General features: G+C 70.9%; 101 protein-coding genes (2 of these 101 only partly in view). 53 read left to right on the top strand and 48 right to left on the bottom strand.

Annotated features, from left to right (window positions below; translation table 11 throughout):
- Window positions 1-25, bottom strand: the beginning of a protein-coding gene (locus CHC09_RS15005) for an aldo/keto reductase (RefSeq protein ID WP_089293655.1). Its footprint begins 983 nt before the window's first position; only the first 25 of its 1,008 coding nucleotides appear in the window; it begins with the start codon at window positions 23-25; its stop codon lies beyond the left edge, outside the window.
- 185 nt (window positions 26-210) lie between these two features.
- On the opposite strand from CHC09_RS15005, the gene CHC09_RS15000 reads away from it, so the two are divergent.
- From CHC09_RS15000 to CHC09_RS14980, 5 genes are all read left to right on the top strand, one after another.
- A complete protein-coding gene (locus CHC09_RS15000) occupies window positions 211-1,368 on the top strand; it encodes an ROK family transcriptional regulator (protein WP_425320678.1) in 1,158 nt (385 codons plus the stop codon).
- 73 nt (window positions 1,369-1,441) lie between these two features.
- Complete coding sequence (locus CHC09_RS14995) at window positions 1,442-2,959, top strand: sugar ABC transporter ATP-binding protein (RefSeq protein WP_179277099.1); 1,518 nt, start codon at window positions 1,442-1,444, stop codon at window positions 2,957-2,959.
- Window positions 2,956-3,972, top strand: coding sequence for an ABC transporter permease (locus tag CHC09_RS14990; RefSeq protein WP_089293652.1), 1,017 nt, complete (start codon window positions 2,956-2,958; stop codon window positions 3,970-3,972). The genes CHC09_RS14995 and CHC09_RS14990 overlap by 4 nt, the downstream gene beginning before the upstream one ends.
- Window positions 3,953-4,993: a substrate-binding domain-containing protein gene (locus tag CHC09_RS14985; RefSeq protein ID WP_089293651.1), complete on the top strand. Its 1,041-nt coding sequence runs from the start codon at window positions 3,953-3,955 to the stop codon at window positions 4,991-4,993. The genes CHC09_RS14990 and CHC09_RS14985 overlap by 20 nt, the downstream gene beginning before the upstream one ends.
- Before the next feature lie 32 nt (window positions 4,994-5,025).
- On the top strand, window positions 5,026-6,165 hold the full coding sequence (locus tag CHC09_RS14980; protein WP_089293727.1) for a Gfo/Idh/MocA family protein: 1,140 nt from the start codon (window positions 5,026-5,028) through the stop codon (window positions 6,163-6,165).
- Here CHC09_RS14980 and CHC09_RS14975 read toward each other — a convergent pair.
- The 3 genes from CHC09_RS14975 to CHC09_RS14965 form a co-directional block, all read right to left on the bottom strand.
- The gene (locus CHC09_RS14975) at window positions 6,145-7,059 is read right to left on the bottom strand and encodes a S66 peptidase family protein (RefSeq protein WP_089293726.1); all 915 of its coding nucleotides are present in this window, start codon (window positions 7,057-7,059) and stop codon (window positions 6,145-6,147) included. The two genes, CHC09_RS14980 and CHC09_RS14975, sit on opposite strands and share 21 nt — an antisense overlap.
- A gap of 154 nt (window positions 7,060-7,213) precedes the next feature.
- Entirely contained in the window at window positions 7,214-8,476 is a 1,263-nt protein-coding gene (locus tag CHC09_RS14970; RefSeq protein WP_089293650.1) for a glycosyltransferase family 39 protein, read from the bottom strand.
- A gap of 107 nt (window positions 8,477-8,583) precedes the next feature.
- On the bottom strand, window positions 8,584-9,360 hold the full coding sequence (locus CHC09_RS14965) for an SIMPL domain-containing protein (protein WP_089293649.1): 777 nt from the start codon (window positions 9,358-9,360) through the stop codon (window positions 8,584-8,586).
- A 117-nt stretch (window positions 9,361-9,477) separates the two neighbouring features.
- Between CHC09_RS14965 and CHC09_RS46270 the strand changes: the two genes are divergently transcribed.
- Genes CHC09_RS46270 through CHC09_RS14950 form a run of 3 tightly spaced genes read left to right on the top strand, consistent with a single transcriptional unit; the run spans window position 9,478 to window position 12,339 of the window.
- Window positions 9,478-9,645 carry a hypothetical protein gene (locus tag CHC09_RS46270; RefSeq protein WP_179277098.1) on the top strand — a complete coding sequence of 56 codons (168 nt, stop codon included), beginning with the start codon at window positions 9,478-9,480 and terminating at the stop codon, window positions 9,643-9,645.
- A 55-nt stretch (window positions 9,646-9,700) separates the two neighbouring features.
- A complete protein-coding gene (chvE, locus tag CHC09_RS14955; protein WP_089293647.1) occupies window positions 9,701-10,762 on the top strand; it encodes a multiple monosaccharide ABC transporter substrate-binding protein in 1,062 nt (353 codons plus the stop codon).
- A 5-nt stretch (window positions 10,763-10,767) separates the two neighbouring features.
- On the top strand, window positions 10,768-12,339 hold the full coding sequence (locus tag CHC09_RS14950; protein WP_089293725.1) for a methyl-accepting chemotaxis protein: 1,572 nt from the start codon (window positions 10,768-10,770) through the stop codon (window positions 12,337-12,339).
- A 290-nt stretch (window positions 12,340-12,629) separates the two neighbouring features.
- On the opposite strand, the gene CHC09_RS14940 is transcribed toward CHC09_RS14950, so the two are convergent.
- Together CHC09_RS14940 and CHC09_RS14935 are read right to left on the bottom strand one after the other, a co-directional pair.
- Window positions 12,630-13,106 (bottom strand): HAD domain-containing protein, encoded by a 477-nt coding sequence (locus tag CHC09_RS14940; RefSeq protein WP_089293724.1) that lies wholly within the window; start codon window positions 13,104-13,106, stop codon window positions 12,630-12,632.
- A 54-nt stretch (window positions 13,107-13,160) separates the two neighbouring features.
- The gene (locus CHC09_RS14935; RefSeq protein ID WP_089293645.1) at window positions 13,161-14,978 is read right to left on the bottom strand and encodes an Hsp70 family protein; all 1,818 of its coding nucleotides are present in this window, start codon (window positions 14,976-14,978) and stop codon (window positions 13,161-13,163) included.
- Between the two features lie 70 nt (window positions 14,979-15,048).
- On the opposite strand from CHC09_RS14935, the gene CHC09_RS14930 reads away from it, so the two are divergent.
- Together CHC09_RS14930 and CHC09_RS14925 are read left to right on the top strand one after the other, a co-directional pair.
- Window positions 15,049-15,816 (top strand): phosphotransferase enzyme family protein, encoded by a 768-nt coding sequence (locus CHC09_RS14930; protein ID WP_089293644.1) that lies wholly within the window; start codon window positions 15,049-15,051, stop codon window positions 15,814-15,816.
- A gap of 97 nt (window positions 15,817-15,913) precedes the next feature.
- Window positions 15,914-16,483 carry a hypothetical protein gene (locus CHC09_RS14925; RefSeq protein WP_089293643.1) on the top strand — a complete coding sequence of 190 codons (570 nt, stop codon included), beginning with the start codon at window positions 15,914-15,916 and terminating at the stop codon, window positions 16,481-16,483.
- On the opposite strand, the gene CHC09_RS14920 is transcribed toward CHC09_RS14925, so the two are convergent.
- The gene (locus CHC09_RS14920) at window positions 16,473-17,387 is read right to left on the bottom strand and encodes a serine hydrolase (RefSeq protein WP_239138279.1); all 915 of its coding nucleotides are present in this window, start codon (window positions 17,385-17,387) and stop codon (window positions 16,473-16,475) included. The genes CHC09_RS14925 and CHC09_RS14920 overlap by 11 nt on opposite strands.
- Before the next feature lie 126 nt (window positions 17,388-17,513).
- Between CHC09_RS14920 and CHC09_RS14915 the strand changes: the two genes are divergently transcribed.
- From CHC09_RS14915 to CHC09_RS14905, 3 genes are all read left to right on the top strand, one after another.
- A complete protein-coding gene (locus CHC09_RS14915) occupies window positions 17,514-18,308 on the top strand; it encodes an SAM-dependent methyltransferase (RefSeq protein WP_089293642.1) in 795 nt (264 codons plus the stop codon).
- 512 nt (window positions 18,309-18,820) lie between these two features.
- Entirely contained in the window at window positions 18,821-19,162 is a 342-nt protein-coding gene (locus CHC09_RS14910) for a TM2 domain-containing protein (RefSeq protein WP_239138280.1), read from the top strand.
- 675 nt (window positions 19,163-19,837) lie between these two features.
- Window positions 19,838-20,437, top strand: coding sequence for a mycothiol-dependent nitroreductase Rv2466c family protein (locus CHC09_RS14905; RefSeq protein ID WP_089293641.1), 600 nt, complete (start codon window positions 19,838-19,840; stop codon window positions 20,435-20,437).
- A 243-nt stretch (window positions 20,438-20,680) separates the two neighbouring features.
- On the opposite strand, the gene CHC09_RS48410 is transcribed toward CHC09_RS14905, so the two are convergent.
- Window positions 20,681-22,207, bottom strand: a complete 1,527-nt coding sequence (locus CHC09_RS48410) for a lysylphosphatidylglycerol synthase domain-containing protein (protein WP_089293640.1) — start codon at window positions 22,205-22,207, stop codon at window positions 20,681-20,683.
- Between the two features lie 65 nt (window positions 22,208-22,272).
- Between CHC09_RS48410 and CHC09_RS14895 the strand changes: the two genes are divergently transcribed.
- Entirely contained in the window at window positions 22,273-22,857 is a 585-nt protein-coding gene (locus tag CHC09_RS14895) for a TetR/AcrR family transcriptional regulator (protein ID WP_089293639.1), read from the top strand.
- 532 nt (window positions 22,858-23,389) lie between these two features.
- On the opposite strand, the gene CHC09_RS46265 is transcribed toward CHC09_RS14895, so the two are convergent.
- Window positions 23,390-36,184: a non-ribosomal peptide synthetase gene (locus CHC09_RS46265; RefSeq protein ID WP_179277096.1), complete on the bottom strand. Its 12,795-nt coding sequence runs from the start codon at window positions 36,182-36,184 to the stop codon at window positions 23,390-23,392.
- 193 nt (window positions 36,185-36,377) lie between these two features.
- On the opposite strand from CHC09_RS46265, the gene CHC09_RS14845 reads away from it, so the two are divergent.
- Entirely contained in the window at window positions 36,378-36,860 is a 483-nt protein-coding gene (locus CHC09_RS14845) for a hypothetical protein (RefSeq protein WP_089293638.1), read from the top strand.
- Window positions 36,861-36,942: 82 nt separating this feature from the next.
- Here the strand turns inward: CHC09_RS14845 and CHC09_RS14840 are convergent, their stop codons facing one another.
- The 5 genes from CHC09_RS14840 to CHC09_RS14820 all read right to left on the bottom strand — a co-directional run bounded on the left by CHC09_RS14840 (window position 36,943) and on the right by CHC09_RS14820 (window position 41,205).
- The gene (locus CHC09_RS14840) at window positions 36,943-37,704 is read right to left on the bottom strand and encodes a maleylpyruvate isomerase family mycothiol-dependent enzyme (protein ID WP_179277095.1); all 762 of its coding nucleotides are present in this window, start codon (window positions 37,702-37,704) and stop codon (window positions 36,943-36,945) included.
- Between the two features lie 113 nt (window positions 37,705-37,817).
- Window positions 37,818-38,102: a sulfurtransferase TusA family protein gene (locus tag CHC09_RS14835; protein ID WP_203833120.1), complete on the bottom strand. Its 285-nt coding sequence runs from the start codon at window positions 38,100-38,102 to the stop codon at window positions 37,818-37,820.
- A 7-nt stretch (window positions 38,103-38,109) separates the two neighbouring features.
- A complete protein-coding gene (locus CHC09_RS14830; protein ID WP_089293636.1) occupies window positions 38,110-39,465 on the bottom strand; it encodes an SMI1/KNR4 family protein in 1,356 nt (451 codons plus the stop codon).
- A gap of 7 nt (window positions 39,466-39,472) precedes the next feature.
- Window positions 39,473-40,321 (bottom strand): class II fructose-bisphosphate aldolase, encoded by an 849-nt coding sequence (locus CHC09_RS14825; RefSeq protein WP_089293635.1) that lies wholly within the window; start codon window positions 40,319-40,321, stop codon window positions 39,473-39,475.
- Window positions 40,315-41,205 (bottom strand): 1-phosphofructokinase family hexose kinase, encoded by an 891-nt coding sequence (locus CHC09_RS14820; protein WP_089293634.1) that lies wholly within the window; start codon window positions 41,203-41,205, stop codon window positions 40,315-40,317. The genes CHC09_RS14825 and CHC09_RS14820 overlap by 7 nt, the downstream gene beginning before the upstream one ends.
- Here CHC09_RS14820 and CHC09_RS48405 point away from each other — a divergent pair.
- Window positions 41,189-41,314 carry a hypothetical protein gene (locus tag CHC09_RS48405; protein ID WP_275407869.1) on the top strand — a complete coding sequence of 42 codons (126 nt, stop codon included), beginning with the start codon at window positions 41,189-41,191 and terminating at the stop codon, window positions 41,312-41,314. The genes CHC09_RS14820 and CHC09_RS48405 overlap by 17 nt on opposite strands.
- Before the next feature lie 82 nt (window positions 41,315-41,396).
- Window positions 41,397-42,290, top strand: coding sequence for a carbohydrate kinase family protein (locus tag CHC09_RS14815; protein WP_089293633.1), 894 nt, complete (start codon window positions 41,397-41,399; stop codon window positions 42,288-42,290).
- Here the strand turns inward: CHC09_RS14815 and CHC09_RS14810 are convergent.
- The 5 genes from CHC09_RS14810 to melA form a co-directional block, all read right to left on the bottom strand.
- The gene (locus CHC09_RS14810) at window positions 42,287-43,105 is read right to left on the bottom strand and encodes a carbohydrate ABC transporter permease (protein ID WP_089293632.1); all 819 of its coding nucleotides are present in this window, start codon (window positions 43,103-43,105) and stop codon (window positions 42,287-42,289) included. The two genes, CHC09_RS14815 and CHC09_RS14810, sit on opposite strands and share 4 nt — an antisense overlap.
- A gap of 2 nt (window positions 43,106-43,107) precedes the next feature.
- A complete protein-coding gene (locus CHC09_RS14805; protein ID WP_089293631.1) occupies window positions 43,108-44,028 on the bottom strand; it encodes a carbohydrate ABC transporter permease in 921 nt (306 codons plus the stop codon).
- A complete protein-coding gene (locus CHC09_RS14800; protein WP_239138282.1) occupies window positions 44,028-45,326 on the bottom strand; it encodes an ABC transporter substrate-binding protein in 1,299 nt (432 codons plus the stop codon). The genes CHC09_RS14805 and CHC09_RS14800 overlap by 1 nt, the downstream gene beginning before the upstream one ends.
- An 18-nt stretch (window positions 45,327-45,344) precedes the next feature.
- Complete coding sequence (locus CHC09_RS14795; protein WP_089293720.1) at window positions 45,345-46,226, bottom strand: SIS domain-containing protein; 882 nt, start codon at window positions 46,224-46,226, stop codon at window positions 45,345-45,347.
- A gap of 72 nt (window positions 46,227-46,298) precedes the next feature.
- A complete protein-coding gene (gene melA / locus CHC09_RS14790; RefSeq protein WP_089293629.1) occupies window positions 46,299-47,594 on the bottom strand; it encodes an alpha-glucosidase/alpha-galactosidase in 1,296 nt (431 codons plus the stop codon).
- Window positions 47,595-47,689: 95 nt separating this feature from the next.
- Here melA and CHC09_RS14785 point away from each other — a divergent pair, with 95 nt between their 5' ends.
- From CHC09_RS14785 to CHC09_RS14750, 8 genes are all read left to right on the top strand, one after another.
- Window positions 47,690-48,469 carry a DeoR/GlpR family DNA-binding transcription regulator gene (locus tag CHC09_RS14785; RefSeq protein ID WP_089293628.1) on the top strand — a complete coding sequence of 260 codons (780 nt, stop codon included), beginning with the start codon at window positions 47,690-47,692 and terminating at the stop codon, window positions 48,467-48,469.
- Window positions 48,470-48,890: 421 nt separating this feature from the next.
- Window positions 48,891-49,694: a CPCC family cysteine-rich protein gene (locus CHC09_RS14780; RefSeq protein ID WP_089293627.1), complete on the top strand. Its 804-nt coding sequence runs from the start codon at window positions 48,891-48,893 to the stop codon at window positions 49,692-49,694.
- A 133-nt stretch (window positions 49,695-49,827) separates the two neighbouring features.
- Window positions 49,828-50,373, top strand: a complete 546-nt coding sequence (locus tag CHC09_RS14775; RefSeq protein WP_089293626.1) for a hypothetical protein — start codon at window positions 49,828-49,830, stop codon at window positions 50,371-50,373.
- Between the two features lie 5 nt (window positions 50,374-50,378).
- The gene (locus CHC09_RS14770) at window positions 50,379-51,068 is read left to right on the top strand and encodes a PIG-L deacetylase family protein (RefSeq protein ID WP_239138304.1); all 690 of its coding nucleotides are present in this window, start codon (window positions 50,379-50,381) and stop codon (window positions 51,066-51,068) included.
- Window positions 51,065-52,447: a glycosyltransferase family 2 protein gene (locus tag CHC09_RS14765; RefSeq protein WP_089293624.1), complete on the top strand. Its 1,383-nt coding sequence runs from the start codon at window positions 51,065-51,067 to the stop codon at window positions 52,445-52,447. The genes CHC09_RS14770 and CHC09_RS14765 overlap by 4 nt, the downstream gene beginning before the upstream one ends.
- Window positions 52,444-54,450: an ATP-grasp domain-containing protein gene (locus CHC09_RS14760; protein WP_089293623.1), complete on the top strand. Its 2,007-nt coding sequence runs from the start codon at window positions 52,444-52,446 to the stop codon at window positions 54,448-54,450. The genes CHC09_RS14765 and CHC09_RS14760 overlap by 4 nt, the downstream gene beginning before the upstream one ends.
- Window positions 54,447-55,598: a non-hydrolyzing UDP-N-acetylglucosamine 2-epimerase gene (gene wecB, locus CHC09_RS14755; RefSeq protein WP_089293622.1), complete on the top strand. Its 1,152-nt coding sequence runs from the start codon at window positions 54,447-54,449 to the stop codon at window positions 55,596-55,598. Before CHC09_RS14760 ends, wecB begins: the two co-directional genes overlap by 4 nt.
- The gene (locus CHC09_RS14750; RefSeq protein ID WP_089293621.1) at window positions 55,586-56,287 is read left to right on the top strand and encodes an HAD family hydrolase; all 702 of its coding nucleotides are present in this window, start codon (window positions 55,586-55,588) and stop codon (window positions 56,285-56,287) included. The genes wecB and CHC09_RS14750 overlap by 13 nt, the downstream gene beginning before the upstream one ends.
- Window positions 56,288-56,444: 157 nt before the next feature.
- Here the strand turns inward: CHC09_RS14750 and manD are convergent, their stop codons facing one another.
- Genes manD through CHC09_RS14720 form a run of 6 tightly spaced genes read right to left on the bottom strand, consistent with a single transcriptional unit; the run spans window position 56,445 to window position 62,633 of the window.
- Window positions 56,445-57,653, bottom strand: coding sequence for a D-mannonate dehydratase ManD (manD, locus tag CHC09_RS14745; protein ID WP_089293620.1), 1,209 nt, complete (start codon window positions 57,651-57,653; stop codon window positions 56,445-56,447).
- Entirely contained in the window at window positions 57,650-58,483 is an 834-nt protein-coding gene (locus CHC09_RS14740; RefSeq protein ID WP_089293619.1) for an ABC transporter permease, read from the bottom strand. The genes manD and CHC09_RS14740 overlap by 4 nt, the downstream gene beginning before the upstream one ends.
- On the bottom strand, window positions 58,480-59,391 hold the full coding sequence (locus CHC09_RS14735; protein ID WP_089293618.1) for an ABC transporter permease: 912 nt from the start codon (window positions 59,389-59,391) through the stop codon (window positions 58,480-58,482). The genes CHC09_RS14740 and CHC09_RS14735 overlap by 4 nt, the downstream gene beginning before the upstream one ends.
- Window positions 59,388-60,428, bottom strand: a complete 1,041-nt coding sequence (locus CHC09_RS14730; protein WP_089293617.1) for an ABC transporter ATP-binding protein — start codon at window positions 60,426-60,428, stop codon at window positions 59,388-59,390. The genes CHC09_RS14735 and CHC09_RS14730 overlap by 4 nt, the downstream gene beginning before the upstream one ends.
- On the bottom strand, window positions 60,425-61,633 hold the full coding sequence (locus tag CHC09_RS14725) for an extracellular solute-binding protein (protein ID WP_089293616.1): 1,209 nt from the start codon (window positions 61,631-61,633) through the stop codon (window positions 60,425-60,427). The genes CHC09_RS14730 and CHC09_RS14725 overlap by 4 nt, the downstream gene beginning before the upstream one ends.
- A 13-nt stretch (window positions 61,634-61,646) precedes the next feature.
- Window positions 61,647-62,633, bottom strand: a complete 987-nt coding sequence (locus tag CHC09_RS14720) for a LacI family DNA-binding transcriptional regulator (RefSeq protein ID WP_089293719.1) — start codon at window positions 62,631-62,633, stop codon at window positions 61,647-61,649.
- A 118-nt stretch (window positions 62,634-62,751) separates the two neighbouring features.
- Here CHC09_RS14720 and CHC09_RS14715 point away from each other — a divergent pair, with 118 nt between their 5' ends.
- Together CHC09_RS14715 and CHC09_RS14710 are read left to right on the top strand one after the other, a co-directional pair.
- A complete protein-coding gene (locus CHC09_RS14715) occupies window positions 62,752-63,234 on the top strand; it encodes a hypothetical protein (protein WP_089293615.1) in 483 nt (160 codons plus the stop codon).
- Window positions 63,235-63,322: 88 nt separating this feature from the next.
- The gene (locus CHC09_RS14710; protein ID WP_143232331.1) at window positions 63,323-63,778 is read left to right on the top strand and encodes a VOC family protein; all 456 of its coding nucleotides are present in this window, start codon (window positions 63,323-63,325) and stop codon (window positions 63,776-63,778) included.
- Between the two features lie 28 nt (window positions 63,779-63,806).
- On the opposite strand, the gene CHC09_RS14705 is transcribed toward CHC09_RS14710, so the two are convergent.
- Entirely contained in the window at window positions 63,807-66,614 is a 2,808-nt protein-coding gene (locus CHC09_RS14705) for an ATP-binding protein (protein ID WP_179277094.1), read from the bottom strand.
- Between the two features lie 90 nt (window positions 66,615-66,704).
- Between CHC09_RS14705 and CHC09_RS14700 the strand changes: the two genes are divergently transcribed.
- Window positions 66,705-67,499 (top strand): class I SAM-dependent methyltransferase, encoded by a 795-nt coding sequence (locus CHC09_RS14700; RefSeq protein ID WP_089293612.1) that lies wholly within the window; start codon window positions 66,705-66,707, stop codon window positions 67,497-67,499.
- A 16-nt stretch (window positions 67,500-67,515) separates the two neighbouring features.
- On the opposite strand, the gene CHC09_RS14695 is transcribed toward CHC09_RS14700, so the two are convergent.
- The gene (locus CHC09_RS14695) at window positions 67,516-68,244 is read right to left on the bottom strand and encodes an MBL fold metallo-hydrolase (protein ID WP_089293611.1); all 729 of its coding nucleotides are present in this window, start codon (window positions 68,242-68,244) and stop codon (window positions 67,516-67,518) included.
- A gap of 54 nt (window positions 68,245-68,298) precedes the next feature.
- On the opposite strand from CHC09_RS14695, the gene CHC09_RS14690 reads away from it, so the two are divergent.
- On the top strand, window positions 68,299-68,886 hold the full coding sequence (locus CHC09_RS14690) for a CGNR zinc finger domain-containing protein (RefSeq protein ID WP_089293610.1): 588 nt from the start codon (window positions 68,299-68,301) through the stop codon (window positions 68,884-68,886).
- Window positions 68,887-68,990: 104 nt separating this feature from the next.
- Here CHC09_RS14690 and CHC09_RS14685 read toward each other — a convergent pair whose 3' ends face one another.
- Both CHC09_RS14685 and CHC09_RS45120 read right to left on the bottom strand, forming a co-directional pair.
- Entirely contained in the window at window positions 68,991-69,821 is an 831-nt protein-coding gene (locus CHC09_RS14685) for an SMP-30/gluconolactonase/LRE family protein (RefSeq protein ID WP_203833122.1), read from the bottom strand.
- Between the two features lie 118 nt (window positions 69,822-69,939).
- On the bottom strand, window positions 69,940-70,410 hold the full coding sequence (locus CHC09_RS45120) for a hypothetical protein (RefSeq protein ID WP_179277093.1): 471 nt from the start codon (window positions 70,408-70,410) through the stop codon (window positions 69,940-69,942).
- 104 nt (window positions 70,411-70,514) lie between these two features.
- On the opposite strand from CHC09_RS45120, the gene CHC09_RS45115 reads away from it, so the two are divergent.
- Together CHC09_RS45115 and CHC09_RS14680 are read left to right on the top strand one after the other, a co-directional pair.
- On the top strand, window positions 70,515-70,751 hold the full coding sequence (locus CHC09_RS45115; protein WP_143232329.1) for a hypothetical protein: 237 nt from the start codon (window positions 70,515-70,517) through the stop codon (window positions 70,749-70,751).
- Window positions 70,752-70,987: 236 nt separating this feature from the next.
- The gene (locus CHC09_RS14680; RefSeq protein WP_179277092.1) at window positions 70,988-72,787 is read left to right on the top strand and encodes a right-handed parallel beta-helix repeat-containing protein; all 1,800 of its coding nucleotides are present in this window, start codon (window positions 70,988-70,990) and stop codon (window positions 72,785-72,787) included.
- Between the two features lie 46 nt (window positions 72,788-72,833).
- Here the strand turns inward: CHC09_RS14680 and CHC09_RS14675 are convergent, their stop codons facing one another.
- Window positions 72,834-73,586 (bottom strand): hypothetical protein, encoded by a 753-nt coding sequence (locus tag CHC09_RS14675; RefSeq protein ID WP_089293609.1) that lies wholly within the window; start codon window positions 73,584-73,586, stop codon window positions 72,834-72,836.
- A gap of 25 nt (window positions 73,587-73,611) precedes the next feature.
- Window positions 73,612-74,349 carry a hypothetical protein gene (locus CHC09_RS14670; protein ID WP_089293608.1) on the bottom strand — a complete coding sequence of 246 codons (738 nt, stop codon included), beginning with the start codon at window positions 74,347-74,349 and terminating at the stop codon, window positions 73,612-73,614.
- Window positions 74,350-74,459: 110 nt separating this feature from the next.
- Between CHC09_RS14670 and CHC09_RS14665 the strand changes: the two genes are divergently transcribed.
- The 3 genes from CHC09_RS14665 to CHC09_RS14655 all read left to right on the top strand — a co-directional run bounded on the left by CHC09_RS14665 (window position 74,460) and on the right by CHC09_RS14655 (window position 77,226).
- Window positions 74,460-75,257 carry an SDR family oxidoreductase gene (locus CHC09_RS14665; RefSeq protein ID WP_089293607.1) on the top strand — a complete coding sequence of 266 codons (798 nt, stop codon included), beginning with the start codon at window positions 74,460-74,462 and terminating at the stop codon, window positions 75,255-75,257.
- Between the two features lie 9 nt (window positions 75,258-75,266).
- Window positions 75,267-76,286: a 5'-3' exonuclease gene (locus CHC09_RS14660; protein ID WP_239138283.1), complete on the top strand. Its 1,020-nt coding sequence runs from the start codon at window positions 75,267-75,269 to the stop codon at window positions 76,284-76,286.
- Between the two features lie 106 nt (window positions 76,287-76,392).
- Complete coding sequence (locus tag CHC09_RS14655) at window positions 76,393-77,226, top strand: alpha/beta fold hydrolase (protein ID WP_089293606.1); 834 nt, start codon at window positions 76,393-76,395, stop codon at window positions 77,224-77,226.
- Window positions 77,227-77,254: 28 nt separating this feature from the next.
- Here the strand turns inward: CHC09_RS14655 and CHC09_RS14650 are convergent, their stop codons facing one another.
- Complete coding sequence (locus tag CHC09_RS14650) at window positions 77,255-78,214, bottom strand: ArsR/SmtB family transcription factor (RefSeq protein ID WP_089293605.1); 960 nt, start codon at window positions 78,212-78,214, stop codon at window positions 77,255-77,257.
- 56 nt (window positions 78,215-78,270) lie between these two features.
- Here CHC09_RS14650 and CHC09_RS14645 point away from each other — a divergent pair, with 56 nt between their 5' ends.
- The 3 genes from CHC09_RS14645 (at window position 78,271) to CHC09_RS14635 (ending at window position 80,816) form a co-directional block, all read left to right on the top strand.
- On the top strand, window positions 78,271-79,473 hold the full coding sequence (locus tag CHC09_RS14645) for an MFS transporter (RefSeq protein WP_239138284.1): 1,203 nt from the start codon (window positions 78,271-78,273) through the stop codon (window positions 79,471-79,473).
- A gap of 134 nt (window positions 79,474-79,607) precedes the next feature.
- Window positions 79,608-80,216, top strand: a complete 609-nt coding sequence (locus CHC09_RS46260; protein WP_089293604.1) for a PH domain-containing protein — start codon at window positions 79,608-79,610, stop codon at window positions 80,214-80,216.
- An 84-nt stretch (window positions 80,217-80,300) separates the two neighbouring features.
- Window positions 80,301-80,816, top strand: coding sequence for a GNAT family N-acetyltransferase (locus CHC09_RS14635; protein ID WP_203833123.1), 516 nt, complete (start codon window positions 80,301-80,303; stop codon window positions 80,814-80,816).
- Window positions 80,817-80,830: 14 nt separating this feature from the next.
- Here CHC09_RS14635 and CHC09_RS45105 read toward each other — a convergent pair whose 3' ends face one another.
- Window positions 80,831-82,858, bottom strand: a complete 2,028-nt coding sequence (locus CHC09_RS45105) for a glycerophosphodiester phosphodiesterase family protein (RefSeq protein ID WP_143232328.1) — start codon at window positions 82,856-82,858, stop codon at window positions 80,831-80,833.
- Window positions 82,859-83,336: 478 nt separating this feature from the next.
- Between CHC09_RS45105 and CHC09_RS14625 the strand changes: the two genes are divergently transcribed.
- A complete protein-coding gene (locus CHC09_RS14625; RefSeq protein WP_239138285.1) occupies window positions 83,337-83,711 on the top strand; it encodes a VOC family protein in 375 nt (124 codons plus the stop codon).
- A 47-nt stretch (window positions 83,712-83,758) separates the two neighbouring features.
- On the opposite strand, the gene CHC09_RS14620 is transcribed toward CHC09_RS14625, so the two are convergent.
- A complete protein-coding gene (locus tag CHC09_RS14620) occupies window positions 83,759-84,706 on the bottom strand; it encodes a phosphodiesterase (protein ID WP_239138286.1) in 948 nt (315 codons plus the stop codon).
- Complete coding sequence (locus CHC09_RS14615; protein WP_203833124.1) at window positions 84,694-86,034, bottom strand: MFS transporter; 1,341 nt, start codon at window positions 86,032-86,034, stop codon at window positions 84,694-84,696. Before CHC09_RS14615 ends, CHC09_RS14620 begins: the two co-directional genes overlap by 13 nt.
- Window positions 86,035-86,218: 184 nt before the next feature.
- Here CHC09_RS14615 and CHC09_RS14610 point away from each other — a divergent pair, with 184 nt between their 5' ends.
- Complete coding sequence (locus tag CHC09_RS14610; RefSeq protein ID WP_143232327.1) at window positions 86,219-87,079, top strand: hypothetical protein; 861 nt, start codon at window positions 86,219-86,221, stop codon at window positions 87,077-87,079.
- Here the strand turns inward: CHC09_RS14610 and CHC09_RS14605 are convergent.
- The 3 genes from CHC09_RS14605 to tsaA are packed head-to-tail and all read right to left on the bottom strand — an operon-like array spanning window position 87,054 to window position 88,917.
- A complete protein-coding gene (locus CHC09_RS14605) occupies window positions 87,054-87,986 on the bottom strand; it encodes a MerR family transcriptional regulator (protein ID WP_089293601.1) in 933 nt (310 codons plus the stop codon). The two genes, CHC09_RS14610 and CHC09_RS14605, sit on opposite strands and share 26 nt — an antisense overlap.
- Window positions 87,987-88,030: 44 nt before the next feature.
- Entirely contained in the window at window positions 88,031-88,465 is a 435-nt protein-coding gene (locus CHC09_RS14600) for a PPOX class F420-dependent oxidoreductase (RefSeq protein WP_089293600.1), read from the bottom strand.
- A 41-nt stretch (window positions 88,466-88,506) separates the two neighbouring features.
- The gene (gene tsaA, locus CHC09_RS14595; protein WP_089293599.1) at window positions 88,507-88,917 is read right to left on the bottom strand and encodes a tRNA (N6-threonylcarbamoyladenosine(37)-N6)-methyltransferase TrmO; all 411 of its coding nucleotides are present in this window, start codon (window positions 88,915-88,917) and stop codon (window positions 88,507-88,509) included.
- A gap of 135 nt (window positions 88,918-89,052) precedes the next feature.
- On the opposite strand from tsaA, the gene CHC09_RS14590 reads away from it, so the two are divergent.
- Window positions 89,053-89,601, top strand: coding sequence for a hypothetical protein (locus CHC09_RS14590; RefSeq protein ID WP_089293598.1), 549 nt, complete (start codon window positions 89,053-89,055; stop codon window positions 89,599-89,601).
- Between the two features lie 326 nt (window positions 89,602-89,927).
- Here the strand turns inward: CHC09_RS14590 and CHC09_RS14585 are convergent, their stop codons facing one another.
- The 4 genes from CHC09_RS14585 to CHC09_RS14570 all read right to left on the bottom strand — a co-directional run bounded on the left by CHC09_RS14585 (window position 89,928) and on the right by CHC09_RS14570 (window position 93,874).
- Window positions 89,928-91,445 carry a DUF6345 domain-containing protein gene (locus CHC09_RS14585; protein ID WP_089293597.1) on the bottom strand — a complete coding sequence of 506 codons (1,518 nt, stop codon included), beginning with the start codon at window positions 91,443-91,445 and terminating at the stop codon, window positions 89,928-89,930.
- A gap of 197 nt (window positions 91,446-91,642) precedes the next feature.
- Window positions 91,643-92,140, bottom strand: a complete 498-nt coding sequence (locus CHC09_RS14580) for a hypothetical protein (protein WP_089293596.1) — start codon at window positions 92,138-92,140, stop codon at window positions 91,643-91,645.
- A gap of 52 nt (window positions 92,141-92,192) precedes the next feature.
- Window positions 92,193-93,224, bottom strand: a complete 1,032-nt coding sequence (locus tag CHC09_RS48400) for a sensor histidine kinase (protein WP_089293595.1) — start codon at window positions 93,222-93,224, stop codon at window positions 92,193-92,195.
- Entirely contained in the window at window positions 93,221-93,874 is a 654-nt protein-coding gene (locus CHC09_RS14570) for a response regulator transcription factor (protein WP_089293594.1), read from the bottom strand. The genes CHC09_RS48400 and CHC09_RS14570 overlap by 4 nt, the downstream gene beginning before the upstream one ends.
- Before the next feature lie 130 nt (window positions 93,875-94,004).
- Here CHC09_RS14570 and CHC09_RS14565 point away from each other — a divergent pair, with 130 nt between their 5' ends.
- From CHC09_RS14565 to CHC09_RS14555, 3 genes are all read left to right on the top strand, one after another.
- Window positions 94,005-98,063 carry a SpoIIE family protein phosphatase gene (locus tag CHC09_RS14565; protein ID WP_089293593.1) on the top strand — a complete coding sequence of 1,353 codons (4,059 nt, stop codon included), beginning with the start codon at window positions 94,005-94,007 and terminating at the stop codon, window positions 98,061-98,063.
- Window positions 98,060-98,359 (top strand): STAS domain-containing protein, encoded by a 300-nt coding sequence (locus CHC09_RS14560; RefSeq protein ID WP_089293592.1) that lies wholly within the window; start codon window positions 98,060-98,062, stop codon window positions 98,357-98,359. The genes CHC09_RS14565 and CHC09_RS14560 overlap by 4 nt, the downstream gene beginning before the upstream one ends.
- Before the next feature lie 206 nt (window positions 98,360-98,565).
- Entirely contained in the window at window positions 98,566-99,360 is a 795-nt protein-coding gene (locus tag CHC09_RS14555) for a DUF6807 family protein (protein WP_089293591.1), read from the top strand.
- Window positions 99,361-99,397: 37 nt separating this feature from the next.
- Here CHC09_RS14555 and CHC09_RS14550 read toward each other — a convergent pair whose 3' ends face one another.
- Window positions 99,398-99,577 carry an antitoxin gene (locus tag CHC09_RS14550; protein ID WP_089293590.1) on the bottom strand — a complete coding sequence of 60 codons (180 nt, stop codon included), beginning with the start codon at window positions 99,575-99,577 and terminating at the stop codon, window positions 99,398-99,400.
- Window positions 99,578-99,765: 188 nt separating this feature from the next.
- On the opposite strand from CHC09_RS14550, the gene CHC09_RS14545 reads away from it, so the two are divergent.
- From CHC09_RS14545 to CHC09_RS14530, 4 genes are all read left to right on the top strand, one after another.
- Window positions 99,766-100,458, top strand: a complete 693-nt coding sequence (locus tag CHC09_RS14545) for a hypothetical protein (protein ID WP_089293589.1) — start codon at window positions 99,766-99,768, stop codon at window positions 100,456-100,458.
- Window positions 100,459-100,549: 91 nt separating this feature from the next.
- On the top strand, window positions 100,550-101,134 hold the full coding sequence (locus tag CHC09_RS14540) for a hypothetical protein (RefSeq protein ID WP_089293588.1): 585 nt from the start codon (window positions 100,550-100,552) through the stop codon (window positions 101,132-101,134).
- A 159-nt stretch (window positions 101,135-101,293) separates the two neighbouring features.
- Window positions 101,294-102,832 (top strand): UxaA family hydrolase, encoded by a 1,539-nt coding sequence (locus tag CHC09_RS14535; RefSeq protein ID WP_089293587.1) that lies wholly within the window; start codon window positions 101,294-101,296, stop codon window positions 102,830-102,832.
- Window positions 102,833-102,901: 69 nt separating this feature from the next.
- Complete coding sequence (locus CHC09_RS14530; protein ID WP_179277091.1) at window positions 102,902-104,017, top strand: NYN domain-containing protein; 1,116 nt, start codon at window positions 102,902-102,904, stop codon at window positions 104,015-104,017.
- On the opposite strand, the gene CHC09_RS14525 is transcribed toward CHC09_RS14530, so the two are convergent.
- The gene (locus tag CHC09_RS14525; RefSeq protein WP_239138287.1) at window positions 103,995-105,173 is read right to left on the bottom strand and encodes a right-handed parallel beta-helix repeat-containing protein; all 1,179 of its coding nucleotides are present in this window, start codon (window positions 105,171-105,173) and stop codon (window positions 103,995-103,997) included. The genes CHC09_RS14530 and CHC09_RS14525 overlap by 23 nt on opposite strands.
- 26 nt (window positions 105,174-105,199) lie before the next feature.
- Window positions 105,200-106,168, bottom strand: coding sequence for a LacI family DNA-binding transcriptional regulator (locus CHC09_RS14520; RefSeq protein ID WP_089293586.1), 969 nt, complete (start codon window positions 106,166-106,168; stop codon window positions 105,200-105,202).
- 171 nt (window positions 106,169-106,339) lie between these two features.
- Between CHC09_RS14520 and CHC09_RS14515 the strand changes: the two genes are divergently transcribed.
- The 6 genes from CHC09_RS14515 (at window position 106,340) to CHC09_RS14490 (ending at window position 112,753) form a co-directional block, all read left to right on the top strand.
- On the top strand, window positions 106,340-107,344 hold the full coding sequence (locus CHC09_RS14515; protein ID WP_089293585.1) for a GlxA family transcriptional regulator: 1,005 nt from the start codon (window positions 106,340-106,342) through the stop codon (window positions 107,342-107,344).
- Entirely contained in the window at window positions 107,344-109,056 is a 1,713-nt protein-coding gene (locus CHC09_RS14510) for a thiamine pyrophosphate-binding protein (protein WP_089293584.1), read from the top strand. The genes CHC09_RS14515 and CHC09_RS14510 overlap by 1 nt, the downstream gene beginning before the upstream one ends.
- Window positions 109,028-109,684: an SRPBCC family protein gene (locus CHC09_RS14505; RefSeq protein WP_089293583.1), complete on the top strand. Its 657-nt coding sequence runs from the start codon at window positions 109,028-109,030 to the stop codon at window positions 109,682-109,684. Before CHC09_RS14510 ends, CHC09_RS14505 begins: the two co-directional genes overlap by 29 nt.
- The gene (locus tag CHC09_RS14500; protein ID WP_089293582.1) at window positions 109,681-110,700 is read left to right on the top strand and encodes a 3-oxoacyl-ACP synthase III family protein; all 1,020 of its coding nucleotides are present in this window, start codon (window positions 109,681-109,683) and stop codon (window positions 110,698-110,700) included. The genes CHC09_RS14505 and CHC09_RS14500 overlap by 4 nt, the downstream gene beginning before the upstream one ends.
- A gap of 53 nt (window positions 110,701-110,753) precedes the next feature.
- Window positions 110,754-111,203: a response regulator gene (locus tag CHC09_RS14495; protein ID WP_089293581.1), complete on the top strand. Its 450-nt coding sequence runs from the start codon at window positions 110,754-110,756 to the stop codon at window positions 111,201-111,203.
- Between the two features lie 197 nt (window positions 111,204-111,400).
- The gene (locus CHC09_RS14490) at window positions 111,401-112,753 is read left to right on the top strand and encodes an FAD-dependent oxidoreductase (RefSeq protein WP_179277090.1); all 1,353 of its coding nucleotides are present in this window, start codon (window positions 111,401-111,403) and stop codon (window positions 112,751-112,753) included.
- A 127-nt stretch (window positions 112,754-112,880) separates the two neighbouring features.
- Here CHC09_RS14490 and CHC09_RS14485 read toward each other — a convergent pair whose 3' ends face one another.
- From CHC09_RS14485 to CHC09_RS14475, 3 genes are all read right to left on the bottom strand, one after another.
- Complete coding sequence (locus CHC09_RS14485) at window positions 112,881-113,084, bottom strand: cold-shock protein (RefSeq protein WP_089293580.1); 204 nt, start codon at window positions 113,082-113,084, stop codon at window positions 112,881-112,883.
- Window positions 113,085-113,268: 184 nt separating this feature from the next.
- A complete protein-coding gene (locus CHC09_RS14480) occupies window positions 113,269-113,868 on the bottom strand; it encodes a class I SAM-dependent methyltransferase (RefSeq protein WP_239138288.1) in 600 nt (199 codons plus the stop codon).
- A gap of 251 nt (window positions 113,869-114,119) precedes the next feature.
- On the bottom strand, window positions 114,120-114,894 hold the 3' portion of the coding sequence (locus CHC09_RS14475) for a class I SAM-dependent methyltransferase (protein ID WP_089293578.1). It continues 389 nt past the right edge of the window; only the last 775 of its 1,164 coding nucleotides appear in the window; its start codon lies off the right edge, out of view; it ends in the stop codon at window positions 114,120-114,122.

Below are 114,894 nucleotides of genomic sequence, written 5' to 3'. Positions count from 1 at the left end.
TGGCGCCAAGATATCGATATTCCATGCCGCCATTGTGGTCGGCCGAGAAGCACCCGGCACCCCGTCAGTGCTTACGCCCATCCCTCGGCTGTCGCCCACTTTCGCATTGGGCGACAAAAGTTCGGCCGACTCGGCGCGAAGGCATGGACGGAGGCAGCGGAAGGACCCTAACGTGACGACGAACACACGGGAAAGAGTGAGGTGTCCGTCGTGCTATCGATCCTTCGCGCCCTCCGAGACGACGGCCCGGTCTCCCGGGCGGAGCTCGGCGACCGGCTCGGGCTCACCCGCCCCAGGCTGACCGGCGAGATAGAGCGCCTGATCAAGGCCGGGTTCGTCGCCGAGGCGGGGATGGCCGCCTCCCGGGGCGGGCGCCGCTCCACGCTGGTCGAGATCCACCCGCGGCTGCGGTTCGCGGCCGTCGACCTGGGTGCGGGGTCGATCGACGTCGAGGTGGTCAACGGGCGCCTCGAGCCCCTGGTGGCGTACCGGGAGAGCGCGGACATCCGCAAGGGGCCGAAAGCGATCCTGCACCGCGTCGGCGAACTGCTCGCGAAGGCTCGCGTCGAAGGTGTCTACGGCCGGCTCGACGCGGTCGGGATCGGCGTGCCGGGGCCGGTCAGTTTCCGCGACGGGGTGCCCGTGTCGCCGCCGATAATGCCCGGCTGGGACCGCTATCCGGTACGGGAGTTGCTGGCCCGTGAGCACGGCTGCCCGGTCGTGGTGGACAACGACGTCAACATCATGGCGGTCGGTGAACGGCACGGTGGGGTGGCGCGGTCGGTCGACGACTTCCTGTTCGTGAAGATCGGCACCGGGATCGGGTGCGGCATCCATCTGAGCGGCGACGTCTACCGCGGTGTGGACGGGTGCGCCGGCGACATCGGGCACATCCAGGTCGACGCGGGCGGGCCGACCTGCTCGTGCGGCAACACCGGCTGCCTCGAGGCGGTCTTCAGCGGGGCCGCGCTGGTCCGGGACGCCCTGGTCGTGGCCCGCTCCGGCGCCTCCCCCGCCCTCGCGGAGCGTCTGACCCGCTCCGGTGAGCTGACCGCCAAGGACGTCGCGGACGGCGCGGCCGAGGGGGACGTGGTCTGCATCAAGCTGATCCGCGACGGTGGCCGCCGCCTCGGCGAGGTCCTGGCCTCGCTGGTGAGCTTCGCCAACCCGTCGATGATCGTCATCGGGGGCGGGTTGGCGCAGCTCGGTCACGTACTGCTGGCCGAGATCCGCAGTGTGGTCTACCGCCGCTCGCTGCCGCTGGCGACCGGCAACCTCCCGGTCGTCCTCTCCGAACTGAGCGGCCGGGCCGGCGTCACCGGCGCCGCCGTCCTGGCCAGCGACGCGGCGTTCGAGCAGATCCCATGAGCGAGCTTGCGAGCGAATCAGTTGGCTCAGTGATCAGCTCATGTCGACGCCGGAGCGCAGCGGAGGTGGCGACATGAGCAAGCTTGCGACGGTCCTGCGACTCACGGATGTGGTGAAAACCTTTCCTGGAGTACGGGCTCTCGACGGCGTACATCTGGAGGTCGCCGAAGGCGAGGTGCACTGCCTCCTCGGCCAGAACGGCGCCGGCAAATCCACCCTGATCAAGATCCTCGCTGGGGTCCACCACGCCGACTCCGGCGAGCTGCTCTGGCGAGGCGAGCCGTTCGCCCCGGCCACCCCGCAGGCCGCGATGCGCGCCGGGATCGCCACCATCTATCAGGAACTCGACCTGGTCGACCACCTGAGCGTCGCCGAGAACGTGTTCCTCGGCCACGAACCGAGCCGCTTCGGTTTCACCCGCCGCCGCGCGACCGCCGCCGCCACCCGGCGGATTCTCGAGAGCCTGGGTCATCCCGAGATCCCGCCAGGCCGCCTGATCAAGGACCTCCCCGCGGCCGGGAAGCAGATCGTCAGCATGGCCCGCGCCCTCTCCCACGACGCGAAACTGATCGTGATGGACGAGCCGAGCGCCGTCCTCGCCCACGACGAGGTCGAGAACCTGTTCCGGATCATCCGGGAGCTGACCGCGAACGGCATCGCCGTCGTCTACATCTCGCACCGCCTCGCCGAGATCCGCGAGATCGGCGACCGCGTCACCGTCCTCAAGGACGGCCGCACCACGGCCGCGGGCCTCTCGGCCCGCACTCCCACCAGGGAGTTGGTGGGCAAGATGACCGGACGGGCTTTCGAGTACGTCTTTCCGCCGCGCGTCTCCACCGACACCCGGACCGAGCCGCTGCTCACCGTCGACCGGCTCAGCCGCGCCGGCGAGTTCGCCGACGTCAGCCTGACCGTCCACCCGGGCGAGATCGTCGGGATCGCCGGCCTGGTCGGCTCCGGCCGCTCCGAACTCCTCGAAACGATCTTCGGCGCGAGGCGGCCGGACACCGGCACGGTCACCCTGGACGGCCACCGGATCACCGGCGTCGGCACGGCCGTCCGGCACGGCATGGGCATGGCTCCCGAGGAACGCAAGAGCCAGGCGCTCCTGCTGGACGAGCCGGTCTTCAAGAACATGACCCTGGCCTCGTTCGCCGCTTTCGCCCGCGCCGGTTTCACCGCCGCCCGCGACGAACAGGCCGCCGCCCGGCGCACCGCCGACGACCTGGACCTGCGCCCGCGGGACGTGGACCGCCCGGTCCGCACCCTCTCCGGCGGCAATCAGCAGAAGGTCGTGGTCGGCCGCTGGCTGCTCGGCCACACCCGTCTGCTGCTGCTCGACGAGCCCACCCGCGGCGTCGACGTGGGAGCCCGTGCCGAGCTCTACCAGGTGGTCCACGATCTCGCCGCGGACGGTGTCGGGGTCCTGCTGGTCTCCAGCGAGGTGCCGGAGGTGCTCGGGCTCGCCGACCGGGTGCTGGTCATGCGGGAGGGCCGGCTGATCCGGGAGGCGCCGGCCGGCGATCTGGACGAGGACACCGTGCTCGACCTCGTGATGGCGGGGTCGCTGATGGAGGGCGAGGCCGCATGACCGCGCGGACGGCGCTCCCGAGAAGGACCGACAACGATCAGGTGCTGCGCAATCTGGGCCTGGTCGGGGTGCTGGCCGCCCTGGTGGTCATCGGCATCGTCACCCGGCCCGAGCTGTACTCCGACCCGGCCTGGGTGCGGAACAACATTCTCACGATCCTGCAGCAGGCGTCCGCGATCGGTGTGGTCACCGTCGGCATGACCTTTGTGATCATCGGGGGTGGGATCGACCTGTCGGTCGGGGCGATCATCGCGCTCGCCGGGGTCTGGTCCACCACCCTCGCCACGCAGGCTTACGGCGCCGCCGGGATGATCTTCACCGCACTGGTGGTGGGGCTCGCCGTCGGGCTGGTCAACGGGGTGCTCATCGCGTACGGCAAATTGGTCTCCTTCATCGCGACCCTCGCGATGCTCGTCTCCGCCCGCGGCCTCGCCGCGCAGATCTCCGGCAAGCAGACGCAGGTCTCCACGAACGACACCATCAACAGCATCGCCAGCAGCCGGCTGATCGGCATCCCGGTGCTGGTCTGGATCCTCGCCGCGGTGGTCGTGGCCGGCTGGGTGCTGCTGAACCGGACCACGTTCGGCCGCCGCACGGTCGCGGTCGGCGGCAACCCGGAGGCGGCCCGGCTGGCCGGGATCGACGTCAAGCGGCACACCATGCTGCTCTTCGTGCTCTCCGGGCTGTGCTGCGGCATCGCCGCGATCATGCTGACCTCGCAGGCCACCAGCGCCCAGGCGGCGATGGCCAACCTCTACGAGCTCGACGCCATCGCCGCGGCGATCATCGGCGGCACGCTGCTCAGCGGCGGTCGCGGCACCATCGTCGGCGCCCTCTTCGGGGTGCTGGTCTTCTCCACCATCACCAACCTGTTCGCGATCAACAACCTTGCCACCGAGGTCCAGAACATGGTCAAGGGCGGCATCATCGTCGCCGCCGTGCTGCTGCAACAGTTCCGCTACCGCTCCCTCACCAACCTCCTCAGGAGGAGAAATGATCCGGATATCTCGTAGACACGCCCTGCTCGGCGGCGCGACCATCGGTGCCGGCGTCGCGCTCACCGCCTGCACCAGTAACGATCCGGCCGACACCGCACAGGTGAAGACCGACACGAGCGGCAACGCGAACGCCGCGACCGGACCGAAAGTGGTCATCGGCTTCTCCGCCCCGGCCGCGGACCACGGCTGGATCGCCGCGATCACCAACAACGCGAAGGCACAGGCCGCGCAGTACTCCGACGTGGAACTGCGCACGGTCGAGGCCGGAGCGGACGCCGCTGCCCAGCGCGCGGCCCTCGCCACCCTGATCGCCCAGAAGCCGAATGTGATCGTCATGCTCCCGCACGACGGCAAGGAGCTGAACGCGACCGGCCTGGAGGCGATGCGGGCCGGGATCCCGGTCGTCAACCTGGACCGCGCGTTCCCGTCCGCGGCCGCGTACCGCCTGCAGATCAAGGGCGACAACTACGGCATGGGCCTGGCCGCCGGCCAGTACATCGGCGAGCAGCTCAAGGCCAAGGGCGTCAGCAATCCGATCATCGGTGAGATCCCCGGCATCGACTCCCTCGAGTTGACCCAGGAGCGCACCGCCGGGTTGAACGCGGCGCTGGCCGTCTACGGTTTCAAGGTCGCCAACCGACGGCCGGCCGAGTTCACCGCCGACTCCGGCCAGGCCGCCGCGACCGCGCTGCTGCAGGCGCTGCCCAAGATGGACGCGCTCTGGAACCACGACGACGACCAGGGCATCGGCGTGCTGGCCGCGGTCAAGCAGGCGAACCGCGGCGAGTTCTTCATGGTCGGCGGGGCCGGCTCGAAGACCGCGATCGAGGCCATCACCAAGGACGACTCGGTGCTCAAGGCGACCGTCACCTACAGCCCGTCGATGGCCTCCTCGGCGATCAGCCTGGCCCGCCTGATCGGCCAGGGCAAAGGCATGTCCGACCTGGTGGAGCTGCAGGTGCCGAAGGAGATCACGCTCGCCTCCGAAACGATCACCAAGGACAACGCTTCGAAGTACGCGAAGCTCGGCTTCTAGGGGTCCTCGTGTCGCAACCGCTGCGGGTCGGCATGGTCGGCTACGCGTTCATGGGCGCCGCGCACTCCCAGGCCTGGCGCACCGTCAACCACGTCTACGACCTGCCGGTGCCGGTCCGGATGCAGGTGGTGGCCGGCCGGTCCGCGGCGGCGGTGGCCGCCGCGGCCGACCGGCTCGGCTGGGCCGGGCACACCGACGACTGGCGCACGCTGCTCACCCGCGGCGACGTCGACCTGATCGACATCTGCGCGCCGGGTGACGCGCACGCCGAGATCGCGATCGCCGCACTGGCCGCGGGCAAGCACGTACTCTGCGAGAAACCCCTGGCCAACTCGGTGGCCGAGGCCCGCGAGATGGTCGCGGCCGCCTCCGCCGCCCACGATTCGGGGGTACGGGCGATGTGCGGCTTCAACTACCGCCGCGTCCCCGCCGTCGCGCTGATGCGGCGGATGGTCACCGAGGGCCGGCTCGGGACGATCCGGCACGTCCGCGCGTCGTACCTGCAGGATTGGCTCGTCGATCCGTCGTATCCGCTGGTCTGGCGCTTGCGCCGGGAGGTGGCGGGCTCCGGGGCGCTGGGGGACCTCGGCGCTCACATCATCGATCTGACCCAGTTCGTGACCGACCTTTCGATCTCCGCTGTCTGCGCGCTGACGGAGACCTTCGTCAAGTCCCGGCCGCTGCCCTCGTCCCCGCCCGGGACGGGTGAGGTCACCGTGGACGACGCGGTGCTCTTCCTGGCCCGGCTGGGCGACGGCGTGGTGGCGAGTTACGAGGCGACCCGGTTCGCGACCGGCCGCAAGAACGGCCTGCGGGTGGAGATCAACGGTTCGCTCGGGGCGCTGGTGTTCGACTTCGAGCGGATGAACGAGCTGTCGTTCCACTCCACCGAGGCGCCCGCCGACGAGCAGGGCTTCACCCGGGTCCTGGTGACCGAGCCGACGCATCCGTACATGTCGGCGTGGTGGCCGCCCGGCCATCTGATCGGCTACGAACACACCTTCACCCACCAGGCGTACGACCTGGTCCAGGCGATCGCCGCCGGCTCGGACCCCGCACCGTCCTTCGCCGACGCCCTCCAGGTCCAGCTGGTCCTGGACGCCGTGTCCCGCTCCGCCGAGACGTCCTCGTGGATCACCGTCGAACGCTCGTCAGCCGAGCCGTCCGGGTAGGACACCAGCCTCCACGGTCAGCGTCGCGGCGGCGGTGTCGATGGTGGCGCGGGCACCGAGCGGAACGGTCAGCTGGCCGTTGCCGTGGCCCACGCGCAGACCGCCCAGGACCGGGACGCCCAGGCCGCCCAGGCGATCCGCCACCGCTTGAGCCACGGTCCACTGACCGTCGGTGGTCGGGGCGTTGGTGAACTGGCCGATCGCCACCCCGGCGATCCGATCCAGCGCGCCCGAACGGATCAGGTGCGTCAGCATGCGGTCGTAGCTGTACGGCGACTCGTCGGTGTCCTCGAACAACAGGATCGCGCCACGCAGGTCGGGCAGATCCCGGGTGCCCAGGCTCGCCTGCAGCATCGTCAGGTTGCCGCCGAGCAGGGTGCCGGTCGCGACGCCGGGCACCGAGACCGCCGCGCTGGGCTCGGCCGGGTCCCTGGTCAGCACGATCGGATCAGTCGTCATGACCGCCCTGCGGAGCGACTCGATCTCGGCCGGGCCGGTACGCGAATCGGTCCAGTTCACCATCGGACCGTAGAAGCTGACCAGCCCCGCGCCGGTCCAGAGCCGACCACTGAGCACGGTCAGGTCGCTGAAGCCGACGAAGACCCGGGGGTCGCGGCGAACCGCGGCCAGATCGAGCCTGTCGATGATGCGCTGGACACCGTAGCCGCCGCGAGCGGCGAAGACTCCGCGCACGCCGGGGTCGCGGAACGCCGCGTTGAGGTCGGCCAGCCGGGCCTCATCGGTGCCGGCCAGGTAGCCGTACCGGTCGTGCAGATGCGCTCCGGGCTCGACCACCAGGCCGAAGCCCTCCAGGATCTGGATCCCGCGGGCGAGGCGCGTGTCGGGCACGCCGGCCGGGGCGATCACCCGGACCCGGTCGCCGGGCCGCAGCATCGGCGCCCGGACCACCGCCCGCGCACCCGCCCACGCGGACCTGTCCGGCACGGCGGCGGCGCCGGCCCCCGCAACTGCCACAGCGACAAGGGTACGGCGAGAGATCGTCACCCAGGGAACGTTGCCGCGACCGCCGCACCGAGTCAAGCACCGCTCAGATGGCCTGGCCGGAGATGAACGGCAGCCAGCCCGCGTACCAGCCGGACAGCAGTGCTAGGCCGCCGAGCACGATCGTGAGGTCCCGGTTCGAGGCGCGGGCCAGCAGTGCGGCCGGGACGAGCAGCACCGGGAACGCGGGCAGCAGGTGCCGTCCGATCATCGAGATGTGCGTGCTCGTGCCGGTCGCCAGCACCAGCATCGCGGCCGCGAAGACGGTGAGCTGCCACGGCGCGCGGAACGCCAGCAGCACGAGGAGCACGATGAATCCGGCCAGGATCACCAGCGACAGGACACGGATCGGTTTGGCGGCATTGTCGTCGTCGACCCCGATCAGGATGTCCGAGACCATCCCCCAGGTGTTCGCGCCGTGGTCCCAGCGCGCGCCGAAGGTGTTGTGGTGCAGGTCGGTGTATCGGGTGAAGCCGCCGAGGCGCGCGGAGGCGAACCCCAGGTAGGCGAGCAGGCCCGCCGGGGCGAGCAGCATCGCGACGTACGGCCGCCAGCCGCCCCGCCGGGAGACGGCGGCGATCAGGGCGGCCAGGCCCACGGTGCCGATCAGCGCGGCGGCGGTGGGCCGGCTGAGGCCGCTGACCCCGGCGAGCAGGCCGGCGATCAGCCAGCGTTCGGTGAGTACGGCGTAGAGCGCCCAGACCGCCAGCGCGGTGAACAGCGACTCGGTGAACGCGCCGTTCTGCGTCATGGCGGTGGGGACGACCGCCCAGACGGCGGCGAGCATGACGCCGACGCGGTGACCGCCCACCCGCCGGCCGACGGCGTAGAGGCCCCAGGCGGCGGCGATGGCCGAGAGGAGGGAGACGATCAGGCACGCGGTGACGGGCGAGACGAGCGGTAAGAAGGTCAGCGGGCGGGCCAGCCACGGGTAGAGCGGGAAGAACGCCAGGCGCAGTTCGTACGGAACGCCGTCGGCGTCGACCGCGCCGACCGGGCCGCCCAGCCCGCTGCCGGCGATCTTCGTGTACCACCGGCCGTCCCAGGACACCAGCGCGTCCGTGGCCGAGGTGAAGCTGCGCCATTGATTGTTGATCGAGCCGTCCGGGTAGACCTGCCGTCCCGGCGCCCGGGCGTGGGCCTGGGCCGCCAGCATGTACATGATCTCGAGGCTCAGCAGGCGCAGCAGTACGTACAGGCCGATCGCGGGGGCCGCGGTGCGAAGCGCGCTCAGCGGTCCACTTCGGTCCGCCTGCTCAGAGGGGGTCTCCTCCACTCTGTCCGCGCGGGCCGGGACGACGTCGAACATGGGGTGCGCCCTTTCTCGTCCCACACCCCTGGGAGCGCTCCCATATCCCGGCTGGAAACGATCGACTGAAATCGCTGCCTGAGCCTAGCGCATCCGCGGTAGCGGGATCAGCCGGCACGGGACGGTGCCGACGGTGACCCCAGGGCCCATTCCACAGTGACGCTCACCGCTACCCGCTGCCGGCCCGGCTCGATCGGCATCGGTGCGGCCATCAGCGCCCGGTGATCCTTCCAGACCGGCTCCTCCCCGCCGCCGGAGGCCCCCTCGGTCACCCTGACGACCCGGCCGAGCGACCTGCCCGCCTCACGGGCATACAGTTCGGCCTTTCCACGGGCGTCGGCGAACGCCTTCTTACGCGCTTCGGTGAGCAGTGCGGCGTCGTTCTCGATCGTGAAGGAGACGCCGTTCAGCCGCCCCGCGTCACCGGCCGCCGCGATCGCCGCGGACATGGTCGCCCCGGCCCGCGGCAGATTCCGGATCTTCGCGGTGAGCCCCTGGTTCACGGTGTACCCGGTGATCTTCTGATCGTCGTCCAGGTTCGAACTGATGTTGACGTTCGACGTCTGAAGATCGGACTTGGCGGTCCCGGCACGGACGAGCGCGTCCCGCATCCGGGTGGCCGCCGCGTCGGCGCGGCTCAGGGCTTCGTCGACTTTGGCCGCCACTGTCTGCACAGCGAACTCGGCGGCGAGCGTGTCCGGCTCACCGAACACCTCGCCCTCCCCGGTGACCAGCACACTCTCCCGGTCCTGATCGGCGGACGGGGAGTCCACCGCGGCGTGGGTGGAGGCGGCCGCCGGCTGGCCGCTGAGCGGCACGGTCGAGAGCATGGCGAGGGTCGCCAGGACGACGGGAACCGGCGCCGGAACGCGTGATCTATCCATTTGTACTATTTAAGCAGCTATGCAGCGCTTCATCGTGCATTCCGCGCCCGATCTCGAGACGGGTTTGCACCGGTTCGGCAACTCAATCTCCCCGCGTGGGTGCCGACCGTGCTGGTTGTGGAAAACGCTGCTTACACCTCCGCCTGGTACGTCCGCCACCCGGACGGCGCGCTGAGCGCGGTGTCCGACCTCCGGGCCGACGACACCGCAACACGCCGCCCCGGCACGGGACCGCGCGCCACCGACGTGGCCGGCAAGAAGGTTGTGGCCGAAGGTCCGGAATAGCCCTCCTCCCCCACCCCCGAAGGCCGATCATTGGGGGAATGGAGGGGGGTGCGCCATGCGCTGTTTCGTCGTCATGGTGATGGTGCTTGCCACGATGACCGCCTGCGGTGCGGACGAGACGGCCGTCGCGGAGCCGGACCGGGGGACCATCGGGATCGCGATGCCAACCACCACATCCATCCGGTGGGTCGGCGACGGCAAGAGCATGGCCCAGCAGTTCCAGCTGCTGGGTTACAAGACCGACATGCAGTACGCCGAGGATGTCATCGACGACCAGATCAGCCAGATCAAGGGCATGATCTCGAACGGTGTGAAGGCGCTGGTGGTCGGCGCGATCGACGGGACGGCGCTCAAGGCCGTACTGGCCGACGCGGCCAACGCGAAGATCCCGGTGATCTCCTACGACCGGCTGATCCGCGACACCCCGAACATCACCTACTACGCCACCTTCGACAACTTCAAGGTCGGTGTGCTGCAGGGCAACACGATCGTCAAGGCGCTCAACCTCAAGGGCACCGAGGGCACGGACAACATCGAGCTGTTCGCCGGGTCGCCGGACGACAACAACGCCACGTTCTTCTTCAACGGGGCGATGAGTGTGCTCAAGCCGTACCTTGACTCCGGCCGTTTGAAGGTCCCCTCCGGTGAGACCTCCTTCAAGGAGGTCGCCACCATGCGCTGGGACAACGCGCTCGCGAAGAAGCGGATGCAACGCCTGCTCGCGGGCCCGCTGAAAGGCATCAAGCTGAATGCGGTGCTCGCCCCGAACGACGGAGTCGCCCGCGCCGTCCTGGAAGCGTGCCAGGAAGCCGGATACAAGAAGCCGCCCGTGATCACCGGCCAGGACGCCGAGCTGGACTCGGTGAAGCTGATCGCCGCCGGGGAGCAGACCGAGACCGTCTACAAGGACACCCGGGAGCTCGCCAAGGTCGCGGTGCAGATGACCAACTCGCTGCTGCTCGACCAGCCTGTCCCGGTCAATGACGACAAGACGTACGACAACGGTGTCAAGGTGGTCCCGACGTTCCTGTTGCAACCGGTGAACGTGGACCGCGCCAACTACGAGCGGGTGCTGGTCGAGGGTGGGTTCTACACCGCCGACCAGCTCGCGGGGTGAGCCCGATGATCCAGCGCTTCCTCGACCTGTCGGTCCGCACCAAGCTGGCCATCCTGGTCGCCGCCAGCCTGGCCGCCCTGGCCACCTGCCTCGCAGTGACCATGGTCAACAACGGGCGGAACACCACCGCCGCCAATGAACTGGAGAACCTGAACTCGGCCAGCGCGCTGGTGCTGCAGCTGGACCGGTTGGCGAGCGAGATGCGCGCCAGCGGCTACCAGGCGATCCTGCGCAGTGATCCGGCCAAACAGGTCGCCCTGCTCAAGGACCAGGTCGACTCGGCCAACAAGATGATCACCGAGCTCGAGGCGATCGACCTGCCCGCCGGCCTGGACACGCCGGTCGCCCGGATCAAGGACGTGACCGCCGACTACACCGCGACGCTCACCCGGTTCGTCGCCGGCGCCGCCGCCGACCAGGCCGGCGCCCGGCTCGCCTGGGAGCAGGTCGGTGTCGACAACTACCTGATGAGCGCGGTGCTGGCGAACGAGCGGGCGCTCTTCCTGGACACCGTCGACCGGGCCAACGTGCTCGCCGAGCAGCGCCGGACCAACGCCCAGCGCGTCCTCTGGCTGACCGTCGTGCTCGCCGCCATCGCGGTCATCGTGCTCGCCTACCTGATCGTCAAGTCGGTCACCAAGCCGCTGGAGCGGGTCCGCGGCGCTCTGCAGGCGATGGCGGACGGCGACCTGACCGTCTCCGCCGACGTGCGCGGGCGGGACGAGGTCGGCCAGATGGCCCGCGCCCTCGACGAGGCGCAGACCAACACCCGCAAGATGATCTCCTCGGTGGCCGGTTCCGCCCAGGCGGTCGCCGCCGCCGCCGAGCAGCTCACCGCCACGGCGAGCACCATGTCGCGCTCCGCCGAGCAGGCCGCCACCCAGGCACAGACCGCCTCGACGGCCGCCTCGAGCGTCAACGAGAACGTCTCCAGCGTCGCCATGGGCACCGATCAGATGGGCGAATCGATCCGCGACATCGCCCACAACGCCACCGAGGCGGCCCGGGTCGCCGCGCAGGCCGTCACGGTCGCCGACTCGACCACGGCCCAGGTCGGCAAGCTCGGCGAGTCGTCCGCCGAGATCGCCACCGTGATCAAGGTGATCACCAGCATCGCCGAGCAGACGAACCTGCTGGCGCTGAACGCCACCATCGAGGCCGCCCGCGCCGGAGAGCTGGGCAAGGGCTTCGCGGTCGTGGCCGGCGAGGTCAAGGAACTCGCCCAGGAGACCGCTCGCGCCACCGATGACATCTCCCAGCGCGTCCAGGCCATCCAGGCCGACACCGCGGGCGCGGTCGCCGCGATCGGCGAGATCACCTCGGTGATCGCCAGCATCAACGACTACCAGGCCACCATCGCGGCCGCCGTCGAGGAGCAGACCGCCACCACCGAGGAGATGAGCCGCAGCGTGGCCCTGGCCGCCGCCGACGCTGGCGACATCGCGGCCAACATCACCGGCCTGGCCACCGCCACCGCGGTCAGCACGGAGGGTATCGCCCAGTCCCAGCAGGCGGTCACCGAGCTCAGCAAGATGGCCAACAACCTGCAGGCCATGGTCAGCCACTTCCGCTACTGAAAACCACGCGGTGCGGGCGCGGGCGCCTCACCTCCCGCTCAAGACCTTCCTTCCCGCGTACGAACAATGGGGCCGGCGTCCGTAGGCCTCGCGGCCACGCCCCGTGCGGATCTCGCGCGAGGGCCTCGCGGTGCCGGGCCGCAACGCGATCCCGGCCTCCTGCCGGTCCTTGAGCGAGGGCCTCCCGGCGCCAAGCCACAACGCGATCCCGGCCTCCTGCCGGTCCTTGAGCGAGGGCCTCGCGGTGTCGAGCCGCAACGCGCTTCCGGACACCGCGTGTCCGGATTCGATCACTTGTTGATCATTATCCAGGCGCGGACGGCGGCGAAGTCGGCGTCGACCAGGCCGTTGAACGGATGCACCCGGCGCAGCAGGGCACGGCCGGGATGATGCGCGGTGACCCAGCGCTGGTCGGCGTCGGTGACCTCGTCGTCAAGCCAGACGAACGGGCGCCCGGCCGCCCACCTGACCAGAAACGCCGTCTTCCAGTGCAGACCGTCCACCGGGCCCTCGTCGGGCCACTCGACGACGGGCAGTTCCGGCAACCCCAGCCGCGGCGAGATGACCTCGTTGGCCTCCTCCATCCAGGTGGTCGCCCAGACCAGGTCACCTGGGAGGGCCCGCAACCGCGGCCCGTCCGCCGGGTCGATCCGCTCCAGCAGCGGATTGCCCCCGGCGGGCTCCGCCGGCACACCGGGCACGACGCGGGCCCGGAGCGGGATCACGGTCCCGTCGACGTCGAGGAAGATCAGCGGACGCGTGGTCATCGCCGCATCCTCCTCGCTCGAGATCCCGATCGCCACGGTTGTCGCCGATCAGTTTCAGGCCCGGACCAGGGCCAGCAGGCGCTGACCCCACCAGACGGCGACAGCGAGGCCGAGCCCGACGCCGAAGACACCCACCGCCCGGGGATCGGCGATGAAGAACCCGAAGACCCCCAGCACCACCGCGGTGATGCCCTGCAGCACCCGGATCCGGAACAGCAGCAACGCGATCCCGACCCCGATCAGCGCCCCACCGACCCGGCTCACCACCGCTCCCCAGTTCTCCGCACCCGCGGGGAATGACTCCCGCACGGTCAGCGCGAACAGCAGACTCCCGACGCTCAGGATCAGCGTCGCGACCAGCGGAAACTCCACGAACACCGGGGGACTCAGCCGGCGCCGCACGAGCACGGCGACGGCGGCGGCCAGCAGGGCTGCCGGCAGGACCGGCAGCAACGCCCACTGCAGCGGCTCCGCGAACGGCACCACCAGGTACAACCCGGCGGCCACCGCGTACAGCGCCGCCACCGTGACCCCGAACGCGTCCCCGGTCAGCAGACCCGCCGACACCTGCCCGGCCGCGTCCCAGCGCCCCCGCAGCCCGGCGTCCCGGGCCAGCGCCGCCCCGATCCACGGCCCGGCGGCCAGGCACAACACCAGCGCGAGCACCCCCGCGATGGCCAGCTCACCCCAGCTCGACGCGGTCGCCCCGCGGGTCGTGAAGACGAAGTGCCCGAACAGCGCCACCGACACCAGCCCGGGCAGCAGCAGCCCGCAGGTCCGCAGGACGGTCAGCTTCGGCACCGCGGGCGCCGGTTCGCTCTCCGGCGCCGCCGCGCCCTCCGCCTCGGCGACCCCGAGCACGACGGCCGCCCCGGGCAGCGTCGCCACCCGCACCGGGACACCGAGCCGCTGTTCCAGCACCTGCGGCACGGCCGGCATCGCGGCGACCGCGCCGACCGCGTACACCGCGGCCAGGTCGGCGGGTTCCAACGCGGCCGCCCGGAGCACCTCCGACGCCAGCTCGGCCACGCGTGCCAGGACCGGTTCGGCGGCCCGCTCGACGAGGGTGGTGCTGAGCACGACCGCCGCTCCGGGCGCGGGCAGCGGCACGGTCACGGCCGGCTGTCGCGAAACCGCCTCCTTGCCGGTACGCAGCACCACCACCGTCCCGGGGGAAGCCGCCCGCAACACCGCCCCGGCCCCCTCGGCCGCCCCGCTGTCGGTCTTCAGGAGCATCGTCACCAGGCGATCGTCGATGGCGTTGCCGCCCACATCCGGGTCCGCGACCGTGGCCAGCACCTCGGCACCGCCCGGATCGGAGCGCACGACGCTGACCTCGACGGTCGCGCCGATGTCGCACACGAGAACGAAACGGCCCGCCCCCGGGTCCGGACCGGTCCCGCCCTCGATGGAGAGCACCGCCGCGACCGGCGCCTCGACGAGCTGCGGCCGGCCGAGACCGGCCTGATGCGCGGCCTGACGGAGCCAGGTCCGCCGGCCCGGGTCCCACCCCGCCGGCACGCTCATCCGGACGTCCACCGGCAGCGTCCCGGCGATCCGGACCGCCTCGTCCACGATCGGGCGCAGGCCGGCGGTGACCAGGTCCACGACGTCGACGACTCGGCCGCGCACCTTGACCGTCCCGATCCCCTCGGCCAGCGGCGCCGCCACGAACCCGCCGGGATCGGCCTCCGCCAGCCGCCATGCCGCGGCGCCCGCCGTGATCACGCCGTCCTTTCCGATGTGGACGGCGCTGGACGGCTCCGCCGTACCATCGACGACCAGCGCCGACCAGGGGCGATCCGGCCAGGTCAGCACCGCCCGGATGCACGCGGTGCCGTAGTCGATCGCCAGGCGCGGGCCGGTCTGCATGCAGCACAGTGAAACAGAAGATCACCGATGAGTCGATCGCGCCGACGGCCCCTTCTCGGATGATGTTCCGATGATCGAACGCGAGACCCTGACCGGCGGCATCAACGAGGTCGTCCGCATCGGCGACAAGGTCCACCGCCCCACCGGCCCGTGGTCACCACGAGTCCACGACCTGCTCCGGCACCTCGCCTCCACCGGCTTCACCGGCGCGCCGCGGTTCCACGGGGTCACCGAGGACGGCTACGAGATTCTCGACTTCCTGCCCGGTGAGGTGTCGAACTTTCCGCTGATCCCGGCCGCGGTCTCGGTCCCGGCTCTCGTGTCGGCGGCCGAGTTGCTCCGGGCCTACCACGACGCCACCGCCGGGTTCGCCCGGTCCGCACCCCGCGACGGATGGCAGCTACCGGCTCTCGATCCGGTCGAGGTGATCTGCCACGGGGACTACGCACCGTACAACTGCGTGCTGGACGGCGACCGGACAGCCGGGGTGTTCGACTTCGACCACGCCCGCCCCGGGCCACGCCTCTGGGACGTCGCCTACGCCGCCTACCGCTGGGCGCCGCTGACCGCACCGGGCAGCACCGACGCGCTCGGCGACCCCGCGGAGCAGGCCGCTCGACTGCGATTGTTCTGCGATCGCTACGCCCTCGACGCGCTCTCCCGCGCCGCGCTGATCGACACGGTGGTCGTCCGGCTGCACACGATGGTCGACTTCATGCGGGCCCAGGCCGCCGCCGGCAACGCCGCGTTCGCGGGTCACCTGGCCGCCGGCCACCACCTCCAATATCTGGGCGACGCCGACTACGTGCAGACCCACCGCTCGACCTTCAGCGTCTGAACCGGCGCTGGACGGGGTTGGGCCGGCGAACTCGGCCGGTCATCGCACTTGATTGGTGACAGCCTCTGGAGTTGCCGGCCGCTCCGACAATGACGCCATGACGGACGTCGATCCGGTGAAAAAGCCACGACTGACCGATCTCCTGCTCTACATGCTCGCATTTCTGCTCGGCGCCTTCGGCTTCATGTTCGTTCGGCGCTATATCCCGTTCCTGGTGGCGTCGATGTTCATATCGGACATGCTCGGCCAGGTCGGGGCCCGACCGGCGGCGTTCGCCGCGCTGATCACGCTGGTGGCGTTGCCGATGAACATCGCGTACTGGCTACCCTCCGCGTGGCCCGGCATCAGGTCCGTCTTCAACGGCACCGATCTGCCCGAATCACCGGTCCGAGCGAGATGGCAACGACGCGGCGACGAACTGGTCAGGATACTGCTGGGCGTCAGCGCGGCGTTGATCGTCTTCGAAGGCATCGCGGATCCGCGTGTCGCGCCGACCGCGCCGATCCTGGCGGTCGTCATCCTGGGCCCGATCGCACTGTCCCAATTGACGACCAAACTGATCGACCTACTCAAACGGGGCTGGCGCCGCTGGACCAGCCGGGGCTATCAGCCCCGGCACCTGGCGCCGGCCGAGCCCGCTCAGAGCGGCGATCAGCTCAGTACTTGAGATACTGCCGGGTCAGCTTGGCGACCTTTTCGACCAGAACGATGCCGCTCTCCTGGGACTTGTTGTTGTGGGAGAGCACGGCGACCGACACGTCCACGTCCTCGCCGTCGATGACGCGGCCGATCGTGTTGACCGCCCAGAGGCCGCCGTCCGCCGATCGGGTGTCCCAGCCGTTCTTGACAGTGAACGTCTCGCCGGTCTTGGCGATCGCCGGGACGCCCCAGTCCTGCTGAGCGTTGACCGTGTTCATCAGCTTGAACGCGGCCTTGCGGGAGTCAGCGTCCAGCGGGCCCTTGGTGTCGACGAGCTCGGCGAGCAGCTTGATCTGGTCGCGCGCGGTGGTCTTGGTCAAACCCCACGAGGTGACGACGTTGGTGTCGGTCAGCCCGAACCGCTTGTTGCACTTGGTGACCGCGGCCGTACCGCCGATCTTCGTGAACAGTGCGGTGGTCGCATTGTTGTCGCTGAGCTGGATCATCGGCTTGGCGAGGTTCATCTCGCTGGCGCTGGGCTCGCGGTCGGCGTCCTGGTCCTTGAGCAGCATGCAGGCGAGGATCTGCGCCTTGACGATGCTGGCGGTGTCGTACTGCTCATCGCCCCGGTAGGCGTACGTCTCACCGGTCTTCTTGTCCTGGACCGCGACGGAGAACTCCGGTGACGTGGCAGTCAGCTTCTTCAACGCGGCGGTGAGCTGTTTCTCCCGCTTGAGGCGCTCAGCCTTCGCCAACTCCTCGGGACTGGGCCCGGTCGGCGTGGGCGAAGCGGTCGGCCCGCCGAGGTTGAGCGCGCTCGGAAGCAGGCCCTCACCTCCGGAGCCGTCGCTGAGACCCGCATAGATCAGGCCGCCGCCGCCGAAGACCACGACCGCCGCCACAGCCAAGATTCCGACTCGGTAACGCTGCACCCGTGCATAGTGCCGCGTTCGGCGCCGATCGACAAATCACCATACTCTGGGCACATAATCGATCACGAACAGTGACCGCCCGGCGGCCGATGTCGCCACACCCCGCTTCCTATTAGGATCTTCGGCGTGACGATCGACAAGCTCGACACCGGGGTCCCGCACCCGGCCCGCCGGTACAACTACTGGCTGGGTGGCAAGGACAACTTCGCTGCCGATCGAGAGTCCGGCGACCTGCTCGCCAAGGCATACCCCGCTGCTCGCACAGCGGCCCGGGCCAACCGCGCCTTCCTGCGACGCGCGGTCGGTTTTCTGGCCGGCGAGGCCGGCATCCGCCAGTTCCTGGACATCGGCACCGGCCTGCCCACCGCGGACAACACGCACCAGGTGGCGCAACGCGTCGCCCCGGAGAGCCGGATCGTCTACGTCGACAACGACCCGATGGTGATGGTCCACGCCCGGGCGCTGCTGACCAGCACCCCGGAGGGCCAGACCCGCTACCTGGAGGCGGACCTGCGCGATCCGGCGAGGATCCTGACCTCGCTGGAGATCCTCGACCTGTCCCAGCCGGTCGCACTGATCCTCGTGGCGGTCGTACATTTCCTGCCCGAGCACGCCCGTTCCGTGGAGATCGTCCGCACCCTGGTCGACGCCCTGCCCTCCGGCAGCTACCTGACGATGACGATGGCGACCACCGACTTCCTGACCCCGGAGTTGAAGGCAAGCTGGGACGAATCACTGCGAACCGGGCGTTCGGACGTCCATCCGCGCACCCGCGCCGGCTTCGAGGAGTTCTTCACCGGCCTCGAACTGATCGAACCTGGCGTCTCCGCGATCAGCGAATGGCGTCCCGACCCGGCCGCCGAGGAGCACCCGACGCCGGTCGAGGCCTCCCTCTTCGGAGCCGTCGCCCGCAAACCCTGATCACGTTCGCCGGGGCCGCTCCGCCCACGGAGCGCCGGGACCATCGGTTCCAGCACCTCGGACCCCGGGGTCCGGCCAGCGCCAGGGCCATCAACCGTGGGCCCGGGCCCACCCAGCACCAGAGCAACCAACCGCGAACCCGAGGGTAAGGTCCCGCGCACCGCCAAGACCACCAACCGCTAACTCGAGGGTTTGGTCCCGCCAGGCGCCAGAACCACCAATCGCGGACCCGAGGGCTTGGACCCACCAAGTGCCAGAACCACCAACCGCAGACCCGAGGGTAGGGTCGCCAAGCGCCAGAACCACCAACCGCGGACCCGAGGGTTTAGTCCAGCCCAGCCCAAGACCACCAATCGGGGACCCGGGGGTCCACTCAGTGCCAGAACCGCCAGTTCCCCTCACCGCTCGCGCGGGAACGGATCCCTGGCGCCGCGACCGCTGGTTCCGGGACCATTGATTCCCGGATCGCTGGCGGTGGGACCGCTGGCGTCCGGACCGCTATCGTTGCCCGAATGGAATTAGAGCAGGGCCAGGCCGTCCTTCCGGAATGGGAGCGTCTGCGTTTGCTGCGCGCCGAGTCGGAATACGACGCAATCAAGAAGAACCCCAGGATTGCGTACGCGATCTGGTGCGCCGCCGGCATCTTCGGCGGCCACCGCTTCTATCTCGGCGACACCGGCCGTTCGATCGCCATGCTCTTCACTCTCGGCGGCCTCGGCGTCTGGTCCCTGATCGACGTCTTCTTCATCGCCCGCCGGGTCCGCACGGTCAACCACGCTCGCCGCGCCGCCGTGATGGCCCGATACGGCATCCTCGACGCGGCAATGGTCGGGGTCGCGGACCCCTCGAACTGACCTGCCCAGCCGAGTCCTCAGCACCGCCACCAGACCAGCCGAGACCTGACGGTCAACGCCCGGCCCGGCCGGGCCGGACTGGGGACAGGCGACCGACACGTTGCCGGACCGAACCCGACTGCAAACGAGCGACCAGCACCGTTGCCCAACCCGACCGGGTTCCGGACAAGCGACCAGCACCCCGCTCAGCCCAACCGAACCGCGGACGAACGACCAGCACCGTTGCCCAACCCGACCGGGTTCCGGACAAGCGACCAGCACCCCGCTCAGCCCAACCGAACCGCGGACGAACGACCGGCACCCCGCTCAGCCCAACCGGGTTACGGACGAACGACCGGCGTCCTTCTCAGCCCGACCGGATTCGGGACGGGCGACCGATAGCCTGTCCAACCAGACCGGATTGCGAGCGGACGGCGACACCCCGCCCGGCCAAGCCGGGCCAAGACCCGGCACCCAACTGAACTCCCTGCGCGTGGCCTCGAACCGGCGACGTTTCGGCATCCATGGCATCGAACCTATTCAGCGCGACGCGGGGCCGCATCAGACCAGGGTCTGATGTTCGGCGTACCACGCTGGTCCGATGCATTGGCCCATTCGCTTGCGCCAGGATTGGCACTTGGGACGGACGATTCCAGGCCCTAGCGTTGGCCCGGCAACTCAGTGAGGAGCATTCTGATGACCACTGTCGACCTGTATTTCGACGCCGCCTGCCCGTTCGCCTGGATCACGTCGCGCTGGATCCTCGAGGTCCGCCCGTTGCGCGACTTCGACCTGCGCTTCCGCCCCATGAGTCTGTACGTGTTGAACGAGGGCCGAGAGCTCCCAGAGTGGTACCGCGATCTCGTCGACCGCTCGCTCGGCCTGGCCAGGGTAGTGACCGCCGCCGCCGAGCAGCACGGCGAGCAGGTGCTCGGCGACCTCTACACCGCGCTCGGCACCCGCATCCACAAACAGGGCCAGAAGGACTTCACGGCGGTGATCCCACAGGCGCTCGCCGAGGTGGGCCTACCCGCCTCGCTGGCGGAGGCCGCGCACGTGACCGATTGGGATGAAGCCCTGCGCAAGTGCCACCACGAGGGCATGGACCCGGTCGGCGAGGATGTCGGCACCCCGACGATCCACATCGACGGAGTGGCCTTCTTCGGCCCGGTCCTCAACCGGATCCCACGCGGCGAGGAAGCCGCCCGCCTCTTCGACGCCGCCCGGACCATGGCGAACTATCCGGGATTCTTCGAGCTCAAGCGCACCCGGACGGGCGGGCTGCACTTCGACTGACAGGAAACGGCACAGCCGGACCACGGTCACCGCGCCAGCGCGCCAATTCCGCTCGGGGCCCGCCAAATCGCCGGGACAGATCCACTCCGGGAGCCTCCGCTCCAGCGCAACAAGATCGGCCCGGGCAGCCTCCGCGTCAGCGCAATAAAGCGACCTCGGCGACCTTCGTGTTCGTGTCACCGCGACAGATCGACCCAGAGAGCCCCGCCCCAGCGGGACAGATCGACCCGGGCAGCCTCCGCGTCAGGGCGACGATTCCACGAGCGCGGCCGGGACTCGCGGCCGCAAGACCGAAGCCATCGAGAAACCGATCGGCCGGGCTGGGATACGGCGCAGTCCGAGGTAGGTGAGCAGGCCGACCGGCAGGATCAGCCAGAAGGAGACGAGCCGGTAACCGAGGACGGCGGCGGTTGCGACGGCCGGGAAGGCACCCATGCTCAGGGCGGTGACCAGGCTCGCTTCGACGAAGCCGAGTCCACCGGGGCTGAGCGGAATCTGACGGACCACCTGCGCGACCAGATAGGCGGCGCCGACGGTTCGCCAACCCGCCGGAAGGTCGCAAGCCTGGGCGGCGGCGACCAGGCAGAAGGCGTCCGCGGCCCAGTTCAGCGCGGACCAGAGGACAGCTGTGGCGCCGTCGCGGGGACGGATCGAACGGGCGGCGGTCACTGCCGCCGTCCACTCCCGGCGGATCCGGGCAGCGAGTTTCCGGAACGCGCCGCTGGCCAAGCCCACAGGCAACAGCGAATCGCCGCCCTTCCACGCGGCACGCAGTGAGCCACTACCTTCCTTTACGGAAAGCAGCGAACCACCGCTGCCCGCCGCGGAAGGCTGTTGCCCACTGTCGTCCGTTGCGGAAGGCAGCAAGCCACCACCGCCCCTTTGCGACGGCAGCGAACCACCGCCACCCATTGCGGAAGGCAGCAAGCCACCACCGCCCCTTTGCGACGGCAGCGAACCACCGCCGCCCATTGCGGAAAGCAGCAAGCCAGCGCCGCCCGCCGCGGAAGGCAGCTGACCACTGCCGCCCGTTGCGGAAGGCAGCAAGTCACCGCCGCCCGTCTGGGACGGCAGCGGACCACCGCCGCCCATTGTGGAAAGGAGCGAGGCAGCGCCGTTCGCTGCGGAAGGCAGCTGGCCACTGCTGTCAGTTGCAGATGGCAGGTGGTTCGGGTGGGCTGGTCGCGGGTTGCGAGGGCGGGTGCGGATCGCTGTGATCAGGGCGGAGATCAGCACGACGGCGGCGGCGATCGCCTCGTAGGAGGCCGAGTGCCACCAGGTCAGGAGCACGGTCGGGCCGAATGCCAGGACGCAGACCGCGAGCAGGCCGGTCATGGAGGCGATCAGGGACAGGGCGGTGACCGTGGCGGCGGTGGCGGCGGTCGCGCCGCGGCGCCGGTACTGCTGGACGGCATAGGCCGCCGACACCGCCGACCCGGCCGGCAGGACCAGGCTGATCGCGGACCTGCTGTAGGTGATGGCCAGGGCCGTCACCGGGGAGACGGTCACCCCCGCGGCCCGGAGCAGGTGGCGTTGTTGCAGGGCGAAAGCGGCCTGCGACACCACCTGCGCGGCGAGCGCGGCGACCACCCAGCGCACGTCCGCCGTACGCAGGATGGCCCAGATGGCGCCGGGGGCCGGAAGGCAGCCGTACATCGTGACCGAGACGGCGGCCACGATGAGCACGAGCGCGGCGAATTTTGGCAGCCATCGCCATCTCCGTGGCCGATGTGCGGCGTCCCTCCCGGTGTTCACGCCACTCAGCCTCATCCTTCTTTGCACTCCAGGCAAGTTTGCACTTTGAGAAGTGGCCCATGTCGCACTAGGGTTGCGGTGTGGAGGAGAATCTCGGGCTGCGCGAACGCAAGAAGTTGGCCACCCGGATGGCACTGCACGAGGCTGCCGTCCGGCTGGCGGCCGAGCGTGGCGCGGACAATGTCACGATCGACGCCATCGCGGAAGCGGCGGGGGTCTCACGGCGAACGTTCACGAACTATTTCGCGAACAAGGAAGAAGTCTTCTACTACCGCGACGCCTACCGGATGCGCCGGCTGTGCGAGTCGATCCGGCAACAGCCGGCCGCCGACCCGTGGACGGTGCTCACCGGTGCGGCCCAGGGGCTGCTGACCGAGGCGTTCACCGACGCCGACACCACCTGGTTGAGCCAGCGTCGCGAGCTGCATCGTGACCCGAACCATCTCGCGCACCAGATCGCGGCGTACACGGCGATCGAGCGCGACCTCGCCGGCGTGGTCGCCGCCCGGGTTCCGGGCCCGGACTCGGAGCTACGGGCCCGGGCGCTGGTCGCAACGTTCATGACCGCGTTGCGCACCAGCGTCCAGTACTGGCTCGACCACCCGGAGACGTCACTGCCGGACACATTCCGCAAGGTCGCTGCCATGGTCGCCCCGACCGGCTGACTCTTACTCCTGCGCCGGTCACCACCGCCAGCGGAGTCGGCTGGCGGCGCAGTGCCGTCCGAACCGACGACACCACCAGGAGCACCAGCTCAAGGCCCGCCATCCCCGCCGCGAATCTCGTGAGGGATCCCAACCTCGCACCTACCCAAGGCGGCCGCTTTTATTTCGACCTTGGCAAGTTATGGCTGATACCTGGGCATAGGTTGCCAAGATCCGAAGCGGGTTGAGCGATCCGGCGAAGGCTGCACTCCGTGAGGAAAACGGGTTGGGCGACCCAGCGAAGGTTGCCCCCGCGAGGAAAGCGAGCTGAACGACCCAGCGGAGGTTGTACCCGCGAGGAAGCGAGCCGAACGACCAAGCCGAGGCAGCACCCGCAAGGAAGCGAGCTGAACGACCAAGCCGAGGCAGCACCCGCGAGGAAGCGAGCTGAACGACCATGCCGAGGTTGCGCCCCCGAGTAAAGCCGATCGAGCGACCCCGCAGGCGTTGCACTCCGTGAGGAAGGCGGTTGGGCGGGCCGGTGGATGTCGCGTCAGCGATGGAGGATCACCCCGAGAAGGTGCAGCGGCGCGGCGTTGACGTTGGCAAGATCAAGCGCTTGGCCGTACGCCGTGACGTCCGCCGCCGAGACCGGGCCGCGGACCAGGGGCAGTCCGGGGGTGGCCGCGTGCAGCAGGGATTCGAGCTGGCAGGAGGCGACGGCGCCCGGTAGGCGCCCCGGGTGCGCGGAGACCGGCAGGCCGGGAGCCATCGTCCGGGACGCCGGCCCGCAGTCGAGCAGGCCGCCGCCGACGATCAGGACGTCGTTCCGCTCCCGCATCCGGGCCAGCGCGCGGGTGGTGTCGAAACAGTGCGGGAACGAGTCGTCGACCAGGACGGTTCCGGGGCGGAGCCGGTCGACGTCGATGGTTTCCGCACCACCACTGGTCGCGGCCACGATGACGTCGGCCCGATAGACCGCTTCTGGGTCGGTGACGATCTCGATCGGTCCGGTGTAGCCGTGTTTCCGCAGGTCGGCGGCGAGGGCACCGAGACGGGCGGCGGCGGCCGGCAGATCGCAGAGCAGGAGAACGGCCGGGGGTTCGTCGGCCTCGGCGAGGAGGAGTGACAGCGACGAGGAGCCGATCGAGCCGACCCCGAGCACGGCCAGGACGCGGTTGCCGAGGTTTCGGCCGGCCGCGGCGAAGGTCGTGCGGACCACCGACGCGGCGGTCACCGCGTGACCGGTGGTGACCTGGACGTTCTCCGTTGTCAGGTCTGCCACGGCGGCGCCGTAGCCGGTGTGAGCCGGGATCATTCCGGCCAGTGAGACGGTACGCGCGCCGTGGGTGGCGGCCAGGTCGGCGGCGGCCGCGGCGTCGGAGGCAAGGCCGGGGATGGTCAGCTCGTCGGCGAACCGGGGCAGGCAGACGAAACCGGAGCGGCCCAGTGGTGTGTCGACGGTTTCGAGCAGCCGTGGGGTGCCCTCGGGGAAGATGGCGGCACGGATCGCTTCGCGTGACAGCTCGGGCAGCATCCTGCGTACTGCAGCCGGAAGGTCTCCTGCCAGGGCCGCAAGCTGCGCCGGCGCCGGTAGGTATCCGACCAGCGCGGCATCCAGTCGCCCCGCCGCCGTTGGCTTCCCGGAGCCGGCTTCCGGTTCGGCGCGCATCCAAGCAGCCTGACCGGAACTGACTTTCAGACCGGCGTCAACCCGAGCAGCCAGACCGAGGTCGGCTTCCCGATCGGCGTGAACTCGGACAGCCGGACCGAGGCCAGCCTCCCGATCGGCGTGAACTCGGACAGCCGGACCGAGATCGGCTTCCCGATCGGTGTGAACACGGACAGCCGGACCGAGGTCGGCTTCCCGATCGGCGTGAACACGGACAGCCGGACCGAGATCGGCCTCCCGATCGGCGTGAACACGGACAGCCGGACCGAGGTCGGCTTCCAGGTCAGCGTGAACACGGGCGGCCAGGGCGGCCAGTGTGGCCTCGGGTAGGCGGCCGCGGAAGGTGAGGCGTAGGCCGTCGTCGGTCGGGCGGACCGCCAGGAGCACATCGGTGCCGGGTGGGACGGCCATCTCGGCGTCGGTGTCGTCCCAGGTCAGGCGCAGGGTGTCGCCCCGCAGCGGGCCAAGCGCGGCGAAGTCCAGATAGGTGAGAAGGAACTGCCAGCCGTGTGGGGCGACGAAGCCGCGACCACGGGCCCCGGTCATCGCGGCCGCCATCCGCTCTAGGTCGGCCGCGGGTTCGGTGGGTGGGCCGGGACGGACGGCGACGGCCGTGGCGCAGGGGCCGAAGATCCGCGCCAGGTCCGGAAGCGAGTGATCGCGACCGGTCATCGCGACTCCGATGACCGGGTCTGGGCGGCCCAGGGTCGCGCTCAGTGCGCGGTGGAAGGCCGTGAGGACCGGTACCACCGGCGTAACTCCCGCCGTCATGGCTTGCGATCGCAGGCGGCTGGTCGCCTCGGGCGGGAGCGTGATCCCGGCCGTCGCGGTCGTCGCACCCCGGCCCAGTGGCGCGCCGTCGTAGGGGGCGGTCTCCGTCTCCAGCCCGTTGGTCAACGCCACATAGTCCCGGAACGAGGACCGCAACGGCGGCAGCGGTGACTGGTCGTAAACGGACAGGAGTTCCCGTGCCAGCAGCGCCACGCTGTACCCGTCGCCGATCAGGTGGTGGGCGTGCAACAGCAGGACGTGCTCCTCCTCGTCGACCCGCAGCAGGCGCAGCCGGACGAGCGGCCACCGCGCCGGATCGAACCGGCGTCGCCGTTCTGCGGCGAGTTCGTCGGCGATCAGGCCCGGCTCGGCGACGTAGTCGACGGTCAGCCCGGCGGTCGTGGCCAGCTCTCGCTGTGTCGGTGGCCGGGCCTGGCCGCGGAACACCGTGCGCAGCATCGGATGCCGTGCCACCAACGCGTCCACCGCCTGCTGGAACCGTTCGAGATCGATCGGGCCGTGCAGTCGCGGCGCGGCCAGCCAGGTCGACTCGGCACCGACCGCATCGGCGAGCAGGAATCCGCGCTGGCTCGGGCTCAGCGGAAACTCCGCGGCGCCGTCGAGCGCCGACGGCGACGAGAGCAGCGGCAACACCGGGGACGGCGGAGAGTGCGACGGCAACGCCGACGCCGACGCCGACGGCGACGACGACGGCGACGACGACGACGACGACGACGACGACGACGACGACGACGACGACGACGACGACGACGAGGACAACGGCGACGAGGACGACGGCGACGCAGCCTGTGATGCGGCGTCGATCTCGGCGGCGAGGGCGGCCAGCGTGCGGTGGCGATAGATCACCGTGGGCCGGGGCAGCACTGGAATCTCCGCCTCCAGAGCGCCGAACATCTCCAGCACACCGATCGAGTCGCCACCGAGCGCGAAGAAGTCGTCGCCGCGCCCCACCCTCGGCACGTCGAGGTGCCGCTCCCAGATCCGAGCCAGCACACGCTCCGTCGCTGTACGGGGAGGCCCGCCGTCACCGACCAGCACCCCATCCGCCGCCATGAAAGAAGGCCCGCCGTCACCGACCAGCGCCCCATCCGCCGCCATGAAAGAAGGCCCGCCGTCACCGACCAGCACCTCATCCGCCGCTGTGCCAGAAGGTTCGGCGCCGCCCGCCAATGCCGCACGGTCGATCTTGCCGGTCAGGGTGAGCGGCAACTCCGCCACGACCTCGATCCGCGCCGGCACGAGATAGAAAGGCAGAATCCCTTCGGCGTACGCCCGGAGCCCCGCCCCCGTCACCACCACGTCCCGCCGCGGCTGCACCCACGCGACGAGTCGCTTCCCGTCGACCCGTACAGCGGCCCGCTCCACCCCAGGATGCCCGCGTAACACCGCCGCGGCCTCGCCCGGCTCCACCCGGTACCCATGCAGTTTGACCTGATCATCGGCCCGCCCCCGGAACCACAGCACGCCGTCGGCGTCCCGGACCGCCCGATCCCCGCTGCGATACCACCGCCGCCTGTCACGCTCCACGAACGCCGCCGCCGTCTGTTCCGGATCGTCGAGATATCCGGCCGCCACCCCGGCACCGCCGATCCACAGCTCACCGGTCTCGCCGGGCGCACACGGCCGCCCTTCGGCCCCGACCACCTCGGCTACCGCACCGCCGACCGGCCGGCCGATCGGCACGTGCCGGACGTCTTGCGCCGGGCGCTCGCTGATCACATGGAAGGTCGCGTTGATCGTGGTCTCGGTGGGCCCGTACAGATTGGCGATCCGCTGCCCCGGCCCGAGCAGGTCAAACCACCGCCGCACCGGAGCCGGCGACAGCTCCTCCCCGCCGACGTGCACCCACCGTATCGCCGTCAGCTCCGGCCCGCCCCGGCCGGCCGCCTTCTCGGCCGCGCCCAGCAGCAGCTCCCACAGGGTCGGCACCGAACTCCACACGGTGACCCGGTCCGCGGCGACGCGGTGCACGAGTTCGTCCGGGTCCCGCACGGTGTCCCGATCCCACGAGACCACGGCAGCGCCGACCAGTAGCGGCCCGAGTAGTTGACGCACCGAGGCGTCGAAGCAGATCGACGCGGTCTGCGCGAGCCGGTCCCCGGCGTGGTACCCGAAGGTTTCGACGGCCCAGTCAAGGTAGCCGACCATGGCGCGATGGCTCACCGGTACGCCCTTGGGCCGCCCGGTCGACCCGGACGTGAAGATCACATAGGCGTCGTCGTCCGGCCCGGTGGTCACCTCCGGTGGCTCGCCCGGTGTGCCGTCCCCCGGATCCACCACGGTGAACGCGCCGGCCAGAACGGTTGAATCGCTGACGACCACCGTCACCCCGGCCCGCCGGAGCTGGCTCACCAGCCGGGCCCGCGGGTGCGCCGCGTCCAGCGGAACCCAGGCCGCGCCCGCTTTCAGGATCCCCAGCAGGCCGACAACCGTGGCCGGCCCCGGCTCCGTGATCAGCCCGATCCGCCGCGAGCCATACCCGGCCAGCCGTACCGCCAACCGGTCCGACGCCTCATCAAGCTCCCGATAGGTCAGCGGCTTCCCATCGGCAAGAACAGCAAGCCCATCCGGGGTACGACGACACTGCGCCCGAATCCGCCCCACGAGCGAAGCCGGCACAGCCAGCGAAGCTGGCGCACCCTGCGAAGGCAGCGCACCCTGCGAAGGCAGCGAATCCACCAGAGCCAGTGGCGGCACCGCAGGTGCCTCAAGCACCGCAGGCGCTCGAAGCACCGCAGGCAGCGGAGCCACCGGCTCGGGATCGGCGGGTGACGCCAGAGCGGTGATCTCGGCCAGATGTTCCGCGGCGAAGCGTTCGATGGTGCCCCGGTGGAACAGCGCCGCCGGGTAGTTCCAGGAGAAGTGCAGGGCTCCGTGCGCCTCGAAGCAGACCAGCCCCAGCCGGGTAGCCGCCGACGCGGTCCCGGCCGTGGTCGCGACCGTTCGCGGGACGCTCCCGCCCGTACCGGAGAAAGCATTTCGGTCTGTGCCGGGAAAGCGCGCGAAGCTGAAGCTGGCCGGACTCGCCGTCCGCGGCCCGGCCGCGTCAGCGGCCAGCAGCCGTGCGAGATCCATGGTGGAGACGGTCCCGTGGCGCTCGCTCTCCAGCCACGCTTCCCGGAGCCGCTCGGCGAGCACGACCGCGCTCTCCTCCGCGACAACCCGCGCGAGGAGCGGCAAGGTGTCCGCGAACGGACCGACCATCCGGTCGATCCCCGCCAGGCGCGCGGTCCGCCCGGCACGAGCGACCAGCACCGGTACGTCGTTCTGCCCGCTCCACCGAGCCAGACAGCGCACATACCCGGCGAGCAGCAGGTGGAACAGCGTCACGCCGGCCGCCCGGGCCCGCTCCTCGAGCTGTCGGGTCAGGTCGGCATCGATCGCCACCTGGTGCATCGCGTACGGCGGAGCCGGATCCGATCCGACGTCACCGTCGAACGGCAGCGCCAGCCGCGGGTACCGGCCGAGGGCGTCTCGCCACCACGCCAGCTCCGTCTCGCCGGGTTCGGTCCGCAGCGCCTCGTGCTCGGCGAAGGTGTTCTCCGGCGCTTCGGCCGGCTCGTTCCCCGCGTACAGCGTCCAGAGTTCATCCCCGAGAATCGCCAGGCTGTACCCGTCCACCGCCGCGTGATGCGCGACCAGGATCAGGTGCGCCGGACCGTCCTGCGGCACTGCCAGGACCGCCCGGACCGGTGCCTCCACCCGCAGGTCGAAAGGCCGGTTGCGCAGTTCGGCGTCGAGGTCCACCACCGGTTCCCGCGGTTCGACCGTCGTGAACCATTCCGGCCGTCCGTCGCCGGCCGCTTCGAAGCGCTGTCCTGTCGCCGCGAAACGCATCCGGAGCATCGGATGCCGCCGCTCCAGTTCGGCGAAGGCGGCCGCCAGCCGGTCCACGTCGACCGGCCCGTCCAAGGTCTGGTGCACGTGGGCGTACGCGGGAACTTCGGGATACAACCGCCCGTTGGTACGGAACGCCTGCTGCACCGGGCTGAGCGGAAACTCACCGATCCCGGCCGCCGGCGTCACGACTTCCCCACTGCTGAGCGGGCGCTCGGCGTCCGCCACCGGCAGCCTGCCCTTCCCACTGTTGATCGGGAACTCGGCGAGCGCGGCCGCCGGTGTCAGGTCCTCCTCGCCGAGGTGTCCGGCGAGCTCACCGATCGTCCGGAACTCGAAGAAGAGGGTGGTCGAAAGCGTCCGCCCGAGCCGGTTCTCCAACTCCTTGACCAGGTCCACCGCGGTCAGTGAGTCCAGCCCGAGCGCGAGGAACGGCTCGTCCGTCCCGATCGTCCCGGGTTCCCGCTCCAGGGCCTCTGCCAGTAGTTCCCGGATGAGCGCCACCAGTTCGCCCTGGCCGGCATGGGGCACCCGGTCCTCGGACGGCGTGCCGGCCGCCGGTGCTGTCCGCCGGGATCGGGCGGCACCCGGCTCCGAGGGTGTGACCAGCACCTGGGCGACCTCCAGCGCGGCGGCCGACCAAAGCAGCCCAGGCAACCGATCGAGAGGAAGACCAGCAGCACGAATCGCATGCCCGGTCGCAAGGCCTCCCCCGGACAGCGCGGGAAGATCGACCGCGACGAACCTGCGGCCCGCGGCACGTTCGGCGGCGGCAAAAGCGTCGAGGTACGCGTTCCCGGCCACGTAGTCACCCACCGCACCGGCCAGCCCCGGCAGGACCGCCGACACCGACGACAGCGCGATCACCAGTGGCCGGCTGCCCCGGAGGGCGCGGGTCAGTAGCTCGGTGCCACGGATCTTGGCGGCCATGCCCGCTGCCAGTTCGTCCCTGTTCTTCGAGCGCAGGCTGCCCGGGCGTACCACGCCTGCCGCGTGCACCACGACGTCGAACTCATGGCCGTCGACCAGCGCCGCCACGTCCGGCTCGGCCGTGACATCGGCGCGCCGGTACTCCACGATGGCGCCCGCCCGGCGAAGCTCGTCCAGCAGACCCGTCGGTTCCGGGGAGCGACCGGCCAGCAACAGGTTCGGGTGCCCGCGACGGGCGAGATGCCGGGCGATCGCGATCCCGGCCGCGCCCGCTCCCCCGGTGATCAGGTAGTTCCCGTCCGGCGGCAGGTCCAGCGGTTCGGTCGCGGGTGCGGGAACGAAGGCACGGGTGAACCGGCGCCCGCCCCGCCACGCCACGATCTGCGCCGGGCCGGGCATCGGCGGGTTCGCCGCCTCGCGCTCGACGGCGGCACGCTGTACGTCCTCGGGGTCGGTGGAGGTGAGGTCGATGACGCGTACGCCGAGGTCCCGGTTCTCGTCGGCCAGGGCCATCGCCAACCCGGACCAGACCGCATGGGCGGGGCTGGGTTTCTCCGTCCCGATCCCGGTCGCGTACAGGTCCTCGGTGACGATCAGCAGCTGCCCGGATCGCGGCAGCTCCGGCACGACCTCGAGCGCATCCCGGTCCTCCCGGCCGGCGTGCATCACTGTCAGCGTCCGGTCCGCGTCGACCCGCGCCCAGTTGCCGATCGCCGTCCCGCTACCGATCGCCGCCCCACTACCGACCGGCGCCTCACTGCCGACCGATGCCCCACTACCGACCGGCGCCCCACTACCGACCGATGCCCCACTGTTAACCGGTGCCTCGCTCCCAACCGGCGCCCCGCTACCGACCGGCGTTTCGACCCAGGTCGGCGTGGAAAGCACCGGCGGAGGCGGATCGGTCACCCAGTACCGGCGACGCTGGAACGGATAGGTTGGCAGCTCCACCCACCGGGTTCCGGCGTCCAGGAGAGACCGATCCAATACGCCCCCTCGCCGCCACAGCTCCCCGGCCGTCACCAGCAGTTCCCGAGTGGTGCTCCCGGCGGCCAGCACCTCTGGGATCGCACCCCGGACGCCGACAGAACCGGCCCCATCTCCAGCTCGGGCCCCGACTCCAGCCCCAGCCCCGGCCCCGGCCCCGGCCCCGACTCCGGCCCCGGCCCCGGCCCCGGCCCCGACTCCAGCTCCAGCTCCAGCTCCAGCTCCAGCTCCAGCTCCAGCTCCAGCTCCAGCGATGATCATCGTGTCGTAGCCGGCCACGGCCAACACGGTGACGTGGTCACCGGTGACCGGATCGAGTAGCGGAACTCGAACGGGCCGTGATGCCGATACGGGGTGATCGGGCGAGGCCGCCGAACGGATCGCCTCCGCCGGACTGAGCGCTCCGGCGAACACTGCGGCGGCCAGTGACCCGGGGCCGAGCCCGGTCACGGCGTCCGGGCGTACCCCGAAGGTCCACAGTTGCGCACCCACCGCGATCCCGAAAGCGACCGTGACCAGGTCGCTGATCTCATCGCCGATGTGCCAGGACCCGAGAATCCGACCGATTTCCACGGGTACCTGGTCGAGGACGGTACGGAATTCCGAAGCGGTCGCGACCTGGTCCGGCGTCGGCGCGGCGAACACGAGCACCGTCCGCGCGGGCCTCCCCACCGGCGGGCTGAAGGTCGCCGACCCCAGCCGTTCGGCGAGATCACCTTCGGCCACGATCGCCATCCGGTACGGACCGTCGTCACGTGCCGTCGACGCCGAAGCGCAAATGTCGGCCTCCCCGGCCGCAGGATGCTCCCGCAAATACCGGGCGAGGTCGTCAACGGCGGCCCGAAGTCCTTCTGCCGACCGCGCCGAGATCGTCAACAGAGCGGGCACGGCCGGAAACGGCGCGGCGGCGCCCGGCGCAGGGACCGCAGACGGTGCGGCGGCGCCCGGCGCAGGGACCGCAGACGGTGCGGCGGCGCCCGGCCCGGAGACTGGGGGCGGGGTGGCGGCGACCGGCCCAGAGACTGAGGGCGGGGCGGCGGCGACCGCAGACGGTCCGGTGGCGACCCGCCCGGAGACTGAGGGCGGGGCGGCGGCGACCGGCCCAGAGACTGAGGGCAGGGCGGGGACGACCGCAGACGGTCCGGTGGCGACCGGCCCGGAGACCGAAGGCGGTGCGACGGTGACCGGCACGGGGCCCTTGGGCAGTGCGGCGGTGACCGGTGCGGAGCCTGTCGGCGATACGGAGCCGTCCGGCGCCGCGACCACGGGCGGGGCGACGGTGAGCGGCGCGGAGACTGGGGGCGGGGCGGCGAGGATGGCGTGGGCGTTGGTGCCGCCGAAGCCGAAGCTGTTGACCCCGGCGACCCGTGGACCCGGCCACGGACGGCGTTCGGTGAGCACCTCGAAGCCCGCGCCCGCCAGGTCGAACCGGGGCGACGGGCGGTTGTGGTGCAGTGACGGCGGAAGCTCGCCGTGCCGCAGGGACAGGATCACCTTCACCAGGGCGGGCAGGCCGGCGGCGTTGAGCAGGTGCCCGATGTTCGTCTTGACCGAGCCGACGAGGCGGGGACGACCGTCCGGGCGGGGCGGGAGGGCGTGCGCCAGGGACCGGGCCTCGATCGGGTCGCCGACGGCGGTGCCGGTGCCATGCGCCTCGATGTAGGAGACCTCGGCCGGGTCCACCCCGCACTCTCGGTAGGCATCGCTGATCACTCGTTGTTGCAGGAGCGGGTTCGGGGCCATCAGGCTCAGGGAGCGGCCGTCGTTGTTGACGGCGGTGCCCCGGACCACGGCCAGGATCCGGTCACCGGTTCCCTCGTCGAGGGCGTCGGTGAGGCGGGTCAGGACCAGGGCGGCGCCGCCCTCTCCGGGTACGAATCCGTCCGCGTCCGCGTCGAAGGCCCGGCACCGGCCGGTCGGCGAGAGCGCCTGGGCTCCGGCGAGCAGGCGGTGGGCGGTACCGGTCAGGTTGAGGTTTACCCCGCCGACGACGGCGAGGTCGCAGTCGCCGGCGTTCAGACTGCGCCGGGCCAGGTGGAGTGCGACCAGCGCGGAGGAGCAGGCGGTGTCGACGGCGAGGGCGGGGCCGTGCAGGTCGAGGAGGTGGGCGACCCGGGCCGCGGTGAGGTTGCGCAGGGTGCCGGTCAGGGCGTGCGCCTGATCGAGATCGGTCTCGTCGAAGAGTTCGGGGTAGGCGCTCTCGCCGACCGCGACGAAGACCCCGACCCGGCGGCCGCGGCGGCGGGGGCCGGCGTGACCGGAGCGTTCCAGCGCCTCGTGGGCGAGTTCGAGGAAGATCCGGGCATGCGGATCGAGGTAGCGGGCCTCGGTCTCCCCGATCCCGAAGTAGTCGGCGTCGAACAGCGCGGGGTCGCGGAGGAACGCGCCGTGGCCGTCCCAGTCGGAGGCGCGGGTGACGCTGTCCCGGCCGGCGAGGAGGTTCTCCCAGAACTGCTCCGGAGTTTCCGCGTCCGGGAATCGGCAGGCCATTCCGATGACCGCCAGTTCGCCTGCGCCGACGGTGGTGGAGGCCGAAGCGCGTGCCGCCGTGGGCACGGGGCCGGCGCGGAGGAGGCGATCGGCGAAACCCGGGACGGTGGCGTAGTCACGGAGCAAGCGATCGGCGATGGCCGGACTGGCAGCGCCGTCAGCGAGATCCGCAACGGTAGCGCCGTCAGCGAGATCCGAGACCGTGGCGCCGTCAGCGAGATCCGAGACAGTGGCGCAGTCAGCGAGCAGGAGATCGGCGAGGTCCGGGACGGTCGCGCAATCACGGAGCAAGCGATCGGCGAGGTCCGGGACGGTCGCGCAATCACGGAGCAAGCGATCGGCGAGGGCTGGGACGGTGGCGCAGTCGCGGAGGGTGGCGGGATCGAGGGTGCGGCCGAAGGCGTCCTCCAGGTCGGCCAGTACCTCCATGGCCGCCAGGGAGGAGCCGCCGATCGCGAGGAAGCGGTCGGCGGGACCGATGCGCTCCGCGGGGATTTGCAGGACCTTCGCCCAGGCGGTACGGACTACTCGCTCGGCCTCGGCGCGAGTGCGCGGTGGACGTACCGGAGCAATCGTCTCGGACATCTCCGGCATCAGCCGCTCGTCATCGCCCGCCGCGCCCACCTCCGCCGCAGCCCCCGCAGCGCCCACCTCCGCCGCCCCTGCTGCCTCCACCGCGTCCACCGCGTCCACCGCGTCCACCGCGTCCACCGCGTCCACCGCGTCCACCGCGTCCACCGCGTCCACCGCGTCCACCGCGTCCACCGCGTCCACCGCGTCCACCGCGTCCACCGCGTCCACCGGCGGATTTTCCGCGAGGAGGCGGTCGCGCAACAGGTGGCGGCGCAGCTTTCCGCTGGTGGTGCGGGCGAAAGCGCCACGCGGCAGGACCTGGACGGTCACGCCGTCATACCCGAGCGCCTCGGCCACCCGGGCCCGCGCCAGCTCGGCGATTCGCGGATCCGCGCGGACGGCCGGTGCGGAGATGAACACCACCACCCGCTCCCGGCCCGACCCGGGGTCCGTCGCACCGACCACCGCGACGGGGCCGCTGCCCAGACCGGGTGTCGCCGCCGCGACCTCCTCCAGATCGGCGGCATGGAAATTGCGGCCGTGGATGAAGAGGACGTCCTTGGCCCGGCCGGAGACACAGAGGCGCCCGGCCCGCAGGAAGCCGAGGTCCCCGGTCCGGAGCCAGCCGTCCACCAGAGTTTCCGCAGTCGCCGAGGGATCCCGGTGATAGCCGCGCGTGACGTTCGGACCGCGCACCTGGATGTGGCCGACCAGGCTGTCCTCCAACGGCCGACCGCCGTCGTCGACGATCCTGATCTCGCAGCCCGGCACCGCGAAGCCGACATCCATCAGCTCGACCGCGCCCGCAGCAACGTTCATCGGCCCGCCAACACCGACGTCCATCAGCCCGCCCGCAACCGCGCCGCCATCCACCGGCCCGGCCCCGCCCACACTGATATCCACCGGCCCGACCGCGCCCAACCCGCCATCCACCAGCCCGGCCCCGCCCACACCGACATCCACCGGCCCGACCGCGCCCACACCGCCTACACCGCCATCCACCAGCCCGACGGCGCCCACACCGCCTACACCGCCATCCACCAGCCCGGCCCCGCCCAACCCGACAACCACCGGCTCGGCCTCGGTCGCGCCGCCGGACACCTCGAGGGCGACGCCGCGGGACAGCGCGGCCCGGCTCAGCCGGACCGGCCGAGCGCGCTCACCCAGCGGCGGAATAGCCACCGCCACCGTGGCCTCAGCCAGCCCATACACCGGCTGCAACGCCCCCGGCTCGAGGCGAGCCCGCCCAAGCTTGGCTCGAAACGCCCGCCACACCACCGGTGAGATCGGCTCCGCCCCCACCATCACCAGCCGCACCGCGCTCAGATCCAGCCCGTCGAGCACCTCGTCCCGCACCCGCCGCACGGTCAGCGCCAGCGCGAAGTTCGCCGCCGTCAGCACCGTGGCCCGGTGTTCATGCGCCGCCCGCAGCCACACCTCCGGCCGCTTCGCGAAGGTCATCGGGCTGATCCGCACCTGCCGGCACCGCGCGTACAGCGGCCCCAGGTGGGTCCCGATCAACCCCATGTCGTGGAAGTACGGCATCCAGGTCAGAATCACGTCGCCCGGGCCGGTCCCCGCCGCCCGCGACGCCTGCTCCAGGTTGGCGACCAGGTTCCCGTGGGTCAGCTCGACACCCTTCGGCGTCCCTGTGCTTCCCGACGAGTACTGCAGGAGCGCCAGGTCGTCCGGGCCGACCGGCACGGGTTCGGCGAGCCCCGGAGCGGACCGCAGCTCACCGACGGTGCGGTACACCGGAACCGGCTGACCCAGCCGGCGTTGGACGGCGGCGACCCGCTCCGGCTCCGGCGGGAGCGGCACCGGCACGGCCCCCGCCACCACCGCACCCCAGAAGAGCGCCACGAACTCCGCGCTGTCTTCCGCTACGATGATCACGCAGTCACCCTGAGTGATCCCGGCCGCACGCAGTCCGCCGGCCACCCGCAGCGCGTCCGCATAAAGCTCTGCGTAGCTGATCCGCCGCTCGCCGCCGTCTCCATCGACGTGCACCATCACCTGTGCGGGCACCCCGGTAGCAGCACGAACGAGCACGTCGATCAGCGTCATCAGGGCACCCTATCGGTGCCGATCAACCTGGCGTTGTCGCTCTGCGTAACTATGCGCTCGCGCGCCTAGGGGTAATAACTATGCGGCCGCCCGCGAAAAACGCACATGCCGGGGTCAGAACGGACGTACCGTACATCACACTGAGCAACCCAGATCCGTCGATCGCACCCGCGCGCCGGTAACCTTCCGACCCATGCGTGGATCCACCATCGCAGCTGTCGCCACGTGCACCCTCCTGGCGATCACCGGCTGCGCTAACAGCGAAGAGACCCCGACGACCGCTACCGCGGCCGGGGCAGCGAACATGGCCGGCCTCGACAACGGGACCGCCGGGGCGTGCACGGTGGCCGAACAGGCGGTCCGGGGGCAGAACGGGCGCGACCTCGACGTCGCCACCGCGAAGCAGATCGTCACTCTCGGTAAGACCTCCGAGAGCACGATCATCACCGCGGCCTCCGATCTGCTCGCCGGGGCCGTGCAGCGGGCGGAGTCGGCGGCCGGCAATCCGGACGAGGCTGTCCTGGTCGCCGGGGTCAGCTCGGCGATCCTCAAGTTCCAGACGTCCTGCAAGGACACCGACGCCGTCAAGGCGAGCATGACGAAGGCCGGCGAGAACACCGGCGGCGGGGCCGGTTCGGCCGACGACCCTTCGGTCAACGACGCCAAGGTCAACTGACCCGAACCACACCGACCGGGCCGGAACGCTGATGATCAGCGCTCCGGCCCGATCTTTCCGGCCGGAGCGCCGGTCGTGCCAGTCAGAATTCGCTGTTCGACCACCAGTGGTCGAGGATCGCCCGATCGCCGACGATCTCAACGCCCGCCGTTCCCACCGGCAGACGCCGGTTGAGCAGGAGAAGCAGCCGGCAGGCAGACCCACGTACCGTGACGTCCGCCGCGTCGTGGCCCTGCCGCCAGGTGACACCGGCCGGGCTGCGAGTGACAAGCCACTCGTGGTCCGCGTCCGTGGCGACGAACCGCAGGGACTCACCGGTACCCGCCAAGGCGGCGAAAGCGCTCGACACGCCGATGTCCGGCCTGGAGAGAATCGCGGCGGTATCCAGCATGTCGGACACCCCGTCGGCGGCCAGGTCCGCGGCCAGGTCTCCCTCGATGCCCAGCGCCAGTTCGGCGTCGAAGCGGTGCACCACCTCGTCGTGGAGCATCCTGCGGAGCCAGAAGCCCGCCGACCGGTCCTTCCGCCACGTCCACACCTGCTGCTCCGGCCCCGTGTCCCGCACCGCGTCGGCAAGCATCCGGGCGCCCTCGATCAACCACTCGCCTCGCTCATCCGGGCCGGCGGGGACGACCACCTCCCCCATCGGGATCGGCTCCGGCAAGCGCCGCCGGACGATCTCGGCCGCCCAGCGGTGCCCACGGCCGACATGCCCGACCAACTGCTCGAACGTCCAGCCAGGACAGGTCGGGATCGGCTGCTGAACGTCCGCGTCGCGCGCCAACTCGGCCAATCTGGCCGTTTCGGCTTCGAACTCCAGGAAGTACCGGTCGAGATCAAGCACGGATATCGCACATCCTCGGGGCCGAAGAAGGGTGACCATTCACCCTCAATGATCCACGCCAGCACCCTCCATCGGGTATGTCCGGTTTCCGTCCCCTCAACCGGACCGGCGGCTCACGCCGTGGCGGGGCGCCACGGGCGATCGGCGTCGGTGGGCCTGGCGCCCGCCGCGACCTCGACCCCGTAGGTGGGCCGATCTCCCGGAACCGGCCCGAGATAGGTGTGCCCGGTCAGGTGGCACCAGGCCGGCAGGTCCAGGGGTGCCGCCGGATCCATGGCGATCAGGTGCACCACCGCGCCCGGCGGCAGCGTCGCGATCAGGCGCCGCAGCTCGATCAGCAGCACCACGCAGCGACGGTCCCCGCCGTCGAGCACGGTCGGGCTCAGGTGAGCTTCCACCCCTGGATCATCCCCTCCCCGGTACGAGCCCGTCGGCCTGAGCGCCGAGAGTGACCTGGGTGATCAGCGGCCGGTCCCAGAGTGCGAGCAGCTCGTTGGCGATCTCCACGACCGGGATCGGGTGCTGGCCATTGCGCAGCTCGAAGCCGGCCGCGGCCAGGGTGCGCGGCACCGCCCCGGCGTCCAGCAGGGTCCGCCATTCGGCGAGTCCCAGGCTGAGGTATTCCAGGCGGGTCAGGCCGGCGATCTCCAGCGGATCGGCGAGGGCGCCCGGCTGCACGGTGAGCGTCCGCAGCCGTGGCAGCCCCGCGAGCGGAGCGAGACGGAGCGGCTCACCGTTCCAGAAGCCGATGTTCAGAACTTCCAGATCGGGGTGCACGGCCGCCTCGATACTGGTCGAATGCGCACTGTTGACGTGCGCCACAACCGGCGCCCCGGCGCGGTCCGCAGGCGGGTCCACCCGGCGGCCCTGCACAAAATCGGTCAGCGACGAGGCGACCAGCGAGGCTCCGACGTACTGCTCATGGTCGATCAGGATCACCTGGCCCAGGTGGCCGCCCGGGCCGGGGGTCAGGTCGATCGCGTAATGGTCGCCGCCACCGGTGCCACCGAAGGCGATCCAGCCGGGTGAGCCGGCCAGTCCCTGCACCTCGGCGCCGGGTGCGGTGACGGCGGCCTCCCTCGCCGCGGCCGCCCACGGGGCCGGTCGCGCGGCCGCGTCCACGATGGACAGCCCGTCGATCGGGTAGAGCTCGCAGCCGACCGCCCTGGCCTGTCGGTCCGAGGCGTCGTAGTCGTCGCCGTAGTCCTCCCATCGCGCTCGCGTCACCCGGTAGACCGCCTTGAGCTCCTCCGGTAGGGCGACCCCGAGCTGAGCCTCCGCCGCGGCGATCTCCGCCTCGGACGCGCCGATGGACGACGCAAGCCGCTCCCGCAACACGCGCTCCAGCAGGACCGGATCGGCGGTGGGTGCCGGCGCCGAGCCGGGCGCCGGATCGGGGAGCCGACGCCAGGGCTCCGGGACCGCGCCCTCGACCAGCAGAAGCGCGCCCGGGTGGGCGCCGGGGCCCGGCTCCACCGCGGGACCGGGGATGAACAGGTGCAGCGCCGACTCCTCCACCAGGTACGAGATGAGTTCGAGGCCATCGGCCGCCAGCGCGGACTGCAGCGACTGCAGCGCGTCCCACTGCTCCCGCATGTCTTCCACCAGCAGGGCCCGGCCGTTCCGCGGAACCGGCGCCGGCCCCGGCAAGCTGGCCGCACCGCGACTGGCGAAACCCGCGTAGAAGCCACCCTCGGCGAGCCCGGCGCGGACGATCCGGAGCACCGGCTCCCAGGTGGCGACGTCATAGATAGAAGGCACCCGAGGATTATTCCGGATACAACACCGGCGTCAGCAGGCGCAGCGCCGCGGTGACCGTTGTGGCCATCGCGGCGCGGGCCGGGGTCAGGTAGCGCCGGGGATCGATCAGGTCCGGCCGATCGTCCAGAGTCGCCCGCACCGCGCCGGTGAACGCGTTGTTGAGGGCGGTCCCGATGTTGATTTTGACCATGCCGGCCCGCACCGCAGCGACCAGTTCCGCATCCGGCACCCCCGACGACCCGTGCAGCACCAGCGGCACGCCGACCGCTTCCCGCAGCCGGACGATCAGGTCCTGATCGAGCCGGGCCGTGCGCTCCCGCATCGCGTGCGACGAGCCCACCGCGGCGGCGAGCGCGTCGACCCCGGTCGCGGCGACGAAGGCGGCCGCCTCCGCCGGATCGGTCCGGACGCCCGGCGCGTGTGCGCCGTCCTTGCCTCCGACCTCGCCGAGTTCGCTCTCGACCCAGAGGCCCGCGGCGTGACAGGCCGCGGCGGCCCGCGCGGTCGCCACGACGTTTGCCTCGTACGGCAGTCTGGACGCATCGAACATGACCGAGCCGAAGCCGTTAGGCGCGGCCTGCTCCAGCAGTTCGGCCGACTCGATGTGGTCCAGGTGCAGCGCGACCGGCACGCCGGCGGCGACGGCGACGGCCCGCGCCGCGGCGGCGATCGGGGCCAGCCGCCCGTGGTGGAAACGCACCGCGTTCTCGCTGATCTGCAGGATCACCGGGCACCCGGCCGCCTCCGCGCCGGTGACGATCGCCTCCGCGTGCTCCACGGTGATCACGTTGAACGCGCAGGCCGCGCCGCCCCGGGCCCGCACGTCCGCGACCAGTTCACCGGTCGGGGTCAGCATGTGCCGATCCCGGACCGCAGCTCCCGGTAGACGCCCGGGTCGAAGGCTCCGGCGACCGGGCTGGCCACCGCCGCCGCCCCCAGCGCGACGGCGTCGGCCAGCATCCCGGGCCACTCGGTCCCGTCCCGCAGACCTCGGGCCAGCGCCGCCGCGCAGGCATCCCCGGCCCCGGTCGGATTCCCGGTGACCGGAACCGGCGGTACACATCGGAACTCCGCGTCCGGCGTGATCGCGCGTAGTCCCGCCGCCCCGTCGGTGACGACGACGGAACCGCTGGTCAGAGCCCGCAGCGTGGCCGCGTTCCAGTCGGGGTCCAGCGCCGCCAGCTCGGCGGCGTTCGGCTTGGCGATCGCCGGGCCGGCGGCCAGACCCGCCCGGAGCGCGGGACCGCTCGTGTCCAGCAGGACCGGCACGCCCGCCGAGGCCGCCACGCGCGCCAGTACGGCGTACGCGTCGATCGGTATTCCCGGCGGGAGCGACCCGCAGAGCGTGACCACGGAGGCCTCGCCGATCAGACCGCGGAAGTGAGCGACGAACCGCGACCATTCCGCGGCCGGGACCACCGGCCCGGGTTCCCAGAAGCCGGTCGCGTCGACCTGGTCGACGACCGCGACGGTCCGCCGGGTGTCGCCGGCGATCCGGGTGAACGAGTCCGGCACCCCGTCGGCCTCCAGCAGCCCGGCGACGACGTCCCCGGTCGGTCCGCCGAGCAGCCCGGTGGCCAGTACGGGTTCGCCGAGCGCGTGCAGCACCCGGGCGACGTTGAGGCCCTTGCCGCCGGCGCGTTCGGCCACCTCGGTGATCCGGTGCGTGCGGTGCGGGACGAGGGCGTCGACCGGATAGGTCAGGTCGAGCGCGGGATTGAGGGTGACGGTGACGATCATGTCGGGCTTCCGCGGAGAGGATCTGCCCCGCCTCGGGCTGCAGGCAGAGCCCTGGCGAACGGTTGCCGGACTGGGTACCGGCTGGGCGATGATCGGCTGGCTCGATTGAAACTGAGCGAACGAGCAGTGTCAATAGAGGTTCGTGCGCGTATCGTGCATCTGGACTGTCCATATGAGCATTGGAGGCGTGGATGCGGGAATTTGACGTGCTGGTGGTCGGCGACGCCAACCCGGATCTGGTGCTGCGCGGCGACGTGCGCCCGCGCTTCGGCCAGCAGGAGCAGCTGCTGACCGGCGCCGACCTCGTGCTCGGCGGCTCCGCGGCGATCACCGCGACCGGGTGCGCCCGGCTCGGGCTGCGGACCGCCCTGCTCACCGCCATCGGGGACGACCTCTTCGGCGAGATCGTCCGCGACCAGCTGAGGGCCCGGAACGTACGGATCATCACCGCACCGGCCGCCGGCGTCCCCACCGGCCTGACCGTGATCCTCAACGAGGCGGACGACCGCGCCATGCTCACCCTGCCCGGGACCATCGCCGCCCTGCGCCCCGCCGACGTCACCGATGCTCTGCTCGGCCGCGCCCGGCACGTCCACGTCGCGTCGCTCTACCTGCAGCCGGACCTCGCCGAGGGCCTGGCCCCGGTCTTCGCCCGCGCCCGGGAGCTGGGGCTGACCACCTCCCTGGACACGAACTGGGATCCGGCCGAGCGCTGGGACTGGGTCCCGGAGATCCTCCCGCACACCGACGTGTTCCTGCCCAACTCCGCCGAACTGCACGCGATCACGGGCGGAGACGGCCCGGAGAAGCTGGTGGCCGCCGGCACGATCGTGGTGATGAAGGACGGGATCCGCGGCGCCCGGGCCTGGTGGCCGGGGGGCGAGTCCACCGCGCCGGCCCGCCCGGTCGAGGTGGTCGACGCGGTCGGTGCCGGGGACAGCTTCAACGCCGGTTTCCTCGCCGCCTGCCTCTCCGGCCGCTCGGTGCGGGAGGCGGTGGCCTGGGCGGCCGCGGCCGGCTCGCTGAGCACGCGCGCGGCCGGCGGCACCGCCGCCCAGCCCACCCTTGACGACTTCGCGGACTAACCTTTCAGGCCGGTCAGGCTCATCGTGGCGACGAAGCGACGCTGGGCCAGCAGAAACGCCAGGATCAGCGGCATCGTGGCCAGCACGTTGCCCGCCATCAACTGCGACCATTCGGTGTGCCGGGTGCCCTGGAACCCGGCCAGCCCGACCTGCAACGTGAACCGGCTGTCGTCGGAGATCGCGATCAACGGCCAGAGCAGGTCGTTCCAGCTGGAGAGCAGGGTGAACACGGCAAGGGTCGCCAGCGCCGGCCGGGCCAGCGGAAGCACGATGCTGCGGAACGTCCGCCAGCGCCCGCAGCCGTCGATCAGCGCCGCCTCCTCCAGTTCGGCGGGCAGGGACAGAAAGAACTGGCGCATCAGGAAGATGCCGAACGCCGACGCCAGCCAGGGCACGAACGCCGCCGCGAGGGTGTCGATGATGCCGATCCGGGCGAACATCAGGTAGGTCGGGATCATCAGCAGCTGGATCGGGATCATCACGGTGGCGACGACGGCCAGGAACGCCACGCCGCGGCCGGCGAACCTGAGACGGGCGAAGCCGTAGCCGGCGGTGGAGCAGAGCGCCAGGTGCGCGGTGACCGAGACGGCGGAGACGATGATCGAGTTCAGCAGCCAGCGCGGTGCCGACGTCTCGGCGAGCAGGGCCCGCCAGCCCGAGAGGTGCAGGCTGCTCGGGATCAGCTTCGGCGGGAACTGGTTGATCTCCGCGTTGCTCATGAACGAGGTGAGCACCATCTGGACCAGCGGCAGTACGAACAGCAGCGCGAGCGGCATCAGCAGCAGATGCCACGGGCTGAACGGGAGTTTCCGCATCGCTAGAACACCTCCGAGCCACGCCGTCGGCTGTACCAGATGATCCCCAGGGTGAGCAGCAGCGTCACCACGAACAGCAGGTACGCGGCGGCCGCGCCGTACCCCAGTCGCTGGGTCTGAAATGCCAGCTCGTAGATGTAGTAGACGATCGTCTGGGTGCTGTTTAGCGGCCCGCCCCGGGTGGTCGTGTAGATCAGGTCGAACAGCTGCACCGCGGTGATGGTCTGCCAGACCGCGGCGAAGACCGTCACCGGGCGCAGCTCGGGGAGCGTGACGTGGCGGAACACCCGCCACCGCCCGGCGCCGTCCATCGTCGCCGCCTCCACCAGCTCGCGCGGGATGTCCTGGAGCGCGGCCAGGTAGACGACGGTGGTGAAGCCGACCTCGCCCCAGAGCGCGATCAGGACGATCACGAAGAGCGCCTGGGACGGGCTCTCCAGGAACTGCTGGGCCGGCACGCCCAGGCGCCGCAACACCTCGTCGGCCGCGCCGAACTGCGGGTTGAAGACGAACGTGGCGAGGATGCCGGTGGCCGCCGCGGAGGCGACGTACGGCACGAAGATGCAGGTCCGGTAGAACCCGATGAGCCGGATCTTCTGGTTGAGCGCGATCGCCACGACGATGCCCAGGATGATCGAGGCGGGTACGAAGAGGACGGTGAGCAGCAGGGTGTGCCGGGCCGCGGCGAGCAGGTCCGGATCCTGGACGAGCCGCTGGTAGTTGCCCCAGCCGACCGGGACGCCGGGCGCGACGCCGTTCCACTTGGCGCGGGAGATGAAGAACGCCCACACCGCCGGGAAGAGCGAGAGCCCGACGACGACCAGGGTGGCGGGCCCGGCGAAGGCCCAGCCGGTCAGATCGAGGCGCCGCCTGGCCCTCGGCGCGGCGAGCGGCCGGGCGAGCGCGAAGGTGACTCCGGCCATCAGTTCACCAGGGCGGACTCGGACTTCTTGGCGGCGGCGTCGAGGGCCGCCTTCGGCTGCGCGCGGCCCTGCAGGACGGCGGCGATCGCGTCGCCGACGTTGCGGGACAGCTCCTCGTAACCGGGTACGGTCGGTCGGGCCTGCTTGGCGTTGGCCAGGTTGTCGAAGAACTTCTGCCCGCCCGGGTACTCCTTGACGTAGGCCGCGAACTCTCCGGTGTCCTTCTCGGTCGACCGCAGCGGCAGGTTGCCGACCGCGAGGTTCCATCGCACGTCCACGGCAGAGCTGGTCAGCCAGGTGATGAAGGCGCGCGCCGCACCGGCCCGGTTGGCGTCGGCGTGGTCGAACAGCACCCAGAGGTCCGGCCCCGAGACGGTCTGGTGGTCCCCGTCGACGCCCGGCAGGTTCACCACGGCGTAGTTCAGCTTCGCCTCCTTGGCGTCCAGCATCGACCACGGCCCGGACATCATCATCGCGATCCGTCCGCTGTTGAACAGCCGCCAGTAGCGCTCGTCGGTCTGGTCCAGGTACATCGACTTGTCGTCGACTGCCATCTGCCGCAGCGTCTCCAGGGCCTTCACCCCGGCGTCGGAGTTGAAGGCCGGCTTGTTGCCGTCGAGGATCTGCCCGCCGTTCTGCCAGAGCAGCGGCCACAGGTGCCAGGTGGTGTCCTCACTGCCGGAGACCGAGTACGCGGTGCCGTAGGTGTTGCTGGCGGGGTCGGTCAGCTTCCGAGCCGCCGAGCGGAAGTCCTCCCACGACCACTGGTCGGTCGGGTAGGCGACCCCGGCCTTGTCGAACAGCGCCGGGTTGTAGAGCAGCGCGATGTTGTCGACCAGCGCCGGGACGCCGATCACCTTGCCGTCCGCGGTGGCCACCTGCCGCGCCGCCGCCGGCATCTCCTCCCATTTGAAGGACGGATCCTGCACGTACGAGGTCAGGTCCTGGGTCTTCCCGCCCGCCCCCAGGTCACCGGCCCAGCTGCCGTAGGCGTACGAGATGTCGGGGTAGTTGCCGCCGGTGAAACCGGCGGACAGCTTGGTGAGCAGGTCGTCGGTGGTCGGCGCGCCCGACGAGGTCCTGATCGTGACGTTCGGGTGGGCGGCGTGGTACTCGGCGGCGAGCCGCTCGGCGACCTTCTCGGCCTCCTCGGTCTGCCCGGTCCACCAGGTGATCTCGACGGCGGCGTCCGGGTCCCACCCGGCGGCCGCGTCCTTGTCGGGGGCGGCCGTGCCGCCCATGCAGGCGGTCAGCAGCAACAGGGCGGCCGAGCCGCCGATCAGCAGGCCGGTCTTCATCTCGGGCATCTCCTCCGGTCAGGTGAGGACCACGGATCTGGTGAGAAGGCGGGGGCGGTCGGGGTCGAGGCCGCGGTGGGCGGCCAGGGCGAGGGCGAAACGGTGCAGCAGGACCAGCTGCGCGAGCGGGTCGAGGTCGTCGCGGTGCACGGTGGCGCCGGCCCGCCGGGCCACCTCGTCGAGCCCGGCGGGCACGTCGCCGAGCGACCAGATCAGGCTGCGTGGCCCGGCCACCGCGACCGGCCCGTGCCGGAAGTCCATCGCCGGGTAGGACTCCGTGTGGGCCTGGGCCGCCTCGCGGACCTTCAGCGCGGCTTCGTGGGCGAGGCCGACGGTCCATCCGGTGCCGAGGAACACCAGGTGGTCGATCTCCGCCGGGTCGGCCGGCAGCGGCGCGGCGAGCGCGGCGTCGCCGTCGGCGACGATCAATTCAAGATCTTTCTTCCCGTACGCCGTACGCGTGAGCGCCAGCACCGCCGTCGGGAACCGGGTCTGCACCACACTGCGCTCGTCGGCGAAGTCCAGCAGCAGCCGCGCGTCGGTCAGGTCGTCGACCGGCTCGCCGCGCACCGCGGTGACCGCGATCCGGCGGGTGCCCGCCGGAACCCGGCGCAGCGCCTCGAGCACCTCGGTCGACGTGCCCGAGCGGGTGATCGCGACGACCCGGTCGTAGCGCCGGCGCGGCACGTATTCGGAGGCGCAGACCGCGTCGGTCTCGCCGAGCCCGGCGCTCTCGCGCAGCTCGGCGATGCTCTGCGCGACGAACCACGAGGTGCCGCAGCCGAGCAGGAGCATCCGCTCCCCGGGAGCGCCCAGTTCCCGGCTCGCCCGGGCGGCGAGCTCGGCGGTCCGCCGCCACACGGCGGGCTGGCTGGCGACTTCGGCGAGCGTGTCATTCATGCTCATGGATTATGCTCGTTTGTGCTCGCTTTGCAAGATGTGCGCAGCAAACGAGCATTCGGCAGTGCGCGTTCAGGCTCGCAGTCCGGCCGGCAACAGGTCGCCGTGCGCGGTCGTCAACTCGTCACACAGTGCCCAGATGGCGTCCACGGTGAGGGTGGCGGCGGTGTTCGGGTCGGCCATCGCGGCCTGGCGGACCAGCCGCGGGTCGCCGTCGAGCGCGGCCCGCACGGTCAACTCGCCGACGCCCGCGAACGCGCGGTTCAGCACCGCGCACTGGGGTGGCAGGTCGCCGACGCGCTCGGGGTGCAGTCCGTCCCGGTCGACGGCGCACGGGACCTCGACGGCGTACCCCTCGGGCAGGTTGGTGATCAGGCCGGCGTTGATCACGTTGGCGTGGATCCGGCGCCGCACGCCGGTGACCATGCTGTGGATGACCTGCGGGGCGTACTCGGTGGCCGCGCGGGTCAGGTCGAGCGGCTCCCCGGCGAGCAGGGATCGGCGGGTCTCCCGGTACTCGGCGACGTTCTCCGCGCTGATCCGCAGATAGTCGCCGACCGGGATGCGCAGGCGCTCGATCTCGCTGTCGTGGTGCAGGTACCAGGGCACGTACTCGGACGAGTGCTCGCTGGTCTCGGTCGGGAAGTAGCCGAGCCGCCGGTACATGTCCATCCGCACCCGCCGGCCCAGCGAGTCGTCCCGCTCGAGCAACTCGTCGAGCCTCGGGTAGAGCGACTCACCGCGGTGCTCGAAGCGCAGCAGCCAGGCCTGATGATTGACGCCGGCACCGGTGTAATCGATCTCCTCGTGCGGGACGCCGAGCAGGGCGGCCAGGTCGTGCACGGTCCAGAAGACCGAGTGGCAGAGCCCGGCCACCTTGAGATCGGGGGCGATCGCACCCAGGTAGGCGACGTTCATCGCCATCGGGTTGGTGTAGTTGAGCAGCCAGGCGTCCGGGCACAGCTCACGCATGTCCGCCGCGATCCCGTCGAGCACCGGGAACGTGCGCAGGGCGCGGAAGATCCCGCCGACGCCGAGCGTGTCGGCGATCGTCTGGCGCAGGCCGTACCGCGCGGGGATCTCGAAGTCCCGGACGGTCGCCGGGTACATGCCGACCTGGATCGCGTTGACCACGAAATCGGCGCCCTCGAGCGCCTCCCTCCTGTCGAGGTGGGCGGTCACCACCGGGTTCGCACCGAGCTGCGCCGCGGTCCGCCGGGCGATCAGCTCCGCCGTCTCCAGACGTTCGGGGTCGATGTCGTGCAGGGCCAGGGTGACGTCGCGCAGCTCATCGAAGGAGAGGAGGTCCGCCAGCAGTTCACGTGTGAAGACCACGCTGCCGGCGCCCAGAAAAGCGATCACGGTCATTGGCGGATTTTCCGGCCGCATGCACGCTCGTGCAAGGATTCCTCGAAAACGAACTATATTGACTGCGCGTTTGATCATCCACTGGAAAAGGTCCCATGTCCTCTCTGCGCCGGGCCGACCGCGTGTCGGCCATCCTCGAACGGATCACCGCCAGCGGGTCGGTCGACGCCGGTCAGCTCGCCGACGAATTCGCGGTCTCGCCCGCCACCATCCGGCGTGACCTGCAGGCTCTCGAAGACCAGCGGCTGCTGTCCCGCACCCACGGCGGCGCGGTCGCCGTCGACGTCGCGTACGAGCTGCCGGTCCGTTACCGCACCGGCCAGCACCGCGAGGAGAAGACGCTGATCGCCCGCACGGTCGCGAAGCTGCTGCCCAAGGGCCCGCTCACGCTCGGCCTGACCGGCGGCACCACCACCCACCTGCTCGCCCGGCTGCTCGCCGAGCGGGTCGACCTGACCGTGGTGACCAACGCGCTGAACATCGCCGCCGAACTCGCCCTGCGCCCCCGGCTGAAACTGATCATGACGGGCGGGGTCTCCCGCACCCAGTCCTACGAACTGGTCGGCCCGATCGCCGACAACGCGCTGCGCGGCCTGAACATGGCGGTCGCGGTCGTCGGCGTCGACGGGATCAGCGCCCGCGGCGGCCTGACCACACACGACGAGATCGAGGCGAACACCAACGCCACGATGATCCACCGCGCCGACCGGGTGATCGTGGTCGCCGACGGCTCCAAGGTCGGCAAGGTCTGCCTGGCCGGCATCTGCCCGGTCACCGACGTCGCGACCCTGGTCACCGACGCCACCGCCGACCCGGCCGGCATCGACGCCATCCGTCGCACCGGCACCGAGGTGATCATCGCCGACGCCGCCTGAGTTCACTCCCCACGCAGGGCCGGCAAGATCCCCGGCGGTTTCACCTCCCGGATTTGTGCCGTTCCAGACCACGGCGACCCACCGAAACCCGCCGGCTTCGACATCATTGCCTGGCCCGGCGCCGGTCAGGTCCCCGGCCGGGCTGACTCGCCTCGGCCGCGGGCCGTCGTTCAACGGGGGACGGCGGACCTGTCGGCTGACGGCGCGGCTCGGGGTTCACCGCTCGACCACAGGCCGCATCCGGCGAGCCGGGCGGCAACGCGTTTCGCCGGACCGGCGTACCCCGCGAAGACGCCTTCGAACTGCTCCGGCGCGCCGCCGGAGCAGAGATGAGCGCCATACGAGCCGAACCTTGGCAACCCGGCTACTCATCTGAGTAAACGATTTCCGATCCCGGGAAGCGTCGTGCAGGGTGGGCCCCATGGACGTCCCCTACGCCTGTGTGTGCTGCGGATACCTGACTTTGTCGGGGCCACCCGGATCTCATGAGATCTGCGCGGTGTGCGGCTGGGAGGACGACGTCCACCAGCTCCGCTGGCCGTACCGGTCGGGCGGCGCGAACGAATCTTCCTTGATCGAAGCTCAGCGGAGCTTCGCCGCATCGGGCTCCGGCCGCGAGGCCGACGTCGCGGACTTCGACCGGGCACCCTTCTGGCGACCCATCGAGGCCGGCCGCGACCGGTTCGAGCCGCGGGGCGGGAGCCTGGCTCTCTGGCCCGAGGACCGAACCGTCATGTACTGGTGGCGGCGCCGCTCCGGTAAAGCCTGGTGGGAGGAGGTCACCCCGGTCGCCCCGCGATTCGACGGGCAGGACGGCGCGACAGCCGCAGCGTTCGTCGATGCGGTGAGTGCTGTCGCCGCCATGGCGCAGCCGGCGGATCCAGACAACCTGTCGGGCATGGAAATCGATTTCGACCACTACCTCTGGCGCTGCCCGTCGATTCGGAGGGTGACGGTGGAAAGCAGTCCGGAGCCGGCCCGTCAACTGACGGCGCGTTGCCTCGCTGAACAGGCGGCCTCACCGCACCGGGTGGCTACCGAGATCAAGGACGCGTGGCTGCGGGAACTTCGCTACTCGTACTGGGAGGCTCACCTGCTGCGGGTCAACGCGACCTCGGTCGAGCTCGACGTGGCGACACAGGTCGAGGCGAACGGCTACTTCATCACCGGCACGATCATCGTCAAATGGTCTGACTCGGCCGATGCCGCTGTGGTTCGGGCGTAGGTCGCGGGGATCACAGCGGATTCAGACGGCCCGGCGGTCGGTTCGAGCGGCGCCGCAACCGGTTGGCACTCATACGGCGTAGAGCGGCGGCCGATCGGTCAGAAGTCAACAGCCCTGACCGCGGAGGAAGTCCATGCCGCTCGTGAACCCGTTCCGGCGCCGCCGGGCCGGTCTGCTCGCCGCCGGCGCCGCCGCGCTGGTCGTGGCCATCGTCGCCACGGTGGCGCTGACCGCCAGCCCCGCGGTGGCGGCCATCTGGGAGACGCTGCCCGGGACGCCGACGTGCAACTGCGTGCTCAAGAACGGCAAGGACAACACCTACCGGGCGGTCTTCGGTTACACCAGCAACGCCTCCGTGCCGGGCACCATCCCGGCCGGCCCCAACAACCGCCTCGAGGTGACCAGCGGCAGCACGCCGAGCGCTCTGGGCCTGGTGACCACCGAATTCGAGCCGGGTGCCCACCCGGCCACCTTCGCGACCGACTGGATCAGCAAGGACACCACGGTGGTCTGGCGGGTCGGCGGCAAGACGGCCAGCGGCTACTGGAACCAGTCCTCCTGCGGCAGCGACGTCATGCTGCCCGCCGGCGGCAACGGTGCCGGCCCGCTGGTCGCGCTCCTGCTCGCCGGGCTAGTTGCCCTGTTCGTGCTCTGGCGTAAGCGTCGAAAGGCGGCCTGAACGTGATGATGCGCAGCGTACTGGCGGTCGGGGCACACCCCGACGACATCGAGCTCGGCTGCGGCGGCGCCCTCGCCGCGCACCGGGCGGCCGGCGACGCGGTGACCATGCTGGTGGTCACCGGCGGGCAGAACGGTCCCGGGCTGGTCGCCGGGCGGCAGGCCGAGTCCGAGGCGGCCGCGCGCAGCCTGGACTGCCTGCTGATCTGGGGGCGTCTGCAGGACTGCGCGGTGCAGGCCGACGCGGGGACGATCGCGCTGATCGAGGACGCGATCCGCCAGACCGAGGCGGACGTCGTCTACGTGCACGCTCCGGACGACTCGCACCAGGACCACCGCGCGATCGCCGCGGCGACGATCTCCGCGGCCCGGCACAACCGGCGGGTGCTGCACTACCGCAGCCCGTCCACCACCCGCTTCGAGCCGTCACTGTACGTCGACATCTCCGCCCACCTGGACCGCAAGCTCGCCGCGCTGTCCTGCCACACCAGCCAGGTGGAGAGCTCGGCGATGGTCGATCCCGAGGTGGTGGCCGCCTCGGCCCGGCACTTCGGCGCGCAGGCCCGGGTCCGGTTCGCCGAGGCCTTCGTACCGTCCCGCTTCGTGTGGGATCTGTCGCCCCCGCCTCAGCTGCCGCTGGCCCTCGCCGAGGTGCCGGCGTTCACGACGGCGTTGCAGAGGCATGGTTCGACATGAACACCGGCGTCCCGCACCAGGCGGGCCACGGTCCCGCGGCGCGGGACAGCTACCGGCGTGCCCTGGCCACGCACTTCGGGGTGCTCGTGGCGGCGCTGCTGCTGTTCGGCGTCGACCGGACGCTGGGCTGCCTCGCCACCACCCTGAACGTGGTCTTCCTGATCTTCTTCTTCCGGCACCTGGGATTCGCGGTGGCCGCCGCCCGGTGGGCCGAACACGATGTGAACGCGCCACTGGTCGGGATCGAGACCTACGTCCCGACGATCGCCGTGCTGGTCGCCTGCAAGGACGAGGAACTGGTGGTGGACGGCATGGTGGCCGCGCTGCTGGCACTCGACTACCCGCCGGACGCGCTGACCGTCGTGGTGGTCGACGACGCGTCGACCGACGGCACCGGCGCCCGGCTGGACGCCTGGGCGGTCGCCGACCCGCGCCTGCGGGTGCTGCACCGCGAGCCGGGCGCTGGCGGCGGCAAGTCCGGGGCGCTCAACGACGCGCTGGCGCTGACCGACTCCGAGATCGCGGTGATCTTCGACGCCGACCACCAGCCGGAGTCGGGCGTACTGCGCCGGCTCTCCCGGCACTTCCGGGACCCGCGGGTCGGCGCGGTGATGGGTCGCTGCGTGGTCCGCAACGGTGTCGAGTCGTCGCTGGCCTCCACGATCTTCATCGACTACCTCTCCGGCTACCTGGTCAACGAGTACGGCCGGCAGGCGCTGTTCGAGCTGCCCGCGTACGGCGGGGCGAACTGCGCGGTACGCACGTCGCTGATCCGGGCGCTGGGCGGCTGGAACCCGGACACCGTCACCGAGGACACCGACCTGACCCTGCGCCTGCTGCTGGACGGCTACCGGGTGCGCTACGACCCGTCGGCGGTCGACTTCGAGGAGGCGGTGCTCTCGTCGCAGCGCTTCTGGAAGCAGCGGTACCGGTGGGCACGGGGGCACCAGAAGTGCCTGCGTGACTACTGGCGGGCGATCCTGCGTACCCCGCACCTGTCGGTGATGGAAAAGGTCGAGACGATGCTTTTCCTGTGGGTTTACCACGTTCCGGTGCTCTGTGGGATGGGCCTGCTGCTGATCGCCCTGCACGCGATCGGTCTCGGCAACTCGTCGGTGATCCAGATGGTGTCGCTGTCCGCCCTGCTGTTCGCCGGCCCGTTCTGTGAGCTGGCGGTGGGCCTGGTGCTGGGCCGGGTGGAGCGACGCGCGGTGTGGACGCTGGTCGGCTTCATCCCGGCGTTCGGCATGTCGATCATGACGGCCACCAAGGCGTACTTCGAGGGCATGCTCGGCACCACGTACACCTGGTCGAAGACCGCACGCTCCGGCGCGACGTCGGTGGTCGCGGACGCCCCGGAACTCGAGTCGGTCGGATGAGCGCGCCGGAGATCGGGTGGCTGGACCGCACGCTGGAGCGGGAGGCCCGGCGCCGTCGCGCCAGTTCGACGGTCCGCCGTCGCCGGCTCGTGATGCTCGAGATGGCCGCCGCGGTGGCCGGCTGTATCGCCGGCTATCTGCTGCTGGTCGACCACCTCCGGCACTTCGAGGTGGCGCTCGCCGCGAACATCCTCGGTTTCCTCGGCGTGGACCGGATCTCCGGGGTGCTCGGCAACGCCTTCGTGGTCTTCGGGCCGGGGATGGAGCCGGTCGTCGCCGAGATGTCCGGTTCCTGCACCATCCTCAGCAGCGTCCTGGCGCTGACCGCGCTCGCCGCAGTGGCGCTGCGGGAGCGGCACCAGGCCCTGTTCGGTCTCCTCGCCGCGTGCTTCTTCATTCTCGTCGCCAACCAGGTCCGCCTGGTGCTGTCCCTGCTGGCCGGCCGCTTCTTCGCGGTGGACGCGCTGATCTTCTTCCACGACTGGATCGGCTCGGCTCTGAACTTCGCCTACACCCTTTTCGGATTGCTCATCATGATCGGACTGACTATGTATGACGCGCAGCTCGCCGAGCAGGACCGCTCCGGACGGCACACCGCCGACCGCCCCGCCGCCTGGGCCCGCCCCGGGCTGGGCCACCGGGTGCCGGTCGAGGCCGAACCGAAGGCACCGCGGGTTCGGGTCGCCGCGTTCGTCCACCGCCGGATCCTGCCCAAGGCGCTGTCGCGGCGCCTGGCCCAGAACCGTGAGCGGCGGCGCATCGACTACCGGGTGGGGCACGAGGGCCCCGGCCGCCGCGCCGAGATCGTCCGTGGGCTGGCCGCCAAGGGCCTGTCGGTGCACACCGCCACGCTGCTGGCGGTCGCCCAGTACGAGACCGAGCCGATGGTGCTGGACGCCCTCGCCGACGCGGTCGCCGAACGCCAGTGGGAGCCGCTGCACTCCGCCGACGTGCTCGCCCTGCGCCTGTGGGCCCGGGCCTGGCTGATGCGCGCTCCCCAGCAGCGGCCGTCCACCGGCCGGCTGATCGCCGTGACCGGTGCCGGCGGACCGGCCGGGGTCGCGGTGATCCACGCCCTGCGGGCGGCCGGCGAGGACGTGCTCGCGCTCGACGCGAACCCGGACGCCGTCGGCCTGCGGCTGGCCGGCCACGCCGCCGTGCTGCCCCGCGCCGACCAGCCCGGGTACGCCGACGCCCTGATCGCCCTGATCGCCGAGCACCGCCCGGCCGCCCTGGTCTGCACGGTCGCCGAGGAGTACGCCGCGCTGGCCCCGCTCACCGACCGGCTCGCCGAGCTCGGCACCCGGACCTGGCTGCCCGAGCACGCCGACGTCTGTCTCGACAAGGTGGAGTTCGCCGCCGCGCTGCACGCGGCCGGGGTGGCGCACCCGATGACCGCCGCCACTCCGGAGGAGGCGATCCGGGTGCCCGGCCCATGGGTGATCAAGCCGGCCCGTGGCCGTGGCAGCCGGGACGTCATGTTCGCCGACAACCTGCGCGAGCTGGCGCACGCCCTCGAGACCGTGCCCGGTGCGATCGTGCAGACCCGGCTGACCGGGCGGGAGTTCACCGCCGACGCGCTGATCGACCGGGACGGCACGATGGTGGCCTGCGTGCCCCGGTGGCGGGAGGAGACCCGCGGCGGCATCTCGGTGCAGGGCACCACGTTCACCTCGGACGCGGTGGCCGAGGCGGTGGCGGCGACGCTGCGCGCGGTGCGGCACGCCGGTCCGGCCAACGTGCAGGGTTTCGTGGCCGACAGCGGTGAGGTGACCGTCGTCGAGGTGAACCCCCGGTTCTCCGGCGGGCTGCCGCTGACGCTCGCGGCCGGGGCGGACGTGGTCAACACGTACGTCAAGGGCATCCTGGAGCCGGACGCGAAGCTGCCGGCGCTGTCCTTCCAGGACGGCCTGCGAATGGCCCGGCACTTCTCCGAGGTCTTCTACCCCGCGGAGGAGACTGCGGCCCCGGCCGTGACGTCCGAGTCGGAGCTCGCCCGATGAACCGCCGGATCATGGTGCCGTTCGGCACCCGCCCCGAGGTGATCAAGCTGGCCCCGGTCGTGCACGCGCTCCGCGCGGCCGGCCACCACGTGACCACGGTCGACACCGGCCAGCACCAGGACGCCGCGATGAGCATCGACGTGCAGCGGGCGCTGGGGCTGACCGCCGACGTGCGGCTCACCCCGGCCGCCGGCTCCAGCCGCCTCGCCGCGCTGGTCAGCGGCGCCACCGAGGCGCTCGCGGCGCACCCGGCCGACCTCGACCTCGTGCTCGCGCTCGGCGACACCCACACCGTGCCGGCCTACGCGCTCGCCGCCCGCGCCGCCGGCGTGCCGTTCGCGCACCTCGAGGCCGGGCTGCGCAGCTTCAACCCGCGCAGCCTGGAGGAGATCAACCGCCGGGTGGCAGCGGCCACCGCTCAGCTCCACTTCGCGCCGACCGCGCGCGCCGCCGCGTTCCTGGCCGGTGAGGGGATCGCCGAGGAACGGATCTTCGTGGTCGGCAACCCGGTCGTCGACGCGCTGCGCGAGCGCGGGATCCGCCCGGTCCCGCCCGCCGACCGCACCGGCGTGCTGGTCACCGCCCACCGGGCCTCCAACGTCGACGACCCGGCCCGGCTCGCGCGCCTGGTCGACGTGGTCGGCCGGCTCACCGCGATCGGCCCGGTCCGCTTCCCGATCCATCCGCGCACCCGCATGCGCCTGGCCCAGCACGGCCTGCTCGACCGGCTCACCGCGCTGCCCGGCGTCGTCTGCGAGGACCCGCTTCCGTACGACGACCTGCTGCCCGCCCTGGCACACAGCCGGGTCGTGGTGACCGACTCCGGCGGGCTCCAGGAGGAGGCGGCCTACCTGGGCGTGCCCGTGGTGGTGCTGCGCCGCTCCACCCCGCGCTGGGAGGGTGTCGAGGCCGGCGCAGCCGTGCTCACCGGCATCACCTCCGACGACGAGGCCGGCCGGGCGGTCGCCGCCGCGCACCGGCTCAGTGCCCCCGCCGAACTGGCCCGCATCGCACAGCTGCCGTGCCCGTACGGCGACGGCCACACCGGAACCCGGATCGCGCGGCTGCTCGCCGAACAGTCGATGGACGCGCTGCTCGCCCTGGACGAGCCGGACTACACCGACGGGCGGCTGCCATGGGCGGCCTGACCCTGCTGGGCCGGCCGCCGGCCGCCGTCGTCCTCGATCTCGACGACACGCTGTATCCGCAGGCCGCGTACCTGTACGGCGCGGCCCGCGCGGTCGGCCGGGCCGGCGCCGCCGCCGGGCTGGACCCGATCCGGCTCGGCCGGGCGGTCCGCCGCCAGCTCCTCGCCGGGTCCGACCAGGGCGGCACCATCGACCGGGCGCTGGCCGCCTACGGCCTGGCACCCGAACGGGCCGGCGAGCTGATCCCGGCACTGGTCGCGGCGTTCACCGCGTACCAGCCGCGGCGTCTGCCCCGCTATCCGGGCGCGACGGCGGCGCTCGCGCGGCTGCGCGAGCGGTACCCGCTGGTCTGCCTGACCGACGGCAACCCGCTGATCCAGCGGGCCAAGCTGGCCGCCACCGGGCTGTCCGGCTGGTTCAGCGCCATCGTCATCACCGACGAGCTGGGCGGCCGCTCCACCCGCAAACCGCACCCGGACGGCCTGCGGCACGCCGCCGGGCTCCTCGGCGTCGCTCCGGAGGACCTCGTCATGGTGGGCGACCGGCCCGGCAAGGACGTGGCGATCGCGACCGCCCTCGGCGCACGATCGATCCGCGTCCGCACCGGCGAATACGCGGCCGCCCCGGACGAACCCGCGGCCACCGCCGTCGTCGACGACCTGGCCGCCGCCGTCGACCTGCTGGTCTGACAACGACCGACAAGAGCTCAAGACCCATTCCCCGGTACGACTTGTGGAGCTCTGTGGCCAGGCTCAAGCCGAGTCCCGTGACGCTCTCGCGCGAGGCCCGCGCCACCCCGGTCCGCTGCCGCGCGTCACGGCTCGCCGCCGACGGCAGGACTGGCGGTCACCAGCTGTGCAGGGTTCCGTCGGTGAGGCGGTTGACCGGTAGGGAGGCCGGTCGGTACGGATAGCGGGCGGCCAGCTCCTCGTCGATGTCCACACCCAGGCCGGGTGTCTCGGACGGGTGCAGGTAGCCGTCCTCGAAGTGGTAGCCGTGCGGAAACACCTCGTCGGCCTCCGGCGGATGCGGCATGTACTCCTGCAGACCGAAGTTGGGGATCGCGAGATCCAGGTGGAGCGCGGCCGCCATGCAGACCGGGGACAGGTCGGTCGCGCCGTGCGAGCCGCTGCGGACGTGGTGGAGCGCCGCGAGATCGAAGATCCGGCGCAGGTGGGTGATGCCGCCGGCGTGCACGACGGTCGCGCGGACGTAGTCGATCAGCTGGGACGTGATCAGCTCATGGCAGTCCCAGACCGTGTTGAAGACCTCGCCGACCGCGAGCGGTGTCGTCGTGTGCTGCCGGATCAGGCGGAAGCCGTCCTGCAGCTCGGCCGGGACCGGGTCCTCCAGCCACGTCAGCGCGAACGGTTCGAGGCTCCTGCCGAGGCGGGCGGCCTCGATCGGGGTCAGCCGGTGGTGGACGTCGTGCAGCAGGCGCAGGTGCGGTCCGAACTCGGCGCGCACGTCCGCGAAAACCCGGGGCACCTGGTCGAGGTAGAGCGCGGTGTCCCAGACCGCCTCCTCCGGCAACGCCGCGTTGGCCGGCTCGTAGGAGTCCCCCTTGTGGCCGACACCGTAGACCGACGACAGACCCGGGATCCCGGTCTGCACCCGGACCGCGCGATAGCCCCGGGCGACGAATCGCGCGATCTCCGGCATGAGCTCCTCGGCCGTGGCCGCGTTCGCATGACCGTAAACGGTCACGCCCTCCCGTGACCGCCCGCCGAGCAGCTGATAGACGGGCAGCCCGGCCACCTTCCCCTTGATGTCCCAGAGCGCGGTGTCCACCGCCGCGATCGCGGTCATCGTCACCGGCCCGCGCCGCCAGTACGAACCCTTGTACAGGTACTGCCAGGTGTCCTCGATCCGGGCCGGGTCCCGCCCGATCAGCAGGGGAACGACATGCTCCTCCAGGTACGCGACGACGGCCAGTTCCCGCCCGTTGAGCGTCGCGTCGCCCACCCCGCTGACCCCGTCCTCCGTGACGATCTTCAGGGTCACGAAGTTGCGGCCGGGGCAGGTCACGATCACCCGGGCCTCCACGATCCTCACTCCGGATCCTCCTTCACCCGCGCCACCAACTGCGTCGGATTCACGAACCGCAACGCCACGACGAGCAGGACCAGCATCATCACGCAGTAGATGACCGCCATCGCGTCCACCGACTGCTGTGCCCGGATCCCGGCCGCCGACATCGAATAGAAGAGCGCCACCACGAGGGTCTGCGAATCCGGTCCCGCGGTCAGGAACGTCAGCTCGAACATCCCCACCGTGCGGACCACCACGAGGATCGACGCCGCCAGGATCCCCGGCACCAGCAGCGGCGCCAGAACCGAGGTGAAGACGTGCCGGGTCCGGGCCCCGCACATCCGGGCGGCCCGCTCGATCGACGGGTCGATCTGTTCGATGAACGGTGTCATCGTCAGGATCACGAACGGCACCGACGGCACCAGGTTCGCGAGCACCACGCCGGACAGGTGCCCGGCGAAGCCGTACTTGTAGAGCACTGTGGCCAGCGGGATCCCATAGGTGATCGGCGGCATCAGGATCGGCAGCAGGAACAGCAGGTAGACCAGCCGGCTGCCGGGGAATTTCCGGCGGGCCAGGACGTACGCCGCCGGCACCCCGACGAGCACGGAGATCCCCGCGACCAGCAGGCAGACCACGAGCGTGACGGTGAGCACCGGCAGCAGCGTGAAGTCCGTCCACGCCTGCCCGTACCACTGCGTGGTGTACGACTCGGGCAGCCAGGTGTCGAACCAGCGCACCCCGAACGAGTTGACCACGACCGACCCGATCACCCCGGCCAGCCCGGCGAAGAAGATCGCCACGAGCCCCCACACCAGCCAGGCTCCCGGACTGGCTACGATCCGGCCCCTCATCCCTTCCCTCCCGCCGTCGATCCGGTGTAGAACAGGCTCCGCAGCCCGAGCACGATGCTGATGACCACCAGTTCGACGGCGCCCATGACGATCGCGGTCGCCGACGCGGCCGCGTAGTCGTAGCGGACATAGGCGGCCTCGTAGGCGGCGATGCTGATCACCCGGGTGCCACCGGTCGGATCGCCGACCAGGATCGCCGACGGGAACACGCTGAACGCCAGCACGAACGTCAGGCAGAACGTGGTCGCCAGGCCCGGCGCGAGCAGCGGCAACGTGATCCGGAAGAAGCGCTGCGCCCAGCCCGCCCCGAGCGTGGCCGCCGCCCGTTCCAGGGTCGGATCGATGCCGGACAGGTAGGAGAGGACCAGCAGGAACGCGAACGGGAACCCGGTGATGACCAGCGAGAGACACACGCCCCAGTAGTTGTGGGTGAGCGTCACCGGCTGATCGACCAGGTGGGTCGAGAGCAGGATCCGGTTGAACCAGCCGGTCGGCCCGAGGAAGTTCAGCAGGCCCTCGGCGGTCAGCACGGTGCCGAGCGTGATCGGCACCACCAGCACGGTCGTGAGCAGGCGCTTTCCCCGGAACCGGCCGCGCATCCGGTAGGCGATCGGCACCGCGGCGAACACGTTGAACAGGGCCGCGGGCAGGGCGATGGCGAGGGTCGTGGTGATCGTGTCGCGCTGGTAGGCGTCGGTGAAGAACGCCCGGTAGGCGGCGAGCGCTCCGCCCTGCGCCGGCTGCAGCGACACCGCGATGCCGTAGCAGAACGGGTAGATGAAGAGCGCGACCACGAACACCGTGGCCGGGACCAGGAGGAACAACTGCGGGTCGATGCCCCGCTCGGCGAGGCGGTGCCGGACCGCGGGTGTCGAGGCGCTCACCGATTCGCTCGCAAGCCCGCTCATGCCGGGAACACCAGCAACCGGTCGGGTGGCAGCACCACGGAGACCTTGTCCCCCGGCGCGAGCCGCTGTGAGGTGCGCAGATGCAGGTGCAGGCCGTCGGCGGTGCGGGCCTCGGCGGCGATCTCGCGCCCGTGGTACGCGGCGACCTCGACGGTCACCTCGACGCCGCCGCTTCGCACGAGCACGTCCTCGGGGCGGATCGCCGCCACGATCGCGTCGCCGTCGCTGATCGGACCCACGGGCGTCCCCTTCGTACGTACGCCCAAGTCGTTGATGTTGATCTCGCCGTCCGCGAGGAGGGCGCCGGGCAGCAGGTTGCGGAACCCGAGGAAGTCGGCGACGTGCCGGTTCGCGGGCCGGGTGTGAACCTCCTCCGGGCTGCCGATCTGCTGCACCCGGCCGGCCCGCAGCACCACCAGGCGATCCGCCATGGAGAGCGCCTCCTCCTGGTCGTGCGTGACATAGACCGTGGTCAGGCCCAGGTTCTGGTGCAGCCGGCGGATCTCGGTCCGCATCTCCAGGCGCAGCTTCGCGTCCAGATTGCTGAGCGGCTCGTCCATCAGGACCAGCGACGGCTCGACGACGACGGCGCGGGCGATCGCGACCCGCTGCTGCTGCCCACCGGACAGCTGCCCGGGCAGCTTCCCGGCGTGTTCCTCGAGGTGGACCAGCCGGATCGCGTCGTCGGTCCGGCGCCGGATCTCCGCGCGCGGCAGGCCGCGCATCCGCAGACCGAAAGACACGTTCTTGCGTACGGACATGTGCGGGAACAGCGCGTAGTTCTGGAACACCATCCCGAAGCCGCGGCGCTCCGGTGGCAGCGTGTCCAGCCGGGTCCCGTCCCGCCAGATGCTGCCGCCGCTGAGTGGGAGCAGACCCGCCAGGCAGTTCAGCGCGGTCGACTTCCCGCAGCCGGACGGCCCGAGCAGCGCGATGAACTCGCCGCGCCGGATCTCCAGGTCGAGCCCGGCCAGGGCGTCCGCGCCGCCGAACCGGCGGGTCACCCCGTCCAGGCGCAGCGTCTCGAAGCCGGTCACTTCTTGACCTTTGAGCCGCCGATTTCGCGGTCCCACCGGTCGAACGCCGCCACCAGCGCGGACGCCTCGAGCGGCACCTCGATCGGGTTGTTCGCGATCAGTTGGAGGTACTGGGCACGGCCGTAGTCCTTGATCGCCTGCTGGCTCTCCGGCGGTGCCATCGAGATGGTCACCCCGTCGACCGCCGGACCGGGGAAGAAGTAGCCCTTGTCGTACGCCTTGGCCTGCTGTTGCGGGGTGAGCATCCAGGCGAGCAGGTTGAGGATCGCGGACTGCTTCTCGGTGGAGACACCTTTCGGCACCACCGCGTAGTGCGCGTCGGAGACCCAGTGGAAGCCGTTGAGCGTGCCGATCTCGGCCTCCTTCGGCACGGTCCCGAGCACTCGCGGGTTGATGTCCCAGCCCGTCGTCGACGCGATGATCTTCGCCGAGCCGTTCGCCAGGTTCTTCATGGTCTCGCTGGTGGTGGAGGGGTAGAGCGTGATCGACTCGCCCAGCTGCTTGAGGTAGTCCCAGGTCTTCGCCCAGCCGTTGACCGGGTCCTTGGGATCGGTGTCGCCGAGCAGGTAGGGCAGGCCCATCAGCAGCGTGCGGCCCGGGCCGGAGTTGGACGGGCGGGCGTACTGCACGGCGCCCGGGTTCGCCTTGGCGTACGCGAGCAGGTCCTGAGCGCTCCTGGGCGGGTTCGGCACCTTGGCCGGCAGGTACTCGATCAGCGGTCCGGACGGGTAGTAGGTGACGGTCACCCCCTCGTTGCCGGCGAGCTTCTGCATGGCGGCCGCGCCGGCCAGATAGTTGGCCATGCCGGGCAGCCGAGCCGCATACGTCGGCAGCAGCGACACCCACAGCTGCTGGGCGATCCCGGCGGCGAGCCCGTCCACCCCGGTCAGCACGAGGTCGATGTCCACCCGGTTCGCCGCCTGCTGCGCCTTGACCTTGCCGACCAGCTCCGGGGCGGTCGCCTTGGTGTAGGTGACCCGCTCGACCACGCCGCTGTTCTTCGCCACGAAGTCGTCGATCATGCCCTGGGTGAGCTGCAGGTTCCCGGCCACGTCCAGCACGTTGAGGGTGACCGCCTTCGCCGGCTTGTCCGGGACCGGCCCGCTGGCGTTCACCGCCGGGCTGTCGTTCGCCGGCGGACTGCAGGCGGCGACGGTGACGGCGGCGGCGCTGAGAGTGAGGAATTGGCGGCGACTGGGCGACATAGCGGTTCCCTTCCTAGCGAAAAGCGGGGCCCGTCGAACCACGCACGATGAGCTGGGTGGGCAGCACCCGGCGGGCGGTGCCGGTGGAGTCCCGGTCGGCCATCAGCTCGAGCAGCAGGTCCACCCCGACCCGGCCGATCTGCTCCTTGCCGATCGCGACCGTGGTCAACGGCGGGCCGACCAGCCCGGCGACCAGGATGTCGTCGAAGCCGACGACGCTGAGCTGCTCGGGGACGACGACACCCCGGGCCTGGAACCGTTTGATCAGGCCGAGCGCGACCAGGTCGTTGTAGGCGAGGACCGCGGTCACCGGGGCGGCGAGGACGAGGTCGGCGGCGGCCGCGCCGCCGTCCACGGTGGGCGCGACGTTGCCGGCCTCGACCAGGGTCATCCCACGGGCCGCGGTCGCGGCGCGCAGACCCCGCAGCCGGTCGCGGTTGGACCACGAGGTGCGCGGCCCGGCCACGTACGCGACGTCGCGGTGACCGAGGGCGTGCAGGTGCGCGACCACCTGCCGCATCCCGTCGGCGTTGTCCGCGGTCACCGAGGGGAACGGCGTGATCCGCCGGTTCAGCACCACGATCGGCTTCTCCCCCGCGAACGACCGCAGGTCCTCGTCGGTGGCCCGGGGCGAGCAGAGCAGGAAGCCGTCGACCTGCTTGGCGAGGGCCCGGATGGCCGGCACCTCGACCGCCGGATCCTCGTCGGTGTCGCTAAGGAAGACCGCGTAGTCGAAGCCGCGCGCCCGCGTCTGGATCGACTTGACGACGGTGGGGAAGAAGGGGTTGGCCAGATCCGGCAGGACCACGCCGATGTTGCCGGTCCGCCCGGTGATCAGACTGCGGGCGACCCGGTTGGGGTGGTAGCCGAGCTCGCGGGCGGCGCGCTCGACACGCTCACGGGTCTCCGGCCGGACGCGTGCGGGATCGGCCAGCGCCCGGCACACCGAGGACTGCGAGACCCCGGCGAGCCGTGCGACGTCCTTGATGGTCACCGCCACGGCCGACTCCTTGATCTTTCGATGACGATCGATCAATGGGGTCAGTCTGGAATCGTTTCCGGAATATTGTCAAGGCGTTGCCCGCAGCGTCTCGGACGGCTGTGGCAGGGTGTGCGCCATGCAGAATCTCGCCCGGATGGCCGGGTTCTTCGCGGCGCACGGCATGTGGTCCATCTCGGACGAGGGCGGTCCGATCACCCCGCTGTTCGGCTACGAGACGGCCGACGGCCGGCGCGGCGCGATCCGGTTCGCCGATGAGGACCTGCGGGTCGCGGTCGAGCGCGGGAAGGAGGCCCTCGACACCAACGCGGACGGCGCCGACCGGGCGGTCCTGATCTTCGACGGGTACGCGCACCTGGCCAGTGGGCGCATGGACGCGCTGATCATCGAGGGTGTCGAGTACGGCCCGTCGCCGCGCCGGTTCCAGATGGCCGTGCCCTACCGGCCCGAGCCGTTCACCGTGTTCCGCCCGAAATTCCTCAAGGCCGACAGGGTCGGCGCGGACGAGTGGCCTGCGCTGGGTGACGCCTTCTACGCGGGCGTCGACTCACATGAACAGGCCGGCCCGATCTGGAACGCCCACCTCGACCAGTCGATCTAGGTCCCTGAACGACTTGGACGCAACGTCATGATCTACCCGGGTGTCGTTGCGCACCCGGGCTGCGAGTGACGTCCGGCATGCTGGGGGCATGACTGAGGAGCCGAAAGATCATGCCGCCCCGTCCGGCGACATGGTGCCCCCCTCACCGCCAGTGATCTCTGTGATGCTGATCGTCCCAGATGCGGATGCTGCGGTCGCCTGGTACAAGACCGCACTGGGCGCGACAGAGCTGTGGAACCTCGGTGGCGTGGCCGGCCTTGAGATCAATGGCGCCGCCTTCTTCCTTCATGAGGTCAATCCCCAGAACCCGGCAGAGACCAGTCCCGGCCAGGCGGGGTTCACAAGTACCCGCGTCGAGATATTCACCGATGACCCCGATGAAGTTATCGAGCGCGCCGCCGCCGCGGGCGCTGCCACCGGAGCCGATATCGAGGATCATCGAATGCCCTGGGGGACCCACCGTCAAGGTGGCTTCACGGACCCGTTCGGTCACAAGTGGTCCGTGGGCGATAGGTCACCGCTGGCCCCGTTCCCACCGCGATGATTTCAACACCTTCGATGATCATCGTGGTCTAACGGTCAGGAAGGGCGGTCGCGAGCTGGGCGCGGCTCGTGACGGAGAGCTTCTGGAAGATGTGGGTCAGGTGGGTCTCGACCGTGCGGCGGGCCACGTACAGCTGGTCGGCGATCTCCCTGTTGCTGTGCCCCAGCGCGGCCAGAACCGCGACCCGGTGCTCGGCGGGAGTCAGAGCGCCCGGCCCGGAGCTCACCGCTCGCCGCGGGCGGCCACCCGCGGCGAGCAACTCCTGGCGGGCTCGGCGCGCGATCAGTCGCATGCCGCCGTGGTCGGCCAGGTCCAGCGCCTGGGTCAACGGTCCCCGGGCGGTGGCCCGCTGGTTCGCCCGGCGCAGGGCGGCGCCCAGTTCGGTCAGGACGCGGGCGTGCTCGAGACGCATCGGGGAGGCGGCGAGCAGGTGGGCGGCCTGGGTCAGCAGCGGTACCGCCTCGACCGGGGTGACCGTGCGGGCCAGGGCGCGCAGGCCGGCGCCGCGCGGGCCGGGCAGGCCCACCTGCCCGGCCAGGTCGAGATGTTCCTCGGCGAGGCGGCGGGCGGCGGGCAGGTCGCCGAGCAGGGCCAGGGCGATGCTGTCGTCGACCCGCCAGGCGGCGAACCCGGGATGCCGCACGCCGAGCGCCTGCCAGGTGGCGGCGGCCGCGGTCAGGTCGGCGTGCGCGTCGGCCGGGCGGTGCGCGGCCAGCCGCAGCCGGGCCCGGCGCTCCAGCAGCATCGCGGTGCGCAGCAGACCCGGTGGCGGTTCACCGGCCGGCTCGCGCTCGCCCCAGCCACGGGACCGGGCGGTGGTCAGGGCCGTCTCGGCGGCGTCCAGTTCGTCGGCCTCGGTCAGCGCTTCGACCAGCGGGAACAGTGTCCAGACCAGGCCGGGCGCGGGCGGGTTGGCGAGCTTGAACTCGAAGGCGAACCGGGCGTCCGGCAGCGCCTCGCGCACCCGGCCGGCCGGCACCAGGGCGTGGGCGCGGACGAAGCTGCCGTGCGCCAGCGCGGTCATCCAGCCGCGCGGGCGGGCCTCGTCGATCAGGGCGTCGCAGAGCGCCCGGGCGGTGTCCAACTCCTCCGCCGTCACCAGGCAGAACTTGAGCAGCGTCGCGAGCAGCGAGTCGACCTCGGTGTCCAGGACGCCTCGCAGGAGCGCCGCGGCCTCCGGGGCCGGCCGGGCGGCGGCGAGCGCCAGGTGGGCGTGGTGCACGCCCCAGACCGGCAGGACGTCCGGGCCTGCGTGCCGGGACGTACGCTGCCGGGCTTCCCCCGTGGTGGACGCGTCCAGCCAGGCGCCGCAGACCAGCTCCGCCTCGAGTCGTTCGAGGACGGTCGGGTCGGCGTCCGCCGGCCGGTCCAGCACGGAGTGGCACAGCCGCAGCGCACCGTCCGAGTAGCCGGCCAGGCCGAGCGCCCGCGCCCCGGACAGCGCGATCACGGCCCGCTGATCGGGATCGGTCGCGCGGGACACCGCTTCGGCCAGCAGCGGATAGCACTCCGGCTTGACCTGCTCGGCGGTGACCAGACCCAGACGGCAGAGGAGATCGGCTTCCGGGTGCGCCTCCATCGGCCCCTCGGCCAGGGCTCGCCGCAGGAAGGTCGCGGCGTTCTGCGGTGCGCCACGGCGCCAGGCCCGATCGGCGGCGGTGCTCAGCGCCGCCACCGTGCGGGACTCACCTGCGGGTTCGGTGCGCAGCAGGTGTAGCGCGACGGTCTCCGGGTCGGCCCGCTCCCGTCCCAGGAGCCGGGCCGCCCGACCGTGCCACAGCGCGCGCTCCCCCGGCGGCAGCCCGTTGTAGAGCGCGCCGGCCACCAGCGGGTGCACGAATTCGTACCCGCCGAATCCGCCCGCCAGGAGGCCGGCGGACCGCAACCGATCCGCCAGCAGCGCCGCCCGGGAATGATCGAAACCGGCCAGGTCGCGCGCCTGCCGCAGCGGCGCGCCGCGCCCGAGCACCGCGAACGCCCGGGCCAGCTCCAGCGTTCCGGAGGGCAGCCGGGCGAGCTGCCGGTCGACGGCCCGCGCGACCTGGTCCGGGCCGAAGTCGCTGAGCCCGGCGGCGACCTCGTCGGACGGCTCGACGCGTTCGGCGGCGAGGTGGTCGAGCAGCGCGCCGAGCAGGAACGGGTTGCCGGCGGTCGCGGCGTGGCACGCCCCGGTGAACGCGGGGCCGGCAGTGGGGAGGCGATCCAGCACGATCGACCGGACCGCCGCCGGGCCCAGCGGGGCCGGCCGCACCGGCACACCGGCGGCCGCGAGCAGCTCGGCGAGCAGCTCCGGCTCGGCCGGCGGCTCGCCGGACCGCACCGCGCACAGGATGCCGAGCGGCAGCCCGCTGATCCGCCGGGTCAGTTGACCGAGCCAGCGCAGCGACGGCGCGTCCGCCCAATGGACGTCGTCGACCAGCAACAACGTCGCCGCGCGGGCGGCGAGTCCACAGGTGAGCCAGGTCAGCCCGTGCGCGGCGGCGTGCATGGCGTCGCCGGTCGGCGCCGGCGTGGCGCCCTCGTCGTCCAGCGCCCGCCGGGCCGGGGCGGCGGCGCCGACGGCCAGGGCGTCCCACTCCGGCGTCCGGCGCAGCGGCGCGAACAGCTGCCGGGCGATGCCCCAGCCGGCGTCCCGCTCCAGCGGGCCGCCCCACGCGGACAGCACCCGCAGGCCGGCCGCGGCCGCGTCGTCGCCGGCCGCGGCGAGCAGGCTGGACTTCCCGATCCCGGCCGGTCCCTCGACGACGATCACCGCGCCGGTCCCGGAGCGCACCTGGCCGAGCCGGTGGTCGAGCATCGCCAGCTCCGCATCGCGCTGCAGCAACAGGCGCGGCATGCCGACGACCGTACGTCCTGGCGGTGTTCCGCGAAACCTCGTGGTCGGATCCACGATTGAACGGGCTCGCGGCGGCGCCAGCATCGGTGCATGGAGACCACTGAATACGCGTTGGGACGCACCGACGAGGAGTTCGAACGAGTCCGCGCGCAGGCGCGGCTCTGGTCGGCCGACACGGCCCGGCTGCTCGACAGGATCGGACTCGCCGCCGGCGCCCGGTGCCTGGACGCCGGGTGCGGGCCGGGCGAGACGATGCGGCTGATGGCCGAGCGGGTCGGGCCGGCCGGCGAGGTGATCGGCATCGACCTGGACCCGGTGATCAGCTCGCTGGCACCGGGCCGGGTGATCATCCATGACCTGACCGCGGACGAGCCGGTACCGGGCGGTCCGTACGACCTGGTCTACGCGCGGCTGCTGCTGTTCCACACGCCGCGGCGGGCGGAGGTGCTGCGCCGGTTGTGGGACGCGGTGGGACCGGGTGGTCACCTGCTGGTGCAGGACTATGACCTGCAGGCCGTCGGGCTGAACCCGACGCTGGGCATCGTCGACCAGATGACCGCGCTGGTGGTCGCGGCGTTCGGGGCGGCCGGGTGTGACGTGCGGACCGGGAGCCGGTTGCCGTACCTGATGGCCGAGGCCGGCATCGGCGCTCCGGACGGCACCGACGTCGCCGGCCGCCTGATCCCGGCCGCGATGGGCACGCCGATCCTGGCGAGCGTCTACCAGAGCCTGCTGCCGATCGCGTACGCGAACGGCCTGATCACGCCGGACGAGGCCGGGCAGGCGCTCGACACGCTGCGCCGGGAGACCGCCGCGAACCCCGACCGGTACGTACTGCTCCCGCTGCTCAACGGCATCTGGAAAACCAAGGGGGCAGCACGGTGAGGCAGGGGAAGGCGGGTCAGTCCAGCTGGACGCGGTCGAGGAGGCCGGCCGTGGTGAACGCCGCGACCAGGGCGTCGCGCCCCTCGGTGAAGTGCGCCCAGCTGTCGTGATGCACCAGCACGATCTGCTTCGCACCCAGGACGCGGGCCGCCTCGGCGGCCTGCTCGCTGTCCAGGGTGAGCAGCGCACCGCCGAACAGGCCGGTCCGGACGGCACCGGCGAACAGGATCGCGGTGTCGACCGGGCCGAAGCGCGCGGCGATCTGCTCGACCGCGTCGAGTGCGGCGTTGTCACCGCTGACGTAGACCGTCGGCAGGCCCTCGCCGGTCAGCACGAAGCCGGTGACCTCGCCGGTGAGCGGTTCGCAGCCCTCCGGGCCGTGCCGCGCCGGGACGCCGGTCACCGTCACGTCGCCGACCTTGGTGGACTCCCACGGCGCCAGGCCGCGGGCGGTGCCGCCGAGCCGCTCGGCGCCGCTCACCGTGGTGAGGGTCAGCGGGACGCGGCCGAGCAGGGCGCGGCCGGAGTCGTCGAGGTTGTCGGCGTGCTGGTCGTGGGAGAGCAGGACGACGTCGACGCGTCCGAGGGTCTCCGGGCCGGCCTTGGGCGGGGCGAGCTTGGTCAGGGTGGTGCCGCTCGGGGAGACGTAGCTCTGCGGCTCGTCGAACGTGGGATCGGTGAGCAGGCGCAGGTCGCCGTACTCGAAGAGCGCGGTGGGACCGCCGAAAGTCTGGACGTTGATCATGGAAACCTCACGGATAGGAGTGGTCTTATCCGTGAAGTTAGCCGTTTGTCACGGATGAAAGCAAGCAGTACCGTGAGGTTTGTGATCGACACCGCCCCGGGGGCAGACCTGCATCCCGGCCTCGACCTGGCCAACAGCCGCCTCGCCGCGCCCGGCGGCGTGGTCACCGACCTGCTCGACACGCCGGCGGCCGCAACCTGGTGGCTGGTCGAGCGGGGGCTCGCGCCGGCGGATACCCACCTGCACGAGATCTGCGCGGGCCGGCTGCGGGCCCTGCGGGAGCAGATCCGGGCCCTGCTCCGAGCTAGGGTGCGGCAGAGCACGCCACCGGCGGAGGCACTCGCCGAGATCAACGCGGCGCTGACCCGCGTGCCGACCGCCGCCGAGCTGCGCTGGGATCCGGCCCGCGGCCTGCATCGCTCCACGCCGCACCCGACCGATCAGGTGGTGGATCGCGCGCTCGGCGTGCTCGCGGCCGACGCGGCCGACCTGCTCACCGGGCCGGACGCCGGGCGGCTCGCGGCCTGCGGGTCGCCGCCGTGCCAGCGTTATCTGCTGCGCAGCGGACGGCGGCAGTGGTGTTCGGTTCGATGCGGGGACCGGGCGCGGGCGGCCCGCGCCTACGACCGCCGCACCCGCTGATCGGCGCGGGCCCGGTCGGCCAGACCTACCACCGCCGCACCCACTGACCAGGGCGGGCCCGGTAGTCCGGACCTACCACCGCCGGACCCTCTGGTCGGCGATCATCACGGATGGCCGGCGCCGGGCGCGGGCGCCGGGACGGACCAGACCCGGCCGGTGCGCTCTCCCCCGCCGCCCCACTGCTGACCGACGACGAACAGGCGGGGGCTCTCGCCGCGGCTCAGCACGCACGCGAAGGCGCCCCGGTCGAACCCGGCCGTGGCGAGCACCTCGCCGCCCTCGCGAACGCGCAGACAGCGCTGGTTGCCGACGTCAGCGAGCCAGACCGCGCCTTCGGCGTCGACGCAGATCCCATCCGGGTGATCACCAGGCGTCGCGGCCCACTCGCGGCGATCCCGCAGCAGACCTTCCGGATCGATCCGGTACGCCGTGAGCCGCTCCGCGTAGGACTCTGCCACGATCAGTGTGCGCCCGTCCGGAGTGATCGCCATCCCGTTGGGAAACGCCAGGTCCGCCGCCACCTGAACGACCCCGCCGTCCGGGGTGACCAGCGCGATCAGCCCCGGCGCGTACTCTCCGCCGGGAAAGTCGAAGCCGATGCTGTTGACGTAGGCGTTCCCCCGGTCGTCGACGACGATGTCGTTCCAGGGTTTGCGGGAGATGCCGCCCAGATCGGCGTGCGTGACCAGCGACCCGTCCGACTCCCGCCGAAGCAGACGCTGACGGGCGGAGTCGACGATGAGCAGCCGCCCGTCCGGCAGGAAGTCGATGCACATCGGAAAGGACGGCACACTCGCCATCACTTCCGGTCTGCCGTCCTCGTCGAGGGCGATCACCTGATTCGCACCCCAGTCCGAGAACCACAACCGCCCGTCATGCCACCGCGGCGACTCCCCGAACACCACACCGTCCAGCAGAATCTCCGGCTCGATCACCGGGCGCCCCTTTCCGACCGCTTCGGCGTACGCAACCCGGCTGCAGCCGGGTTGCGTAGGTGTCAGGTGTTCACAAGTGGCATTCATCGTGGTCAGCGCTACCACCAAATTGAATCATTCACATGAGCGGGCCGGACCCGTACGGTGGCAATTCTGTCGATGACGTAGGCGTGGAGACGGGTGCCGTCGAATCACCGCATTTATCCGGGTTGGTCGGGCGCTCGTCAACATTGCCCTCGGCGTCGGTTGTCGGCTCGTTGCATTCCCCGGAGGCCTTCCTCAGGGTCTTGTTGACCTGCTGGTTCAGGTTTCGCCATGAGCCGGAGATCTGCCCGCCGGCACGCTTGCCGGCATCGGAGATCTGCCCGCCAGCACGCTTGCCGGCATCGGAAAACTGCCCGCCCGCACGCTTGCCGCTGTCGGAGATCTGCCCGCCCAGGTCACCGGCCGGGCCGGGAATCCCACAGCAACCCACTGGTCGGTAGCTGTCCGCAGGGCCGGCTGTTGCGGCCGCTACGGGGCCGGCCACCGCTGCCCCGCCGACCATCAGGCCTAAACCCGCGGCCAGTAAGCCAGTTGTCCGTTTCATGCCTCTTCCCTCCTCAATCGTGGCCATCTTGGCCGATCTCAGCCGACCACAAGCGGGAGGTGCTCATACCAGTTTCAGGACGAGACGGTGCGGCAAATCCAGACGTGCGTCGTGCCCGGGTCGCCGCGGCCGATCAACGGCACCGAGAGTCGTCGAGAGTCACGGCGGAGAGTGCCGCCGCAATCCGCGTCTCGGCGATGGCCCTGGCCCGGTTCGCCCACGAAGCCGGCAACCATGAGCTGGCCGGGTGCCTGACCAGGCTGGCCGCCGCGACCTGCCTGCTGCGGGCCCGCCGCGACGATCCCGACCGGCTGGAGACGCTGTATCTCACCTGCGACTGACGATCCGCAGCGCAAGGCCTGCAACAAACCTGCAAGTCAGAATTGTTGACTCTTCTCTCTCGACGGTGAGAGATTCGGTCACGGCAAACGTTTGTTCCCCGAAAACCGTCGACTTCCCATCCCCAAGCGTTGAAGCAACGGCGCAGGTCAGAGCCGCGCCGCGAAGCTGATTGCCGCGAAAAGCGCAACGCGTGGAATTGCTCGGCGGATCTCTTTCCGACAGGGAGAAGAATCGCATGGCACCATCCGTACGCCCTCGGCGCCTGCGCCGGCTGGCCGGAGCGGGCGCACTCGCCGCGCTGGTCACCGCGGGGCTCGCCGTGACCGTGGCGACCGCCGAGGCCGCGACGCTGTTCAGCGCCGACTTCGAGTCCGGATCGAGCGGCTGGTCGAAATCGGGCGGCACCTGGTCGGTCGTCACCGACGGTACGCAGGTGTTCCAGCAGTCCGACACGAGCAGTGAGCGGGCCCGCGAGTTCGGCGGCACCAGCACCTGGACGAATTACGCGGTGCAGGCGCGGGTCAAGGCGACCGCGTTCGGCTCCACCAGCGGGGTGGTCGCGCTGACCGCCCGGGCCAGCAGCGCCACCAAGATGTACCGGTTGTCGCTGACCGGCGCCAACAAGGTTCAGCTGGAGGCGATGAACGGCAGCGCGGTCACGGTCCTGGCGAGCCTGAGCCAGACCATCTCGACCAGCACGTTCTACACACTGAAGCTGACCGTGAGCGGCACCACGATCAGCGGCTCGGTCAACGGGACGAGCGTGGGTAGCGCGACCGACCCGTCGATCTCGTCCGGGCGGATCGGGCTGCTCACCGAGTACGCGGCCGGGCGCTTCGACGACGTCGTCGTGGACGACGGCGGGACCACGACGCCGACCAGTTCGCCGACGAGTTCACCGTCCTCGGCCTCCCCCTCGCCTTCCGCGTCCACGTCGACGCCGCCGACCACGGGCGCCGTCTACGTGGCACCGGGCGGCACCGACAGCGCCGCCGGCACCCAGTCCGCACCGACGACGCTGACCTCGGCGATCACCCGGATCGCGGCGGGCGGGACGATCTACATGCGCGGCGGGACCTACAGCTACTCATCGACGGTGACCATCGCGGCCGGGAACAACGGGTCGTCGGGTGCGCTCAAGACGCTCTCGGCGTACCCCGGCGAAGTCCCGGTCCTGAACTTCTCCGCGCAGAGCGAGGACTCGGCCAACCGCGGGCTCGCGCTGAACGGCAACTACTGGCGCCTCTACGGCCTGGTGGTCGAGCGGGCCGGCGACAACGGGATCTTCGTCGGCGGCAGCAACAACACCATCGAACGGACGGTGACCAGGTTCAACCGCGACAGCGGGCTGCAGATCTCCCGGATCGCGTCGGACACGCCCAGTTCGCAGTGGCCGGCGAACAACCTGGTCCTCAGCTCCGAGTCGCACGACAACGCGGACTCCGACGGCGAGGACGCGGACGGTTTCGCGGCGAAGCTGACCGTCGGCACCGGCAACGTCTTCCGCTACACGGTGTCGCACAACAACATCGACGACGGCTGGGACCTGTACACCAAGACCGACACCGGTGCGATCGGGCCGGTGACGATCGAGGACTCGCTCTCGTACAACAACGGCACGCTCACCGACGGCTCACAGGCCGGCGCCGGTGACCGCAACGGCTACAAGCTGGGCGGCGAGGACATCGCGGTGAACCACGTCGTGCGGCGCAGCATCGCCTACAAGAACGGCAAGCACGGGTTCACCTACAACAGCAACCCGGGCTCGCTGAGCATCTCGAACAACCTGAGCGTCGACAACGGCGAACGCAACTTCAACTTCGACGCCGGTACGTCGGTGTTCCGCAACAACACGTCCTGCCGCTTCAGCAGCGGCACCAACGACCGGATCATCGGCGACTCGGACAGTTCCAACCAGTTCTGGTCGGGCACCAACGGGTCCCGCTGCGCGAACTACAGCGGAGCGCTCGCCTGGTCGTTCAGCTCCAGCGGCGTGCTGGTGGTGACGATCGGCGGCAAGACCGTATCGCTCTGACCGGTCCGGCCGGGCCGGTGCGAATCCTCGCACCGGCCCCGGGCCGTCAGGCCTTCTTGTTGTTCGTCGGGGCTTCCATGACCTGGCTCGGCGCGGGCGCCTTGATCTCCGGGAACTCCTTGTCGAAGTCGGAGAAGACCATCCGGCTGCCGCCGATGTCGCCGACCTTCAGCAGGTACGGCTGGCCGGTGGTGGCCACGTAGAGCGACGCCCCCGAGTCCTCATCGGTCAGGATGATCACCGGGGTGCCGTTGAACTCGGTCAGCGCGCCCTTGGTCAGGCTCGAGCTGGCGGCCTCTTCGTCCAGCATCTTGTCGATGTCGACCGCGTCGAACCACTCGGTCGCGGGATTCGCCTTGCCCTTCGGCGACTTGATCCAGCGGCCCTTCATCTGCGCGGCCATCTTCTTGCCCAGTTCCGGCCCGAGCATCGAGGTCCAGAACTTCTTGTCCATCCGGCCGTACTCGACGCCATCGACCACGAGCAGTTCGATCTTGGCGCCGCCCATGGTCATGGTTCCGGTCTTGTCCTTGCCGGCGACCGTCATGTCGAACTCGATGGTGGCGCCCTCCGAGGTCACATTGCCGGAGACGCGGTACGTCTTCGCGGCCTTGACCTGGGTGGACGCCCGGTTCAGGATCTCCGCCGCCCCGAGGGCCGGGATCCCGTTGCCGATCGGCGCGGCCGACACCGAGGCGGACGGCGCGGCGTCCACCCGATCCTTCTTGGCGGGCTGGCATCCGGCGAGCAGCAGACCCGCCACGGCCACAGCGGCGGCAGCGGATTTATTGATCTTCACGTGTGTTTCCGTCCCCGTACTGAAGTCAGGATTTCCTGGTCTTGCCCGGCATTTCGATGATCTGTTTCGCGGCCGGCGCCTTGATCTCCGGGAAGTCCGCGCCGAACTCGGCGAAGAGCGCCCGTCCGCCGCCCACGATCTTCAGCGGGAGTGGCTCGCCGGTGGTGGCGATGTGCAGTTCGTCGTAGTCGCCGCCGGCGTCGACCAGGGTGATCACCGAGCGCTGGTTGCTCAGCTTGACCTCACCCTTGGTGAGCTTGCCGGCCGGCTTGAGGATCTTCCCGACGTCGAAGGCGGACGCCATCTCCTTGAACGACGCCTTGTCCGGCTTGATCCACGAGGTGCTCAGCCTGGGGGCGAGCTTCTTCGCCGCTTCCGCGCCGAGGCCCCCGGCGAGCATGTCCTCGTCCATCCGGACGTATCCCTGGCCGTCGACCAGAAGGACCTCCAGCTTCATGCCGCCGAACTCGGCCGAGCCGAGCATGTTCGCACCGGACTGCTTGAGGTCGATCCAGTAGTCCGCGTCGTCGTCGTGAACGTTTCCGGACAGGTGGAACGACTTCGCGTCGACGAGCGCCGTCTGCGCCCGCTCCAGGATCTGCGTCGCGGAGAGCGCGGCGACACCGTTGTCGGCCGGTGACGGCGAGACCGAGGCCGAGGCCCGCTGCGTCGGACCGGCCTCGGAACTGGTGGACTCGCACCCGGTGGCGAGCAGCATCGAACCGGCGGCCACCAGCACGGTGGCCGATCTGCGGACGTTCATATGTGGTGGTTCCCCCGTAAGCCCAAGTCGATCGAGGCGACTGTAGTGCCATCAGCGATCTCGGCGCGCGCCCATTTCGGCAACCTTTCGGCAACGGTTAGGGTGCTGCGGTGAAACGCACCGCTCTGGTCACCGGCGCCTCGTCGGGCATCGGCCTCGCCACCGCCACCGCGCTGGTCGCGCGTGGCTACCGCGTCCTCGGCACCAGCCGGAACCCGGCATCCGTAACGGAACCGGTGGAGGGCGTCGAATACGTCGCGCTCGATCTCACCTCGGACGATTCGATCGCCTCGATCGGCGCGATGCTCAAAGACGTCGACATCCTGGTCAACAACGCCGGGGAGAGCCAATCCGGGCCGTTCGAGGAGCTACCGGTCGACGCGCTGCGACGGCTGTTCGAGGTCAACGTGCTGGGGCCGGTGCGGCTCGCGCAGCTGGCGCTGCCCGGGATGCGCGAGCGCGGCTACGGCCGGGTCGTCATGGTCGGTTCGATGCTGGCGTCGTTCCCGCTCGCGTACCGGTCGTCGTACGTCGCCTCGAAGGCCGCGATCAAGGGCTTCGCGAACGGTGCGCGGCACGAGTACTCGCCGTTCGGCGTCTGGCTGACCACCGTCGAGCCCGGGTCGATCAACACCGGGATCAGCGAGCGGCGCACCAGGTACATCGCCGACGACTCGCCGCACCGGGCCGACTTCGACCGGATGCTGGCCGCGCTCGACCGCAACGAGAAGGCCGGGATCACAGCGGACCGGGTGGCGGCGACCATCATCAAGGCGATCGAGGCGGACCGGCCCAAGCAGCGGTACGCCGTGGGCAGCAACGCCCCGCTCGTCTTCGCGCTGCGACGGCTGGTCCCGGCACGGGCCGTAGAGAAGCTCACTCACCGTAAGCACGATCTGAGCCGCTAGACTCGTCGGGTGTCGCAGACAGGTGGGTTGCTGCTGGTCCTGGACGGCAACAGTCTACTGCACCGGGCGTACCACGCCAGCGACGGCTCACCGGAGCCCTCCCCCGCGCTGCGCGGGCTGATCGGTTTCCTGGCGCGTGCCGCGGCACAGCTGCGGCCCGACGCGGTGCTGGTCGGCTTCGACTGCCCGCACGAGTCGGCCCGGCGCGCCGACCATCCCGGGTACAAGGCGCACCGCCCGGAGAAGCCGGCCGAGCTCACCCGGCAGCTGACGATCGCACCGGAGCTGCTGCGCGCGGCCGGGGTGGGCACGGTGGTGCCCCGGTCGTACGAGGCGGATGACGTCCTGGCCAGCAGTGCCGCCGCGGCCCGGGCGAGCGGCTGGCGCTCGGTGCTGATGACCAGCGACCGGGACGCGTTCGCCCTGATCGACGACGCGACGTCGGTGCTGCGCATCCGCAACGGCGGCTTCGACCGGTCGGTCCTGGTCGACCAGGAGGCGCTGCCCGCGCTGTACGGCGTACACCCCTGGCAGTACATGGACTTCGCCGCCCTGCGCGGCGACCCCTCGGACAACCTGCCCGGGGTCCGCCGCTTCGGGGCGCGCACCGCGGCCCGGCTGCTGGCCGCGTTCGGCTCGGTCGACGCGGCCTGGCAGGCGGACCACTCCGCCGTTCGGGAGGCGGTCGGTGACCTCGCCGCCACGAGTTTCCGCGAACCGGTGTCCCGCGAGATCGTCGAGCGCAACCGCCGGCTGATGCGCATGCGCCGTGACCTTCCGGTCCCGGCCCCCGAAACCGCCCGCCTTCCACTGGACTACCTGGTGATCCGCCGCGCCCTGCGCGAGCACGGCATCAATCTCGGCCCGTCCCTGTGGGCCCTGACCGGCGGCGACGCCCCGGTCGAGGCGCTGCTCGAGGCGCCACCGGAGCCACTCCCGGCTTGGGCGAACACCCTGAAGCCACGGGTCCTGCACGGTTCGATGTCCGGGCGCCGCGACCCCACCCCGGGCCAGACCGCCCTCTTCTGAACCGCCGGACCGGAAGGTCAGGCGGGAGCCTCGCCCTCCGACTGTGACGACGGTTGCCCGTGCCGTGTAGACATGGCTGCGTCAAGTGCCGAACGGGGGTTCGCCCATGCGCAGCGTCGTCCTCACCGCCGGCGCCGTCGAATACGAGGACAGCGGCGGCGACGGCCCGGTCCTGGTCTTCCTCACCGGCATCTTCGTCGGGGCGACCCTGTGGCGGCACATTGTCGCCGACCTCGGCGCCGACCACCGCTGCATCGTCCTGGAGGTGCCGCTCGGCGCGCACCGCCTGCCGATGAACGCGGACGCCGACCTCAGCTCACCCGGCCTGGCCCGGTTGGTCGCCGATTTCCTCGACGCGCTCGACCTGCGGGAGGTCACCCTGGTCGGCTGCGACTGGGGCGGCGCGCAGCTGGTGGCCGCCCACGGCCTCGGCACCCGGCTGGCCCGGCTGGTGCTGCTGCCGCAGGAGTCGTTCGAGAACTTCCCGCCGGGGCTGCCCGGCCGCACCCTCTACCGGTCCTCCAGGATTCCCGGCGCGACGTTCCTGGCGTTGCAGACGCTGCGGATCCGCGGGCTGCGCCGCTCCCCGATCAATTTCGGCCTGATGTCGAAGCGACCGGTGCCGGACGACGTTATGGACGCCTGGCTGCGACCGTCCCTCACCTCCGGGCCGATCCGGCGAGACCTGCTCCGATATCTGCGTACGACCAGGGCCGGTGAATATGTCGAAGCCGCCTCCCGGCTGTCCGGCTTCGATCGGCCGGCCCTGGTGCTGTGGGCTCCGGAGTCCACGATGATGCGGCCGGAGAACGGTGCCCGGCTTGCCGAGGCGCTTCCCCAGGGGCGCCTGGTCGAGGTGCCGGACAGCTACACGCTGATGCCCGAGGACCAGCCGGAACTCTGCGCCGCCCAGATCCGCGAGTTCGTCGCGACAACCTGAATCGACGGCAGCGGGCCACCGGTCGGCGCTATCCGGCGTCCTCGACGAGGCGGTCGGCGAGGTCGGTGCGGCGGTAGAGAACCGACCGGCCGGACCGGGCGCTGACCAGCAGACCCGCCGCCCGCAAGGCCCGCAGATGCTGGTTGACCGCGGTGGGCGTGACCCCGAGCCGAGCGGCCAGTTCGGTCGAGGACCCCGGGGTCGCGAGCTGGATCAGCAACCCCGCCCGGTGCGCGCCGATCAGCCCCGCCAGCGCCCCGGGCGCGCGCAGCGGTTGCCGTTCCCACAGTGTCCCGAGGCCCCGCGCCAGATAGATGATCATCGGCGGTTCGCTCGGCCGGATCGGGGCCGAGGCGCTGCTGGTCCACATCGACGGGACCAGGGTCAGGGCGCCGTCCGCCGGGCGGGTGTAGTGCACATGGGAGCGTACGAAGACCTCGACCGTGTCGCCGGTGAGCCGGACCCGGCCGGCCAGCCCGGCGAACATGCTGGCCAGGCCGTTCTGAGCGATCTCCCGGCCGCGATAGGTGACGTCGCCCTCCAGCAGTGCCCGCATCCGCGACCAGTGCGGGGCGAAGCACAGCTCCCAATATCCGGTCAGCGCGTCCAGGACGCGGTCGAGGACCGCGGCACCACGCAGCGGCGCCGGCAGTCGTCCGGGTCCGTGCAGCAGCCGCAGATCACGATCGACGACCCCTTTCGCGGTACGGCGTACGACCGCCAGCTCGTCCTCCAGCGGAGTCAGCGGTGACCAGGGCCGCGGCGTGAGGAAGTCGGGCGTCCACAGATCGTCGTTGACCAGCTCGAACAGCAGGTCCGCGGCGAGCCGGTCGCGCAGTCGCCCCAGCTCCCGGATCCACGGCAGGTGCAGCGGATAGCGCCCCGGATCCCGCCACGCGTGCAGCGAGAGCACCAGCTCGTTGAGCGGCGAGATCGCGAAACGCACCCCGCCCAGGTCCCGCCCGGCCAACTGATAGCGCACGACCATGAAGCAGAACGCTACATCAATCGTGGCGACCTCCCGCCACCTGACAGAACTGGCGGGTGACTCTCACTGCCGCACGGCTGACCGGGAACGGCCCGGTCGAGCGGGCCCTGACCCTGTCCATCGCCGCCGCTTCCCTGGCCAAAGGCGTCCTGTTCGGCGTCAGCGCACTCTTCTTCACCCTGGTCATCGGCCTGTCCCCGGGCACCGTCGGCGCCGGGCTGACCATCGCGGGCGCGGGCGGCATGGCGGCCGCGTTCGGGGCTGGTCACCTCGCCGACAGGGTCGGCGCCCGGCGCGTGCTGGTGGTGTCCACGATCCTCCAGGGTGCGGCGCTCGCGGCGTACTGTTCGGCGTCCTCCGCACCAGCCTTCACCCTGATCGCCTGCGCCGCGGTCGGCGCGCAGGGTGCGCAGCGCACCGCCCAGGCGACACTGCTCGCGCTGCACTTCACCGGCCCGGACCGCCTCGCCGTCCGGGCCCGCCTCCGGGTGGTCACCAACGTCGCCGTCGGCCTGGGCTCAGCGGCCGCGACGGGCGCCCTGGCCGTCGGCACCCCCGCGGCCTACGTGACCGCGATGCTCACGGCATCGGCATTGGTCCTGGCCTCGACCATCCCGCTGCGCGGGCTGCCCGCCCCCGCCGAACCCGGCACAAGGCCCAGCGATCCGGCACGGCCGTCCCGTTCCCCGATGCGGGATCTGCGGTACGTCGGAATCGCCGCTCTCTACGGGGTCCTGACCATCCAGTTCGGCGTGCTCACGGTCGGGATGCCGCTGTGGGTCACGCTGCACACCCGGGCTCCGGCCACGACGGTGGCGCTGCTGCTGGTACTGAACACAGTCCTGGTCGCGGTCTTCCAGGTCCCCGCGGCCCGCCTGGTCACGGACGTGCGCGCGGCCGGCCGTACCGTGGCAAGGTCTTCGATCCTGTTGGCTTCGGCCTGCCTTCTCTATGCCGCCGCGGGTCCCCTGACGGCCCTGGCCGCCGTCGGTGTGCTGGTCCTCGCGCTGCTCGCGGCGAGCGCCGCCGAAGTCCTCTCCGAAGCCGGGGCCTGGTCGCTCGCCTTCGAACTGGCCGACGCCCGGAACGCGGGCGCCTACCAGGGGATCAGCCAGACCGGTTTCGCCGCCGGCACCATGCTCGCCCCGGCGGTCGTCACCGGGACCGCCATCGCCCATGGCACTACCGGCTGGCTCCTGCTCGCCACCATGTTCCTGGCCGCCGGCGCCGGCACCCACCGGCTCGCCACCCTGCGCTGATCCGGACCGTTCCTCGACCGGAGACACCGTGACCGATCAAGACACTGCCGTTCCCCGATCGTTTCAAGCCGGATATCGTGCCTTACCCGTTGGCAACGCGCCTGCCCGCTCACGTTCTGGCACAGAGGAACCTCATGACCGGCATGACCGAAATGAACCCCACGAGCACCACCATCCTGTGGACCGGGGCTTCTCAAGATCTCACGTCGCTTGCCACGGGCGGGCGCCTGCAAACCGGCTCGTACACGGTGACCGAGGACGCGATCCGCTTCGCCTCCGGCCTCATCTCCACACGCGAGGAGTCGATTCCGCTCTGGATGGTCATGGACGCCGATCTCACCCAGCACATTTCCCAGCGGGTGCGCGGGGTCGGAGACCTGACCCTCCGCCTCGATCCCCGGTACGCCGGCCGGTTCGGGCAGGCCCTGCTCATCCTCCGCTCGATCGAGAACCCCTCGGCGGTACGCGACCTGATCCTCCGGCAGGCGAACGCCGTGCGTCAGTTCTGGGCTCAGCGCAGTTATGAGCGCGACATCGAACTGCGCCGCGCCGGCGCGGTCTCGACCAACATCGTCGTCCCGACGGTGACCGCCGCGCCCGCCGCGCCCGCCGCGCCCGCGCTGGAACCTGCTCCGGCCTCGGGCGACCTGATGGCACAGCTGGTGAAGCTCGGCGAGATGAAGACCGCCGGCCTCCTGACGGACGAGGAATTCACCGCCGCGAAAGCGAAGCTCCTCGCGTAGCCGGCCGTCGGTCACCGCGCCCGGCGCGACCGGATCCACCACGTTCAGGACGGGCTGCGCGGGTTCTCTGGCTAAGGTCGGAGAATGGATGGGGCTCAGGCCGATCGTTTGCGGATCGCCGCGACGGTCACGCTGGACGATGTCGACCCGGACCACCCCGACGCCCAGCACTGTCTGCGGTCCTACTTCACCGAGCTGCAGGAGCGCTTCGAGACCGGCTTCGACCCCGCCCGGAGCCTGCTGCCCGACGCGGGCGAGCTCCGGCCGCCGCACGGGCTGTTCCTCGTCGCCCGGCTACGCGGCGAGCCTGTCGGCTGCGCCGGTCTGAAGCTGCCGGTCGACGCCCCCGCCGAGGTCAAGCGCATGTGGGTCGCGCCCCAGACCCGGGGCCTCGGCCTCGGCCGCCGGTTCCTGGCCGAGCTGGAAGCGCGGGCCGCCCGGCGCGGCTTCGACACACTGCGCCTGGACACCAACAAGGCGCTCAGCGCCGCGATCGGGCTGTACGGCTCGTACGGCTTCCAGGAGGTCACCGCGTTCAACGACGAGCCGTACGCCCACCACTGGTTCGAGAAGCGGATCACCGCAGCGCCACCGGAGTGACGGATCGCCGCCGTTCAGCGGAGGCCGTTGCGGATGGCGACCCTGATCAGCAGGTCCGGGTCGTCGGTGATGATGCCGTCGACGCCGAGGTCGATCACATGCTGCAGGACTGCGGCGTCGTTCACGGTGTACGGCACGACCGCGAGCCCGTACCTCTGCCGCAGCGCCGGCACCGCCGGGCCGTGATAGTAGGCCGGGTCCCGGCGCAGGTACCAGTCGGACGAGGTCACGGTCTGCTGGTCGGGGTCGTGGACCTGCCAGTTCGCGGAAACGGTCGTCGCACCGGCGGCGCGGGCCAGCGCGCCCAGGTCGCGATAGCGCCACCAGTCGAGCCCCCCGGTCCACGGGCTCTTGACGCTCGGGTCACCGTAGACGGCTTCCAGCGAGCACTCGTCGGCCAGGCTCGCGCATTCGGCGGGGCCGTACTGCCACACCAGCGCTACGGTCTCGATCCGGTGGTCCAGGGTGCGGGCGTACCGGATGGTGCGCCAGTCGAACGACTGGATGGTGGCCCGGCGGGTGAAGCCGGCGCGCTCGATCGCCCGTACCAGCTTGCGGGTGAAGTCCCGGTACGGCGCGGTGTCGTTCACCAGCGGGCTGATCTTGGTTTCGATGTTCATCCGTACGTCGGTCCGGCCGCTGCTCCCGACCAGTGCGAACACCTCGTCGAGCGTGGGGATCCGGGCGCCGGGAACCGCCACCTGCCGGGGAAACTCCGGCAGCGTCCTCGACCCGCAGTCGATCGTCCTGATCTGCTCCAGCGTCAGGTCGTGCACGAGCTTGCCGACGTACGGGAAAGCGGGATCGCCCACCCGCGCCGGGGCGGTGTCGACGCAGTGCGAGCCGTTGACCGTCCGGTCGTGCAGGACCACCAGGTGCCCGTCGGCGGTGACACCGGTGTCCAGTTCCAGCGTCGAGATGTCCGGGTTCTTCAGCGCCTCGGCGAACGCGGGCAATGTGTTCTCGGGGCGGGTCGCCCGGCCGCCACGGTGCGCCTGGATGTCGAACGGCGACGCGTGCGGTTTCGGCAGCGCGAATCCCCGCCCGGCGAGGACGGTGCGAAGCCGGTCCGGGTAATCGGTGATCAGGCCGTCGACACCGTCGTCGATGAGCTTGTTCATCGTCGGTACGTCGTCGACGGTCCACGGGACGACCTTGATGCCGTACCGGTGGGCGTGGCGGACCAGATCCCGGGTGACGTACGGCCGATAGGCGGGGTCGCTGACCGTGCCGTTCTGCGGAAAGCCGTGCACCGGTGAGAAGGTGGTGGCGCCGAAGCTGCGGATCGCCTTGATCGGGTCGCCACCGAAGTCGTCGATGTCGATACCACCCAGCCACGGCGAGGCTCCCGGCAGGCCCACCTGCAGAGAGTCGTAGTTGGTCAGCGCGACCAGCGGCAGGCGCGGCTGCACCTGCCGCATCCGCATCAGGGCGCCCCAGTCGAAGCTCTGCACGGTGACCTGCGCCGTCATGCCGGCCCTCCGGATCTCGGCGGCCGTGACCTGGACGAACTGCTCACGCGGCGCGGTCTCGGTGGGTGCGCCGGCCTCGACCTTGGTCTCCACGTTGAGCTTCACGTCGTCGGCGTGGTAGCGCTTGACCAGGTCGAACACCTCACGCAGCAACGGCATCCGGGCGCCCGGCACGGCCAGCTGTCCCGGCTTGTCCGCGAGGGCCTTCGAGCCGCAGTCGAGCGTGCGGACCTGCGCCAGCGTCAGCGTGTTCACATACTTGCCGACGTACGGGAATTCGGGGTCGCCGGGCGTGACGGGCACGGTGTCGGTGCACTTGGTGCCGGTGACCCGCCGGTCGTGGGTGACCACCGCCTGACCGTCCTCGGTGATCTGCACGTCGAGTTCGAGCGTGCTGACCCCGAGCCGCAGCGCGTTGCCGAACGACGCGAGCGTGTTCTCCACCCGCAGCCCGAGGCCGCCGCGGTGCGCCTGCAGATCGAACCGGGGCCCGGGCTGGGCAGCGGTCGCGGCGACCGGCGCGGCCAGCGTTCCCGCCACGGTCACGGCCGCCAGCAGCGCGGTTGTCATGCGACGAGGGCTCCCCACGGTCGTTCTCCCCTCAGCGGCGCGGTGGCAGCCGATCTGCCAGCGGTCAGCGTGCGTGCCACAGGCTGCGTGGGAACGAGCACGAAGTGACGTGGTCATGAACCGCTGCCGACATGCGGCAGGGTTTGCCGCAGGCCCTTTTCTGTCGTACCCCTGCCCTAGCATCCCGGCCATGGCGATTCCCGAACGCGTTCCGATCGCGCACGAGGACCACGACGAGGATCACGCGGAACTCGTCCCGGACGACCTGGGCTTCGATCCACCCTGGGACGGTTCCTACGACACCTGAGCCAGTCTCCGCCAGTGCTGCAGGTCATCCCTGGCCCGAGGCAACTGACCACCGGCGCTGAGGCCGACGTTCGCGGACAGGCGTCAGCATGTCGGGCTCGATCTTCTCCGTTCTCGCGCCCAAGATTGCGGAATGAACCGACGCGGACGCTTACACCATCTGGAACTCTGGATGGACGACGCAATCTGCGACGAGGGGCCCTGGCCGTGGCTCCTGCAACGGCTCGGCTACACCGTCGACAGCACGTGGGAGACCGGCCGCGGCTGGATCAACGGCGACGCCTACATCGTGCTGGAATCCGGGACGGACCACGTACGGGGCCGCCACCATCGGCTGCGTAGCGGACTCAACCATCTGGCCCTGTGGGCCGGCACCCGCGATGAACTGGACACGCTGGTAGCCGACGCTGTTCAGCACGGCTGGACCCTGATGTTCGCTGACCGGCACCCACACGCCGGCGGGCCGGACACGTACGCCGCCTACCTCGAGGACGCCGCCGGGTTCGAGGTCGAACTCGTCGCTGAGGGCGCGGATCTCGCAACCTGACGAGGATCCGCTTCGGACGGTCGTGCGCCGTGACAGCCCGGTTGCCGCTACCGGACCACCCGGTAGTGGGTCGTCAGCCGGCGGCGTTCGTCCAGGATGTGCAGGGCCAGCATCGGCGGCAGTTCCTCGTCGACCACCGCGTCGCTCTCGAAGGGCAGGACCAGGGTCGACACCACCCCAGGTGCGACCAGCAGGGGCTTGCCGCCGAAAGTGCTGGCGGCCGGTGTGTGGGCATGCCCGCACAGGACGGCGACCACGTTGTCGTGACTCTCGACCAGTGCAGCGAGCCGCTGCGTCGAGAACTGCCTGATGCTGTCGACGTACGGCACGCCGAGGGCGGCCGGAGGATGGTGGAAGCAGACAAAGGCCGGCATGTCGGCCGCCGCGCTGAGCTCGCCTTCGAGCCAGTCGAGCGTCTCGTCCGTCAGCACGCCGTCGTGACGTCCGGGAATGCTGGAATCGCACATCGCGAACAGCGCCCCGCCCACGCGGTACGCGCGGTTGACCGGCTCATCCGTCGGCGCCTCACCGAGGAGCACCTTGCGGAACGCCTCACGGGCGTCGTGGTTACCGGGACACAACAGGACCGGCCCGGGTAGATCGAGCAGGTCACGAGCTTGCTCATACTCTGCTTCCGCGCCGTGATCGGCGATGTCACCGGTCACGAGAACCACATCGACCGGCGTCCGCAGAGCCGCCAGATAACGCATGACCCGTTGCGTTCGTTCGGCGCTGCGCTCCGCACCATCGATGTGGACATCACTGAGATGCGCGATGACCATCACGATGCAACCGTATCGGCCGTTGTTCGGTCCGCGGACATCCAATCCGTGACCGGTGGCCCCCTGCCCGGATAACCGGAAGCGGACATGCGGCCTGTCCAGCTCGTCGAAAAGTGCCGCTGCCCGGTCGGCGCTGCGGGCGGCCCGGCGCCCGGTGCTGGTCAGTGCCAGGATGAGGATGGCGATGGCGAGCGCGAGAGTCAGCCACGACACGGTGTGCGCGGCGTCGGTGAACGCTGTTCCGCCACGGGCAGGGCCGAGGCCACCATCGTTCCGGAGATCGCGACGCCCAGGGCGGTACCGCTCTGGCGGGCGGCCGAGGGCAGCGAGGTGGCCAGCGCGGCCATCGAGCGGGGCATCCCAGCCAGAGCGATGGTGGTGATCGGTGCGAGGACGGTTCCGAGGAAGATCCCGAACAGCGAATAGGTCGCGAGTACGGCCGGCAGCGGGGTGTCCGGTCCCAGCAAGATTGACGTGCCGCTGCCCGTGGCCAGTGTGGCCCCGGAGATCACCAGTGGCAGCCGGGCGCCACGGGCGGCGACCAGCCGACCCGCGAGTGGAGCGACGATCGCGACCGATATCCCGACCGGGAGCAGGCTCAGGCCGGCCGTCAGCGGGGACATGCCGCGCACTGTCTGCAGGTACTGCGTGGTGACGAACAGGAAGGCTCCGAAACCACACATGCCGAACAGAGAGATCAGGATGGCCGCGCTGAATGGCGTACTGCGGAACAGGCGCAGTTCCAACAGCGGGTCGGCACGGCGCGGTTCGTAGGCGACGATGCCCAGGAAGGCGAGCGTTGCGGCGCCGAGCAGGCCGAGAAGGACCGGGGACGTCCACCCGAGCCTCCGGGACTCGATGATCGCGTAGACGACCCCGGCCAGGACCAGGACCACCAGGATCTGGCCGACCGGGTCGAACCGGCGTGCCCGCACGGCACGGGATTCCGGGACGAACCGGGCGGCGCACACCATCGCGACGGCTACGATCGGCGCGTTGATCCAGAAGATGGAGTGCCAGCCGAGACTGGCGACCAAGGCACCACCGATGATCGGGCCCAACGCCTGCGACAGGCCGGTCATCGAGCTGAACACCCCGATGGCCCGGGCCCGCTCGGCCGGGCCGGGGAAGCTGGTCGCGACGATCGCCGCCGCCACCGGGTTGAGCATGGTACCGCCGACCGCCTGCAGTACCCGCGCCGCGATCAACCAGCCGATGGTCGGGGCCAGGCTGCACAGCAGCGACCCGAACCCGAACGTGGCCAGGCCGAACTGGAACACCCGTCTCCGGCCCCATCGGTCGGCGGCGGATCCCGCCAACACCAGAAAACCGGCCAGCACCAGGACGTACGCATCGACGGTCCACTGCAGACCGGACACCGAGGCGTGCAGATCCCGGCGAATCGAGGGCAACGCGACGTTGACGGCGGCGATGTCCATCACCACAACGACCACGCTGGCGCAGCAGACCGCGAGTACCAGGTACGGGCGGCCTTGACGGACGTCGCTACGGACCGCCTCGGACTCCGGCGAGACCTCCACGGCAAACCACGTTAATGCCGTAACCAGGAACGGTCTCGCCACCGCGGCGTCTCGGGAAGGTGCTCACATGCGCTCCTGAGGTCGATCTTTCGGATCGAATCGCTTGGTGAGCCGGGCGCGTCACCGTCCGTTGCCGCGCACCTATACCGTGCAATGTTCCGCCGAGAATCCATAGGGGAGATGAATGTCGCGCCGTGCTTCCGGAATCGTGCTGTTCGTACTGTGCGTTCCGCTGTTCCTGCTCGGCATCTCCGCCTGGATGGACGCCCATCACGAAGCAGGCGTACGCGCAGGGCAGCTGTCGCAGGCCCGCACCGCGACCGACGCGCAGGAACGCGAGCGGTTCGCCGACTACGCCGAAAGCACGCTGTGGCGCCTGCAAGACGCCCAGTTCAACCGCAACACGCTGTTGGCGGCCGCCGCGGCCGGGCTGATCGGCGGCATCGTCGTGCTGGTCGCCGATCGAAGGCGGCGCGAGACCGAGCCGGCCGCCGACGAGAGCACGGCACCGCCGCCTCCCGCCAAGCCGGCGCTCATCGCCTGCCAGGCATGCCAATGGAAGATCTCGACCGCGGCGACCGCCTGCCCGCACTGCGGACACCCGCACGAACCCACGCCGTCCGCCCCGGAGTCCCCGGCGGCGGCGCCGATCCACAAGGGACAGCGAGCGTTCTATGTGATCCTGATCGCGCTGGGCCTCGGGTCCGCCCTGGTGATCTACACGGTGCTGTTCGACAGCCTGTCCGAGACCGAGCTGGTGCGCATCTCGCCGTACTGGGTCTTCCCGACAGTGTTCGGGTACTACGGTCTGGTGGCGCAGCGCATGGAGGCGCGCCTTCAGGAGAGCCACCTGGACACCGTCTCCGAGCAGCTGCTGAACGTCATCAAGGAGAGCGGCTCGCTCGGGCAGGTGTTCGCGCTCCTGATCCACGCGCCGTTCCTGCTGGTCAAGAGCCGTCAGCCGTGGGTGACCGCGCTCGTGGGCTCGCTGATCTGGGCGATAGCGCTGACGTTGTTCTTCAGCCTGGTGTTCCCCACACTCTGAGACCGGCGTCTCTCCGGAAGCGCCGCGATCGTTTGGTGAGCCAGGACATGACGTCGAGGGCGTGCGAGGCCGGGTCCTGGATCGGGTGGAAGACGTGCTCGACCACGTCGTCGGCGACGATCAGGGTGAGACGGTCATAAAGGGCCAGATCCGCGGAGGTACGGGTGGGCAGGCCGGCCGCGGCGGCCAGGGTCAGCTTCGGGTCGGGGATCAGCGGGTACGGCAACCGCAGCCGGTGGGCGAGTTCGCGCTGGTAGCCGGTCGACTGGGCGGACAGGCCGTACACCCGGGACGCCCCGGCCGCGAGCAGCTCCGCGTGGTGGTCCCGCAGCCAGATCGCCTGGTCGGTGCTGCCCCGCGCGCCGTGCACCTCGAGCAGGCCGCGGGGCAGGTCGACGCCCGGGCGCCCGGTCAGCGGGTAGACGAAGATGACGGTCCGGCCGGGGCCCAGGGCGTCCAGCGCCACCGGCCGCCCGTCGCTGGCGAAGAACCGCAACGCCGGCAGGGTCGAGCCGACCAGGGAGGCCGGCTCGGCGCCGGGAGCCGGAGCGCGGGTGACCACCTGGCGGGCGGCCTCGTCGATGCGGGCGTCGAGGGCGTCCCGCTGGGCGGTCAGCTCGCCGATCCGCTGCTGCAGGCCGGTGACGGTGCCGCGGAACGTCGCGAGGGCCGCGGCGCACACGTCACCGGAGCCGTCGGCGATCGACTCGACGAACGGGCGGGTCTCCTCGACGGCCAGGCCGAGGCCCATCAGCTCGCGGATCTGCGCGACCTGCCGTTCCGCGATCGGGTCGTACTCGCGGTAGCCGTTGCTCAGCCGTCGCGGCACGACCAGGCCGACCGACTCGTAGTACCGCAACGCCCGGACCGTGGTTCCGGTCCGGCGCGCCAATTCACCCACCCGCATGCGGCGACCCTAAACCTGTACCCCAGGGTCCGGGTCAAGCGCGGTCAGCCCGCACTCAGCCGCTGGCCGTAGACGTGGGTGACCTTGAGGGTGAGCAGCACCCTCCGGTCGGCGACCATGACCGAGCGGTACTCGTCCCAGTCCGGGTGCTCCCCCGCCGCCCGGCGGTAGTAGTCGACCAGGGCCTCCACCTCCGGGCCGTGCGGGTCGTCACCCGGGCCGATCAGGGTGGCGTCGCCGTCCGCGGTGGCCCAGGCCCGGCCGTCGGCGCTGGTCACCTCGATGGCGGCGCGCGGGTCGCGGCGCAGGTTGGTGGTCTTGGCGCGGCCCTCGACCATCGACACCAGGATCGTCTCGGTGTCCCGGTCGTAGAACGGCGTGATCGGCGAGAGCTGCGGGCGCCCGTCCTTACGCAGCGTGGCGAGGATCCCGAGGCGGCTCTCCGCGAGCAGCGCCCGCGGATCGAATACGGTCGTCATGTCTGTCGGCAAGTCCCCGCCCCGGGCCGGTATTCCCGCGCTCACCGCTCGGCGTGCGGGCCCAGCACCGGCTTCAGATCGAGGATCGGGGTGCCGTCCAGAGCCTCCAGGTTCGCCACCTCGACGCGGAGCCCGTCCACCGCCCGGACGGTCACGCGGTGCAGGCCGATCGGATTCGGACGATCCGGGGAGCGGGTGCTGAAAACCCCGGTCTCCGGGCGGGCCGCGTCGCCGCGCGGACGGACCCGCTGGACGGTACGGTCGGCCCGGTCCAGCCAGGTGAACAGCAGCAGGTCTGCGCCGGGCCGGACGTCGCTCAGCGCGTCGGCGTAACGGTCGTCGAAGACCAGCCAGGCCGGCGGCGCGTCCTCGTCGCCCTGCCGGGGCGCGGTCACGCGATCGGTCAGCACGGATTCGACCCGGCCGACGGGGGTCAGGGCGAGGTCGCTCATACCGCCGGAGATTACGGTACGCAGACCGGCCGGCCGATCCGTCACCCTTCTGCCGTCGGCTACCTCGACCCGGATAGCGTCCCGAACTGAGGTGCCGGACGGACCGCATCAGGCAAAAATGGAAAGATACCGATCATGCATCGCGGTGACTGGCTGACGGACCAGATCCGAAAGTTCGACCAGTTGCGCGGCCGGCGGATCGAGTCGTGGACGGGCGTCGAGATGGCGCTGCGCGAGGACGTCGGCGGTAGTCCCCGATTCGAGGACGCCACCGTGCCGTTTCTCCAGTTGGCGCCCCTGACAGCCAGGCTCGACGACGGGACGTTCTTCACCGTCGACACCGACCAGGGCGACCGTTCATGGGGCCTGCTGCCGAACCCGGGGGCTCCCGGCACGTCGACGGACCCGGGTGGCATCTTCCGTTTGCGGAGCCTGCCGGAGTTGCCTCTCGGCGAAGTCGATGCCGTCTCGGCGTTCCTCGACGACGACGTCCTGGCCGAGGTGCTCATCCGCATCCAGGGGCGGTCGTTGCTGCTGATGGCGGGCGAAGTGTACGAGCAGTGGGACGGCGGCCTGAGCTTCGTCCGCCACGACGAGTCCGTCCTCGTGTTCACCGACCCTTCAGCAGCCGAATCGATCGACTGGCTCCCCGAACGCCGAAAGCGCGACTTCGGCCAGCGCTGATGCTCGCCGGCCACCGCCCGCTTCTCGTCACCGCCCGGCCGCCGCTTGCGGTTCGCGAGTGGGCGCGCTTGCTTGCCGGGGGGTGTACGACGGGATTGCGGAAACTCACGGCACGGCTGGCACCGATGGTCGTGTCCCGACCCGGGATACAGCCGCCAGGCCCAGCCGAGCCACCTCGGCTGGGCCACAGCGTCGTAACAGCGGCGTCGATATGACCACGGCGACCAGCCGCGACCCCGCGCCAACCCTCGACCACCCGCCACCGTCAACGAGATCCTGGCAAGTTGTGGCAGCGGTTCGCCCGCGTTGAGCGGACGCCGGCGAGGTCAGGAGATGGGCTCCTCGAGGACGTAGCGCTTCGCCAGCCCGGAACCGAAGTCGACCTCGACCTCCCGCCGCGCCACCAGCACCGCGTCGTCCCCGCGCACCGCGTATCCGACCTCGGTCGACTCCGGCACCTCGCGGACCGCGCTCGGTACCCGGCCCCCGGAGGCGGCCCGGCGCAGGCGCCGCTGCAGCGCCTCGCCGAACAGGCCGTCGATTCCGGACTCCGCGGAGACCCGGGCGCGCGGCACCGGGCGCGGCGGCACGGCGGCGGCGTCGCGCAGGTCCGCTACCGGCCGGGTGGAGTCGGCGATCCCGGTCACGTTGCTCTCGTTGTCGACCCGGACCATCAGGCGGCCGCCGTCGGGGGTCACCACCGGAACGCCGTCGATCAGCTGGACGAAGCTGACCGTCCGTTCCCGGATCCGCTCCTCGACCCGCTCGTCGGCGCTGGCGCCGGCGTGCCGGTCGTAGCGGATGTGGTCGAGGGCCAGGTCGGCGTGCTCGGAGAGACGATACTGCTCGATCGCCCGGCGGGCGACCGCGACCGCTTCGTCGTCGGTGAGCTGCGAGTTCGTGTCGGCGGGTGCGGCCAGGGTGACCTCACGGCCGCCGTTCGCGCCGATCACAAGCTGGGATTCGCCGCCGAACCGGTCGGTCCAGGCGCCCGCCAGGTCGCGGGGGCTGGCCGGGCCGAACTTCGCGGAGCGCACCGCGGTCGGGATCTCCAGGCTGCGGGCCCGGAACGTGGCCATGTTGTACCAGCGCCACCACCACCAGGCGGTGCTGGCCCGGCCCCCGTCGAAGAAGCGCTCGTTGAACACCCGGTCGCTGGCCTCGGCCTGGGTCGCGCCGCACGCGGTCACGGCCGGTTCCTGGTTGTGGCTGATCCGCCAGGAGGCGTCCAGGAACGCGGTGCTGAACGACTTGTTCTTGTTCCACTCCTCGAAGAACCACCGGCCGTAGTTGCCGTTGTCGACGCTGACCGTCTCGTACCCGAAGATCATGCGCAGGCCGAGGTTGGCGGTCCCCCAGGTGCGGTTCGGGGTGTGCCCGTTCTTGACCCGCACCGACTCGCAGGTGGACCAGAACACGTACCGGGCGTACTCGTTGCCCAGGCGCATGTCGTTCGAGCTGGTCCAGTGGTCGCCGCCCCAGTCGTTGCCGACCGGGATGGAGAAGACGCCGTTGCTGGCCATCCCGCCGTGCCCGGAGTGGTAGACCACCTTGGCGGCGTCGAAGCCGTAGTCGTCCAGGTAGTTGTCGTACGTCTCCTCGTAGATCCACTGCCCCACGCTGCCGTCCTTGTACCAGCCGTTGGGCGTGTTGAACTGCTTCACGTAGTCGTAGAAGCCCTGCGCGTCGTCGTGCGTCAGGCCGAGGTCACCGACGCCGGGTGGGAAGTCCTCGATCGACGTGAAGAAGTAGATGTCCTGCTGGGTGCCCTTGAGGGCGTCGTCGGCGCCGCCGGCGTTGGGGTCGGTCCCGGACACCAGCCGGGCGTCGAACAGCTCGGTCATGCGAAAGGCTCCTCGCTCGTACAGGTTCAGACACCGGTAGGAGCGAGATCCGGGCCGGAAGATACCGGCCCGGCCGCAAAGAGGCACGATCAGGGCGAGATGCAGCCCGAAAGGCGGAAAGCCGAAGACCCATTCGCGGTACGACCGACCGGGTCCCGCCACCAGCCCTCGCGGGCCACGTCCCGTGCCCACCGCCCTCAGGAGCCCGGCGAACTCTTCGGACGGGGCATGTACTTGTCGCACTCCTGTCGCGCTGTCCGGAAGGCCACCGAGTCGGGGTCCGCGCCGAGCTTCCCCGCCTCGAGCCGGACGCTGCCGTAGGCGTCGGGGTCGGGGTACTTCTCGAATCCGTGCTCACGCATGCACTGCGACACCTGCCGGACCTTGTCGAGGTCCGCGGCGGGGATCGGGTGCTTCGGCCCCTCCCACGGGGCGTACTTCCGGCACGCCTGCTCCGCCTTGTCGAGCTTGCCCTGGTCGACGCCGTCGGGGTTGTGCACGGTCAGATTGCCCTCGGCATCCGGGTCGGGGAACCAGGTGAGGCCCTGGTCCCGCATGCACTGCGAGTACCGCAGGGCCGAACGCTCGCCGTCGCCGGCGCTCGCCTGCACCGCCCCGGGGCCGGCGCTCGCCACCGCCGGTTCCTCATCCTTGGAGCAGCCCGCTGTTCCGATAACGAAAAACAGCGTGATCACAGCAATAATCCTGGTATTGGTCGACATGCGTCATGTTCTACGCCCCGGCCGGTCACACCACGGGCACAGAAAAACGAACTCCGACCACCAGCCCGCCCTCCGGCCTGGCCCGCACGACCAGCTCCGCCGCATGCGCCGCGGCGATCGCCCGCACGATGGACAGGCCGAGGCCGTGATGCCCGTCCCCGGCCGTCCGGTCGAGCCGCTGGAACGGGTTGAGCAGCTGTTCCACCATCTCCGGCGGGACGCTCGGCCCGGAGTTGCTCACCGACAACCAGGAGAACGCCCCCTCGGTTCCGGTCACCACCCGCACCCATCCGTCCGGAACGTTGTAGGCCGTCGCGTTGTCGACCAGATTGGCCACCAGCCGCTCGACGAGAGCCGGGTCCCCGGTCGTCCACGCGGACCCGAGCTCGGCCTCGACCACGACACCCGGCCGCTCGCCCCGGACCCGCACCAGCACCTTCTCGGCCAGCCCCGCCAGATCGACGCTCTCCCGGCGATCCAGGCCGCGCTCGCTGGTCGCCAGGACCAGCAGCGACTCGAGGAGGCGGGCCTGCTGCTCACTGGCGACCATCAGCTCCGCGAACTGCGCCCGGTACGTCTCCACCGTCGCCTCCGGGTCGAGGACGGCCTCCTCCAGCAGCGCGTGTTCCAGCGTCAACGGGGTACGCAACTCGTGCGCCGCGTTGGCGACGAACCGCCGATGCGAGTCGAGCGCCGCCTCCAACCGGCCGTTCATGGCGTGCAGCGGCCGCAGCACCCGCCCGGCCACCACCCAGCCGAGCACCACCGAGACGGCCACCATCACGGCCAGCGCCACCCCGGACTGCACGAGCAGCCGATGCATGATCGCCGCCTGCTGCTCGGCGGCCAGCCCCCGGAGCGCCTCGGTGAGGCCGGCCGGCTCGCCCACCCCCACATAGGTGGTCACCGTCTCCCCCAGCCGGGACCTGCTCTGCGTCGACATCACGACGCTCGTCCCGCCGTGCGCGACCAGCAGGTAGGTGATGGCCAGCAGGCCGGCGCCGGAGACCAGGAAGAGCAGGCCGTACAGGACGGTCAGCCGCAGCCGGACGGTCATAGCCGGTACCCGGCCCGCGGCACGGTCTCGATCAGGGCCGGCTCGCCGAGCTTCGACCGCAACCGGTTCATGGTCGCCTTCACCGTCGTGGTGAACGGGTCGGTGGCCGCGTCCCACACCCGCTCCAGCAGTTCCTCCGCGGAGACCACCCGGCCCCGCGCGCCGAGCAGGTACTCCAGGACCGCCAGCTCCTTCGGGTTGAGCCCGATCCGCGTCCCGCCGCGGCTGGCGACCCGCTGGGCCGGATCGAACGTGAGATCACCGTGGGTGAGCACCGGCGGCAGGGCGGTCTGGGTGCGCCGGCCGAGCGCCCGGATCCGGGCCACCAGCTCGGGATAGGCGAACGGCTTCGGCAGGTAGTCGTCGGCGCCGATGGTCAGGCCGCGCACCCGGTCGGCGAGGGCACCGGCCGCCGTCAGCATCAGCACCCGGGTCCGCAGCGGTTCCCGCGTCAACTCGTGGCACACCCGGTCCCCGTGCACCCCCGGCAGGTCCCGGTCCAGGACCACGACGTCGTAGTCCACCTCCGCGGTACGCTCCAGCGCGACCGTTCCGTCGTACGCGATGTCGACCGCCATGCCCTCGCGCCGCAGCACCCGGGCTACCGACTGGGCGAGCCGCGCATGATCGTCGACCACCAGCACCCTCATCCGGCACACGGTAGGGAGGAGCCCGTCATCCGGCCGTCAACGCGGGGATCCGAGCACTTCCGCCCGGCGGGCGGAGCCGGTGGTGGATATCTTGAGGGTGACCCTGTTCCGGTGAGGGGAAGTCTGAACGGTGAGCGACGTCTTCGCAGCGGACGCCGAGGTCGGCCGCGACCTTGCCGCGGTCGATTGGAAGCGGACCCCGGTCGGACCGCCCGAGGGCTGGCCGCAGAGCCTGCGGACCGCGGTCAGCATCCTGCTGTCGTCACGGTTCCCGATGTGGATGGCGTGGGGCCCGGGGCTGACGTTCTTCTGCAACGCCGCCTACCGCCGGGACACCCTGGGCCGTAAGTACCCGTGGGCGCTGGGCCGCTCCGCCAGTGAGGTGTGGGCGGAGATCTGGGCGGACATCGGTCCGCGCGTCCAGAACGTGCTCGACACCGGCCACGCCACCTGGGACGAGGACCTGCTGCTGTTCCTGGAGCGCTCCGGCTATCCCGAGGAGAGCTACCACACCTTCTCCTACAGCCCGCTGCGCGACGACGACGGCGCCCTGGTCGGCATGCTCTGCGTGGTCAGCGAGGAGACCGACCGGGTGATCGCCGAGCGCCGGATGGCCACCCTGCGTGACCTCGGCTCCGATCCCAGCGTGGTGCGCACCGAGGACGAGGCCCTCGCCTTCGCGGCGCTGCAGCTCGAGGGCAATCGGCGGGACCTGCCCTTCACCGTGACGTACATCTTCGACGAGAACGGGCGGGCCCGGCGGCGTTCGTCGACCGGCCTGCCCCCGGGTCATCCGGTGGCGCCCGCGATCCTCGGCGACGACCACCCCTGGCTCACCGTGGCCGAATCGCGGCTGGTGCCGCTGGAAGGTCCCGGCCTGCCCACCGGCGACTGGCCGAAACCGCCCAGGGAGGCGCTGGTGGTGCCGCTGTTGCGGCAGGGCGACGCGCCGTACGGCTTCCTGGTCGCCGCCTTGAACCGCTACCGCCCGGCGGACGAGACGTACCGCGGCTTCATCGAGCTGATCGCCGGTCACCTGGCCGCCGGGATCGCCGGCGTCCGCAGCTACCGGGCCCAGCAGCGGCGCGCCGAGGAACTCGCCGAGCTGGACCGGGCCAAGACCACGTTCTTCTCCAACATCAGTCATGAATTCCGCACCCCGCTGACCCTGATCATGGGCCCGCTGGACGAGCTGCGCACCCGGCTGGACAGTGCCGATCCGGCGATCCTCGACGAGCTGGAGGTGATCCACCGCAACGGGCTGCGGCTCGGCAAGCTGGTCAACGCCCTGCTGGACTTCGCGCGCCTGGAGGCGGGCCGGATGCAGGCCCGGTACGAGCAGGTCGATCTGGCCGCCACCACCGCCGAGCTGGCCGGCGTCTTCCGCTCCGCGGTCGAGCGGGCCGGCCTGGCGTTCGAGGTCGACTGCCCACCGCTGCCCGAACCGGTGCTGGTCGACCGCGGCATGTGGGAGAAGGTCGTCCTCAACCTGCTCAGCAACGCGCTCAAGTTCACCTTCGACGGCTCGATCCGGGTCACCGTGCGGGCGGGGCGGGGCGAGGCGGTGATCACCGTCGCCGACAGCGGCATCGGCATCGCGCCGGAGGCGATGCCACGGCTGTTCGAGCGCTTCCATCGCATCGAGAACGTCCGCGCCCGCTCCAACGAGGGCAGCGGCATCGGGCTGGCCATGGTCAAGGAGCTGGTCGGCCTGCACCACGGCACGGTCAGCGCGGAGAGCACCCCGGGCGAGGGCACCACCTTCACCGTCAGGCTGCCGTTCGGCACCGCGCACCTGCCGCCCGACGCGATCGTCACCCCGGGCGAGGTGGCCCCCGTCCTGGCCGCCGCGAGACCGTTCCTGCAGGAGGCCGACCGGTGGTCGCCCGGCAGCCCGCCTCCCGGTCCGCGACCGGCCGGCCGGCCGGGTGGGGACGTGGCGGACATCGTGGTGGCCGACGACAACGCGGACATGCGGGAGTACCTCACCCGGCTGCTGTGCTCGGCCGGCCACCGGGTCGTCGCGGTCGGCGACGGGCGTCAGGCGCTCGACGCGGTCCGCACCGAGGCCCCGGACCTGGTGGTCAGCGACGTGATGATGCCCCGGATGACCGGCCTCGAGCTGGTCGCCGCGCTGCGCGGGGACAGTCGCACGGCCGGCGTCCCGGTGCTGCTGCTCTCCGCCCGGGCCGGCGCGGAGGCCTCGATCGAGGGGCTCGACGCGGGCGCCGACGACTACCTGTTCAAGCCGTTCTCCGCGGCCGAGCTGCTGGCCCGGGTACGCGCGAACGTGGAGCTCGCCCGGCTGCGCAACCATCACGCCCGCTGGCGTACCGCGCTGGTGGACTCGCTGCAGGAGGCGTTCTTCATCTGCGCCGACGACGGCGCGGTGATCGAGATCAACGCCGCGTTCACCGAGATCACCGGCTACGGCCCGGAAGGGCTCCCGTACGCGGCGGACCACCCGTGGTGGCCGGACCCGGAGATCGATCCGGAGGCGTACGCCGAGGTCATCGTGGCCTTCGACGTGCTGATGCAGCACCGGCAGGGCCGGTACACCGTCCCGCTCGTCCACCGCGACGGGCACCGGTTGTGGGTGGCGGCCGCGTTCAACCAGGTGCGGGACCCGGAGAGCGGCCGCCTGGTGATCGTCGGGACGTTCCGGGACGTCACCGACGAGCACTACGCGATCCAGCGGGAGACCGCCCTGGCCTCGCTGAGCATGCGGCTGTCCGAGGCCGACGACCTGGCCGACGCCCTGGCCGGGGCGTGCGACGAGCTGCGCGGATTGTGGCAGGCGTCGTATGTTCTGGCGGCGGTCTTCGACGGCGCCGATCCGCCCGCGCTGACCGTCACCGATCCGGAGATGACCTGGGAGAACGCCCCCCGGCAGCAACTGCTCTCGATCCGGGACCGCCCCATGCTGACCCCGGTCACCGAGCACACCACCGGCGCCGGGATCGCCCTGGAGCACCCGCGGGGCACCATGGTCCTCTGGGTCGGCTTCGGCAATCAGCGCCCGTTCACCGAGCAGGACCAGACCCTGCTCGCCCTGCTCGCCGGGCATCTCGGCCAGAGCCTGCGCCGGGTGCACCAGATCGACCAGCAGCGCGAGACCGCCCTCGCCCTGCAGCGCGCCATCCTCGGCCCGGACCAGCTGCCGGCCGGTTTCGCCGTCCGCTACGAGCCGGCGACCCGGCCGCTGAAGGTCGGCGGCGACTGGTTCGACACCGTCCCGCTGCCCGACGGTCAGATCGGCCTGGTGGTCGGCGACTGCGTCGGTCACGGCCTGCCGGCCGCCACCGTGATGGGCCAGCTCCGCTCCGCTTTCCGCGCCCTGCTGCTGCAGGATCCGAGCCCGGCCCGGGCGCTCTCCGCCCTCGACCGGTTCGCGGCGTTGCTGCCCGGCGCGAGCTGCGCCACGGTCTTCTGCGGGGTGCTCGACCCGGCCAGCGGCCACCTGCGCTACTCGGCGGCGGGCCATCCGCCGCCGATCATCGCCCACGCCGACGGCAGCACCGAGCTGCTCGATCAGGGCCGGTCCCGGCCGATCGCGATCCGGCCGCACGAGGCGCGACCCGAGGCGACCTTCGACATGCCGCCGCGCACCACCCTGCTGCTCTACACCGACGGCCTCGTCGAGCGCCGTCGCCGGCCGCTGACCGACGGCATCGACGAGGCCACCACCGCCGTCCGGCTGGGCCGCCGCACCCCGGTCGAGGACCTGGCCACCGAGGTGATGACCCGCCTAGCGCCGGAGGACGGCTTCGACGATGACGTGGCCCTGCTTCTCTACCGCCAGCCCGGCCCGCTGGAGCTGGAGTTCCCCGCCGAGTCGTCCCGGCTCTCGGCGATCCGCGCCGCCCTGCGCGGCTGGCTGGAGCGCTGCGGGGTGGACCCGGCCATCTCGCAGAACGTTCTCATCGCCGCCGGCGAGGCCTGTGCCAACGCCATCGAGCACGGCAACCGCGATCACGTCGGCGGGTTGATCCGGCTGCGCGCGGCCGCGACCGCGGACGCGCTGCGCCTGATCGTCACCGACAGTGGCCGCTGGCGGATCCCCTCTCCGGGTGACAGCCCGCACCGGGGTCGCGGCATCATGCTGATGCGGGCCTTCATGAGCGAGGTCCGCATCACCACCGGGGCCGCCGGGACCACCATCGACATGCAGACGAGGATCGCGACATGACCACCGCGCTCATGCTGACCACGTCCCGTGACTCCGACGGTGCTCCGGTGCTCACCGCGGCCGGGGAGATCGACATGAGCAACGCCGAGACGTTCGCCGCCGCGCTGGCCGCCGCCGTCCGGCCGGAGAGCCGGCCGCTGGTGGTCGACCTGACCGCGGTTGAATATCTGGACAGCGCCGGGCTGGCCGCGCTCTTCCAGCATGCCGACCGGATCGAGGTCGTGGCCGGCTCGCTGCTGACCCCGCTGCTGACCGTTTCGGGCCTCACCGATCTGACCGTCGTCCGCGGCCGCTGACCCGTCACGTGTGCGTTCATGTTCGGATACGCACAGTCACCTGAAGTGACCATTTGATCGCAGTCCATCCCGCGCTCGTTACGCACCCGTTAACGCGTGCGGCCTTGACGCATCCTTCAACCCGGGGTTGACTCTGCTTGCTCATGAGCGAACGCGTCGGAATTTGTGCGCTCCACATCGAGTCGGAACCTGCTAGGAGGAGCCGGATGCGTGCAGGCCTCACCGCTGGGCACTCGATCACCATCACCGTCGGCGACCTGCCCATCTGCACGTACGCCTACGGCGCCGCGCTGCCCCGGCTGGCGCGGCTCCGCACGCTCACCGGCGCTCCGCTCGCCTCGACCCTCACCTGGACCCCGCCGCACGCCGACCCGGGCCGCGCCGATCACCTGACGCTCACCGACCTCTCCGCCACCGCCTCCACCGCGACGGTCGCGCACCACCTGCGCTGGTCCGCCGTCGACGAATGGCGCTCCCTCACCGCCGCCCTGGCCGGCACCGACACCTGGCTCCTGCTCTTCGAGAACACCGTCACGAACGTCTCCGGCCGGCCACTCCCGCTGACCGGGCCGTCCCTGTCGCTGACCGGGACCACCACCGCGTCCAGCGCCGCCCGCACGGACTGGCGAGCGGCATACGACCCCGAGTTCACCCTCGTCGTCGTCGACGACACCGCCAACCTGCGGCACCCGCCCCGCTGGCCGAGCGGCCTCAGCCCGGCACCCTTCAGCACGGGTGCGGTCACCCTGGAGGCCGACCGCACCGTCGCCTTCCGGTACGCGGTCGTCGTCGCCCCCGGCGATCACGACCCCGGCCGCGCCTCCGCCCTGGCCGCCCTGGGCCGCGACGCACTGGCCGGCCCGCTCCCCACGGTCACCCGGGGTCACGTCTGTCGCAGCGAGCACCCGCGCCGCGGTCCGATCCACCGGACCCGGACACGCGTGCTCCTCCGGCAGTGCGAGAACCACGACGGCACCCCGCCGACGGCTTGGCCGGGATGAAGTCCCCCGATCGGGTCCCGGCGATCACGACCGGCCGCTACGGCCGGGTGTCGCCCTCTCCGGTGCGGCGCTGGGCCTCGTCGACGGCCTTGTCGATGTGGGAGGTGTACTTGCCACCGGTCCGGTCGTCGACCTGCTCGCCGGCCTTCTCGAGCAGCTTGTCGACCTGCTCGTCATGCTTCCCGACGAACTCCTTGGCCTTGTCCAGGAAACTCATCTTCCAACCCCCTCAGTGCTCCGACTGGCAGAGGATTCCCGCCCGGGACGAGCCGAAACCGCACGCCGCGTGGTGGGCACGGGACGCCCCGCTCATGGCGTACGGAATGAGAAGGGTGCGAGAATCGCCCGCGCCGCCGCCCTCTAGCATTTGCGGCGGTTCGGCACCCGGTGTGGAAACGAGGCGAAATGCGCTGGCTCCGAGGGCTCGGTAAACGCGGGATCCCGCTGGATCCCGCGCGGCAGCAGGAACTCCTGCGGGAGCTCCGGGTCCGGTTCGGGCCGCAGGCACCGGGCAAGCTCGGCGACCAGGTGGCGCGGGCGGCCGCCCTGCTCGACGGCCAAGACGGCGTCGCGGTGGCGGCGACCGTGCTGCGGGAGTTCGCCGACGGGGCGTACCGGGACTTCGCCGGGCAGAGCGCGGCACTCGGTCTGCCGACCGACCGGCGCAACTACCGGGCGTCGTGGGAGGCCGCGGGGAAGCGGTTGAGGTCGCCGCTGTTCGCGGCGCCGGCCGGCCTGCATCCGTACGTTCATGTCGCCGCGGCGGTCACGATCGTGGGCGAGCAGGCGGCCCAGACGGTGCGCGTTGTCCAGCCCGTCCCGCTGCTCTCGCACATGTTCGAGGTGCTCGACCTGACCCTCGCCGGCTGGGAGTTCGGGCGGGTCCTGGTCGACGTCGACGGCGCGACCCTGGCGGTGAATCTGATCACGGCGGCCACCGCGATCCGCGGCGAGATGTCCGACCCGCCCCCGCTGCCCCAGCCGGCCCGCACGCAGATGCGCAGCAACAAGAGCGTCAACGTGCTCGATCCGGCGGTCAGCCGGATCGTCGGCCAGTGGAACCCGGGCAAGCAGATGCGGGAATATCTGCTGGCCTGATCGCCGGCTTTCCTCAGCTCGGGATGCCGCGGACCGATGTTCGCGGCAGTCCACGGAGGGAGGAAACATGGTGCAGGAAGCACCTCGTCGGGTGCCAGCGCGCTCCGACTTCTGGCGACCCCAGGATCAGATCCTCAACGATCTGATCGAAAAATGCATCGAACAGGCACATCGCCGGAAATGGGAGAGCGGCGACCTGGCCGCGTTCTACGGTGGCGGCCTGATCCTGATGGTTCTTGCGGTGATCATCGCGGTCGGCACCGGGAATCCGCCACTGGCCTTGGCCGTGGTGGTCGTACTGGGCGCCGTCGGCCTGATGTACACGGGGCTGAACACCCCGCCGCCCACAGTGGACCCGCTGCGGATCCTCGAGGTGCTGGGTGGTCCGGGCAACCTGCCCGCCGGCTATCTGGTGTACGCCGGGGCGTGGCGGGCCGGGCTCCGGGAGTACCTGGCCGACGTCAGCGACCGGCAGCTCGCGGTCGCGGCCCGGCTGTGCCGGGAGCATCCCGGCTCGGTGGCCGACCTGATCCGACTGGTCGTCGCGGCGGAGCACCACGTGAACGAGCACGCATACGCCCGTTCGGTCTCCGACGTCGAGGTACTCCGGTTCGCGCACAAGGTCACCCTCGAGTGGGCCGAGCGAGCCCCGATACCGATGCTGCAGTCCAGCTGAACAACATGACGATGAGGCCCGGTCCTGTACAGGACCGGGCCTCATCGCGTTCTCCCCTCGTTCCGGGCCGGCGGACACGTCTCGACTGACGCCCGGAACGCATGCCAGGATGTCGATGCAAACGTTCCCACAATTTTCACGGACCGGGGAAGGCATCTCATGTCGGAGCACGCCGACCTGCGCGATGTGGCGCTGCTGCTGCGGGACGGCGACGACGTCGCCGTCGCCACCGAGGACCTGGCCGAGGGCCGCACGCTGCGGCACGCCCGCGGCGTCCTCACGGTCGCCGGCCGGGTGCCGCGCGGCCACAAGATCGCCCTGCGGGACCTGGCGGCGGGCACCCGGATCCACAAGTACGGCCAGGTCATCGGCCAGGCCACCGCCGTGATCCGGGCCGGCGACCACGTGCATGCGCACAACCTCGGCATGGACGCCGTCGACCACGACTACGAGTTCGGCACCGGGCTCGTCACGATCACGCCGGCCACGCAGATCCGCACGTTCCAGGGTTACGTGCGGGCCGACGGCTCGGTCGGCACCCGCAACTACGTCGGCATCGTCACCTCGGTCAACTGCTCCGCCTCGACCGCCCGGATGATCGCCGACCAGTTCCGCGGCCCGATCCTGGACGCCTATCCGCAGGTCGACGGCGTGGTGGCGCTCTCCCACGACTCCGGCTGCGGCATGGTCCCGGCCAGCGAGGGCGGCCGGATCCTGCGGCGCACCCTGCGCGGGTACGCCACCCACCCGAACATCGGCGGCCTGCTCGTGCTCGGCCTCGGCTGCGAGATGCTCGGCGTGCAGACGCTGCTCGCGGAGCTGGACGCGCCCGCCGACACCCTGATCGAGCGGATGACCATCCAGGAGAGCGGGGGCATCCGGGCCACGGTCCGGGCCGGGACCGCCGTCGTCCGCACCATGCTGGACCGGCTCGACGAACGCCGCCGCGAAGCCGTCCCCGCGTCGAAACTGGTGCTCGGGCTCAACTGCGGCGGCTCCGACGGCTACTCCGGGATCACCGCGAACCCGGCGCTCGGCCACGCCTCCGACCTGCTCGTCGCGCAGGGCGCGACGACCGTGCTGGCCGAGACGCCGGAGGTGTTCGGGGCGGAGCACCTGCTCACCCGGCGGGCGGTGAGCCGGGAGGTCGGGCAGCGCCTGCTCGACCGGATCGCCTGGTGGCACAAGTACGTCGAGGCCGGCGGCGGCACCCTGGACAACAATCCGTCCCCGGGCAACAAGGCCGGCGGCCTGACCACGATCCTGGAGAAGTCGCTGGGCGCGGTCGCCAAGGGCGGCGCGGCGCCGCTGACCGCCGTCTACGAGTACGCCGAGCGGGTCACCGAACCGGGCTTCACGTTCATGGACACCCCGGGCTACGACCCCGTCTCGGTGACCGGGCTGGTCGCCGGGGGCGCCACGGTCGTCTGCTTCACCACCGGCCGCGGCTCGGTCCTGGGCGGCAAACCCGCCCCGGTCATCAAGATCGCCACGAACTCCGAGATCTTCCAGCGGATGCGCGAGGACATGGACCTCGACACCGGCGGCATCGTCACCGGCACCACCACGATCGAGGCCGCCGGCGAGCAGATCTTCGAGACCGTCCTGGCCGTGGCCTCCGGGCAGCTCACCGCCAGCGAGGATCTCGACCTCGGACGCGACGAGTTCGTCCCGTGGCAGCTGGGAGCGGTGACCTGAGCACCCGGATCGCGCCGCGAACCTGAGAGGCTCAGCCGTCGCACAGCATCGACCGCCGACGATCGCGGCATGACCTCCCCGCAGAACTGGCCGGGTTGTGCCGCGGCCGTCTGGTCCCTGACCTACGCGATGCTCGGCCTCAACTGGTGGGCCGGCGGTGACGGATTCCCGTTCGCGCCCGTCGCCGACGATCGCCGCTCGGGATCCATCCTGGAGGGTGCCCCGGTGGATGTGGTGGCACCGATCATGACGATCTGGGGCCTGCTCGGCGTCCTGGTGGCGGTGGCGCTGATCCGATCCCGGCGGCGGCACGTCGCGCTGCTGGCCTTCGGTTGGGTGACCGCGGCCGTGCTGACCCTGGTGCTGCCCGACTACTTCCTGATCGGGCTGCTGGTGCTCGCGCCGGCGCTGGTGGTCTTCGCGTTCACCGGCGTGCCCGGCCCGCAGGACGGCTTGGGCGAAATCCTCTACTGGCACCGCGTCAACCTGGTCATCCTCTTCGTCGGTGGCGTGCTCTGGGCCGTCGCCACCCTGATCTACCAGCGCCGGGCGAGGGGCGCGTGCGTTCGCTGCGGGCGCGGGGCGGGAGTGCGTGACGCGTCGCCCGAGCGGCTGCTGAGGTGGGGCCGGTGGGCGGTCCTCGTCGCGGTGGTGGCCCCGATGCCGTACGAGATCACTCGCATCGCCTGGTATCTCGGGTATCCGATGGGCATCAGCTCGGACTTCCTCCGGATGATGCAGGACACCGACGGCATGCTCGCGATGGGTCTCGGGTTCGCTGTCGCCTCCATGCTCGGGGGTGTCCTCACCCACGGGCTGGTGGCGTCCTGGGGCGAACGGTACCCCCGCTGGATCTGGTGGAAGGCCGGCCGTCCGGTCCCGATCGCCCTCGCCGTCGTTCCCGGCACGCTGGTGGCCGTCCTGTTGATCCCGGCCGGGCTGATGAATCTGCGCATGCCGATCGAGGACGGCATGTGGGCGCCCACCGCGCCGAGCGTCCTCTGGGCGGTCTGGGGTGCGGCGCTCGGGGTCGCTGTCGGCGCCTACTACCTGCGCCGCCGCCCGACCTGCCGGAGTTGCGGGCGCGGTTCCACCGCCGGCGCCGACGAACGACCGGACTCCCGCGCGGAGTCCGGCTCCCGCCCGCCGGCGGTGGGCCGGGTCAGGCCAGCTTCGAGCCGCTGATCTTCGGGTTGCCGGAGCCGAGGTAGAAGATGCCCGGCAGGCCGGTCGTCTCGAAGCCGGCGCTCGGGTTCTTGCGGAGCTTCGAATTGCGGATGATCAGGGTGCCGGTGCGGTCGTTGCTGACGAAGAAGATCGCGCCGCCACCCTCGACGGCCTTGTTGTTCTCGATGACGGTGCCGTCCAGGGTCAGAGTGAACCTGTCGCCGTCCAGGTAGATGGCGCCGCCGCTGCCGCCGCCGGGCGTGCCGGAGCGGGCCGGGTTGGCGCCCTTGCCGACCGCCGAGTTGCCGGAGAACACGCTGTTCAGCACGGTCCAGGAGACGCCGATGCTGCTCAGTGCCGAGCCGTTCGAGCAGGTCCCACCGGTGAACGTGCTGCCGGCGATGTAGACCGGGGTGTCACCGCCCTGGTCGAGCACGCGGATCGCCGCCCCGCCGAGATCCGGGCCGGTCCGGTCGCACTTGTTGTTCGTGAACCGCGAGTTGATCACCTTGAGGTGCCCGCCGCGGACGAAGATCGCACCCCCGCCGCCGCCCTCGGTCTTGTCGCCGGTGCTGTTCCCCCCGGTGAACGCCATGTTCTGGATCGTCATCCGGGGCGTCTCCTGGTCCTGGCAGTGCGAGGTGGTCCAGCCCTGCGCCTCGTCACAGGTGTTCATGTAGAGGATCCGGCGCTTGCCGCCGCCGCTGAGGGTGACCTTGTTGCCGCCGTCGAGGACGAGCGTGGTGTGCGCGTTCTTCACCTTGGCCGTCGCCGTCATCGTGATGGTGACCGGCGCCGGGCCGCAGTCGAAGGTGATGATGCCGCCGGCCGCGACGGCCTTCACCACCGCGGCGGAGGTGCAGCTCGCCGGGGTGCCGTTACCGACCGTCCGGTCCGGCCTGCTCGTGTTCACCGGCCGCGCCGCAGCCGGGATCGAAGCCCGGCCCGCCGGGTTGCCGGGTCTGGGCAGCGTCGACTCCTTGACCGTCTTCGACGGCGACGGGGCCACCGAACGGCTGACCGACGGAGCGACCGACGGCGACCCGGGGCCCGGCGCGGCGGAGGAGGCCGGCGCGGCCACGAAATCGGCCGGCTCCTCCCCCGACTGCGAGGAACACGCACCCACCACCAGCAGGCTCAACGCCGCGGCCACCAGTTCCCGTCGAATTCGCATCGGGGGATGCTAGCCGGTGACGGAGATCATGTGGGGACCACGCCTGAGGAGGCCCGCACGACCAGGCCGGTCGGCAGCACCATCTCTGAGCCGGCCACCCCGGAACGGCCGAGCAGTAGGTCGAGGCCGACCGCCCCGGCCCGGTCCTTCGGGACGGCCACGCTGGTCAGCGGCGGGTGGCTCATCGCGGCCAGGCTCACGTCGTCGAACCCGACCACACTCAACCGCTCGGGCACCGCCGCCCCGCGCGCCGCGAGGCGGTGCAGGAGACCGAGCGCGACCAGATCGTTGTAGGCGAGTACGGCGGTCGCCGGGCTCGCCAGCACCAGATCTCCGGCCAGCAGCCCGCCCTCGAACGTCGGCCCCACCGACCCGAGCCGCAGGATCTCCAGCCCGTCGCCGTCCAGCTCGGCGAGCGCGGCGACCCGCTGGCGCGCGGCCCACGAGTCCTCGGGGCCGTGGACGTACCCGATCCGCCGGTGCCCGAGCGCCCGCAGATGCCCTACCGCCTGCCGGATCCCGCCGGCGACGTCCGCGACCACCGACGACATCCCCGGCACCCGCCGGTGCAGCAGCACGGTCGTCGCCGGCTCGGCCGCCGCCAGCAGGTCCGCGTCGGCCGCCCGGGGTGAGCAGAGCAGCAGCCCGTCGGTGTTGCGCCCGAGCACCGCGATCGCCTCCAGCTCGGCGACCGGGTCCTCGTCGGTGTCGGTGATGAACACCCCGCAGTCGACCGCCCGGGCCCGCGCGCTCACCCCCTTCGCGACCTCCGCGAAGAAGGGATTACGCAGATCAGGAACGATCAGACCCAGATTGCCGGTACGACCGGTGATCAGACCCCGCGCCGCCCGGTTCGGCTGGTACCCGAGCCGGGTCGCCACCTCGATCACGGCCTGCCGGGTGGCCGCGCTGACCGTTCCCCCGGTCAGCGCCCGCGAGACGGTCGACACCGAGACGCCGGCCGCACGCGCGACATCGTGCACGGTCGTGCGCACCAACCTGACCCCTCGTCCCGTCCTCGGCTCGCGCCAGCATAACGACCGCGACCGTTCCCCGGGCCGGTCAGGATCATCCTGTCAACGATCGTCCTCGATGCGCGCGGGTTGTCTGAATTCGTCAAGAGCTTGGCATTGCCGCCATACCGAACCGGGCGAAACGCTGTATCCGTGACGCAACGACGTGTTGTAGTGCTTGGGTACTCCGGCGCACATGCCCTCGACATCGCGGGCCCGGTCGATGTCTTCGACACCGCCAGCCGGCTGCTCGACCGGCCCGGGGACGGCTACCGGATCGAAGTCGTCTCCCCGGGTGAGCCCCGGGTCCGGACCTGTTCCGGGCTGGCGATCGAGACGGCGGCCCTGGAGACCGGGGACGGAGCGATCGACATCCTGCTCGTCCCCGGTGGCTGGGGTCTGGACGACGCCCTCGCCGACCGGACCCTGGTGTCCTGGATCGGCCGGGCCGCCACCCGGTCCCGCCGGGTGGCGTCCGTGTGCGGCGGGGCCTTCCTGCTCGCGGAGGCCGGACTGCTCAACGGCCGCCGGGCCACCACGCACTGGGTGAAGAGCGCGGAGATGGCACGCCGGTACCCGGAGGTAGTGGTGGACCCGAATCCGATCTTCATCTCGGACGGACCGTTCATCACCTCCGCGGGGGTCTCCACCGGCATCGACATGAGCCTGGCCCTGGTCGAGGAGGACCACGGCGCCGAGTTCGCGCTGCTGGTGGCCCGCTACCTGGTGCTCTACCTCAAACGACCCGGCGGGCAGGCACAGTTCAGCGACGTCCTCGACGCTCAGCTGGCCGAGCACACCCCGATCCGGACCGCCCAGGAGTGGATCCTGAACCAGCTCGGCAATCCGCTGCTGGTCGCCGATGTCGCCGAACGGGCCAACATGAGCCCGCGCAACTTCGCCCGCGTGTTCCGCCGCGAGGTCGGCATCACTCCCGGGCAGTACATCGAGCGGGCCCGCATCTCGCACGCCCGAGGGCTGCTGGAATCGACCGATCTGCTCGTCGGTGCGGTGGCTCGGCGCTGCGGCTTCACCGCCGTGGAGACCTTCGTGCGCGCGTTCGGCAAGCTGCTCGGGACGACGCCGACCGATTACCGTAATCGTTTCCAGACTCTCGGCAGCGCTGGGCTCGTCCTCGACGCGGAGCGGACGCGGTGATGGGTCCGACGGCACGCGTCGTCGACCACATCGTCGCCGAACTGGCTCGCACGGGCGTGGACCGGATCTTCGGCGTCGGCGGCGCCAACATCGAGGACCTGTACGACGCGGTCCACAGCAGCGGCGGAGCGATCCACGGCCTGGTGGCCAAGCACGAGTTCGCCGCCGCGACGATGGCCGACGGGTACGCCCGCGTGACCGGACGGATGGGCGTGGTCGCGGCCACCTCCGGCGGCGGGGCGATGAACCTGGTGCCCGGCCTCGCCGAGGCGCACGCCTCCCGGGTGCCCGTGCTCGCGCTCGTCGGGCAGCCGCCCACCGGATTGGAGGGACGCGGCGCGTTCCAGGACGCCAGCGGCAAGGCCGGGACCTTCGACGCCCGCGAGGTGTTCGCCCCGGTGTCGAGGTTCTGCGCCACGGCGCGCACCGCGGAGTCCCTCGTGGACCTGCTGCCCCGGGCGATCGCCGCGGCCCGGTCCCAGCCCCGGGGACCGGCGGTGCTGCTGCTGCCCAAAGACGTGCAGCAGGCGGCCGCGCCGGCGACCGTGCCGGGCCGATACCCGGCGACGGCCGACCCGATCGACGTGGACGCCCTCGAACGGGCGGTTGCGGCGCTGCGCGCGGCGGATCGGACCCTGATCATCGCGGGCGAGGGCGTGGCCGCCGAGGACGCCCGGGCGGAACTGGCCGCCCTGGCCCGGCGGCTCGGCGCCTGGGTGGCCGTGACCCCGGACGCGAAGGACGTGTACGACAACCGGGATTCACGGTTCGTCGGCGTGGCCGGGGTGATGGGGCATCCCAGCGTCATGGACTGCCTGCGCCGCGCCGACGTGTGCCTGCTCGCCGGCACCCGGCTGCCGATGCTGGCCCGTGGCGGTCTCGACGACGCCCTGGCCGGCACCCGGGTGATCAGCGTGGACCCGGAACCGCCGTTCGTCCCGGCCGTGGCGGTACGCGGCCCGGTACGCCCCGCGCTGCACGCCATCGCCGACCGGCTCGGCACCGGCGCGCGCCGGTGCCCGGAGCATGCCGGTCCGGTGCCCCTGCCCGCGCCACCGGCACGCGGGCGCGGAACCTCGTACGCCGAAGCGGTCGCCGCCGTCGCCGAGGCGCTGCCCGAGGACGCCCACGTGTTCATCGACGCCGGAAACGCGGCGGCGACCGCGATCCACCTGCTACCGGCCCCGCGGCACGGCCGGTTCGTGGTGGCCGTCGGGATGGGCGGCATGGGGTACGCGTTCGGCGCCGGGATCGGCGCGGCGCTCGGCAGCGGCCGGCGCACCTATGTGCTGGCCGGCGACGGGGCGTTCTTCATGCACGGCATGGAGGTGCACACGGCGGTGGAGTACGACGCCCCGGTCACCTTCGTGGTCTTCAACAACAACGCGCACGCCATGTGCGTGACCCGCGAACAGCTCTTCTACGGCGACACGTATACCTACAATATGTTCCGGCCGGCGTATCTCGCCGCCGGCATGGGAGCCGCGTTCCCCACCCTCGACGTCACCCGGGCGGGCAACGCCGCTCAACTGCGCCGGGCCCTGCTGCGCAGCAATTGCCGCCGAGGTCCGGCGTTCGTCTCGCTGGACTTCGACGTACGCGAAATCCCACCGTTCCTGCCGTTCCTGGCCGCCCTCGGCCTGGACGGCGCCGACCGCGCGACCGAAAGCAAGGAGACATCCGATGAGCACCAGCACATCCACGTCGGTTGATCGCATCCCCGGCCTCACGCGCGTGGAGAGCACCGCACCGGAGGACATGATCAACGAGTGCCTGGCGATGACCCGTCCGGCCTATCCGCACGAGCAGGTGTACGGGCGGTTCTGCACCCTCGAGGAGTATGTCGACTGCCCGCCCGAGCAGGTCTACGACTACCTGCGCCAGGGTCACCACCTGGAGGAATGGACCTTCAGCGTGCGCAACTTCGAACCCGCCGGCAAGCCGGGACTGTGGGTCGGCGACGACCGGCTCGAGGAGGGCACCCGAATCTTCTGCCGGGTGGCGGCCAACCCGGACGCGATGACGGTCGACTACCACTGCGCCTGGGACCAGAGTGATCAACTGTGGATGGTCTACCTGATGCGGGTGGTCCCCGCCATGCTCGTGCTGAACCGCCCCGGCAGCGTCGTCACCTGGACCAACTGCCGCCACCCGAACTACGACGCGAACCCGTACCCGCAGTCCGCGCCACGTCCCGACCGGCCCTGGATCGGCGAGTTCTGGGATCTCTTCCACGCCGGGCACCTGGTCGAGATGCGCAACCTCAAGACGATCCTGGAGCACCGGCACCGCAACGGTGAGCCGGTGAGCCATCCCCCGCTGCGGGCGGTGCCGCGTTGACGGCCGCGGCGACGGTCAGCCTGACCGATGTGGCCAGCTACCTGCCCGGTGAACCGGTCGGGCTGGACTTCTTCACCGACGGCACGGACGGCCTCCGGGACAGCGCGATGTTCCGGGCGCCTCGCTGGCGGCACCACGTGGCCGCCGACGAGACCAACGTCGACCTGGTAGAACGCGCGGTGCAGCCACTCGTCGAGCGACACGGTCACCGGGCGATCCGTGGCGTGGACGTCCTGCTGGTGCACACCCAGCTACCGGATCTGCCGATCGTAGGCGCCGGAACGGAGATCGCCCGGCGTCTCGGGCTGCGCCCCGACTGGCTCCTCGACGTCGCGAACGCCGGGTGCGCCTCGTTCGTTCACATGCTCAGGCTGGCCCGGCAGATCATGACCACCACGGACGCGAGAAGCGCGCTGGTCTGCAACGCCCAGACCGCCGCCGGTCAGCTCTTCACCCAGTCCCACGTACGCCGACTCGCCCAGGCGGCCATTCCCGGAGACGGCTGCGGGGTGGCGTACCTGACTGCCGGCGGGCCGTCGCCGATCCTCGACGTGACCACCCACCACCTCGGCGAGTACGCCGGTGACATGCGATTGGTGGCCGACGACGGCCGGCGGTACTGGGAGACGCGCGAGTCACAGCTGCGGATCGGCTTCACCGAGGCCGCCGTCGCGGCCGTCCTGGAACGCGGCAACCGGTTGGTGCCGGAGGTGGTGGGTGAACTCTGTCAGCGGCTCGGCGTGCCGACCAGCCGGATCGACGTGCTCATCACCAACCAGCCCAACCGCACTTTCCTGCACAACTGGCGGGAGGCCCTCGGCGTGCCGCCGGACCGGCACCCGGACACGTTCGCGGAGTGCGGGAACATGTTCGGCGCGGCCATGCCGGTCACCCTGGACCACGCGGTGCGGGCCGGCCGGGTACGCGACGGCGACCTCGTCGTGTTCGGCGGCTTCGCGCATGCCGGTGACTTCGCCGGCGCCATGGCCGTCGAGTGGCACGGCCCGGCCCGTTGAACGGGTGGTGATCACCACGCGCCGTGGCCCGGCCCGCTCGATATGGTTGCCGCATGGCAAATAGCAACCGCGTCCTGGACGTCCTGATCGTCGACGACGACGATGCCGACACCCTGATGATCGAGGAAGCGTTGCTCGCCGCCGCGCCGCCTCCGCAGGTGCACCGGGTCGCCGACGGCAACGAGGCGATGGAGTACCTGCGCCGGCTCGGTCGCTACACCGACGCCTGCCGGCCGGATCTGATCCTGCTCGATCTCAACATGCCGCGGATGAGCGGGCACGAGGTGCTCGCCGAGGTGAAGAACGACGACGGGCTCAAGAGCATCCCGGTGGTGGTGCTGACCACCTCGAACGCTCTGCCGGACATCACCGCGAGCTATACCCGGCACGCCAACGCGTTCGTCACCAAACCGATGGATCTTGACGGGTTCGAGGCCGCGGTCGGCAAGATCAAGCGCTTCTACAACGAGACCGCGGTCCTTCCGGGGGACAAGGACGAGTGAAACACCTCACGCTCCGTAGAGCTTAGGCGAGCCTAACCATGGCCGCCACCTGCGAAAACCGCCTCCAGGCGAGAACCCGACCGGTGGGACGAAACTTGATCTGAACCTAGGTTGAAGTTTTACAGTTCCTGTTCGCGCCCGGGATCCGATCTTGGCTGGGCTGGATTCGTAGACACGAGTGAGTGAGGACCGCGACCATGGACCGCCCCCTGAGGGTTGCCGTAATCGGAGCCGGCCCCGCCGGCATCTACGCCGCCGACCACCTCATCAAGGCCAACTCGGACGTCACCGTCGACATCCTGGACAAGCTGCCCACCCCCTACGGCCTGATCCGTTACGGCGTGGCACCCGACCACCCGCGGATCAAGGAGATCATCAACGCGCTGTTCCGGGTGCTGGACAACCCGCGGATCCGGTTCATCGGGAACGTGGCGTACGGCGTCGACATCAAGCCGGAGGAGCTCAGCCGCTTCTACGACGCGACGATCATCGCCACCGGCGCCGAGAAGGACCGGGCTCTCGACATCCCCGGCATCGACCTGCAGGGCAGCTTCGGCGGCGCGGACTTCGCGTCCTGGTTCAACGGCCACCCGGACGTGCCGCGCGACTGGCCGCTGGAGGCCAAGGAGGTCGCGGTCATCGGCGCCGGCAACGTCGCCATCGACGTGGCCCGGATCCTCGCCAAGACCGCCGACGAGCTGCTGGTCACCGAGATTCCGGACAACGTCTACCAGGCCCTGAAGCGCAGCCCGGTGACCGACGTGCACCTGTTCTCCCGGCGTGGCCCGGGGCAGGTCAAGTTCACGCCGCAGGAGCTGCGCGAGCTGGACCACTCGCCGAACGTCGAGGTGATCGTCCACCCGGAGGGCATCGAGTTCGACGAGGCCAGCCTCGAGGCGATGCGCCAGACCCGGCACATCAAGATGTGCGTCGACATCCTGCAGAACTGGGCCGTTCGCGACCCGCGGGACCGGCCGCGCCGCCTGCACCTGTACTTCCTGCAGGCGCCGGTCGAGGTGCTCGGCGAGGACGGCAAGGTCGCCGGCCTGCGCACCGAGACCCAGGAACTGACCGGCGACGGCTGGGTCCGCGGCACCGGCGAGTTCACCGACTGGCCGGTCCAGGCCGTCTATCGCGCTGTCGGGTACCTCAGCAGCGCACTGCCGGACCTGCCGTTCGACACCAGCACCGGCACCATCCCGCACGCCGCCGGCCGGGTCCTGGACCTGGACGGCGAGCACATCCCCGGCATGTACGTGACCGGCTGGATCAAGCGCGGCCCGGTCGGCCTGATCGGCCACACCAAGGGCGACGCCGGCGAGACGGTCGCCAGCCTCCTGGAGGACGTCGACAAGCTCCAGCCGGCGCCGGTCCACGACCCGGCCGAGGTGATCGGCTACTTCGAGCAGCGCGGGCTGCCGTACACCACGTGGGAGGGCTGGCAGAAGCTGGACGCCCACGAGATCGCGCTCGGCGAGCCGCAGGGCCGCAAGCGCGTCAAGGTCGTCTCCCGGGACGAGATGACCGGCATCTGCAACACCGAAGGCTGATCACAGCCGGACATGGAGAGCGGCCGACCGCCCAGGGAGATCACGCGAGAACGCGGTTCTCAACCATGGGCGATCGGCCGCCACCTGGCTCGGCGACCCGAACCGGGTCACCGAGCAGCATTACTTATCAGAGCGGACGGATGTTCTCCGCCTGCAGGCCCTTGGCGCCCTGCGTGACCTGGAACTCCACCCGCTGGTTCTCCTCAAGGGTGCGGAACCCAGAGGTGGCGATGGCGGAGAAGTGCGCGAACACGTCCGGGCCGCCGTCGTCCTGCGTGATGAAGCCAAATCCCTTGTCGCCGTTGAACCACTTGACGGTACCGGTGGCCATGTTGTTCTCCTTGCAGCCTGGTTGAGGAACCACACCGTGCGGAACCTCGTGTCGCGGCTCTGATCACCTCGGAGATCCGTGGACCTGAAACAAAAACGCCTGATGGGCCGAGATGCCCAACAGGCGTTAAAAAACGTCCAAGGAATCAGAACTGCAACGGGGGTAACCGTAGCACGGTCACGGCCTACCGACGGTTTCCGAGTACCGACACCTCGGTGATCCCGGAGTCCTCGGCCGCACCGAGGCCGGAGATCCGGTAGCGGGCCAGCGTGACGAGCCAACGGTCCGGCAGGTGCCCCCGGTTCGGATCGCCGACCAGGATCCGCGCGCCCCGGGCGGCCGCGCGGCGCAGAAACGCGTGCATCCGCTCAGCCAGGTCGCTGTCGTAGAACGCGTCCCCGACCAGGACGACCTCGGCGTCACCGCCGGAGCCGTCGAGCAGGTCACCCTCGGCCGTTCGCAGGGTCACCCCGTTGACGTCGGCGTTCATCGCCGTGGCGGCCAGGGCGTACGGATCGATGTCGTTCGCGGTCACCGCGGCGGCGCCGGCCTTGGCCGCGGCGATGCCCACCACCCCACAGCCGCTGGCCACGTCGAGCACCCGCCGGCCGCTCACCAGGTGCGGATGGTCCAGAACGAACCGGGTCAGCGCCTGACCACCGACCCAGGCGTTCGTCCAGAACGGGGTGAACCCCGGCCCGATCTGCGCCTCCAGCCGGGCCTGCAGCACGATCGCGTCATCCGCCAGGTGCAGCCACAACTCCGGCAGGAACGGTGGTCGCACGAGACGCAGACCATCGTAGTTGTCGGCACGAGACGCGACAAAAGGGGCAAGCGAGGCCTCGGTCAGCCCTGGCACGGCACACTCCGATCATGAGGGCCGCCACCTGATACCCGGACGCACAACGGCTTTGTTCGACAATACGCGACCCGGCTCGCCGGCCTCGGCGAAGCGGCCCGCATAACACGCACGGGTGTACGACCGGCCGACCCACGCCGGATCGACGAGGATCGGCCGGTGACCGACGATCGGGACTAAGCGGTGCCCGGGTTGTACTGCAGGGTCCAGCGATAGGCCTGGACCAGACGGGTATCGAAGCCGGACGCCGACCCCCACAGGAAGATCCGGAAGCGCCGGTAGAGCTCCTCACCCCACCGCGCGACGATCTCCTCGCGCCGGGCGTCCAGCCGCTGCGCCCACGCCCGGCACGTCAGGTAGTAGTTGTGCCGGTCGTCCTCGACGCTGAGCAGGTCGAACGGCGAGCGGGCCACCTGCCGCAGGTAGGAGTGCAGCAGCAGCGGGGCCGAGCGCCCCGGGTAGACGTGCTGCTTGAAGAACGTCGACGCGGTGTGCTTGCGGCGCATCGCGAGCGCGTCGAGGTAGACGCGGCCACCGGGTTTGAGCAGCCGGGCGTACGTCCGCAGCGTCGCCCGGTAGTCGGGCAGGTGCTCGGTGACACCCATGTTGACGATGGCGTCGAAGCGCTGCTCCGACTCGTACTTCAGGATGTGCTGCCGGACCACGGTGACCGGCAGCCGCTCGCGCTGGAACAGGTCGTTCAGGAACTTCTCCGACTCCACGGCCAGGGTGACCGTGGTGACGTCGATGCCCCGGCGGGCCGCGTGCTCGGCGAACGCGCCCCAGCCACCGCCGACCTCCAGCACCCGGTCGCCGGGCTTGACCTGGAGGTCGTCGAGGGCGATGTCCAGTTTGCGGGTGATCGCGTCCTCCAGCGGCTCGTCGTCACCGGTGAAGACGCCCTGGGTGTAACAGCGGTGCCGGTTGTCGAGGAAGGTCAGGAAGAAGTCG

Origin of the sequence: Actinoplanes regularis, assembly GCF_900188005.1 — a bacterium.
In the GTDB taxonomy this organism is placed as follows: domain Bacteria; phylum Actinomycetota; class Actinomycetes; order Mycobacteriales; family Micromonosporaceae; genus Actinoplanes; species Actinoplanes regularis.
Note: the sequence above shows the minus strand (reverse complement) of the source record. Positions and strands in the feature narration are given on the sequence as shown.

Coding starts and splice junctions, on each gene's coding strand:
- CHC09_RS14995 (WP_179277099.1), top strand. CDS start 1,442: ATGAGCAAGCTTGCGACGGTCCTGCGACTCACGGATGTGGTGAAAACC.
- CHC09_RS14990 (WP_089293652.1), top strand. CDS start 2,956: ATGACCGCGCGGACGGCGCTCCCGAGAAGGACCGACAACGATCAGGTG.
- CHC09_RS14985 (WP_089293651.1), top strand. CDS start 3,953: ATGATCCGGATATCTCGTAGACACGCCCTGCTCGGCGGCGCGACCATC.
- CHC09_RS14980 (WP_089293727.1), top strand. CDS start 5,026: ATGGTCGGCTACGCGTTCATGGGCGCCGCGCACTCCCAGGCCTGGCGC.
- CHC09_RS14975 (WP_089293726.1), bottom strand. CDS start 7,059: ATGCTGCGGCCCGGCGACCGGGTCCGGGTGATCGCCCCGGCCGGCGTG.
- CHC09_RS14970 (WP_089293650.1), bottom strand. CDS start 8,476: ATGTTCGACGTCGTCCCGGCCCGCGCGGACAGAGTGGAGGAGACCCCC.
- CHC09_RS14965 (WP_089293649.1), bottom strand. CDS start 9,360: ATGGATAGATCACGCGTTCCGGCGCCGGTTCCCGTCGTCCTGGCGACC.
- chvE (WP_089293647.1), top strand. CDS start 9,701: ATGCGCTGTTTCGTCGTCATGGTGATGGTGCTTGCCACGATGACCGCC.
- CHC09_RS14950 (WP_089293725.1), top strand. CDS start 10,768: ATGATCCAGCGCTTCCTCGACCTGTCGGTCCGCACCAAGCTGGCCATC.
- CHC09_RS14940 (WP_089293724.1), bottom strand. CDS start 13,106: ATGACCACGCGTCCGCTGATCTTCCTCGACGTCGACGGGACCGTGATC.
- CHC09_RS14935 (WP_089293645.1), bottom strand. CDS start 14,978: ATGCAGACCGGCCCGCGCCTGGCGATCGACTACGGCACCGCGTGCATC.
- CHC09_RS14930 (WP_089293644.1), top strand. CDS start 15,049: ATGATCGAACGCGAGACCCTGACCGGCGGCATCAACGAGGTCGTCCGC.
- CHC09_RS14925 (WP_089293643.1), top strand. CDS start 15,914: ATGACGGACGTCGATCCGGTGAAAAAGCCACGACTGACCGATCTCCTG.
- CHC09_RS14910 (WP_239138280.1), top strand. CDS start 18,821: ATGGAATTAGAGCAGGGCCAGGCCGTCCTTCCGGAATGGGAGCGTCTG.
- CHC09_RS14905 (WP_089293641.1), top strand. CDS start 19,838: ATGACCACTGTCGACCTGTATTTCGACGCCGCCTGCCCGTTCGCCTGG.
- CHC09_RS48410 (WP_089293640.1), bottom strand. CDS start 22,207: ATGAGGCTGAGTGGCGTGAACACCGGGAGGGACGCCGCACATCGGCCA.
- CHC09_RS46265 (WP_179277096.1), bottom strand. CDS start 36,184: ATGACGCTGATCGACGTGCTCGTTCGTGCTGCTACCGGGGTGCCCGCA.
- CHC09_RS14845 (WP_089293638.1), top strand. CDS start 36,378: ATGCGTGGATCCACCATCGCAGCTGTCGCCACGTGCACCCTCCTGGCG.
- CHC09_RS14825 (WP_089293635.1), bottom strand. CDS start 40,321: ATGCTGACCCCGACCGGTGAACTGGTCGCGGACGTGCGGGCCCGGGGC.
- CHC09_RS14820 (WP_089293634.1), bottom strand. CDS start 41,205: ATGATCGTCACCGTCACCCTCAATCCCGCGCTCGACCTGACCTATCCG.
- CHC09_RS14815 (WP_089293633.1), top strand. CDS start 41,397: ATGCGGGAATTTGACGTGCTGGTGGTCGGCGACGCCAACCCGGATCTG.
- CHC09_RS14810 (WP_089293632.1), bottom strand. CDS start 43,105: ATGCGGAAACTCCCGTTCAGCCCGTGGCATCTGCTGCTGATGCCGCTC.
- CHC09_RS14805 (WP_089293631.1), bottom strand. CDS start 44,028: ATGGCCGGAGTCACCTTCGCGCTCGCCCGGCCGCTCGCCGCGCCGAGG.
- CHC09_RS14800 (WP_239138282.1), bottom strand. CDS start 45,326: ATGAAGACCGGCCTGCTGATCGGCGGCTCGGCCGCCCTGTTGCTGCTG.
- CHC09_RS14795 (WP_089293720.1), bottom strand. CDS start 46,226: ATGAATGACACGCTCGCCGAAGTCGCCAGCCAGCCCGCCGTGTGGCGG.
- melA (WP_089293629.1), bottom strand. CDS start 47,594: ATGACCGTGATCGCTTTTCTGGGCGCCGGCAGCGTGGTCTTCACACGT.
- CHC09_RS14785 (WP_089293628.1), top strand. CDS start 47,690: ATGTCCTCTCTGCGCCGGGCCGACCGCGTGTCGGCCATCCTCGAACGG.
- CHC09_RS14780 (WP_089293627.1), top strand. CDS start 48,891: ATGGACGTCCCCTACGCCTGTGTGTGCTGCGGATACCTGACTTTGTCG.
- CHC09_RS14775 (WP_089293626.1), top strand. CDS start 49,828: ATGCCGCTCGTGAACCCGTTCCGGCGCCGCCGGGCCGGTCTGCTCGCC.
- CHC09_RS14770 (WP_239138304.1), top strand. CDS start 50,379: ATGATGCGCAGCGTACTGGCGGTCGGGGCACACCCCGACGACATCGAG.
- CHC09_RS14765 (WP_089293624.1), top strand. CDS start 51,065: ATGAACACCGGCGTCCCGCACCAGGCGGGCCACGGTCCCGCGGCGCGG.
- CHC09_RS14760 (WP_089293623.1), top strand. CDS start 52,444: ATGAGCGCGCCGGAGATCGGGTGGCTGGACCGCACGCTGGAGCGGGAG.
- wecB (WP_089293622.1), top strand. CDS start 54,447: ATGAACCGCCGGATCATGGTGCCGTTCGGCACCCGCCCCGAGGTGATC.
- CHC09_RS14750 (WP_089293621.1), top strand. CDS start 55,586: ATGGGCGGCCTGACCCTGCTGGGCCGGCCGCCGGCCGCCGTCGTCCTC.
- CHC09_RS14740 (WP_089293619.1), bottom strand. CDS start 58,483: ATGAGGGGCCGGATCGTAGCCAGTCCGGGAGCCTGGCTGGTGTGGGGG.
- CHC09_RS14735 (WP_089293618.1), bottom strand. CDS start 59,391: ATGAGCGGGCTTGCGAGCGAATCGGTGAGCGCCTCGACACCCGCGGTC.
- CHC09_RS14725 (WP_089293616.1), bottom strand. CDS start 61,633: ATGTCGCCCAGTCGCCGCCAATTCCTCACTCTCAGCGCCGCCGCCGTC.
- CHC09_RS14715 (WP_089293615.1), top strand. CDS start 62,752: ATGCAGAATCTCGCCCGGATGGCCGGGTTCTTCGCGGCGCACGGCATG.
- CHC09_RS14710 (WP_143232331.1), top strand. CDS start 63,323: ATGACTGAGGAGCCGAAAGATCATGCCGCCCCGTCCGGCGACATGGTG.
- CHC09_RS14705 (WP_179277094.1), bottom strand. CDS start 66,614: ATGCCGCGCCTGTTGCTGCAGCGCGATGCGGAGCTGGCGATGCTCGAC.
- CHC09_RS14700 (WP_089293612.1), top strand. CDS start 66,705: ATGGAGACCACTGAATACGCGTTGGGACGCACCGACGAGGAGTTCGAA.
- CHC09_RS14695 (WP_089293611.1), bottom strand. CDS start 68,244: ATGATCAACGTCCAGACTTTCGGCGGTCCCACCGCGCTCTTCGAGTAC.
- CHC09_RS14690 (WP_089293610.1), top strand. CDS start 68,299: ATGAAAGCAAGCAGTACCGTGAGGTTTGTGATCGACACCGCCCCGGGG.
- CHC09_RS45120 (WP_179277093.1), bottom strand. CDS start 70,410: ATGAAACGGACAACTGGCTTACTGGCCGCGGGTTTAGGCCTGATGGTC.
- CHC09_RS14680 (WP_179277092.1), top strand. CDS start 70,988: ATGGCACCATCCGTACGCCCTCGGCGCCTGCGCCGGCTGGCCGGAGCG.
- CHC09_RS14670 (WP_089293608.1), bottom strand. CDS start 74,349: ATGAACGTCCGCAGATCGGCCACCGTGCTGGTGGCCGCCGGTTCGATG.
- CHC09_RS14655 (WP_089293606.1), top strand. CDS start 76,393: ATGCGCAGCGTCGTCCTCACCGCCGGCGCCGTCGAATACGAGGACAGC.
- CHC09_RS14650 (WP_089293605.1), bottom strand. CDS start 78,214: ATGGTCGTGCGCTATCAGTTGGCCGGGCGGGACCTGGGCGGGGTGCGT.
- CHC09_RS46260 (WP_089293604.1), top strand. CDS start 79,608: ATGACCGGCATGACCGAAATGAACCCCACGAGCACCACCATCCTGTGG.
- CHC09_RS14635 (WP_203833123.1), top strand. CDS start 80,301: ATGGATGGGGCTCAGGCCGATCGTTTGCGGATCGCCGCGACGGTCACG.
- CHC09_RS45105 (WP_143232328.1), bottom strand. CDS start 82,858: ATGACAACCGCGCTGCTGGCGGCCGTGACCGTGGCGGGAACGCTGGCC.
- CHC09_RS14625 (WP_239138285.1), top strand. CDS start 83,337: ATGGACGACGCAATCTGCGACGAGGGGCCCTGGCCGTGGCTCCTGCAA.
- CHC09_RS14610 (WP_143232327.1), top strand. CDS start 86,219: ATGTCGCGCCGTGCTTCCGGAATCGTGCTGTTCGTACTGTGCGTTCCG.
- CHC09_RS14605 (WP_089293601.1), bottom strand. CDS start 87,986: ATGCGGGTGGGTGAATTGGCGCGCCGGACCGGAACCACGGTCCGGGCG.
- CHC09_RS14600 (WP_089293600.1), bottom strand. CDS start 88,465: ATGACGACCGTATTCGATCCGCGGGCGCTGCTCGCGGAGAGCCGCCTC.
- tsaA (WP_089293599.1), bottom strand. CDS start 88,917: ATGAGCGACCTCGCCCTGACCCCCGTCGGCCGGGTCGAATCCGTGCTG.
- CHC09_RS14590 (WP_089293598.1), top strand. CDS start 89,053: ATGCATCGCGGTGACTGGCTGACGGACCAGATCCGAAAGTTCGACCAG.
- CHC09_RS14585 (WP_089293597.1), bottom strand. CDS start 91,445: ATGACCGAGCTGTTCGACGCCCGGCTGGTGTCCGGGACCGACCCCAAC.
- CHC09_RS48400 (WP_089293595.1), bottom strand. CDS start 93,224: ATGACCGTCCGGCTGCGGCTGACCGTCCTGTACGGCCTGCTCTTCCTG.
- CHC09_RS14570 (WP_089293594.1), bottom strand. CDS start 93,874: ATGAGGGTGCTGGTGGTCGACGATCATGCGCGGCTCGCCCAGTCGGTA.
- CHC09_RS14560 (WP_089293592.1), top strand. CDS start 98,060: ATGACCACCGCGCTCATGCTGACCACGTCCCGTGACTCCGACGGTGCT.
- CHC09_RS14555 (WP_089293591.1), top strand. CDS start 98,566: ATGCGTGCAGGCCTCACCGCTGGGCACTCGATCACCATCACCGTCGGC.
- CHC09_RS14550 (WP_089293590.1), bottom strand. CDS start 99,577: ATGAGTTTCCTGGACAAGGCCAAGGAGTTCGTCGGGAAGCATGACGAG.
- CHC09_RS14545 (WP_089293589.1), top strand. CDS start 99,766: ATGCGCTGGCTCCGAGGGCTCGGTAAACGCGGGATCCCGCTGGATCCC.
- CHC09_RS14535 (WP_089293587.1), top strand. CDS start 101,294: ATGTCGGAGCACGCCGACCTGCGCGATGTGGCGCTGCTGCTGCGGGAC.
- CHC09_RS14530 (WP_179277091.1), top strand. CDS start 102,902: ATGACCTCCCCGCAGAACTGGCCGGGTTGTGCCGCGGCCGTCTGGTCC.
- CHC09_RS14525 (WP_239138287.1), bottom strand. CDS start 105,173: ATGCGAATTCGACGGGAACTGGTGGCCGCGGCGTTGAGCCTGCTGGTG.
- CHC09_RS14510 (WP_089293584.1), top strand. CDS start 107,344: ATGGGTCCGACGGCACGCGTCGTCGACCACATCGTCGCCGAACTGGCT.
- CHC09_RS14505 (WP_089293583.1), top strand. CDS start 109,028: ATGAGCACCAGCACATCCACGTCGGTTGATCGCATCCCCGGCCTCACG.
- CHC09_RS14495 (WP_089293581.1), top strand. CDS start 110,754: ATGGCAAATAGCAACCGCGTCCTGGACGTCCTGATCGTCGACGACGAC.
- CHC09_RS14490 (WP_179277090.1), top strand. CDS start 111,401: ATGGACCGCCCCCTGAGGGTTGCCGTAATCGGAGCCGGCCCCGCCGGC.
- CHC09_RS14485 (WP_089293580.1), bottom strand. CDS start 113,084: ATGGCCACCGGTACCGTCAAGTGGTTCAACGGCGACAAGGGATTTGGC.